89 protein-coding genes and 3 tRNA genes are annotated in these 105,017 nt (G+C 72.3%); 46 read left to right on the forward strand and 46 right to left on the reverse strand.

Features of this window, described 5'->3' with window-relative positions:
• Positions 1–143 precede the first annotated feature (143 nt).
• Entirely contained in the window at positions 144–1,337 is a 1,194-nt protein-coding gene (locus tag ACFXG1_RS09715; RefSeq protein ID WP_384707964.1) for an epoxide hydrolase family protein, read from the reverse strand.
• Positions 1,338–1,551: 214 nt separating this feature from the next.
• On the opposite strand from ACFXG1_RS09715, the gene ACFXG1_RS09720 reads away from it, so the two are divergent.
• Together ACFXG1_RS09720 and ACFXG1_RS09725 are read left to right on the forward strand one after the other, a co-directional pair.
• Positions 1,552–4,332: a tetratricopeptide repeat protein gene (locus tag ACFXG1_RS09720; protein ID WP_384741917.1), complete on the forward strand. Its 2,781-nt coding sequence runs from the start codon at positions 1,552–1,554 to the stop codon at positions 4,330–4,332.
• 127 nt (positions 4,333–4,459) lie between these two features.
• Positions 4,460–5,566, forward strand: coding sequence for an ADP-ribosylglycohydrolase family protein (locus ACFXG1_RS09725; protein WP_384719073.1), 1,107 nt, complete (start codon positions 4,460–4,462; stop codon positions 5,564–5,566).
• Here the strand turns inward: ACFXG1_RS09725 and ACFXG1_RS09730 are convergent.
• On the reverse strand, positions 5,531–8,110 hold the full coding sequence (locus tag ACFXG1_RS09730) for an FtsX-like permease family protein (protein WP_384741919.1): 2,580 nt from the start codon (positions 8,108–8,110) through the stop codon (positions 5,531–5,533). The two genes, ACFXG1_RS09725 and ACFXG1_RS09730, sit on opposite strands and share 36 nt — an antisense overlap.
• The gene (locus ACFXG1_RS09735) at positions 8,104–8,931 is read right to left on the reverse strand and encodes an ABC transporter ATP-binding protein (RefSeq protein ID WP_384720861.1); all 828 of its coding nucleotides are present in this window, start codon (positions 8,929–8,931) and stop codon (positions 8,104–8,106) included. Before ACFXG1_RS09735 ends, ACFXG1_RS09730 begins: the two co-directional genes overlap by 7 nt.
• Positions 8,932–9,065: 134 nt before the next feature.
• On the opposite strand from ACFXG1_RS09735, the gene ACFXG1_RS09740 reads away from it, so the two are divergent.
• Entirely contained in the window at positions 9,066–10,535 is a 1,470-nt protein-coding gene (locus tag ACFXG1_RS09740) for a sensor histidine kinase (protein ID WP_384720864.1), read from the forward strand.
• A complete protein-coding gene (locus tag ACFXG1_RS09745) occupies positions 10,535–11,167 on the forward strand; it encodes a response regulator (protein ID WP_384720867.1) in 633 nt (210 codons plus the stop codon). The genes ACFXG1_RS09740 and ACFXG1_RS09745 overlap by 1 nt, the downstream gene beginning before the upstream one ends.
• 223 nt (positions 11,168–11,390) lie before the next feature.
• On the opposite strand, the gene ACFXG1_RS09750 is transcribed toward ACFXG1_RS09745, so the two are convergent.
• The 3 genes from ACFXG1_RS09750 to ACFXG1_RS09760 all read right to left on the reverse strand — a co-directional run bounded on the left by ACFXG1_RS09750 (position 11,391) and on the right by ACFXG1_RS09760 (position 15,481).
• Positions 11,391–13,310: a protein-arginine deiminase domain-containing protein gene (locus tag ACFXG1_RS09750; RefSeq protein ID WP_384741921.1), complete on the reverse strand. Its 1,920-nt coding sequence runs from the start codon at positions 13,308–13,310 to the stop codon at positions 11,391–11,393.
• Positions 13,311–13,614: 304 nt separating this feature from the next.
• Positions 13,615–13,932, reverse strand: a complete 318-nt coding sequence (locus tag ACFXG1_RS09755) for a hypothetical protein (protein ID WP_384741923.1) — start codon at positions 13,930–13,932, stop codon at positions 13,615–13,617.
• Positions 13,933–14,068: 136 nt separating this feature from the next.
• A complete protein-coding gene (locus ACFXG1_RS09760; RefSeq protein ID WP_384741925.1) occupies positions 14,069–15,481 on the reverse strand; it encodes an MFS transporter in 1,413 nt (470 codons plus the stop codon).
• A gap of 175 nt (positions 15,482–15,656) precedes the next feature.
• Between ACFXG1_RS09760 and ACFXG1_RS09765 the strand changes: the two genes are divergently transcribed.
• Positions 15,657–16,949: a response regulator transcription factor gene (locus ACFXG1_RS09765; RefSeq protein ID WP_384741927.1), complete on the forward strand. Its 1,293-nt coding sequence runs from the start codon at positions 15,657–15,659 to the stop codon at positions 16,947–16,949.
• Positions 16,950–17,132: 183 nt separating this feature from the next.
• On the opposite strand, the gene ACFXG1_RS09770 is transcribed toward ACFXG1_RS09765, so the two are convergent.
• Positions 17,133–17,915: an SDR family oxidoreductase gene (locus tag ACFXG1_RS09770; RefSeq protein ID WP_384722390.1), complete on the reverse strand. Its 783-nt coding sequence runs from the start codon at positions 17,913–17,915 to the stop codon at positions 17,133–17,135.
• A 79-nt stretch (positions 17,916–17,994) separates the two neighbouring features.
• Here ACFXG1_RS09770 and ACFXG1_RS09775 point away from each other — a divergent pair, with 79 nt between their 5' ends.
• On the forward strand, positions 17,995–18,828 hold the full coding sequence (locus tag ACFXG1_RS09775) for a hypothetical protein (protein WP_384722387.1): 834 nt from the start codon (positions 17,995–17,997) through the stop codon (positions 18,826–18,828).
• Between the two features lie 216 nt (positions 18,829–19,044).
• On the opposite strand, the gene ACFXG1_RS09780 is transcribed toward ACFXG1_RS09775, so the two are convergent.
• The 3 genes from ACFXG1_RS09780 to ACFXG1_RS09790 form a co-directional block, all read right to left on the reverse strand.
• Positions 19,045–19,254: a DUF397 domain-containing protein gene (locus ACFXG1_RS09780; RefSeq protein ID WP_384708954.1), complete on the reverse strand. Its 210-nt coding sequence runs from the start codon at positions 19,252–19,254 to the stop codon at positions 19,045–19,047.
• A 358-nt stretch (positions 19,255–19,612) separates the two neighbouring features.
• Positions 19,613–20,476 carry a helix-turn-helix domain-containing protein gene (locus ACFXG1_RS09785; protein ID WP_384708957.1) on the reverse strand — a complete coding sequence of 288 codons (864 nt, stop codon included), beginning with the start codon at positions 20,474–20,476 and terminating at the stop codon, positions 19,613–19,615.
• A 420-nt stretch (positions 20,477–20,896) separates the two neighbouring features.
• Positions 20,897–21,628: a GPP34 family phosphoprotein gene (locus ACFXG1_RS09790; RefSeq protein ID WP_384708959.1), complete on the reverse strand. Its 732-nt coding sequence runs from the start codon at positions 21,626–21,628 to the stop codon at positions 20,897–20,899.
• Positions 21,629–21,922: 294 nt separating this feature from the next.
• Between ACFXG1_RS09790 and ACFXG1_RS09795 the strand changes: the two genes are divergently transcribed.
• From ACFXG1_RS09795 to ACFXG1_RS09805, 3 genes are all read left to right on the forward strand, one after another.
• Positions 21,923–24,481: a serine hydrolase gene (locus ACFXG1_RS09795; protein ID WP_384741930.1), complete on the forward strand. Its 2,559-nt coding sequence runs from the start codon at positions 21,923–21,925 to the stop codon at positions 24,479–24,481.
• A 389-nt stretch (positions 24,482–24,870) separates the two neighbouring features.
• A complete protein-coding gene (locus ACFXG1_RS09800; RefSeq protein WP_384708965.1) occupies positions 24,871–26,733 on the forward strand; it encodes an MFS transporter in 1,863 nt (620 codons plus the stop codon).
• A 110-nt stretch (positions 26,734–26,843) separates the two neighbouring features.
• Positions 26,844–27,455, forward strand: a complete 612-nt coding sequence (locus ACFXG1_RS09805; protein WP_384708967.1) for a hypothetical protein — start codon at positions 26,844–26,846, stop codon at positions 27,453–27,455.
• Between the two features lie 28 nt (positions 27,456–27,483).
• On the opposite strand, the gene ACFXG1_RS09810 is transcribed toward ACFXG1_RS09805, so the two are convergent.
• From ACFXG1_RS09810 to ACFXG1_RS09835, 6 genes are all read right to left on the reverse strand, one after another.
• Entirely contained in the window at positions 27,484–27,984 is a 501-nt protein-coding gene (locus ACFXG1_RS09810) for an NUDIX domain-containing protein (protein WP_384708970.1), read from the reverse strand.
• Positions 27,985–28,109: 125 nt separating this feature from the next.
• A complete protein-coding gene (locus tag ACFXG1_RS09815) occupies positions 28,110–28,280 on the reverse strand; it encodes a hypothetical protein (protein ID WP_384708973.1) in 171 nt (56 codons plus the stop codon).
• Entirely contained in the window at positions 28,268–28,564 is a 297-nt protein-coding gene (locus ACFXG1_RS09820) for a hypothetical protein (RefSeq protein ID WP_384708976.1), read from the reverse strand. The genes ACFXG1_RS09815 and ACFXG1_RS09820 overlap by 13 nt, the downstream gene beginning before the upstream one ends.
• A gap of 358 nt (positions 28,565–28,922) precedes the next feature.
• A complete protein-coding gene (locus tag ACFXG1_RS09825) occupies positions 28,923–29,309 on the reverse strand; it encodes a hypothetical protein (protein ID WP_384708982.1) in 387 nt (128 codons plus the stop codon).
• Positions 29,310–29,447: 138 nt separating this feature from the next.
• Positions 29,448–30,689 (reverse strand): helix-turn-helix domain-containing protein, encoded by a 1,242-nt coding sequence (locus ACFXG1_RS09830; protein ID WP_384708985.1) that lies wholly within the window; start codon positions 30,687–30,689, stop codon positions 29,448–29,450.
• Positions 30,690–30,773: 84 nt separating this feature from the next.
• The gene (locus tag ACFXG1_RS09835; RefSeq protein ID WP_384708988.1) at positions 30,774–31,181 is read right to left on the reverse strand and encodes a winged helix-turn-helix transcriptional regulator; all 408 of its coding nucleotides are present in this window, start codon (positions 31,179–31,181) and stop codon (positions 30,774–30,776) included.
• Between the two features lie 74 nt (positions 31,182–31,255).
• Here ACFXG1_RS09835 and ACFXG1_RS09840 point away from each other — a divergent pair, with 74 nt between their 5' ends.
• Positions 31,256–32,086 carry an SDR family NAD(P)-dependent oxidoreductase gene (locus ACFXG1_RS09840; protein ID WP_384708991.1) on the forward strand — a complete coding sequence of 277 codons (831 nt, stop codon included), beginning with the start codon at positions 31,256–31,258 and terminating at the stop codon, positions 32,084–32,086.
• A gap of 19 nt (positions 32,087–32,105) precedes the next feature.
• Here the strand turns inward: ACFXG1_RS09840 and ACFXG1_RS09845 are convergent, their stop codons facing one another.
• On the reverse strand, positions 32,106–32,510 hold the full coding sequence (locus ACFXG1_RS09845; protein ID WP_384708993.1) for a hypothetical protein: 405 nt from the start codon (positions 32,508–32,510) through the stop codon (positions 32,106–32,108).
• 108 nt (positions 32,511–32,618) lie between these two features.
• On the opposite strand from ACFXG1_RS09845, the gene sigJ reads away from it, so the two are divergent.
• Positions 32,619–33,506 carry an RNA polymerase sigma factor SigJ gene (gene sigJ / locus ACFXG1_RS09850; protein WP_384708996.1) on the forward strand — a complete coding sequence of 296 codons (888 nt, stop codon included), beginning with the start codon at positions 32,619–32,621 and terminating at the stop codon, positions 33,504–33,506.
• A 42-nt stretch (positions 33,507–33,548) separates the two neighbouring features.
• Positions 33,549–34,388: an alpha/beta fold hydrolase gene (locus ACFXG1_RS09855; RefSeq protein ID WP_384708999.1), complete on the forward strand. Its 840-nt coding sequence runs from the start codon at positions 33,549–33,551 to the stop codon at positions 34,386–34,388.
• Positions 34,389–34,452: 64 nt separating this feature from the next.
• On the opposite strand, the gene ACFXG1_RS09860 is transcribed toward ACFXG1_RS09855, so the two are convergent.
• Positions 34,453–35,982: an alpha/beta hydrolase gene (locus ACFXG1_RS09860; protein WP_384709002.1), complete on the reverse strand. Its 1,530-nt coding sequence runs from the start codon at positions 35,980–35,982 to the stop codon at positions 34,453–34,455.
• A 147-nt stretch (positions 35,983–36,129) separates the two neighbouring features.
• Here ACFXG1_RS09860 and ACFXG1_RS09865 point away from each other — a divergent pair, with 147 nt between their 5' ends.
• Positions 36,130–36,678 (forward strand): hypothetical protein, encoded by a 549-nt coding sequence (locus ACFXG1_RS09865; protein WP_384709005.1) that lies wholly within the window; start codon positions 36,130–36,132, stop codon positions 36,676–36,678.
• 69 nt (positions 36,679–36,747) lie between these two features.
• Here ACFXG1_RS09865 and murF read toward each other — a convergent pair whose 3' ends face one another.
• Together murF and ACFXG1_RS09875 are read right to left on the reverse strand one after the other, a co-directional pair.
• Positions 36,748–38,136 carry a UDP-N-acetylmuramoyl-tripeptide--D-alanyl-D-alanine ligase gene (gene murF / locus ACFXG1_RS09870; protein WP_384709008.1) on the reverse strand — a complete coding sequence of 463 codons (1,389 nt, stop codon included), beginning with the start codon at positions 38,134–38,136 and terminating at the stop codon, positions 36,748–36,750.
• Positions 38,133–38,774: a C39 family peptidase gene (locus ACFXG1_RS09875; RefSeq protein WP_384741936.1), complete on the reverse strand. Its 642-nt coding sequence runs from the start codon at positions 38,772–38,774 to the stop codon at positions 38,133–38,135. The genes murF and ACFXG1_RS09875 overlap by 4 nt, the downstream gene beginning before the upstream one ends.
• On the opposite strand from ACFXG1_RS09875, the gene ACFXG1_RS09880 reads away from it, so the two are divergent.
• On the forward strand, positions 38,773–39,066 hold the full coding sequence (locus tag ACFXG1_RS09880) for a hypothetical protein (RefSeq protein WP_384709014.1): 294 nt from the start codon (positions 38,773–38,775) through the stop codon (positions 39,064–39,066). The genes ACFXG1_RS09875 and ACFXG1_RS09880 overlap by 2 nt on opposite strands.
• 54 nt (positions 39,067–39,120) lie before the next feature.
• On the opposite strand, the gene ACFXG1_RS09885 is transcribed toward ACFXG1_RS09880, so the two are convergent.
• Positions 39,121–39,945 (reverse strand): helix-turn-helix domain-containing protein, encoded by an 825-nt coding sequence (locus ACFXG1_RS09885; RefSeq protein ID WP_384741938.1) that lies wholly within the window; start codon positions 39,943–39,945, stop codon positions 39,121–39,123.
• 113 nt (positions 39,946–40,058) lie between these two features.
• Between ACFXG1_RS09885 and ACFXG1_RS09890 the strand changes: the two genes are divergently transcribed.
• On the forward strand, positions 40,059–40,550 hold the full coding sequence (locus tag ACFXG1_RS09890) for a hypothetical protein (protein ID WP_384709020.1): 492 nt from the start codon (positions 40,059–40,061) through the stop codon (positions 40,548–40,550).
• A gap of 99 nt (positions 40,551–40,649) precedes the next feature.
• Here ACFXG1_RS09890 and ACFXG1_RS09895 read toward each other — a convergent pair whose 3' ends face one another.
• The 5 genes from ACFXG1_RS09895 to ACFXG1_RS09915 all read right to left on the reverse strand — a co-directional run bounded on the left by ACFXG1_RS09895 (position 40,650) and on the right by ACFXG1_RS09915 (position 43,350).
• Positions 40,650–41,177: a hypothetical protein gene (locus ACFXG1_RS09895; RefSeq protein ID WP_384722012.1), complete on the reverse strand. Its 528-nt coding sequence runs from the start codon at positions 41,175–41,177 to the stop codon at positions 40,650–40,652.
• A 54-nt stretch (positions 41,178–41,231) separates the two neighbouring features.
• Positions 41,232–41,438: a hypothetical protein gene (locus ACFXG1_RS09900; protein ID WP_384722014.1), complete on the reverse strand. Its 207-nt coding sequence runs from the start codon at positions 41,436–41,438 to the stop codon at positions 41,232–41,234.
• A 155-nt stretch (positions 41,439–41,593) separates the two neighbouring features.
• Positions 41,594–42,109, reverse strand: a complete 516-nt coding sequence (locus ACFXG1_RS09905; RefSeq protein WP_384722017.1) for a hypothetical protein — start codon at positions 42,107–42,109, stop codon at positions 41,594–41,596.
• Entirely contained in the window at positions 42,106–42,645 is a 540-nt protein-coding gene (locus ACFXG1_RS09910; RefSeq protein WP_384741941.1) for a hypothetical protein, read from the reverse strand. Before ACFXG1_RS09910 ends, ACFXG1_RS09905 begins: the two co-directional genes overlap by 4 nt.
• Before the next feature lie 3 nt (positions 42,646–42,648).
• The gene (locus ACFXG1_RS09915) at positions 42,649–43,350 is read right to left on the reverse strand and encodes a hypothetical protein (protein WP_384722244.1); all 702 of its coding nucleotides are present in this window, start codon (positions 43,348–43,350) and stop codon (positions 42,649–42,651) included.
• Positions 43,351–43,765: 415 nt separating this feature from the next.
• Here ACFXG1_RS09915 and ACFXG1_RS09920 point away from each other — a divergent pair.
• The 7 genes from ACFXG1_RS09920 to ACFXG1_RS09950 all read left to right on the forward strand — a co-directional run bounded on the left by ACFXG1_RS09920 (position 43,766) and on the right by ACFXG1_RS09950 (position 51,529).
• Positions 43,766–43,858, forward strand: a tRNA-Sec gene (locus ACFXG1_RS09920).
• Between the two features lie 57 nt (positions 43,859–43,915).
• Complete coding sequence (gene selA, locus ACFXG1_RS09925) at positions 43,916–45,430, forward strand: L-seryl-tRNA(Sec) selenium transferase (RefSeq protein ID WP_384741943.1); 1,515 nt, start codon at positions 43,916–43,918, stop codon at positions 45,428–45,430.
• A complete protein-coding gene (locus ACFXG1_RS09930; RefSeq protein ID WP_384741985.1) occupies positions 45,430–47,205 on the forward strand; it encodes a SelB C-terminal domain-containing protein in 1,776 nt (591 codons plus the stop codon). Before selA ends, ACFXG1_RS09930 begins: the two co-directional genes overlap by 1 nt.
• Before the next feature lie 11 nt (positions 47,206–47,216).
• Positions 47,217–48,284: a selenide, water dikinase SelD gene (gene selD, locus ACFXG1_RS09935; protein ID WP_384741986.1), complete on the forward strand. Its 1,068-nt coding sequence runs from the start codon at positions 47,217–47,219 to the stop codon at positions 48,282–48,284.
• Between the two features lie 197 nt (positions 48,285–48,481).
• Positions 48,482–49,450 (forward strand): BTAD domain-containing putative transcriptional regulator, encoded by a 969-nt coding sequence (locus ACFXG1_RS09940; protein ID WP_384718774.1) that lies wholly within the window; start codon positions 48,482–48,484, stop codon positions 49,448–49,450.
• A 262-nt stretch (positions 49,451–49,712) separates the two neighbouring features.
• On the forward strand, positions 49,713–50,843 hold the full coding sequence (locus ACFXG1_RS09945) for a pyridoxal-phosphate dependent enzyme (RefSeq protein ID WP_384741946.1): 1,131 nt from the start codon (positions 49,713–49,715) through the stop codon (positions 50,841–50,843).
• Positions 50,840–51,529, forward strand: a complete 690-nt coding sequence (locus tag ACFXG1_RS09950) for a transcriptional regulator (protein WP_384741948.1) — start codon at positions 50,840–50,842, stop codon at positions 51,527–51,529. The genes ACFXG1_RS09945 and ACFXG1_RS09950 overlap by 4 nt, the downstream gene beginning before the upstream one ends.
• 92 nt (positions 51,530–51,621) lie before the next feature.
• Here ACFXG1_RS09950 and ACFXG1_RS09955 read toward each other — a convergent pair whose 3' ends face one another.
• Entirely contained in the window at positions 51,622–53,049 is a 1,428-nt protein-coding gene (locus ACFXG1_RS09955; protein ID WP_384741950.1) for a PLP-dependent aminotransferase family protein, read from the reverse strand.
• Here ACFXG1_RS09955 and ACFXG1_RS09960 point away from each other — a divergent pair.
• From ACFXG1_RS09960 to ACFXG1_RS09970, 3 genes are all read left to right on the forward strand, one after another.
• Positions 53,048–54,286 carry an aminotransferase class V-fold PLP-dependent enzyme gene (locus ACFXG1_RS09960; RefSeq protein ID WP_384722308.1) on the forward strand — a complete coding sequence of 413 codons (1,239 nt, stop codon included), beginning with the start codon at positions 53,048–53,050 and terminating at the stop codon, positions 54,284–54,286. The two genes, ACFXG1_RS09955 and ACFXG1_RS09960, sit on opposite strands and share 2 nt — an antisense overlap.
• 362 nt (positions 54,287–54,648) lie before the next feature.
• On the forward strand, positions 54,649–55,884 hold the full coding sequence (locus tag ACFXG1_RS09965) for a hypothetical protein (RefSeq protein ID WP_384741952.1): 1,236 nt from the start codon (positions 54,649–54,651) through the stop codon (positions 55,882–55,884).
• Complete coding sequence (locus ACFXG1_RS09970; RefSeq protein WP_384712298.1) at positions 55,881–56,531, forward strand: hypothetical protein; 651 nt, start codon at positions 55,881–55,883, stop codon at positions 56,529–56,531. The genes ACFXG1_RS09965 and ACFXG1_RS09970 overlap by 4 nt, the downstream gene beginning before the upstream one ends.
• A gap of 39 nt (positions 56,532–56,570) precedes the next feature.
• Here the strand turns inward: ACFXG1_RS09970 and ACFXG1_RS09975 are convergent, their stop codons facing one another.
• Positions 56,571–59,024, reverse strand: a complete 2,454-nt coding sequence (locus tag ACFXG1_RS09975; RefSeq protein ID WP_384741954.1) for a tetratricopeptide repeat protein — start codon at positions 59,022–59,024, stop codon at positions 56,571–56,573.
• Positions 59,025–59,205: 181 nt separating this feature from the next.
• Here ACFXG1_RS09975 and ACFXG1_RS09980 point away from each other — a divergent pair, with 181 nt between their 5' ends.
• Positions 59,206–62,283 carry a tetratricopeptide repeat protein gene (locus tag ACFXG1_RS09980; protein WP_384741956.1) on the forward strand — a complete coding sequence of 1,026 codons (3,078 nt, stop codon included), beginning with the start codon at positions 59,206–59,208 and terminating at the stop codon, positions 62,281–62,283.
• Positions 62,284–62,723: 440 nt separating this feature from the next.
• Here ACFXG1_RS09980 and ACFXG1_RS09985 read toward each other — a convergent pair whose 3' ends face one another.
• Positions 62,724–63,158, reverse strand: a complete 435-nt coding sequence (locus tag ACFXG1_RS09985; RefSeq protein WP_384712289.1) for a hypothetical protein — start codon at positions 63,156–63,158, stop codon at positions 62,724–62,726.
• Between the two features lie 234 nt (positions 63,159–63,392).
• Positions 63,393–63,465, reverse strand: a tRNA-Arg gene (locus ACFXG1_RS09990).
• Between the two features lie 250 nt (positions 63,466–63,715).
• Between ACFXG1_RS09990 and ACFXG1_RS09995 the strand changes: the two genes are divergently transcribed.
• Entirely contained in the window at positions 63,716–65,359 is a 1,644-nt protein-coding gene (locus ACFXG1_RS09995) for a class I adenylate-forming enzyme family protein (protein WP_384712287.1), read from the forward strand.
• Here ACFXG1_RS09995 and ACFXG1_RS10000 read toward each other — a convergent pair.
• Complete coding sequence (locus tag ACFXG1_RS10000; protein WP_384712284.1) at positions 65,332–66,762, reverse strand: M6 family metalloprotease domain-containing protein; 1,431 nt, start codon at positions 66,760–66,762, stop codon at positions 65,332–65,334. The genes ACFXG1_RS09995 and ACFXG1_RS10000 overlap by 28 nt on opposite strands.
• 547 nt (positions 66,763–67,309) lie before the next feature.
• Between ACFXG1_RS10000 and ACFXG1_RS10005 the strand changes: the two genes are divergently transcribed.
• Both ACFXG1_RS10005 and ACFXG1_RS10010 read left to right on the forward strand, forming a co-directional pair.
• On the forward strand, positions 67,310–67,903 hold the full coding sequence (locus ACFXG1_RS10005) for a TetR/AcrR family transcriptional regulator (protein WP_384723457.1): 594 nt from the start codon (positions 67,310–67,312) through the stop codon (positions 67,901–67,903).
• 168 nt (positions 67,904–68,071) lie between these two features.
• Positions 68,072–69,634: an MFS transporter gene (locus ACFXG1_RS10010; protein WP_384741958.1), complete on the forward strand. Its 1,563-nt coding sequence runs from the start codon at positions 68,072–68,074 to the stop codon at positions 69,632–69,634.
• Positions 69,635–69,922: 288 nt separating this feature from the next.
• Here ACFXG1_RS10010 and ACFXG1_RS10015 read toward each other — a convergent pair whose 3' ends face one another.
• The gene (locus tag ACFXG1_RS10015) at positions 69,923–70,465 is read right to left on the reverse strand and encodes a MarR family winged helix-turn-helix transcriptional regulator (protein WP_384714738.1); all 543 of its coding nucleotides are present in this window, start codon (positions 70,463–70,465) and stop codon (positions 69,923–69,925) included.
• A gap of 96 nt (positions 70,466–70,561) precedes the next feature.
• On the opposite strand from ACFXG1_RS10015, the gene ACFXG1_RS10020 reads away from it, so the two are divergent.
• Positions 70,562–71,353, forward strand: a complete 792-nt coding sequence (locus tag ACFXG1_RS10020) for a dioxygenase (protein WP_384714741.1) — start codon at positions 70,562–70,564, stop codon at positions 71,351–71,353.
• Positions 71,354–71,468: 115 nt separating this feature from the next.
• Here the strand turns inward: ACFXG1_RS10020 and ACFXG1_RS10025 are convergent, their stop codons facing one another.
• Both ACFXG1_RS10025 and ACFXG1_RS10030 read right to left on the reverse strand, forming a co-directional pair.
• Positions 71,469–72,623 (reverse strand): questin oxidase family protein, encoded by a 1,155-nt coding sequence (locus ACFXG1_RS10025; RefSeq protein ID WP_384714744.1) that lies wholly within the window; start codon positions 72,621–72,623, stop codon positions 71,469–71,471.
• Positions 72,624–72,737: 114 nt separating this feature from the next.
• Complete coding sequence (locus tag ACFXG1_RS10030) at positions 72,738–73,313, reverse strand: GNAT family N-acetyltransferase (protein WP_384714747.1); 576 nt, start codon at positions 73,311–73,313, stop codon at positions 72,738–72,740.
• 148 nt (positions 73,314–73,461) lie between these two features.
• On the opposite strand from ACFXG1_RS10030, the gene ACFXG1_RS10035 reads away from it, so the two are divergent.
• Complete coding sequence (locus ACFXG1_RS10035) at positions 73,462–74,463, forward strand: RNA polymerase sigma factor RpoD/SigA (protein WP_384714750.1); 1,002 nt, start codon at positions 73,462–73,464, stop codon at positions 74,461–74,463.
• 309 nt (positions 74,464–74,772) lie between these two features.
• Here ACFXG1_RS10035 and ACFXG1_RS10040 read toward each other — a convergent pair whose 3' ends face one another.
• Positions 74,773–75,744, reverse strand: coding sequence for a helix-turn-helix transcriptional regulator (locus ACFXG1_RS10040; protein WP_384714753.1), 972 nt, complete (start codon positions 75,742–75,744; stop codon positions 74,773–74,775).
• 63 nt (positions 75,745–75,807) lie between these two features.
• Here ACFXG1_RS10040 and ACFXG1_RS10045 point away from each other — a divergent pair, with 63 nt between their 5' ends.
• A complete protein-coding gene (locus ACFXG1_RS10045) occupies positions 75,808–77,424 on the forward strand; it encodes an MFS transporter (RefSeq protein WP_384741962.1) in 1,617 nt (538 codons plus the stop codon).
• Positions 77,425–77,462: 38 nt separating this feature from the next.
• Here the strand turns inward: ACFXG1_RS10045 and ACFXG1_RS10050 are convergent, their stop codons facing one another.
• The 3 genes from ACFXG1_RS10050 to ACFXG1_RS10060 form a co-directional block, all read right to left on the reverse strand.
• Complete coding sequence (locus ACFXG1_RS10050; RefSeq protein ID WP_384741964.1) at positions 77,463–78,596, reverse strand: DUF6227 family protein; 1,134 nt, start codon at positions 78,594–78,596, stop codon at positions 77,463–77,465.
• Between the two features lie 161 nt (positions 78,597–78,757).
• Entirely contained in the window at positions 78,758–79,927 is a 1,170-nt protein-coding gene (locus tag ACFXG1_RS10055; protein ID WP_384712970.1) for a P1 family peptidase, read from the reverse strand.
• Positions 79,924–81,114 carry a low temperature requirement protein A gene (locus ACFXG1_RS10060; RefSeq protein ID WP_384712967.1) on the reverse strand — a complete coding sequence of 397 codons (1,191 nt, stop codon included), beginning with the start codon at positions 81,112–81,114 and terminating at the stop codon, positions 79,924–79,926. Before ACFXG1_RS10060 ends, ACFXG1_RS10055 begins: the two co-directional genes overlap by 4 nt.
• 744 nt (positions 81,115–81,858) lie before the next feature.
• Here ACFXG1_RS10060 and ACFXG1_RS10065 point away from each other — a divergent pair.
• The 6 genes from ACFXG1_RS10065 (at position 81,859) to ACFXG1_RS10090 (ending at position 87,334) form a co-directional block, all read left to right on the forward strand.
• The gene (locus tag ACFXG1_RS10065; RefSeq protein ID WP_384741966.1) at positions 81,859–82,875 is read left to right on the forward strand and encodes an MFS transporter; all 1,017 of its coding nucleotides are present in this window, start codon (positions 81,859–81,861) and stop codon (positions 82,873–82,875) included.
• The gene (locus ACFXG1_RS10070; RefSeq protein WP_384712962.1) at positions 82,872–85,196 is read left to right on the forward strand and encodes a molybdopterin oxidoreductase family protein; all 2,325 of its coding nucleotides are present in this window, start codon (positions 82,872–82,874) and stop codon (positions 85,194–85,196) included. The genes ACFXG1_RS10065 and ACFXG1_RS10070 overlap by 4 nt, the downstream gene beginning before the upstream one ends.
• 6 nt (positions 85,197–85,202) lie before the next feature.
• Positions 85,203–85,817, forward strand: a complete 615-nt coding sequence (locus ACFXG1_RS10075) for a 4Fe-4S dicluster domain-containing protein (protein ID WP_384741968.1) — start codon at positions 85,203–85,205, stop codon at positions 85,815–85,817.
• Positions 85,814–86,518, forward strand: coding sequence for a ubiquinol-cytochrome c reductase iron-sulfur subunit (locus ACFXG1_RS10080; RefSeq protein ID WP_384741970.1), 705 nt, complete (start codon positions 85,814–85,816; stop codon positions 86,516–86,518). Before ACFXG1_RS10075 ends, ACFXG1_RS10080 begins: the two co-directional genes overlap by 4 nt.
• A 167-nt stretch (positions 86,519–86,685) precedes the next feature.
• A complete protein-coding gene (locus ACFXG1_RS10085; RefSeq protein WP_384712973.1) occupies positions 86,686–87,072 on the forward strand; it encodes a hypothetical protein in 387 nt (128 codons plus the stop codon).
• 58 nt (positions 87,073–87,130) lie between these two features.
• Positions 87,131–87,334: a hypothetical protein gene (locus tag ACFXG1_RS10090; RefSeq protein ID WP_384741972.1), complete on the forward strand. Its 204-nt coding sequence runs from the start codon at positions 87,131–87,133 to the stop codon at positions 87,332–87,334.
• A gap of 28 nt (positions 87,335–87,362) precedes the next feature.
• Here ACFXG1_RS10090 and mscL read toward each other — a convergent pair whose 3' ends face one another.
• From mscL to ACFXG1_RS10120, 6 genes are all read right to left on the reverse strand, one after another.
• Positions 87,363–87,887, reverse strand: coding sequence for a large conductance mechanosensitive channel protein MscL (gene mscL, locus ACFXG1_RS10095; protein ID WP_384712956.1), 525 nt, complete (start codon positions 87,885–87,887; stop codon positions 87,363–87,365).
• 237 nt (positions 87,888–88,124) lie between these two features.
• Positions 88,125–88,688 (reverse strand): RcpC/CpaB family pilus assembly protein, encoded by a 564-nt coding sequence (locus ACFXG1_RS10100; protein ID WP_384741974.1) that lies wholly within the window; start codon positions 88,686–88,688, stop codon positions 88,125–88,127.
• Positions 88,689–89,034: 346 nt separating this feature from the next.
• Positions 89,035–89,874 (reverse strand): S-methyl-5'-thioadenosine phosphorylase, encoded by an 840-nt coding sequence (locus ACFXG1_RS10105; RefSeq protein ID WP_384715292.1) that lies wholly within the window; start codon positions 89,872–89,874, stop codon positions 89,035–89,037.
• Between the two features lie 175 nt (positions 89,875–90,049).
• Positions 90,050–90,412, reverse strand: coding sequence for an FmdB family zinc ribbon protein (locus ACFXG1_RS10110; RefSeq protein ID WP_384715289.1), 363 nt, complete (start codon positions 90,410–90,412; stop codon positions 90,050–90,052).
• A 68-nt stretch (positions 90,413–90,480) separates the two neighbouring features.
• A complete protein-coding gene (locus ACFXG1_RS10115) occupies positions 90,481–91,734 on the reverse strand; it encodes an MFS transporter (RefSeq protein WP_384715295.1) in 1,254 nt (417 codons plus the stop codon).
• Between the two features lie 489 nt (positions 91,735–92,223).
• Positions 92,224–93,684 (reverse strand): potassium/proton antiporter, encoded by a 1,461-nt coding sequence (locus ACFXG1_RS10120; RefSeq protein WP_384715286.1) that lies wholly within the window; start codon positions 93,682–93,684, stop codon positions 92,224–92,226.
• Between the two features lie 294 nt (positions 93,685–93,978).
• Here ACFXG1_RS10120 and ACFXG1_RS10125 point away from each other — a divergent pair, with 294 nt between their 5' ends.
• Positions 93,979–96,870 carry a penicillin acylase family protein gene (locus ACFXG1_RS10125; protein WP_384715283.1) on the forward strand — a complete coding sequence of 964 codons (2,892 nt, stop codon included), beginning with the start codon at positions 93,979–93,981 and terminating at the stop codon, positions 96,868–96,870.
• 95 nt (positions 96,871–96,965) lie between these two features.
• Here the strand turns inward: ACFXG1_RS10125 and ACFXG1_RS10130 are convergent, their stop codons facing one another.
• Positions 96,966–97,748, reverse strand: coding sequence for a 5-formyltetrahydrofolate cyclo-ligase (locus tag ACFXG1_RS10130; RefSeq protein WP_384741977.1), 783 nt, complete (start codon positions 97,746–97,748; stop codon positions 96,966–96,968).
• A 95-nt stretch (positions 97,749–97,843) separates the two neighbouring features.
• Between ACFXG1_RS10130 and galU the strand changes: the two genes are divergently transcribed.
• The 7 genes from galU (at position 97,844) to ACFXG1_RS10165 (ending at position 103,472) form a co-directional block, all read left to right on the forward strand.
• Complete coding sequence (galU, locus tag ACFXG1_RS10135) at positions 97,844–98,755, forward strand: UTP--glucose-1-phosphate uridylyltransferase GalU (protein WP_384719889.1); 912 nt, start codon at positions 97,844–97,846, stop codon at positions 98,753–98,755.
• Entirely contained in the window at positions 98,752–100,131 is a 1,380-nt protein-coding gene (gene glp, locus ACFXG1_RS10140) for a gephyrin-like molybdotransferase Glp (protein ID WP_384741980.1), read from the forward strand. The genes galU and glp overlap by 4 nt, the downstream gene beginning before the upstream one ends.
• Positions 100,132–100,281: 150 nt before the next feature.
• Entirely contained in the window at positions 100,282–100,764 is a 483-nt protein-coding gene (gene moaC / locus ACFXG1_RS10145) for a cyclic pyranopterin monophosphate synthase MoaC (RefSeq protein WP_384721198.1), read from the forward strand.
• Positions 100,761–101,438 carry a molybdenum cofactor biosynthesis protein B gene (locus ACFXG1_RS10150; RefSeq protein WP_384721194.1) on the forward strand — a complete coding sequence of 226 codons (678 nt, stop codon included), beginning with the start codon at positions 100,761–100,763 and terminating at the stop codon, positions 101,436–101,438. The genes moaC and ACFXG1_RS10150 overlap by 4 nt, the downstream gene beginning before the upstream one ends.
• Positions 101,435–102,058: a GNAT family N-acetyltransferase gene (locus ACFXG1_RS10155; RefSeq protein ID WP_384721204.1), complete on the forward strand. Its 624-nt coding sequence runs from the start codon at positions 101,435–101,437 to the stop codon at positions 102,056–102,058. The genes ACFXG1_RS10150 and ACFXG1_RS10155 overlap by 4 nt, the downstream gene beginning before the upstream one ends.
• Positions 102,059–102,197: 139 nt before the next feature.
• Positions 102,198–103,337, forward strand: coding sequence for a gephyrin-like molybdotransferase receptor GlpR (gene glpR / locus ACFXG1_RS10160; protein WP_384741982.1), 1,140 nt, complete (start codon positions 102,198–102,200; stop codon positions 103,335–103,337).
• Between the two features lie 61 nt (positions 103,338–103,398).
• Positions 103,399–103,472: transfer RNA gene (locus ACFXG1_RS10165), tRNA-Ala, on the forward strand.
• Between the two features lie 199 nt (positions 103,473–103,671).
• Here ACFXG1_RS10165 and ACFXG1_RS10170 read toward each other — a convergent pair.
• Positions 103,672–104,787 carry a ricin-type beta-trefoil lectin domain protein gene (locus ACFXG1_RS10170; RefSeq protein ID WP_384720515.1) on the reverse strand — a complete coding sequence of 372 codons (1,116 nt, stop codon included), beginning with the start codon at positions 104,785–104,787 and terminating at the stop codon, positions 103,672–103,674.
• Between the last annotated feature and the right edge of the window lie 230 nt (positions 104,788–105,017).

Raw genomic sequence — 105,017 nt, forward strand, 5'->3', positions numbered from 1 at the left:
GGGGGGGGGGGGGGGCCCGCCCCCGCCCGCAGGCGCCGCCCGCGCCCGCCGACTTCCCCGGGTTGGGGGGGGGGGGGGGCCCCCCCCCCCCCGCCCCGGACCTGCCCCGACCCGCCCCCCGGGCCGACGCCCGGACCCGCGGTCTAGCGGACCTTCGCGAAGAACTCGCCCATGTCCGCCGCGAGCACCTCCGGCGCCTGCATGGCGATGAAGTGGTGGGTCGCGGGATTGTCCGTCGGCCAGTGGGCGATCACGTTCTCCCGCTCCGCGAGCCTGCGGACCGCGGGCGCCGACCCGCTGTAGACCCCGGTCGGTACCGCCTTCTGCCCCTTCGGCCAGCCGAATCCCGTGGAGTCGTACATCGGCCAGGACGAGGTGCCAAAGGTGCCCGTGAACCAGTACAGGCTCACATTGTCCAGGAACAGATCGCGGTCGATCGCCTCGTCCAGCGGCTTCCCGGAGGAGTTGAACTCCCGGAACTTCTGCGCCATCCAGGCCAGCGCCGCGACCGGCGAGTCCTGCCAGCCGTAGGCGAAGGTCTGCGGTGCCGCCCGCAGCAGGGCATGGTGGTCCACACCGTTCATCCACTCCTGCTCGCCCATGTCCGCGAAGGCCGCGCGCTCGTCCTCCGTCAGCTCCGGGAGGTCCTCCTCGGTGGGGAAGCCGAGCCCGGCGAGTACGTAGACGCCGACGACGTGCTCGGGGTCCGCCGCGGCGACCTGCGGGGCGATGTACGCGCCGAGGTCCCCGCCCTCGACGCCGTACCGCTCGTAACCGAGCCGCCCCATCAGTTCGGCCCAGATCCGGGCGACGCGGTCCGTGGTCCACCCGGTCGTGCTCGGCGGCGCGGAGAAGCCGAAGCCGGGGACGGACGGGACGACGATGTGGAAGGCCCGTGCCGGGTCGCCGCCGTGGGCGCGCGGATCGGTCAGCGGTCCGATCAACTCGGCGAACTCCACGAACGAGTTCGGCCAGCCGTGGGTGAGGAGGAGCGGCAGGGCGTCGGGCTCCGGGGACCCGATGTGCAGGAAGTGGATGTCGTGCCCGTCGATCTCGGTCATGAACTGCGGGAACTCGTTCAGCCGGGCCTCGCGCCGCCGCCAGTCGTAGCCGTCCCGCCAGTACTCGGCCAGCTCCTTGAGTACGTCGACGGGCACGCCCCGGCCGCCCTCGGCCTCACCCGGGAGCCGGCCGGCCCAGCGGGTACGGGCCAGCCGGTCGCGCAGATCGTCCAGATCGGCCCGGGGGACGTCGATCCGGAACGGCCGGATGTCCGTGCTCCCGGCCGTGCCGCCCGTCCCCGTGGTCTCCGCGCTCATGCCGTGCTCCGTGCCCATGGCCCTCTCCTCCTGTGTCGCGCCGACTCCCCGGCCTCTCCCCGAGCTGTCGGCCCGTTCGTGTCGGCGACTGGTGCGACCGTAGGAGCCGTATAGGACAAATCAGGTCCTATACGGGGGCGGAGTGTCGGCGGCCGGGGAGTGGCCGGGGCGTGGTCGGGGAGTTGTCCACAGCCCCTGCCGCCGTTCGGGCCCGGCTGGAAGACTGAAGCGCATGAGCGGCGGATCGTTGCGACGCGGGACGAGGGAACGGGCGCGGGAGCGGGAACGGGAACGGGAGGCGCGGGAGGTGGAAGGGGCCGGGCGGATGGAGCTGGTGGGGCGTGAGCGGGAGCTCCGGCTCTACACGGACCATCTGGACGGCGGCACGGACGACGCCGCCCACCGCACGCTGTTCCAGCTGCACGGCGTCGCGGGCGTCGGCAAGTCGTCCCTGCTGCGCCGGTTCGCCGGGGCCGCGCGCGAACGGGACGCGCTCACGGCCGTGCTGGACGAGTCCGTGACCGGGGTGCCCGAGGCGCTCGCCGGGATCTGCGAGCAGTTCGCGGCGCAGGGCGCCCAGCTCAAGGCGTTGGAGCGGTTGCTGGAGACCTACCGTCGGCGGCGGTACGAGGCCGAGTCCGCCGCCCTCCCGCCGCTCCCGCCCGATCCCGGAGCCGCCGGGGCGCCGCCCGATCCGCCCGGCGGCCCGGCGCCGTCCCCACCGCCGTCCCCGGCGCTGCTCACCGCCGCCCAGATCGGGGTCGTCGGCCTGGGCACCGTCCTGCCCGTGGCCGGGATCCTCGACCCCGCCCGCCTCGCCGGGAACGCGGGCGAGCTGAGGTCCGCGCTCAGCCGCCGGTTCGGCAAGCCCGAGGACGTGCAGCTGGTGCTCGACCCGCCGACGGCCCTCAGCCCGGTCCTCGTCGCCGAGCTGGTGCGGACGGCCGCCCGGGGCCGCCGGATCGCCCTCTTCTTCGACACCTACGAACGCACCGGCCCCTTCCTCGACCCATGGCTGCGCAGGCTCGTCGCCGAGGAGCACTACGGCGCCCTCCCCGAAGGGACCGTCGTCACCACCTCCGGCCAGCGCGCCCCCGACCCCGCCGTCTGGGCCGACCACGCGGGCCTCGTCACCGATATCCCCCTCAGCCCCTTCACCGACGCCGAGGCCCGCCTGCTCCTCACGGCGAAGGAGGTCGTCGACGAGGACGTCGTACGGGACGTCCTGCGGCTCTCCGGCAGGCTGCCCGTCCTGGTGTCCATGCTCGCCGAGAACGCGGGGCGGCCCGACGGGGTGACCGACCCCAGCGCCACCGCCGTCGAACGCTTCCTCCGCTGGGAGACCGACCCGGCCCGCCGCGCCGCCGCCCTCAACGGCGCGCTGCCCCGCCTGCTCAACGAGGACATCCTGCTCGTCGCCGTCGGCCGGGCCCCCGCCGACGCGGACCCGGCCCCGCCCGAAGACCCCGAGGCGGCAGCCCTGTTCGACTGGCTGGGCCGACAGCCCTTCGTCAGCGACCGGGGCGGCCGGGCCCGCTACCACGACGTCGTACGCGACCCGATGCTCCGTCTCCAGCGCAACCGCTCCCCGCAGCGCTGGCGGGCCGCCCACACCCGGCTCGCCGACGCCTTCGCGGCCTGGGCCGACGAGGAAGCGGGCGACGACGCCCGTACGGACGGCCTGTGGGCCGTCGAATCCTGGCGGGCGGCCCGGATCGAGGAGACGTACCACCGGCTGTGCGCCCGGCCCCGTACGGCGCTGCCCACCGCCCTCGCGGACGGCGTGCTCGCCGCCGACGAGTCCGTCACCGCCGCCCGCCGGTGGGCGGGGGCGCTCGCCGACGCGGGCGCCGACACCGACGACGCCGCCCTGCGCGAGCTGGGCGCGCAGTGCCTGGCCGCCGTCGAGGACGAATCACGGCTGGCCGTCGCCCTGATCGGCGTGGTCCTCGGCCGGGCCGAGGCCGATGACACCACCCGCCGCCGCGCCCTCCTGGTCCGCGCCCGCGACCAGCGGCGACTCGCCCTGTTCGACGAGGCGCTGGCGGACTACCGGCTCGCGATCGCCCTCGGCGACGACGCGGTCGAAACCCGTCATGAACTCGGCGAGACCTACCGCGTCGGCGGCCGATACGAGGAGGCCCTCACCGAGTACGCCCGGGTACTGGAGAGCGCCCCGGACCGGATGTCGACCATCGCCAGCGCCGCCTACGCCCACTACAAACTGGGCCGCCACGACGAGGCGCTGACCGGCTTCGACCGGGCCATAGCGGCCCGCCCCCGCTATGTGTGGGCGCTGCGGATGCGCGCCGAGGTGAGAAACGCCCTCGGCGACGGCGAAGGCGCCCTCACCGATGTCGCCGCAGCCCACGAGGCCGCCCCCGATGTGCCGTGGGCCGTCGGCGCCCACGGCGAACAACTCCGCCGCCTCGACCGCTGCGAGGAGGCCGTGACCCTCTTCGACCGGGCGATCGAGCTGGACCCCGAGTACGCCTGGGCCTTCGGCAGCCGTGCCATGGCCCACCACACCCTCGGCCGGACCGATACGGCGCTCGCCGACCTCGGCCACGCCCTCCGACTCGACCCCGGCTACATCTGGGCGCTGCTGCGCCGCGCCGAGATCCACCACGAGCGGGGCGACACCGATACGGCGCTGGCCGATCTGGACCGGGCGCTCGGCATCAACCCCGTATACACCGGTGCTCTGTTGCGCCGCGCCGACATCCACCGGGAACGGGGCGATCTCGACAAGGCCATCGCCGACTGCGACACCGCGATCGGCCACGACACCGGTGAGCACGCGGGGAACCGTGCCGCCCATCGGATCCGGGCCGTGACCCGGCTCGCGCTCGGCGACACCGGCGGCGCGCTCGACGACATAAGGCGGCTGGTCGGCCTCGGGGACGGCGACAACGCCCTCGCCGTACTGGCGGAACCGGCGCTCGCCGCTATACCGGAGGCGCGTGCTCTCGTCCATGGGCTCACGGGAGCGGACAGGGGCTCAGGAGCGTGAGCCGGAACGCTCCGGAGGCTCCCGACCCGATCGTTCGATTACAGTGCTGCGCCGGGCGGGCTGTCAGAGGCACCGCCCCGGCCGGACAGGTCGAGGACGACGTCGAAGGAGACGCGGGGTGAGTGCGATGGCGACAGGCGTCTGGGGACGTGCGGAGCAGCAGGATTTCCGTTCCCGGGTACGCGGCGCCCTGCTCGGCGCCGCCATCGGAGACGCCCTCGGGGCGGGAGTCGCCGGGCTCGGGACGGCCGCGATCCACGAGACGCACGGCCCCGACGGGGTCACCGACCTCGTCCCGGCCCACGGCCGCCGGGGTGCCGTCACCGCCGTGACCCAGCTGACCCTGTTCACCGTCGACGGGCTGATCCGCGCCCAGGTCCGCCGGGACACCGGCGCCTGGCATCCGCCGACCGACGTCCACCGCGCCTATCTGCGCTGGGCGGCCACCCAACGCGACTGGGGGCCCGACGAGCGCCGTAAGGACAACGGCTGGCTGGCGTGCGAGGAGTGGCTCTACGCCCGCAGGAACCCGTCCAAGGCCAGCCTGACCGGCCTCGGCGACGACATCATGGGCACACTCGACGCCCCCAAGAACCCGACCGCGCGCGACGGCGGCGCGCTCGCCCGCTCGGCACCGTTCGGCCTGCTCGTCGGCTGGGAGCCGCAACTGGTCTGTCAGCTGGCGGTCGAGTGCGCCGCCCAGACCCACGGCCATCCGGCGGCCTGTCTCGCGGCGGGCGCCTACGCCGTGATCGTCCACGGCCTGGCGCGCGGCGAGACGCTGGAGACGGCGGTGGAGCGGGCCGTCACCCTGATCGCGGCCCGCCCCGGCCACGAGCCCGTCACCGACGGCCTGAAGGAGGCGCTCGGAGCCGTACGCCAGGGTGTGCCGGGCCCCGACCGGGTCGCGGCCCTCGGCGACGGCCACGACGCCGAGTCGACTCTGGCGATCGCGCTCTACTGCGCGCTGGTCGCCGAGGACATCCGCCACGGTCTGCGCCTCGCCGTCAACCACGACGGCCCGTCCCAGACGACCGCCGCCCTCACCGGCGCGCTCCTCGGCGCCCTGCACGGCGAGACGGCGCTCCCCCCGGGGTGGCTGGCCGAGCTGGAGGGCCGGCCGACCGTGCTCGAACTCGCCGACGACTTCGCCATGGAGATGACCCAGGGCCCGGCCCTCCACGGCCCCACCACCTCCTCACCGGCCTGGCTCACCCGCTACCCGCGCGCCTAGGGAACCGCCCCTGCGGGGCCGGACAGGACGGCCCCCGGCGGGCGTCGTTGCCGAAATCAGCGCGCAGACCGTCGCGATCAGCGCGCACGCCGCCGTAGCCGCGCCGATGACCTCCCAGGGCAGGGCCGGCGGTGTCGGCGGTACCCGCAGGACGGCGAGCGCGCCGTGAATCGAGGCGAGATGGAGGGCGACCACGGCCGCTCCCGCGACCGCGCCGACGACGACCGCCGTCAGGGCCTCCGCGACCGCGAGCCGGACCAGTTGTGGACGGCTCGCCCCCGTCATACGCAGGAGCGCCAGTTCCCGGGCGCGGCCCGGGGCGGCCATCAGCAGGGTGTTGGCGAGCGCGATCGCCGTATGGAAGAGGGCGATACCGAGGACCACCGTGTAGCCCGCCGTCGTCCGCCGGTCGGGCGCCGGAACGGTCGTGGCGATCCACTCGGCCCGGGTGCGCACCGTCGCCTCCGCGAACCCGGCGTCCGCCAACCCCGCGTCGGCGAACCCGGCGCCCGCCAACCCCGCGCCCGGCCGCCCGGCGGCGGCCCGCCGCAGTGCCGCCTCCGCCGCCGCCCGGTCGGTGCCGGGGCCCAGAGCGACGTCGATCCGGTCGACGACGGCGCCGGGGGCGTTGCGCGGGGTCACGTACACACCGTTGCCGCCGGTGCCCGTCGGCATGACGGCGGCGATCCGCAGGGCGGCGGGCGAGCCGTCGCCGCGCAGGACGGTGACCGTGTCGCCGACCCGGTGCCGGGCCCACTCGTCGTTGACGACGATCGACCGGTCGTCGAGGTCGCGGATGTCGCCCGCGACGAGCGGCGGCCGGGTGGTGGCGGCGAGTCCGCCCGGTTCGACGGCGCGGGCGTCGGACCGGATCAGGGCCGTGCCCTCCTCCAGGACGAAGACCGCCGACGAGGCCGAGGGGGAGATCCGTACGCCGGGTACGGCCCGGAACCGGTCGACCGCCGCCTGGTCCAGACCGTCCGGGCCGGTGGCGGTGATGACGAAGTCGGCGGTGGTACGGGCCCTCAGCTCCGCCGTCTCGGCCTCGCGGACGGCGGTCGTGGTGCCCAGGAGGGAGCCCGCGAGGGCGACGGTCACCAGGACGGGGGCCGCGATCGCCGCCGTACGCCCGGTCTGTGCCGATACGTTCTCCCGGACGAGCAGACCGCTGGCGCCCGGCAGCCGCGCGGGCAGGGCGGTGAGCAGCCGGGTGAGCGGCCGGACGAGGAGCGGGAGCAGCAGGACGGCTTCGGCGATCAGCAGGAGCGGGCGGCTGGTGTACGTCTTGCGGTGCAGCAGGTCGCCGGGGTCGGTGAACAGGGCGTACACCGCCGTTCCGACGGCGGCGAGCAGCAGGACGGCGCCCGCGGTGAGCCGGGTCCGGGACGTCGGACGGCGGCGGTCGGCCGACGCGTCGCGAAGCGCCTCCAGGGGGCCGGTGCGGCCCGCCCGCCATGCCGCCCCGGCCCCGCCGGCGAGCGCGGCCAGCAGGCCCGTCCAGAAGGCGACGTGATACGGCCACCCGGCCGGGGTGAGCGTGAACCAGGGGGGCGCGAGCCCGTTCGCCACCAGATACCGGATCAGCAGCGGGGCGCCCCGGTCGCCGAGGGCGCAGCCGGCCGCCGCCGCGACCGTGCCCACGGCCAGCGCCTCGGTCAGTACCGTACGGCGGATCCGGCCCGGGGTGGCCCCGGCCGTCCGCAGCAGGGCGAACTCCCGGCGGCGCAGCGTCACGGCGAAGGAGAAGGCGGCGGCCGTGACGAGGACGGAGACGAAGCCCGTCATCCCGGCGGCCGTGCCGAGCAGGGCGTTCACGGTGACGAGGGCGTCGGCGTCCCGGTCCGGGTCGGGGTCGGCGTGCCTGCGGTCGGGGCCGGTGAGCAGCCGCAGGGGAGTGGGGGATCCGCGGTCGGCGCGGGTCGGCGCGATTGCCGCCAGGACGCGGTCCCGGGGCGCGGAGACGACCACTTGGTCCACCCGGGGCGACAGCTCGGCGGCCTGCCGGTCGGTGAGGAAGACGGCGTTCTCGAAGCCGAGGTCGCCCGCGGTGCCGACGACCGTGAACTGTCCTCGCGCGGTACGCAGCACCGCGCCCGGCCGGGTCCAGTCGCCGGTCACCACCACCTCGCCCGTCCGCTCGGGCGCCCGGCCCGCCGTCAGGACGTAGGGCGCGAAGGCCGCCGTGGACCAGGGGTGGCCCACCAGGCCCGGCGGGCCGCCATCGGCGCGGACGGGGAAGGAACGGTCCGGCACGGTCGGGCCGATGGCGGCGAGACGGGCGAGTTCGGCGGGGGTCACGGCCCTGGGGTGGGCGAGGGGCGCCGTACGGACTCCGACCGGGGTCGGGACGGACACCTCGCCGGCCGGGCGGACGACCGCCGGGGCGTCCGCGAACCGCTCCGGGGCCTGCGCGGGGGCGTCGAGGCTCGACGCCAGGGCCAGACCGGTCGTGGCGATCAGCCCGGTACCGAGGGCCAGGGCGACGAAGGCTCCCGCGAAGGCGGCCCAGTGCAGCCGCAGGGTGCGCAGGGCGGCGCTCAGCACGGCGCCGCCTCCGCGAGACGGGCCATCCGGATCGCCACCGACGCCGGTTCGGGTGCGTCGAGTTCGCCCGCGAGCCGGCCGTCGGCGAGGAACACCACCCGGTCGGCGAAGGAGGCGGCCACCGGGTCGTGGGTCACCATCACCACGGTCCGGCCGTCGGCGTCGACGGCCCGCCGCAGCAGGGTCAGCACCTGTCGGCCGGTCCGCGAGTCGAGTGCGCCGGTGGGCTCGTCGCCGAAGAGGACATCGGGCCGGGTGACCAGCGCGCGGGCGAGCGCGACACGTTGCTGCTGGCCGCCGGAGAGTTCGGCGGGCCGGTGCCGGGCGCGGTCCGCGAGGCCGACCCGGGCGAGCGCCTCCCGGACCAGGGCCTTCCCCGGGCGGCGGCCCGCCAGACGCAGGGGCAGGGCCACGTTCTGTTCGGCCGTCAGGGCCGGGAGGAGGTTGAAGGACTGGAAGACGAAGCCGATCCGCTCACGGCGCAGCAGGGTGAGGCGCCGCTCGCCGAGGCCGGTGAGTTCGGTGCCGCCGACGAGGACCCGGCCGGATGTCGGGCGGTCGAGCCCGGCGGCGCACTGGAGCAGGGTCGACTTGCCGGAGCCGGAGGGGCCCATGACGGCGGTGAAGCTGCCGCGGGGGAAACGGAGGGTGATGTCGTGGAGTGCGGTGACGGCACCGACGGCGCCGTGACCGGTCTCGTGGATCCGGGTGACCGACAGCAGGGTGACGGCGGTGGGATCGTCGGCCGCCGCCGAGCCCGCCCCCGTCCCCGCGCCGGAACCGCATCGAGGTGTGTTCGTGCTGGTCGTCGTGGTGCTCATGCGGTTCAGCCAACCGTCGTCGGGGCCCGCGCACAGGAAGGCGGGACCGAGTTCCGGGGTAGGGCCTGCCCTACCTCCCGGGGTCTGTCCACAGGGCTGGTGGGGTGTCGGTGGGGGCTTCTACCGTGGAGTGCGTGTACTCCCGTGATCTGTGGCAGGCGTTGGGCCGGCGCGGCTATCTCCGTTCCGCCCGGCCGTGGCGCGCCGTGCTGTACGTCGTCACCGGCGTCCCGGTCGGTGCGGTCGTGCTGGTCGGCTGCGCCCTCGGGTTCGTGGTCGCGGTCTCGGGCACGGTCGCGGTCGTGGGTCTGCCGCTGGCGGCGGCGCTGGGGCTGATCGGGCTGCCGGTGGGCCGGATCGAGCGGCGGCGGCTGGCACTGACCGGCGGCGGGCCGGTGGCCGATCCGCACGAGGAGCCGGGGGAGCCCGGGCTGTGGGCCTGGGTGCGGACACGGTTCCGCGAGCGGGCGACCTGGCGCGAGCTGGTGTACACGGTGCTGTTCGCGGGGGTGTTGTGGCCGCTGGACGCCCTGGTGGTGACGGTGGCGATCGGGCTGCCCGCGTCGCTCGTCGCGACACCGGTGCTGATGGCGACCGCCGGTGGTGGTGCCGAAGCGCGGGTCCTGAAGGTGTGGCTGGTCACCTCGTGGCCCGCGACCTTCGGGATCGCCGTCGTCGGAGTGCTGCTGCTGGCGGCCGCGTTGTACGCCCTGGGGGCGTACGCGGCGGTCCGCGCGGAAGCGGCCCGGGTGCTGCTGGGGCCCCGGCGGCGGGAGGCGGCCGGACTGGACGCGCGGGTCGCCGAGCTGAGCCGCTCCCGGGTCCGGCTGGTCGACGCCTTCGAAGCCGAGCGGCGCCGCATCGAGCGGGACCTCCACGACGGCGCCCAGCAGCGGCTGGTCGCCCTGACCATGACGCTGGGGCTGGCCCGGCTGGACGCCCCGCCGGGCCCGCTCGCCGACCAGTTGGCGCTGGCGCACAAGGAAGCCGGTCTTGTCCTGGCGGAGCTGCGGGAGCTGATCCACGGGATCCACCCCAAGGTCCTGACGGACTACGGTCTCGCGGCCGCGGTGGCGGACGCCGCCGACCGGTCCGCCGTGCCGGTGGAGGTCGTGCTGGACCTGCCGGGGCGGCTGCCGCAGTCGGTGGAGGCCGCCGCCTACTTCGTCGTCTGCGAGGCGCTGGCCAATGTGGACCGGCACAGCGGGGCGGAGCGCGCTCGGATCACCGGGGGACACCGGGCGGACCGGCTCTGGCTGGAGATACGGGACGACGGGCACGGCGGCGCCGACATGGTCGCGGACGCCCGGGCGGATACCCGGCGGCGGCCGGTGGCGGCGCGGGCCTCGGCGGAGGCGGCGCGGGTTCCGCGGGACGGTGTGTCGTCGGCGCGGGTCTCGGTGGCGGACGCGGCGGCGGTGATGGCTTCGGGTGCGGGGTGCGGGACGGGGAGCGGACGGAAGGAGCCGGGCGGGACGGGTCTCACCGGGCTAGCGGACCGGGTCTCGGTCCTCGATGGCAGACTCTCCGTGTCCAGCCCGCCCGGCGGACCGACCCTGCTGCGTGTGGAGATACCTTGCGAGTGGACCGACCCCTCCGGGTAGTGCTGGCCGAGGACAGCGTGCTCCTCCGCGACGGTCTGACGGGCCTGCTGAGCCGCTGCGGTCACCAGGTGGTGGCCGCTGTCGGCGACGCGGACGCCCTGGTCGCGGCGGTCGCCGAGCACGGGCCCGACGTCGTCGTCACCGATGTGCGGATGCCCCCCGGCCAGACCGACGAGGGCCTGCGCGCCGCGGTGCTGCTGCGGGAGCGGCGCCCGGGGCTGCCCGTCCTGGTGCTCAGCCAGTACGTCCAGCGGTCCTACGCGGTGGAGTTGCTGGACTCGGGCGACGGAACGGGAGTGGGATATCTGCTCAAGGACCGGGTGGGACATGTCGAGGAGTTCGTCGAAGCGCTGGGGAAGGTCGCGGACGGCGGCACGGTCGTCGACCCGGAGGTCGTACGGCAGTTGCTGCGCCGCCGCCGGGATCCGCTGGAGCGGCTGACACCACGGGAGCGGGAAGTGCTCGCCTTGGTCGCCCAGGGCCGGTCCAACGGGGCGATCGCCCGGGAACTGGTGGTCTCGGACGCGGCCGTCGGCAAGCACATCGGCAGCATCCTCACCAAGCTCGACCTGCCGCCCGCCGACGACTCGCATCGCAGGGTGCTCGCCGTCCTGGCGTTCCTGCGGGCGTAGACCGGGCCCGGCCCGGCGTACCGGCCACACCCGTCGCCGCGACGACGGGAACCAGCGGGACCGCGTAACACGCGGACGGATTCGGCATGGTGGGCCTCTCCGAAGGGACCGTTCGGGTGCCGGGGGCACCCGCGCCGGCCAGGGCGATCACCGGAGATCACGCCCTGGCCTTCCGACGCGTACGGTCACAGCCGGTCGGGCTACGGCCGCGGTCCCGGGACCGTCAGCGGCCCCACCAGGCGGCCGAGGCGTCCCGCAGCGTATTGGTGCCGCAGTGCACCTCGCCGCTGCCCAGGTGGTACGGGTAGTAGTCGTCGATGTACGAGATCTTCATCCCCGCCTTTTCGTAGGCCGAGGTCACCGCCGTGGTGAAGATGTCCTTCCCGTCGATGACCGGGCCCCACTGCTTCGGTGCGACATAGCGGTTGTCGTTCAGCAGCAGACCGTTGATCGCGCCGGGTATCCACGCGCTCGTCGGCTCGGGAGCCGCGGCCGAGCTGCGCGCCTTGGCGCCGGACTTCGCGGGGGCCTTCCCCCGGATGTCCATGAACGCGTCCGGCGAGCCCGTCCGCGACAGCCGGGAGCCGTCGGTGGCGGAGACCCCGGGCCACTTGCTCGCCCGGCTGTAGAGGGCCGGGACCTTGACGATCTCGGCGTCGGTGACACCGGTCTCGCGCTTCAGGATCTCGACGCTCTCCGCGATCTTCCGCGCCGCCAGGGCGTTGTCCTCGGCGTGCCGCGACGAGGCCAGCGTCTGGTCGATGGTGTCCTTCGGCACGGGATGGGTCCCGCCCGGGCGGGAGAACAGCCGCTTCCCGCCGTGACCGGCCGCCTTGGCGTCCTTCAGCAGCTGGAGACCCGCCTCCGGGTCGGCCACCGCCATCCGCCAGCCGCGCGGGGTGTCCGCGGGCAGGAACTGCACGAACTCGTCGACGTGTCCGACGTGCAGCCAGCCGGTGTCCAGCAGCAGCGGGCTCTGCATGCCCTGCGACGCCAGCATGGTCCGCAGCGACTTGGCGGGCTTCTCGCCCGTCGCCGGGAACTGGCCCTGGATGATCCGCCCCGCCGGGAACGACTGCCCGTTGTGGGTGTAGGGCGGGATGGTCTCCAGGTTGCCCATGGAGTCCAGCGTGCCCCCGCCGTCGGCGGCTTCGGCCAGCTGGACCGCGCCCGTCCCGGGGCCGCGCAGCTTGGTGAAGACCTCCCGGCCCGCGTCACGCCACGAGGACTGGACGGACCGGATCATGATCCGGAGCGTCTGGCGCTGTCCGCCGGGCCCGGTCATGCTGGTGTAACCGGGCTCGAAGAAGTCCTGCGTCCAGATGTCGTTGTAGGAGCCGCCGTCGAGGGTCCGGGGCGCGGGCAGGTTCGCCGCCTTGGTGTGCTCGGCCAGGTCGCTGACGAACTTCTGCTGGGCGCGGGAACCGGGGTCGGTGCCCTTGACCTTGGTGACGAGGACCTGCTGGGTCTGCTGCACGTGGTGGTGCGTCAGCAGCGGGGCGAGCCGCAGGGTGACGTCGTCGCTGGTGGTCCGGCCGTCGGAGGTGACGGAGAGCCGGACGACGGCCCGGCCGTCCCAGACGGCCCGGTCGCGGATGATGTCGCGGCCCTCGATGCCCAGCTCGACCCCGTCGCGGAGTTCGGCCGCGGTCAGCTTCTGACCCGGCAGGACGAGGCTCCACTTGCCGGCCCGCTTGATGTGCAGCCGGGTACGGCTGACCCCGGAGACGACCTCGATCCGGCCGGTCGCGTTCGCGGCCAGGTCCGGCATCGGCACCGTACGCAGCCGTGCCAGATCGGCCGCGTCGTCCGCCCCGTTGACGATCGCGTCCTGGGCGTCGTTGCAGCTCGCGAGCCGCCCGTCGGGAAGCGGTCGGCCGCGCGGCCCGGTGGTCGGGCAGCGCTTGGTGTCGTCGTCGATATTGGGAAGGAAGACCGCCCCACGGGCGGTGCTCCAGGTGTCCTCGCCCACGGTGTCGGTGGCACCGGTGACGTCCACCGAGCCGTCGCGGTCGACATCGGCGCGGAGATCGGCGGTCGGCGGACCCGCCGCGTGTACGGGCGCCGCCACGGTGCCGGTGGTCAGCAGGACGGTGGCCGCGGACACGACGAGCGCGGCGCGTCTGCGGTGGATGATGCGCACGGGTAATCCCTTCGTGGTGATCTTCGGTCGCCACGGTAGAGGGATGAGGGCGCAAACACGTTCACGGTTGTTCGATTTCACGCCGAAACGGGGCGTGTTTCGTACGGTTCATGGTGTCTTCTATGCAGATTTCGGACCCTTGGGTCTTCGATCTACCGGACGGGATCCGGATGACAGGGGCCGGTCGAGCCGGGGTACGGGCCGGGCCGGGCCGGGAACGGCGCGGGGAGGCGGACGGATCCCGGACTCGCCCCGGTCGTGCGCCGGGTGCCGCCCGGCGGGACGGCACCCGGACGGACACGGCCTAGTACTGCACCCACAACTGGACGTCGACGGGCCGGTTGTCGACGCAGTCCCAGGTGCGCCACCGGCCGTGGAACTCGCCCTTCGAACCGACGCTGACACATGCGGACATCGTGGAGTACCGGTCGTAGAGCACCCAGGGCGCCGACGCCCCCGGAGAGCCGGACACGCCGGCCACCCGCGGCCCGGCGGGCGGCGGACCGGACGCGGCCGGCGGCGGACCGGACGTGACGGACGCGGCGGACGCCTCCGTCGAACCGGCGAGTCCGAGCCCCGCGGTGGCCACGACGGCGGTGACACCGGCGAGCAGACGCTTCATGATGAACCATTCCCCCTTGGTGGCCGGAGGGCATGGCGGCGTGGTCCCGCCGCCGTGTGATGCCGCTCCGCCGTGCCGGTCCGGTCCTTCGGACCGGGCGGCACACGGCGAGTGTGGACAGGACCCGGAGCGCCGTTCAACGGGTCTCCGCCGTCCCGGACATGTCCGGGACGCCCACCGCCCGTCCCAGCAGGACCGCCAGCACCGCCGCGACCAGCGGGAAGACGGCCGTCACCGCGACGACCCCGGCCGGATCCAGCGAGTCGGCCAGGGTGCCCGCCAAGGCGGAGCCGACACCGCCGCCGGTGAAGAACGCGAGGTTCAGCAGGGCGAGCGCGCCGCCCCGGCTGCGCGGTGCCAGCCGGGCCGTGAGCAGTCCCGTCGCCACCACCTGCGTCACGGACATCGCCGCGAAGCCGAACGACGCACCCGCCACCGCCCACACCGGTGTGCCGCCCGCCGGGGCCACCACGACGAGCAGAGCCGCCCCGCAGACCGAGGCCGCCGCCAGGACGCGGAGCGCCCGCCGCGCGCCACCGCGGGCGAGCGCCGCGCCCGCGAACCTGGCCAGGACCACGCCGAGCACCGCGCCCGGCAGCAGCCGGGTCCCGATCTCCGTCACGCTCCAGCCGAAGTCGGCCACCAGCAGGCGCGGTACCGCGTACACGACGCCGAACAGACCCGCGTACACCGCCGCGCCCGTGATCGCGGCCAGCACGAACACCGGATCCGTCACCACGGCCCGCGGTACGAAGCCGTCAGGACGCCGGATCGTCCGCCGCACCAGTACGGCGCCCGCCGCCACCAGCAGGACCGCGACGGCCGTCACCGTGCCCGCGGACAGCGCCAGGCCCGACGACTGGACCAGGATCAGGAGCGTGCCCGCCGTGACGGCCAGCAGCAGCGCGCCCATCGGGTCCACGGCCCGCGACGCGCCGTTCGCGCCGCCCGGCGCGCGCCGGGGGAGCAGGGGCAGGACGAAGAGGACGGCGAGCAGCTGGAGCACCGGCAGGACCACTGTCGCCCGCCAGCCGAGCCACTCCGTGACCAGCCCGCCCGCCAGTGTCGCCCCGGCCGTGAACACGGCCATCGTCGCCCCGAACACCGCGATGACCGCCGCCCGGCGCTCCGGCGCGGCCGCCGCCGTGAGTGCGAGGGCCGCCGCCGAGAGGGCACCGGAGCCCGCCGCGAGCACGAACCGGCCCGCGACCAGGGTCTCGATCCCGGGCGCCGTCAGACAGAGCGCCGTACCGGCCACCAGGGCCAGCGCGCCCAGCAGCAGGACCGTACGAATACCGCGGGCGTCCGCGATCCGGCCCGCGAGCGCCGTACCGACGCCGAGCGCCAGCGCGTGCGCGCTCAGCACCCAGGCCGCGGCGGACGGGCCCGCGTCCAGGGAGCGGGCGACATCGGGGAGGGCCACCCCGGCGGCCGTCACCCCGAAGATCGCGGGCCCGAACAGCGCGCCGATCCGGACACCGGTGGAGACCGGCCCCGTATCCGCACGGGAAAGGGTGGAGGGGGAGGGGCTGAGGGGCTGTGTGGACACGACGAACAGACCTCCGGGAGGCGGGGAAAGGGGTACGGGGAGTCTCCGGGCCGCAGAAGCGCGTTCCCATCCCCCGATTGAGGGGGGCGGGTCCGGTCCGGGAATAGCCGCGGCCCCCGGGCGGGTTCCCGTTACCGGGCGCCCTTGCGGCCCCGCGACGAACCGGAGGGCCGCCGTGCGCCGACCGCCCGCACCCGCCCCGTACGACACGACGGGCCGCGGGCCCGGCGAGCCACCGCACGCCACCCGGTCCCGCCCCGCGCGCGAGCACCGCCGCCCCGTCCCCGCCGCGGCCCGCGCCGAGTTGCTCCGCCGGGCCGAGCGCGCCCCGCATCCGCTGGCCCTGTTCGCCGAAGTCTCCGCGCGGCTGCGCCGACTGCTGCCGTACGACGCCGCCGTCTGGCGGGCCACGGATCCCGAGACCGGCATCATGACCGCCCCCGTCCACACCGAGAACGCCGACGCGGACGGCTGTGCGGCCTACTGGGACGTCGAGCTGTTCGCCGAACGGGTCAACCGCTTCCCCGACCTCGCGCGGCGGCCCGTACCCGTCGCCGGACTGTGGGAGTCGACCGGCGGCGAGCCCGAACGCGGCTCCGTGTACGGGGGGTTCCTGCGCGCCCGCGGCCTCGGTGACGAACTGCGGATGGTGCTGGCGCTCGACGGCCGCCCCCAGGCCACGGTCAGCCTCTTCCGCGCCGAGGGGCGGCCCGTGTTCGGCGCCGCCGATACCGCGTTCGCCGCGTCCCTCGTCGTCCCGCTCGCCCGGCGGCTGCGCGCGTACGCGGTCCCGCGCACGCCGGAACCCCCCGGCGATACCGGCCTTCACGGGCGGCCGACGCCCGCGACGCCCGCGTCCGGCCCCGACGCGGCTCCCGCGCACGACCGGGAGGCCGTTCCCGCGTACGACCCCGGAACCGCGCCCGGTCTCCTCCTCTTCGACGCCTCGGGCGCCCTGGTCTTCGCCGACGACACCGCCCGGCACCACCTCGACCGGGTCCCGGCCGCCCCGGCCCAGCCGTCCGGACCCGGTGGGCCGGGGGTGCCCGCGTGGCTGCGGGGCCTGATCGCCAGGACCCGCGCCGGACACGGACCGGTCCGGGTCCGGCTCCGCACCCGCGACGGCCGCTGGCTCACCGCCCACGCCACCGCCCTCGCAGGTCCCGGTAACGGACCCGGTGCCGGACCCGGTTCCGCGCCCGGCTCGGGGACGGCGGTCGTGGTCGAGGACGCCCGCCCCTCGGACGTCCTGCCGCTGATCGCCGACGCGTACGGCCTCTCGGAGCGGGAGCTGGAGGTCACCACCCGGATCGCGCGCGGACTGCCCACGGGAGCCATCGCGACCGAACTCGGGCTCTCCCCGCACACCGTCCGTGACCATGTGAAGGCGGTGTTCGAGAAGACCGGGACCGCGTCGCGCGGCGAGCTGGTCGGCCTGCTCTACCTGGGGCACCGCGCCGCCCCTTGAGCCTGTGGATAACTCGGATGGGACGAAGTGGAGTTGGCTAGCATCGCGCTATGGATGCCTCAGCCGTCACCGTCCGTATCGCGTCCGGTCTCCTCGCGCCCCTCGTCAGAAAGCTGTTCGTGCCGGGCGCCCCGGCGCCGGCGCCGTACGAGATCACCGGCCCGTGATGCGTACGGGCGGGCGTCAGCGCATCAGCTCGCCCGCGTTCACCAGCAGCGACTGGCCCGTGATCGCGCGTGCCCGGTCGGAGGCGAGGAAGACCGCCGCGTCGGCGACGTCCCCGTCGGTCGCGAGGTCCGGCAGCGCCATCCGCTCGGTCAGCCGGCCCAGGACGTCCGCCTCCGGTACGCCCTCCGTCTCCGCGGTGAACCGGACGTACGCCTCCACCGGCGGCCCCCACATCCACCCCGGGAGGACCGTGTTCACCCGGATCCGGTCAGGACCCAGCTCCCGCGCCATCGAGTACACGGCCGAGGTCAGCGCACCTTTCGAGGCCGCGTACGCGGTCTGCCGCACCTGTGAGGGCGCCGCCACCGCCGACTGCGTACCGATGACGACCACCGAGCCGCCGCGCTTCCGCAGCGCCGGGAGACAGGCCCGGGTCATCCGCAGGGTGCCCAGCAGATTGATGTCGAGCATCCGGCGCCAGCTGTCGAAGTCGGCGTCCGCGACCCCGCCGAAGTAGCTGTCCCAGGCCGCGACGTGGACCACCGCGTCGATCCGCCCGAACCGCTCCACGGCCAGCGCCGCCAGCGCCGCGCACTGGTCCTCGTCCGTGATGTCGGTCCTCAGATGGGCCGTCCGGCTCCCCTCAGGGTCGATCTCCGCCGCCGACGCCGCGAGCCGGTCCGCCGTCCGCGCGCCCAGCACGGCCCGGCCGCCCTCACGGACCACCGCCGCCGCGATCCGGTGCCCGAGCCCGGGACCGACCCCCGACACGACCACGGTCCTCTCCTGGAGCAGCATCCCGACCCCTCCCGGCTCTGGCCAATCATCTGACGGACCGTCAGGGTAGAGGGGTCCGCCGGAGTGGGGAAGGGGACCGATGAGCAGCAATGCCGACGCCTACGCCGAGCTGGCCTCGGCCGGACCGTACGGCGTCCGTCCCGGCCATGCCCTGATCACCATGGTCGAACCGGACCCGGGCCATGAGCACGGCTACAACCGCTGGTACGAGGACGACCACTACATCGCCGGGGCGATGGCCATGCCGTGGATCTACGCCGGACGGCGCTGGGTCGCCACCCGCGAGCTCCAACTCCTGCGCTACCCGGCCGATTCGGCCGTCGCCAGGCCGGTGACGGCGGGCTGCTATCTCTCCACCTACTGGATCACCGAGGGCCGCTACGCCGAACACATGAGGTGGACCGTCGGCATCAACCGGCGGCTCAACCGCGACGGCCGCGTCTACCACCACCGTACGCATGTCCTCACCGCCTTCCAGGACCGGCTGGCGACGGTCTACCGGGACGGCGCCGCCGGGCCCCGCGACCACCACGCCCTCGACCACCCCTACCGGGGGCTGATCCTCGAAGTCGTCGACACGGAAGGCCCCGAACAGCGCGCCGAACTGCTGGAGTGGCTGCGCTCGCGCCATCTGCCGAAGGAACTCGCGGCCTCACCGGCCGCCATGGTGACCGTCTTCCGGCCGACCCCGCTGCCCGGCGACCGGATGACCTACGTCAAGCAGGTCGAGGGGGTCGACACCCGGCTCACCCTGCTGTGGTTCCTTGAGCGGGATCCCCGCGAGGAGTGGGAGGCGCGATACGCCGGCCTCGGTGACAGGGTCGCCGCCTCCGGTCTCGGCCGGGTCGAGCTGATGGCGCCGTTCATCCCCACGGTCCCGGGTACGGACCGCTACGCGGACCAGCTGAGATGACCCCCGTACGCCGTTGATGCCGTACGCCGCCGAGGGCCCCGCCTCCCGCGGTCGTACGCCCGGAACCCCGCGAGCGGGGAGGGACCCGGACGGTCGGCGACGGGGGAGCGGGAGACAGGGCCGAGCCCCCTCGGCCGGGACGGCGGACCAGTCGAGAGGGCTCTTGACTCATGGCGCCGTGGACGGCGCCCGGGACGTTCGAGGCTTTCGGCGGGGTCAGCCCGCCGAGAAGGCGCCCCGGCCGGCCTCGGTGACGAACACGTTCCACGCGCCGGGGACGAACGTGATCCGAGGACCGGCGGGGACCTTGGAGTCCCGGACGGCGATCTCGGCCACGACGGGGGACTTCACCTCGACGCAAGCACCGTTTCCTCCGGAGTACGAGGACTTGGTCCACGTGTCCGTGGCGCCCTGGATGATGGCCATGTTGGCTCCCGCTTCAGCAGTTCCGGCAGTAAGGGACCGAGCACCACAACGCACCCGGGAAGCGATGCCTCCCGGCCCTCCGTTGACGGTTGGTTGGTGCTTTGTTGGTGAATCGTTGACGTCTTCGACGCTACTCGCCGGAGCCGGGACGCGGGGCAGGCATTCACTCGGTCGGATGGCATATTCCATCCGACCCTTCCATGAAGCGCTGAGGAGATGTACCTTGCCGTCTCCTCGAATCGGGTGCCGCATTTCATGTGGTTCGCGCCGTCATGCGCCGCGGTCCACCGTCATACGGTGCGGCGCATCTTCATGCGCCGCCATTGGCCGTTCTTTACCCGTCCGGGCCGCGATCCCGTCACACCTCGCGCGCGTACTGCTTCGCCAGGTTCTCGATGAAGGTCCGCGACTGCTCGGCGCCCAGCGCCTGCGCCCTCAGGTGCTCGTACATGACGATGTACTTCTGGACGTCCGGGCCCTTCTCCAGATACAGATCGCTGGTCACACCCTCGATATAGACGACGCTGGAGTCCGCCGCGTCGGGAAACTCCAGGATCGCGTACTGCCCGTTGATCCCCGGGTGGGCGCCCATCTCGAACGGCAGCACCTGCACGGTCACATGCGGGAGCTGGCCCATCTCGATCAGATACTCCAACTGCTCCCGCATCACCAGCGGGCTGCCGATCACCCGGCGCAGAACCGCCTCGTCGATCACCGCCCACAGCCGCAGCGGCTGATCGGTGTCGGTGACCCGGTGCTGGCGGCGGATCCGGACGTTGACCCGCTTGTCCACCTCCGCCTGACTGTTCTCCGGGGCCGCGCCCGCGACCACGATCTCCGCGTACGCCCGGGTCTGGAGCAGACCCGGCACGATCTGCGGCTCGTACACCCGCAGATTGGCGGCATCGGTCTCCAGACCGATGTAGACGCTGTACGGGATATCCCCGAACGCGTGCCACCAGCCCTGCTGGCGGGAGTCCTTCGCCATCTGCATCAGCGAATCCACGATCCGCTGGTCCTCGACCTCGTACACCCCGCACAGATCGCGGACGTCCCGTTGACTGATGGACCGGCGGCCGTTCTCCAGACGACTGATCTTCGACTGGGAGACGAGAAGACGGTCCGCCACCTCCTCCGCCGTCATTCCTCTGTGTTCCCTGAGCCGGCGCAGCTCCTGGCCCAAACGGCGGCGCCTGACGGTGGGATTTACGTTGGATGCCATGGATCAGCACCTCCGACTGAAGTTGCCGTGCGTATCTACTGCTCAGCAGATTGCCACCGATGGCGGCGCTTGCGGGGGGAATTGGCCACACGCATACCCGGTGCGATAAAAGCGCGCCGCGGCACGGCGGCGGAAAGGGGGGCCTGTACGCGGGCAGGGGAATGCGCGGGACGGCCTTCGGCGCGTCCCGCGCATTCCCGCGCGGCTCCCGTACCGGTCGTCGGGGGTCCGGCGCGGAACCCGTCACAAGCGGTGCGTACGGTGTTCCCGCCGCGCCCTCGGGCGCGTGCGGGACGGTGCAGCGGGTCGTACGGGTGCCCGTCCTGATACGGGCACCGGTGGCGGTGCGTCACGGCACCGGTGTGGTGCCGTGGTCCGCGTGCGACGCGGCGTCACACGCGGGGTGGGGCGGGGCGCGGGTCAGTGTGCGACGACCCGTGCCATTCCGGAACGGCGCTGCGGCATCGCGACACTCGCGTTCTGCCTGCCACCGCCGCCCGCCGCGCCCGGAGCACGGCGCGGTTGCGCCGCCGCCCCGTTCTGGACGTCCATCACGGCGTGCGCCACGAGGCCGCCCATCGGGTCGTGCCTGATCAGATCCCGCAGCCGGGACCGCGACGAGCGGCCCTCGTTGCCCGGGTACAGATGCTTGCCGAGGCCGACCGCATGGGCCAGCGCGGCGAGCGCCGCGGTCCGTGGATCCGGCGGTACGCCGGTACGGATCGCGCTGTCCAGCCGGGTTCTGATGTCCCGGCTGATCGCCGTGTCCGTCGCCTGGTAGCGAGTCGTCGGCAGCACGCCGCACATCTGGCCGGCGACGGCGTGGACCATGCCGCACCGCTCCAGATGCGCGAGATAGATCTGGCGAAGTCCCAGCCGGGGCCCGCCGATCCAGTTGACCGCCCGTACCGGGCTGCCGCGGCGTCGCAGCAACTCCAGTGCGGAGTCCAATGTCGGATCTCCTGTCGGCCGTGGCATCACCACGGCGATACGATCCCCGTCCGGGGCTATCCGTCCCGCCAGAGCCAGCTCCACTAGCTGTGCTCCGGCAAGGCCGAGGTCGAGCGACTGCGGCTGCGCTGTGGTACCCGTGGTCGGGTCCAGAGCGAGCAGCAGCAACTCTTCCGGAAGTGTTCTGCGGCTCCTGCCCATCCATGCCTCCCCGCGTGGATGAATGACAGGGTGACCCCTCTCACATTGGTCTGTCGAGAGTGCCTGAGTGCTTTGTACGGGAACCGATAGGTATGTCGTTCTCGTCTAGGGGCGGGGGACGTGTTCTCACACAGGACACTGAGAGATGGTTCGGACAACACGGGCCCCGGTTGGGCGGAGCGTACCTGCCGCCTGTATTTCTGAAGGATCTTCTGCTGGATCTTCCACAGGATCGTCCGCCGGGTGTGCCGGGGGACAGATCGGTCGAAGGCGACAGCGGCACGATCGACGTTCATGGTTCATCGAGGAGGCACGGTGGCGGGCGAGTCCCCCGACAAGTCGGAGCAGCGGAAGTCGTCGGGGGCGACGACTACGGGTGAGCATGACCCTCGGCTCGCCGTGTCGGCCGTCCGCGTCGACGAGCCGACGGCGGTCTTCACCCTGCCGCCCGAGCCGGACGCCGACGAAGCAGACGACACCGACAACGCCGAGAGCGCCGACGGCACCGGCGACACCGGCGACACCGGCAAGAGGGTGGCCGGGTCGGACGAGGCGGACGCGACGGACGCCGACGCCGACGCCGAGGGCGATCGGGGCGGGGACGGCGATGAAGAGGAGCGCGACGCGGAGGCGGAGGCCGTGGCGGCCGGGCGGCGTGTGCTCGCCGCCGCGGCGGACTCCCCGACCGCGGAAGTGACCGCCGTCTTCCCCGAGCCGCCCCTGAGCGCCTCTGAGGCGCCCCCGCGCGCCCCGGAAGCGCCCCCGGCCGCCGAGGGCGCCCCGGAGGCCCCTGAAGCCTCTGAGGGCGCTCCGAGCGCCTCCCGTGCCGACGCGAAGAGCGACACCGAGGGCGAGGAGCCCGGGGCCGGCTCGGGAGAGATACCGGGCGTCCGGGGCGACACGGACGACGCGGACGACACGGACGACGCATCGGACAGCGCTGCCGGGACCGACAAGAACGATCACAACAGCAACTCCGGCAAAGACGAGAAGGACGCCGAGGACACCGAGGACGCCGAGGCTCACGGCGACGACGTCGAGCACGCGGACGCGGACGCGGACAAGAAGACCGACGCCGCCGAGGGCGAAGGCAAGGAAGCCGACGAGGCCGACAAGGCCGATAAGAAGGACGGGGAGGACGGGGAGGGTGAAGGCCAGGACACCCCGACCGCCGTCTTCACCCCCTTGCGCAAGCGCTCCGCCGCCGTTCCCGCGCCCTCGCCCGCCGGTGACAGCCCCACCACGGCCCTGAAGCTGCCGCCCGCGCCCCGCCCGGAATCCGACCCGGTCGACACCGGCAAGGGCCGTGGCTCCGAGGCCGGCGACGACGGCAAGGACAGCGAGAGCCGCCAGGGCGACAGAGACGGAGACGGCGACGGCGCGAAGAAGGCCAGCACGTTCGTCCCCCTGCGGAGCACCGACCAGAAGCCCCCGGCGCCCGCCGGGCCCGCCGTTCGTGAGCCCGCGCCGGGCAAGGCGCCCGAGGCCGCTCCCGCGCCCGCCGCGCCCGCGGCCCCGGCGCCCGCCGCCCCGCTCGCCGAGGCCGAGCTGACCCGGCAGCAGCCCGTACCGCCGCTGCCGCCGATGGACCTGCTCGCCGAGCTGACGAACACGCCGCCCACCCCGATGCGGAAGGTGGCCCGCCGGTTCAAGATCTGGACCCCGCTGGTCGTGCTGCTCGCCGTGGTCGGCGCGGTGGCCCAGATCATGCGCCCGCTCCCGGCCCCGGCGCTCGAACTCTCCGCGAAGCCCACCTTCACCTTCAAGGGCGCCAAGCTGACCCTGCCCTTCCCGACCGACGGCCAGGGCGCCGTCGCCGTCGAGGGCGTCGGCACGATCGGCACGTACGGCTCGCAGGCGGTGGCCCCGACCGCGAGCGTCGCCAAGGCCATGACGGCGTACGTCATCCTCCGCGACCGGCCCCTGAAGGAGGGCGAGGAAGGGCCCAGGATCACCATCGACCACCAGGCGGCCAAGGAGTCCGGGAACTGGGAGAACGAGTCCGTCGCCAGGGTCTCGGAGGGGCAGAAATACAGCCTGAAGCAGCTGCTCCAGCTCACGATGATCAAGTCCGGCAACAACACCGCCCGGCTCCTCGCCCGCTGGAACGCCGGTTCCGAGGCCGCGTTCGTCAAGAAGATGAACGACGCCGCCAAGGACCTCGGGATGCACGACACGGTCTACACGGACCCGAGCGGCTTCAAGAAGACCACCGTCTCCACCCCCGCCGACCAGCTCAAGCTGGCCGAGGCGGTCATGAACAACAAGGTGCTGCGGGACATCACCAACACCACGAACGTCGACATTCCCGGCAGTGAGCCCATTCGCAACGGCAACGACCGGGCGCTGCTGCTCGACGGTGTCGACGGCATCAAGACGGGCTCGTCCACCCCGGCGGGCGGCAATCTGCTGTGGTCGTTCGTGAAGGAGATCGGCGGGACGTACTACCGGATCAACGGCATCGCGATGAACGCCGGCGACGGTGACTCGCCGTACCAGAAGACCCAGAAGGCCATCGACTACAGCGTCAAGATGATCGAGGCGACCCGTACGGGGATGGCCGGGGCCACGGTCGTCAAGAAGGGCCAGGCCGTCGGCTACCTCGACAACGGTCTCGGCGGCCGGGTGCCGGTCGTGGCGACCCGCGATCTGAAGGCGATCGGCTGGGGCGGTCTGGAGATCAAGCTGGAGCTGAGCATGGGCAAGGGCGATCTGCCGCGCTCCGGCAACGCGGGCGATGTGATCGGTGAGCTGTCGGTCCTCTCCGGCCCGGCGAAGGAGACCGTCCCGGTCGCGCTGCGGGAGAACCTGGCCGAGCCCGGTGTCGTCGACAAGCTGACCCGCCTGGGCTGACCCGGCGCGTACGAGCGAGAACGATCAAGGGGGCGTCCCGGGTTTCCGGGGCGCCTCCTGTGTTAGCGTCCCCCAGCCCTGACCGATTGGTACGTACCATCCGGCAAGGCGCGGCACGGCACGACCCGGCCCGGACTCACCCGTACCGGCCGGTACCGGACCGGGGCGCCCCGGGGGCAACCCCGGTCACCTCGTCCGGCGTCCTTGATGGGAGCCGACCCCCCTCGGGTAACGTCGGTACGCCGACCTCGGCGGCACCCGACGTACCGCCGACACCAACACCGACACCGGGACCGGCACCGCACCGGGCGCACCGACCGACCGAGACACCACCACCACCACCGCCACCGACGACGACACGCGACACGCGACAGACGGGGAGAGCCGCAGTGACCACCGCAGAGCCGGTCAGGACGGACGGCGTCGGCCCCGGTGCGCAGTCCCGAATACGGTCGTCGGCGACGGACGCCACCGGTGTGACCGGCTCCCCCCAGCCCCCGCCCCCCGCCCGCTTCGGCCGGGTCCGGGGCGCGCTCGCCGACATCTGGGACCGGCTCACCCGCCGTCCGGTGATCGTCACCACCGTGGTCGCCGCCATAGGGCATCTGCTCTGGTTCTTCTTCTTCGCGAACACGGGCGGCGACCTGGCGGCCCAGGACGCCTGGGCCGAGTTCGTGGGCCGGCACCCCGACTCCGCGTACAACCTCGCCTGGTACGGCGGGATGCACCCGGTCTCGTACAGCGTCGTCTCGCCGTATCTGATGTCACTCATCGGTGTGCGGTCCACGATGATGGTCGCCGGTACGGTCTCCGCCGCCCTGACGGCGCTCGTCCTGGTCCGGGTCCGCGCCGTCCGCAACCCGCTGCCGTGCGCGCTGGCCGGGGTCTTCGCCTTCCTCAGCAACGCGCTCTCCGGGCGGGTCACCTTCGGCCTCGGGATGATGTTCGCGATCGGCGCGGTCGCCGCCGTTTTCTGCTGGCCGCACCGCTGGCGCACCAAGCGCTGGGCGAAGGGCGCGGTCACCGCGCCGCTGGCCGCCCTGGCGACCGCGTCCAGCCCGGTCGCCGGGCTCTTCCTCGGTGTCGTCGCCGCCGCCCTCTTCCTGAACAAGCGGCGGCCCGGCGCCTACGCGGTGGGCCTGCCCCCGGTCGCGGTCGTCGGCCTCTCCTCCTGGCTCTTCCCGTTCTCCGGCACCCAGCCGATGTCGCTGGGGACCGTGTCGCTGCCGTTCGTCTTCGCGGTGCTGGTCTTCGTCCTGGTCCCGAAGGACTGGCGCACGGTCCGTACCGCGGCGGCCGTCTACGCTCTCGGGACGGTCCTGACCTGGATCATCGACTCGCAGATCGGCTCCAACATCACCCGGCTCGCGATGCTCTTCGCGGGCGTCACGCTGCTGGCCGCCCTGCCGTACGCGGTCCCCCGCTCCCGCCGCTGGTACGCGCTGGTGGTCGCGTTCGCCGGGCTGAACTTCTGGATCGGCTTCAAGGCCGTGGACGACGTGGTCCGTACCGCGCCCACCGCCTCGTGGAACTTCGAGCTGGCGCCCCTCGTGGACAAGCTGGACGACCTCGACGCCGAACGGGGCCGGGTGGAGGTCGTGCCCGCCCGCAGCCACCGGGAGGCGTCGGCCATGCTGCCGTACGTCAATCTGGCCCGCGGCTGGAACCGGCAGGCCGACATGAAGCGGAATCCGCTCTTCTACGACGACGAGAAGACCCTCACTGCGGCCGACTACCGGGCCTGGCTCGACCGCTGGGCCGTGCACTACGTGGTGCTGCCCGAGGGGAAGCCGGACATCGGCGCCGAGCAGGAGGCCGAGCTGGTCGAGGGCGGGCTGCCGTATCTGAAGCGGGTCTGGTCCGACGCCAACTGGCAGATCTTCGCCGTCAAGGACCCCGTACCGCTCGCCGACGCCCCCGCGAAGGTCGAGCACGCGGGCGCCGATCAGCTGCGGATCACCGTCGAACAGCCGGGCCGGCTCCTGATCCGGATCCCCTACTCGCCGTGGCTGAGCATCGTGGACGAGAAGGGCAAGCGGCTGAAGGGCCCGCAGGAGACCGAGGAGTCCAAGAAGCGCGAGGACGGCGAGCCGAAGACCTTCACCAACCGCAACGGCTGCCTGATAAAGGCCGAGGAGAACCTCGACGGCGACGAGTGGACCGAACTGGTCGCCCCGAAGGCGGGCACCTACCGGCTCTCGGGACCGTACTCGGTACCGCGCGGAACGCCCTGCCCCGAAGAGCTGCAGTAGCCGCGGTCCGGGGGCGTACGCCCCCGTGACGGCGATGGATGTATGAGGAATCAGACGCGTTCCGTGAAGACCCTCACGCCGGAGTGCGCCGGTACTGCATAGTGTCCGCCATGCTGCTCAGGGCGAAGGGCCGTCACCGTGCGGGGGACGGCATATGGCTGACCGACGAAACCCCGCTGTCCCCGTTGTCGCGGATGGGACGGAGCCTCCTCGGTACGGGGGTGGCGCTCACCCTCACCGCGGGCGTGGTGAGCACCGTGCTGCTCGCCGTGGACGAGGGGGACGGGACCCGCGACCGGGACCGGATCGCGGGCTCGACCGATCTCGATCTGAGCGACACGGGAGACCCGGGTGACCCGGGCGCCACCCCGGCGCCCCCGGCCCCGTCGCCCGCCCCGGAGACGTCCCCGCGCCCCTCGGACCCCCCGCGCACCGCCCCGGCGACCCGCCCGGCCGCGGTCCCCGCCGCGGGGCGCACGGATACGGTCCGTACGCCCCGGGACTCCCGCCCGGCGGCGGACGCCCCGTCGGCTCAGGGCCCGCCGCGCGCCGAACGCCCCACGAAGCCGCGCCCCCCCGCCGAACGCCCCTGGGAGCTGCCGCCCGGTACCGACGGCAAGCCCGGCTGGGGCGACGGCCGGTGGCAGTGGGACGGCGACCGCGACCGCGACGGCGACAGTGACGGTGACGACGAACGCGACGACGAGGACCGGGACGACTGACCCGGCCGCCGCGGCCGTCCCACGACGCTCACCGCCAGCCCCTGAGGGTGATCCCGGGCCCCTGGTTCAGATGCCGGTGCAGGGCGCTGGCGGTGGTCGGTACGAAGTCGTCGGGCAGCGCGTCGGTCTCCGTCCAGCGGACCTCGGCATGCTTGTGGGGCTCCCGGTTGCGGGGTTCACCGGACCACTCGGTGGTCGTGAAGACGACCGTCAGATAGCCGTTGGGCGCGTGGACGCCGTAGGCGCCGTGGATGATGTGGGCCACGGTCAGGGACTCGGGCCGTACGGTGAGCCCGGCCTCCTCGTACAGTTCGCGTACGGCGGTCTCCGTGATGGGCTCCCCCGGTTCGCTCTTGCCGCTCGGCAGATCCCACTTCCCGGGGGCGAACGCGGCGTCCCGGCCGCGCTGGAGGAGGACGATCCGGTTGGTGGCCTGGTCGTGGACGATGACGGCGGCGACCAGCACGGTCATGGACGCGCTGGCGGGTGCGAGTGTTTGGGGCTGGTCGTCGGTCTTCGGCTGAGCCACGTTGCCTCTTCCCTTCGTCGGCGGTACGCCCCGGGCGGCGGCGCATCCCGCCGCCCGGACCGTTCTGCGATGCTCCTCTGCCGAGATTTCCCTCCACCGGGCCTCACCCATGCGCGACTCGGGCGTTACGTCAGGGACTCCTGGGCGCCGAGGGCGTCGACGATGTGCCCGGGACAGGCGGGCGAGCCGGGCCGTACCTCGACAGGAGCGGTGGTGAGGCGCCCGCAGCGGCAGCACACGGCGGTGACGGGCTCGGGTGGCGCGTTCAGCAGCCCCTCGACGGTCACCGGATCCACGTCCACGCCGGTCCCGGCCGTGCGGCCCGCACGGCGACCGGCCGCTCGAAGCGGACCCCGTTCGGGGCGACGATCAGCCCGCGGCGCGGCGGGTACGAGTCCGTGGCGTGGACGGCGCCCCGCCGCCGCAGGATCTCCCGCGCCTCGTCCCGGCCGGGACTGCTCCAGGGCCGGGTCCACGGATCGACGGGCGTCGGGCGGGTCACCACTATCACGGTGTGACGGCGACGCCGTTCGAACACGGCCCGCGGACAGGCGATGAGGTCGGCGATGAGGTCACGCATACGGCTGATCGGCTCCTTGCGTCGGCTGGTCGGTCGAGCCCCGTGGGACCGTTGCGGCCGCTTCCCCGGGGCGCCTTGTCCTGTGTACGCGGTCCCGGCCCCGCGCCGGGGGATGTCGTACGGGGCCGGAACCGCTCCCCGGACCCGTGGCCTGGGGCCACCGGGCCCGGGAGCCTCTCACCGCCCCCCGGCCCGCCGGGGAAGCCTCCTGGGCCGCGGACACTCCGGGTGCGCGTACAACGACGGCCGCGACCCGGAGGCGGAGAACCCGAGCATGACGAGGTTCCGCTCGACGCGTTCGACGAGGCGGTTGCAGTAGATGCACCACTCGGGCGGAGTGGCGGGCATCGCAGGAGGTTCAGTGGTCACGGTCGGCCTCCGCAGGGGAGCCGTCGGCCGTCGCGGTGTCGCACTCGACGGAGACGACGAAGGCTAAGGCGTCGGTGAGCCACTCCCGGTGGGGTGCCGGCACGGCCGCGCACGCGTTCGTGACGACACCGTCCGCCTGAGCCGTTTCGATCAGCTTTCTGACCTCGGCCCAGGAGGAAACCTCCGCGACGACACGCCAGTCCCGAGCTTCGGCGTGACGGCGCAGAACTTCCACTGTCGCATCCCCGGCCCGGGGAGCATCGCGGACGAGGAGCACGACGGTGGCACGATCGACTCCGTTTCGGGAGGGATGGACACCGGCGGCGGCGTCGGCCAGGCGGGCGCGCCGGGCTCGTTGCAGTCCAGTACGGGGCATGAGTAAGACGATCCCGGTACTCACCGCGACTGTGAAGAAACGCACCGTGCGGATCCGGCGACTGCCCGGGCCTTCGGTGCGGTGCGCTGTACGACGGTTACACCGCTCAACAGCGGTGACTCGTACGCCCCGTACGAGTCATACGGCCGCGCGGGTCGTCGAGGGTATGGCGTCGACTCCGTCCGACACTTGCGCGATCAGCTTCTGAACCCGCCGGAGTCTGGAGGTCGACTCCCGGCCGATCTTGTCCACGATGACCGACGGCAGCGCCTGATGCCGCGACCACTCGGGAGCGGCGATCAGCACCTCTTCCAATGTGTCCAAGCAGGCGTCCCACAGTTTGGCGTCGGCCTGTGCCATGGCCTTGTCGACGGCGTATCTGTTCCTGGCCGCTTCGGAAAGGGCCTGCGTCTGCTTCGGTTTGATGTCGGCGATCAGGCCGAGGGCCTTGCCGGGAAGCCTCAGGGCCGCGTAGATGCCGACGGCCTGGGCGGTCGCCGTCACCGGTCCGAAGACCGCTCCCCGGGCCTTGGCTTCCCGCCCCATCCGGGCCCCTACGGCATGGGACTGACTGAGATAGTCCTCGGTCAGATCTTTGTTGCCCAGGCGGGACGCGACGACCGCCGCAAAGTTGATGTGACAGCCGTACACCGCCAACTCTTCCGTGGTGGCCCGGGAGAAGCGGGGCTCGATGTCGACGGCCGCCTTCTCGGCGAGCGCGAGGGCGTCCTCCGTCCGGGCGTCCCGCAGATAGACCCATGCCCGGCCCGACCCGACCAGGGCGCTGCTGAGGCCGTCCGCCGCTTGCGATGCCGCGTGCCGCGCATGACCGATGGCGGCGTATGCCAGGTCCCTCGCACCCATGAGATTCGCGACGTACGCGGCCAGTCGGTACGTGTCCGACAGCACACCCCATGCCTCGGCCCGCTCCCCGTCGGGCTGCTCACGGAGCCGGGCCCCCGCCTCGGTGATCAGCGGTCCGGTCAGGGCGCCGACCTCCAGGTACCGCCCCTGCCAGTACAACTCCCAGCAGCGTTGGACATGCTGGGACAGCGTTTCCAGGGTGGGCGCGGTCACGGTCCCGGGGAGGATGCCTGCCGACGTGTCGTGGACGGCCCGCGCCATATCCCTCATGATGGCGCGGTCGTCCCGTTCCAGCGTCCGGCGCGGGGCTTGCTGGCCGAGGAGGACGGAAGTGTCCGCTCCCAGGGCGTCGGCGACGAGCAGGAGGGTCTGCAAGGTCAGCCGTTTGTCCTGCTCGGCCTGTTGGATTGTGGGAAGGGACAGTCCTGTCATCTCGGCCAGGTCGGACTGGCGGATGTCCTTGCCTCGGAGGATCTTGATGCGTTGACCTGTGGAGTAGTCGCTCCAGCGTGCCATGCCGGGTCTCCGTTCCTAGCGTCCCTTGGGAACTGTACTGGCGGGGCGGTCCAGTTGCTTCCCCGTGCGCGGCCTTCAGGCCCCTCAGGAATCGCCATGCCGGGCCCGGGACTCGTTGATCTCCGCCTCGTGCCGTATCGCCCAGTCCGCCAGTGCCGACAGCGGTTCGAGCAGGGTCCGCCCCAGGGGAGTCAGGCTGTACTCGACGCCCGGCGGCACCGTCGGGCGGACCTCGCGCCGCACCAGCCCGTCGGTCTCCAGGCCGCGCAGTGTGCGGGTGAGCATGCGCTGGCTGATGCCGTCGACGGCGCGGTGCAACTCGTTGTACCGGTACGGGCGGGCCCCGAGCAGGATCACCAGCAGCATGCTCCATTTGTCGCCCACCCGCCGGAACACGTCACCGACCGGGCACGCGGCCAGTTCGCCGGCCGGGACCGGGTGCGGCAACTCATGGGCGAGTACCGAGGGCACACGGGTGTTCGCAGCGGACATGAAACTGCCTTCTTTCAGCCTGCGGCGGCTCGGCACACGATGGATCCGTACCTGCCGAGCCTATGGAGGACGCCGTGCCCAGCCAATCATCGAAAACCGTGATCATCAGCGGCGGGACCGACGGTATGGGCCGTGCGACCGCCCTCCGGCGGCTGGCGAGAGGCGACCGTGTCATGGTCATCGGCAGCAGCGGGACCAAGGGCCGGGCGCTGCTCGAAGAGGCCGACGATCCGAAACTGACGTTCGTACGGGCGGACCTCTCCTCCATCGCCGAGACCGAGCGGGTGATCGCCCGTATCGGGGAGCAGTACGACGCCGTCGACGCGCTCGGCCTGTTCGCCAACCGGATCAGCACCGAACGCCGGGAGACCGCGGAAGGACTGGAGTACACCTTCGCCCTCTACTACCTCAGCCGCTATCTGCTCAGCCACCGCCTGCGCCCGCTCCTCGACGCGGGCCGCGACCCGGTGATCATCAATGTGGCCGGGGTCGGCAACACCGCGGGCGCGGTCCAGTGGGACGACCCCCAGCTCACCAGGCGCTACGGCCAGGTGCGCGCCCAGCTCCACGCGGGCCGGGCGAACGACCTGCTGGGCGTCGCGTTCGCCGCCCAAGCGGACAGCAAGGCGCGTTACATCCTCTACCACCCGGGCTTCACCCGCAGCGGCGCGGACGGTCACCCGAATCCCGTGGCCCGGGGTGCGATCAAGGCACTCGGGAGGCTCTTCGCCCGCCCGGTACCCGAAGCGGTCCGCCCGATCGTCGAATGGATCGACCACCCTCCGAAGGACGCGCTCAGCGCGATCGACCGGGGCAAACCGGTCGCGAAGTCCCTGAGGACCCTCGACCCCACCGCCGCCGTCCGCCTGGCGGCCTACACGGAGGATCTGATCCGCGGGGTCTGAAAACCCCGGCCGGGTGACGTCACGCCCGATGTGATCGCCGACCCCGAGAGGTCTCGGCCAACGCCCTGACCAGGACCAGCACGCTCAGGCCGAACATCAGCAGGCCCAGCGGGATATGGAGCCACGCCACATAGGTGATGCCCGCCGCCACCTGTGCCGAGGCGAGGAGGAGGAAACCGGAGGCGTACAGGACGGGGCGGAGGGAGCCGCGCGAGCGGCGCCAGGTGAGGGTGGCGGCGAGGACGTACAGCATTGACGCGCCGTACATCACGCGCGATCCGATGTCGTGCAGGACATAGCCGTGCGAGGTGAACAGGAGCATTCCGGCGGTGGTGGCCTGGAAGAAGAGGGCCAGGGTCTGGAGGGCGATCGCGAGCTGCGGGAAGGTGAAGGCGCGGGGGCCGGGTGTCGTGTCGGTGGTCATCACGGGGTCTCCTCTTCTGCCTCGCGGCAGCGGCTCGGTAGGGTCTCGTCACTTCGACGACGTACCGCCGTGGAATGTCAGGCCCGACCGGAGCAGGGAGCCGCGACCATGAGTGTGAACACGGTCGACGGCGAGCGGCGGCGGCTGATCGATATCGCCTATCGGCTGCTGGGGTCGCTGGCCGAGGCCGAGGACGCCGTGCAGGAGGCCTACGCCCGCTGGTACGCGCTGTCGCGGGAGCGGCGGGAGGCCGTCGAGTCGCCCGGGGCCTGGCTGACGACCGTGGTGGGCCGGGTCTGTCTGGATCTGCTGGGGTCGGCGCGGGCGCGGCGTGAGCGGTATGTCGGCGCGTGGCTGCCCGAGCCGCTGCCGGAGCCGGTGCCCGGGCGCGGCGGGGAGTGGGCCGACCCCGCCGATCGCGTCACCCTGGACGAGTCGGTGAACATGGCCTTCCTCGTCGTCCTGGAGTCGATGACCCCGGCCGAGCGGGTGGCGTTCGTCCTGCACGACGTCTTCCGGTACCCCTTCGCCGAGGTCGCCGCGATGGTCGGGCGGACCCCGGGGGCCTGTCGGCAGCTGGCGTACTCGGCGCGGCGGAGGATCGGTGCCGCGCGGGTGCCGGTGGGCGTGGACGCCGGGCAGGCCGGTGTGGTGCGGGAGTTCAAGGAGGCGTGGGAGGCCGGGGACATCGAGGCCCTCGTCGGGCTCCTCGACCCCGGTGCCACGATGATCGCCGACGGCGGGGGGCTGGCCGGCGCCGTACTCCGGCCCCTCGACGGCGGTGAGCGGATCGCCGCGTATCTGATCGGTCTCGCCGGGAGGGCCCTGGGCCCGACGCTGCTGGAGCGGACGGTCAACGGGCGGCCGGGGCTGGTCGCCCGGCATGCCGGGGTCACCGTGACCGTCGCGGCGTTCGGGCTGGACGCCGGCCGCGTCACCCATATCTGGGCGGTCCGCAACCCGGAGAAGCTTCGTCCGTGGAACGGACAGAGCTGACCCGTCCGACTACATTCGAAGCATCCTTCCCGGGGAGGCGCGATGCCGCAGATCGAACTGTCGGCCGGAACGATCGACTATCAGGACACCGGCGGTGACGGGCCGGTACTGGTCTTCAGCCACGGCTTTCCGATGAACGAGACACAGTGGCGCAAAGTGGTGCCGCTGCTGAGCGGCTACCGCTGCGTCCTGCCCACACTGCCCCTCGGCGGACACCGCCGGCCCATGGCCCCGGACGCCGATCTGACCCATCGTGGTGTCGCCCGGCTGCTGGGCGAGTTCATCGAGCGGCTCGGCCTCGACGATGTGACCCTCGTCCTCAACGACTGGGGCGGCGCCCAGTTCCTGGTGTCGGAGCGGGAGGGCGAGCGGGTCGGGCGGCTGGTGCTGGTGGCCTGCGAGGCGTTCGACAACTTCCCGCCCGCGCCCGCCAGGCCGCTGGTCGCGCTCTGCAAGGTGCCGGGTGGCGTCCGGCTGATCACCCGCCTCATGCGGATCCCGGCGTTCCGGAACATGAAGGGCGGGTTCGGTGGGATGAGCCTGCGCGGACTCCCGGCCGACATCGTGCTCGACTGGTTCGCACCGGCGGCCCGCAGCCGGGCCGTTCGCCGGGACTTCGCCAAGTTCGCCACCTGCGCGCCCGACCGGGAGACGCTGCTGGCCTGGAGCGAGCGGCTGCGCGAATTCGACCGGCCCGTACTGGTCGTCTGGGCGACCGGGGACCGGCTGATGCCGCGTGAGCACGGGCCCCGGCTGGCCGAGCTGTATCCGCGGGGGCGGCTGGTCGAGATCGAGGACTCGTCGACCCTCGTACCCGAGGACCAGCCCGAGCGGCTCGCCGAAGTGCTCGTCGACTTCCTGACGGAGGACACAAAGGGGTAGGGAGCGTGCCGTTCGCGGGACGGGCGGTCGTCGCCGCGAACGGGCACGTGCCTTCCCGGAGTTCTCAGCTCCTCGGGTTCAGCAGGTACTTGTCCATCGCGCCCTTCGGGTCGCCCGGAAGGCCCGTGGTGTAGAGCCAGTGGCCCACCATGTCGACGATTCGGAGCTCGGCCCGCGGGAAGCTCTCGGCCATCTTCCGGGCGCCCGGGAGGGGCGTGGCCAGGTCGAGGGTCGCGTTGACCACCAGGACCGGCGGGAGCTTGCCCGGGGACTGGGCCGGGTTGGGCTTCGGGGGCAGCGGGGAGCCCTGGCAGGCCAGCACGAAGTGCAGGGACTGGGCCTCGTAGCGGACGTACGGCGCCGCCTTCGCGACCCGGGCGCGGATCGCCTCGTACTCCGCGTAGTCCTTGATCCGGTAGTCCTTGTCGCGGCAGAGGACGAGGCGGAGCGCCGTCTCATGGGCGCCGCCGTCGATCCAGTGGATCTCGCCCTTGCCGGAGTGCAGGGCGGCCAGCTCCCGCGCGACATTCTCCGGTTCGCCGCCGAGGACCTGGCTCAGGAAGTCGGAGAGCCGGTCGGGGGTGATCTTCTTGTTCGTGGGGCCGTTCGGGCCGGGTTCGCGGAGCGTGCCCGCGTCGGCGCGGGCGAACAGCTCCTCCGCCACGGTGGTGACCTTCTTGTTCTTCACCGCGCAGGTCGCCGCGTTCGTCGCGCACCAGGACGACACCCGCTTGAGGGTGTTGTCGAGAGTGACGGCGCCGTCCGTGAGATACCGCTCGGCGCCCTCGTGCGCCGGGTCCAGCGCGCTGTCGAGGGCCAGGGCGCGCAGCCTGTCCGGGAAGAGCCGGGCGTACCGCTCGCCGATCAGCGTGCCGTACGAGTGCCCGATGAAGCTGATCCTGTTCTCGCCGAGCGCCGCGCGGATCGCGTCCATGTCGCGGGCCGTGCTCTCGGCGTCCATATGGGCCGCCAGCGGACCCGTCTTCCGGAGGCAGTCCGTGGTGAACTTCGCGTTGGCGGCGCGCAGCCGCTCGAACGCCGCCGCGCCGCCCGGCCGGGCCGGCGCCTGCGCCAGGGGCGTCTCGTCGCACTCCACGCCCCGGCTGCGGGCGACACCGCGCGGGTCGAAGCCGACGACGTCGAAGCGGGCAAGCACTTCGGGGGGATAGCCCTGGTACGGATCGTCCGGGGCGTACGCGTCGTCGGCGCCCGGCGTCCCGGGGCCGCCCGGGTTCGACATCAGGACGCCGATGCGCCGCGACGGGTCCGTGGCCTTGTGCCGGGCGACGAAGAGGCCGGTCTTCTTGCCCTTCGGCTTCGACCAGTCGGCCGGGACCTCGATCGTCGCGCACTCGGAAGCCGGGTTCGGGTACGGCCAGTCGACACGGGGGCACGGCCCCCACTGGACGCGCTGGACGCGCTGGGGCGTCGTGGTGTTCGCGGCGGTCGCGGCGTTCGAACCGGTCGTGCCGTTCGCGCCGTTCGAGCCGGGGGCGGCGGACGCCACGGCGGCGGGTGACGCGAGCGCGGCGGACGCGGAGAGCGCCAGGAGGACGGAGACTCCCCGCCGCCTGCGGGATGGGTGCGTGGTCATGCGGGTCACTGTCGCGGGCACGGATGGTGACGCCGCTACGGACGGATGGCGGGAACGTAACGAGCGGGACCGGCGTCAACCCGGGTGATGGGGTGCCGCCCGGTATCTTCTGATGATCATGAATAGTACGGGGGAAGGTGGGACGGGATGAGTCCGTTGGGCGGCACATCCGCCGTAACAGGACGGGCCGGGGCCGTGGTGCTCGCCTTGGTCCTGGTCTCCGTGCTGGCGGTGTCGGCGAAGGACCGGATCCTGCATGCCGTCGACGGGCCGTTCCTGAACATCGTCGACGACTGCGAGGGCACGGACGCGCTGGTCCGGGCGATCGACGCGCTGCCGGTCTTCGCGGCCGCGCCGCCCGGGACCCGGCCCGTGAAGGGGTACGAGTCCCCCGGCGGGGGCGCGGGCTGTCTGGACGACAGCGGGGACGAGCTGGTGCACGGCGAAGGCGTCTACGAGGTGGTCGGGGAGAAGCAGGCCGTCGCCGACCAGCTGCGGGCCGCCGCCGAGCGGGACGGCTGGGAGGAGGGCCCGGCGACCGGTGGTTCGGCGGAGGAGCGCGACCCGTCCGATCTGTGCTTCGAGAAGCGGCTCGCCGAGGGGCCCGCGGTGATGGAGGTCTGGTTCACCCCCGAGCGGCGGACCGTGCAGATCTCGGTCGTATCGCTGCTGGACGGGACCGCGACCGCCTGCTGACGGCCCGGCCCCGGCCAGGCATCCCGTCCGTCGGCTCTGTGCGTCGTCCCCGGCCCGGTACCCCGTACGTCAGCCCCGTTCCGCCAGGTCGTTCGCCACCCGCTCAAGGCCCAGCGCGTTCGCGCCCTTCACCAGGACCACGTCACCCGGACGGAGTTCGGCGTGGATACGGGCGGTCAGGGACTCGCGCCCGTGTTCCCGGGTGTGTACCGCGTCGAGGCCCGCGAGGCGGATCGCGTTCACCATCCTGGCCGCGAGTTCGCCGCCGACGCCGATCGTGCGGTGGACGCCCGTCGAGACGACCTTCCCGGCGACCGTGTCGTGCCAGCCGGGGGCGTCCGCGCCGAGTTCGGCCATCTCGCCGAGGACGGCGATCCGGCGGCGGTCGGGGCCCGCGATGTCGGTGAGGGCGTCGAGAGCGGCCAGTACGGCCTCCGGCGCCGCGTTGAAAGCGTCGTTGACGACGGTCACCTCGTCGGGGCGGTGGATCACCTGCATCCGGCCGCCGGAGGAGAGCCGGGCGCCGGGCAGCCCGGCCGCGACCGTGGCGAAGGGGACGCCGGCCGCGAGCGCCGTCGCCGCCGCGGCCAGCGCGTTGGTGACGTGGTGCCGCCCGTGGATGCCGCGCAGCACGATCTCCGCGTGATGGGTGCCGTACCGCAGGGTGAACGCGGGGTGCCCGTCCGCCCCGGCGCGTACGTCCTCGCCCCGTACCGCGCACTCCTCGCCGGTGCCGAACGTCAGGACCCGGGCGGAGGTCTCCCGGGCCATCGGCGCCACCAGCGGGTCGTCCCCGTTGAGTACCGCGACGCCGTCGCCTGGCAGGGCGCGGACGATCTCCGCCTTGGTGTCGGCGATGGCCTCCCGGCTGCCGAACTCGCCCACATGGGCGGAGCCGACGCCGAGTACGGTCGCCACCCGCGGGCGGACGACGTCGCACAGCTCGGCGATATGGCCCTTGCCGCGCGCGCCCATTTCGAGGACGAGGTAGCGGGTGTCCGGCTCGACGCGCGAGACGGTCACCGGGAAGCCGATCTCGTTGTTGAAGCTGCGGACGTTGGCCACGGTCGGGCCGTGGGCCGCGAGCACCGTCTCCAGGATGTCCTTGGTGGAGGTCTTCCCGGCGGAGCCGGTGATCCCGATGACCGTACCGGGGTAGCGGGCGGCGATCAGCCGGGCGATCCGGGCCATGGCGGCGCGGACGTCGCCGACGACGATCGCGGGCGCCTCAACGGGCCGTTCGGCGAGTACGGCGACCGCGCCGCCTTCGGTGACGGCCCGTACGGCGTAGTCGTGTCCGTCGGCGGACCGGCCGCGCAGACAGGCGAACAGGCCGTCGGGCGCGACGGCGCGGGTGTCGAACGACAGCGGGCCCGTCACCCGTACCGCGGTGTCGTCGATCCGGTGCGGGGTACCGCCGGTCGCGTCCGCGATCTCGGCCAGGGTCAGAGGGATCACAGCTCTCCTTGCACGTGCGACGGCCCCAGGACGATACCCCGACCGGCGGCGAACCGGTCGAAGTCGCCCCAGGACACGGGGTGGAACCGCTGGGAGTGTCCGGGAAGCCCGGACGGGTTGTGCAGGACGAGCCCGCGGGGTCCGGCGCCGACGGCCAGCACCAGATGGCCGCCGCGGACGGGCGGGTCGGCGCCCGGGCCGGGGACCGAGCGGATCGACGGGTGGACGGAGAGCATCACCAGACGGCCGGCGTGTACCTCGGCGGCGGCTTCGGCCGCGTCGATACGGGGCCGTACCCGGACGTCGAGCCGGAACGCGTCGGCCGCCCAGGCGGCGAAGGGCGCGTAGACCAGGCCCTCCACCCGGTCCCCGTCCCGGACGATGTACGCCCCCGCGTCCCGGGCCGTCGCGACCAGCGTCATCGCGGGCGGCACCGGGCGGCCCCAGAACCCGAGGGCCATCCGCAGACAGGCGATACCGCAGGCCCGGGGCGCCCAGAAGGCGTACTCCCCGGGATCGGCGGCGCCCGACGCCGCCCATGAAGGGTCGTCGGCCGATGCGCGGGCGCCGCTGAGGAACTCCGGTACGAGACCCGCCGACTCCCACTGCGCGTAGTAGGGGACCTGGTGGACGGTCATGGCGTCCGACACCGTCGTCGGAGCCGCCGTCGTGGTCACCGGATGTGCCGACGTCGTCGTCGGGACGGTGGTGGTCACCGGGCGCGCCGACGTCGTCGTCGGGCGGCCGGGGCCGTCGGTCGCAGTCGCGGTCGTAGTCGTAGTCGCAGTCGTGATCGCGGTCTCGGGAGTGGTCGAAGTGATGGTGGGGGTCGTGAGGGTGATGAGGGTCGTGGGCGTGGTCGAGGCCGAAGGGGGCATACGGGCAGTCTGCTACGCGCCGGGCTCCCCGGGACTCCGGCGGGCTTCGTGACCGCGTCGCGGCGCCGCACCGGCGCACGGATCGACGCGAACGGAGTACGGGAGGTCAGGCGATGGCCGCCGCCCCCGACCGCAGGGCCTTCTCCGTGGCGTCGTCCAGCGGGTAGAACAGCTCGACACCCAGCTCGGAGAGGGTGACGTCGGAGGGTGCCCCGAAGGTGGTCATCGTGCTGAAGAGGGCCAGTTCCCCGCGCGGTGTACGGATCCGCAGCGGCACCTCCACCGGGCTCGGGGTCCAGGGGCGGGGCGGGACGGCCGCCCAGTCCTCGTCCGTGGTGCCCTCGGGTTTCGGATAGCCGGAGATCTCGTCGTAGAGCGACTCCAGACGGGGGTCACCGGTCGAGGCGACCTGCCGTCGCAGGGCGCCGAGCGTCACTTCGCGTACCTCCTCCAGATTGATCAGCCGGGGCGCCAGACCGTTGGGGTGCAGGGTCAGCCGGAACACGTTCGGCCGCGGATGCATCAGCGTCGGCGATACGGCGTCGGTGAGCATGGACAGGGAGCGGTTGCCCGTGATGACGTTCCACACCCGGTCCACGACGACCGCCGGATACGGCTCATGGGCCGTCAGCAGCCGGTTGAGGGCGGCGCGTACGGACACCATGTCGGCGTCCTGAAGGCTGCTCTCGCGGTAAGCGGGCGCGTAGTCGGCGGTCAGCAGCAGCTGGTTCCGCTCCCGCAGGGGGATGTCCATCGCCTCGCACAGCCGCAGCAACAGGCCGCGGCTGGGCATCGCGCGGCCGGTCTCCACACACGACAGATGGCGCGCCGACGAGTCGGCGCGCAGGGCCAGGTCGAGTTGGCTGAGCCGGCGGCGGCGCCGCCAGTCCCGTAGCAGGGGTCCGATCCTTAATTGTGGCTTTGGCTCCATATCCGCAGGCTAATCGGGCGGCGGTCGCGGTGGCCATGACCCACGGGTCATTGAGTCCTTACCCACGTGATGGAACGGTGTGGCACCCTGCACCGGATGCCGAGGAGGCCACGATGACGACAGCGACCACCAACCCCGCACCGGCCGGAAAGACCACGGGGAGCACCGGGACCACCGGGGCCGCAGGGGCCACCGGGGTGTTCGGGGCGACCGGGTGGGCCGCCTTCCCCCTGTTCCGGATCGTGGTGCTCGCCGACGCGTGCAGTACCGCCGTCTTCGGGCTACTCCTGCTCGCCTCGGCGATCTGGCTCGACGAGCCCCTCGGTCTGCCGTCCGCCTGGTCGGTCCCCTTCGGCCTCGGCATGCTGGCGGGCGCCGCGACGCTCGCGGTGATCGGCCTCGTACCCCGGGTCACCCGGGCCCTCTCGGGTGTGACCTGGATCATCAACGGCTGCTGCGCGCTGGCCCTGTTGGCGCTGGTCGTGACGGGGATCATGCCCCTGACGACGGCCGGGACGGTGGTCATGCTGGTGGGCGTCGCGATCGTGGCGTCCTTCGCGTCGCTCCAGTTCGCGGGCCACCGGCTGGCGCGGAGCACGGCCTGAAGGATCGTGGGCGTACGACGGCGCCCCGGCCCGGGAACTCCCGGGCCGGGGCGCCGTCTGTCGTCCGTCGTCTGTCGTCCGGACCGGGCCTGCCACGGTCTACGGCACACCGTGGCGGATCAGGACCGCCACCGCGGCGGCTGCCACGGCCACCACCCACAGCAGCAGCAGGATCGGGGTCCGCACCTTCACGAAGGCCGCGTCCCACACGGACGCGTCCCCGGAGCGGACCGAGGAGCGCACCATCAGCGCGCGGCCCAGCGCGAAGGCCAGACCGCCCAGCGGGGTGGCCCACCACGGCCCCGCGAACAGGAGCACTGCGATCGCCGCGTACGGCAGATGCGACGGTACGAAGGTCCGCAGACCCGTGCCCATCTCGAAGCCGAACTGGAGCGCACCGCTGCCGTCCGTGCGGACGACGATGTCACTGGGCACCAGCCGGGCGTTCTGCGGCATGCGGAACGGCAGCAGACCCAGCTCGACACCGAGGAAGACCAGCACCGCGACCGCCAGGGCGACGGTCCGCACCAGATCGGGCGCGAAGGTCTGCACCAGCGCCGCGGGCAGCAGCAGGAGCAGCCCGGTGGCGAAGCCGCCGAAGAACAGGCCCCGGACGAAGTACTGCACATTTCTCGTTCCCCGCCAGACCGGCGAGGTCAGCAGACCCGCTGAGTTGTGGCTTCAAACGGAGCCCGAGAGGGAGTAGCCCGCCAGGACGGCCACCGCGCAGGCGGCGATCGCGGCGAGCACCCCGTGCGCGGCGGCGGGTGCCCAGAAGGCCCCGGCCGCGGCGACGGCCGTGAACAGCAGGCCGATCGCCCCGGCGGCGAGCGCGGAGGCTCCGGGGGTACTGGGGCGCCGGGAGACGGAGGTGAGCGTCAACGCCATACGTGTCCTTCACGTGTCCGGGGTCCGGGTCCGAGGTCCGGGGCCCATGAGACGTGGTTCGTGGGTCATGGTTCGTGATTCGTGGGTCCCACGGGTCGGCCGCCGCCGCCCGCCGCCCCGCGCGGCGGCGGGCGGCGGGCGGACGGAACCGGTCGTCAGCCGCTCTTGCAGCTCGTGGTGAAGCGGGTGCGCGAGCCTTCGAGCTTGATGTCCTCGAAGTAGCCGTCCCAGCAGTGCACGGTCCGGCCGTTGGCCATCCGCCAGTACCAGCCCGCGTAGCCGCCGCAGGCGGCCTCCCAGCCGTACTTGCGGGTCCAGTACTGGTGGGTCTCGGTGTCGGTGCGGTGGTAGCCGTCGGATGCGCAGTACGTCGAGCTGATGTACTGGCGGCCCCAACAGGGCGTATCGCCCGGGACGTCGACGCTCATGCAGTGATCCGGGTGGCGCGAGGTGCGGCTGAAGGCGTAGGCGGAGCCGCCGCCGACCCATCCGAGCCCGGTGACGGCCAGCGTCGCGGCGCCCGCGATGGTGGTCCGCAGGAACGTACGGCGCTGGAAGCCGCCGCTCTTCGCGGGACGCGGGGCCTCCGGGGTGGCGGAGGTCGAGCGGATGTCGCCCGACGTGGGCGTCACGGTCACTTCGGGGATGGACTGGAGGAAGGCATTGCTCATGATGCGACTCCCGTCGTGAGGGAAGAGGTGGTGGACGGCCGGCCGGAGCCGCCGGTGTACTCCTCGGTGAGGGCGGCGAGCGCCTCGGCGGAGCCCACGGGCTCCGCCGACAGCATCGCGCCGTCGGCGTCGAGGACCAGCAGGGCCGGCTGGTAGGCCAGCAGCAGCGGCGACGACAGCCCGGGGCCGGGCAGGACCTCCCCGGCGTCCGGGCCGTTCCAGCGGCCCGAGTTGTCGATGTCGATCAGCACCGTGCGATGCCCGGCGCCGGTCAGCGCGCGCCGTGCCCCGGCCCAGGCCGGGGCGACCTCCTCGCAGGTGGGGCAGGTCGAGGAGAGCACCAGGGCGAGGGTGCGGTGTCCGGCGTCCGGCGCGGCCAGGTCGGGCCACCGCTGGTCGCGGTCGTTCGGCGCGCCCGAGCCGGTGCCGCCCGCCTCAAGGGCGCGGATCTTGGTGACGAGTCCGGCGTAGCCGAGGACGAGGAAGACGATGGCGGTCCAGGCGAGGACGAGAAGGGCCCACAGCAGGCTCTGCACCCGTCACGCTCCCCAGCGGACGTCGAGGGACTTCAGCAGCTCCTCCTGGTCCGCGCCGGAGACGCCGATGTCCGCGGAGGCGTCGTCGTCGACCAGGCAGACGGCCTTGGGCCCGGCGTGCAGGTACTTGCGGCCCCGGGTCACCCCCGCGATGCCCATGGTCTTGACCCAGACCTGGCCCTTCTCCACGGCCTTGCCGGTGCTGTCCGGGACGAGCGCCGTGGCGTCCTCGGCCGGGTAGATGGTGACCGAGCCGCCCGAGGTGAACTTGACCCCGTACATGCTCCAGGTCTTGAGGTCACGGGTGCGGGGCGTGACGACGAGCCCGGCCTTGGTGTCGGAGAGCGTGAGCCGGTCGAGGACCTGCGTCACGGCGCCCGCGTCCACCTTGCTGCCCGAGAACTCCATGATCAGACAGTGGTGGGGGCCGGTCCAGATGCCCTGCCAGCCGCTGCCGTCGGCGTTGGTGAGGAGTTGGAGCGGACGGCCGTCGTAGGTGACCTGCTGGACGACCCGGGACTCGTGCAGGTCGATCAGACCCGCCGGGTAGCCTCGGTCGGTGATACTGATGCCGACGCCCAGGGACGGGCCGGTCAGGCGGAAGTGCCAGAACCAGTCCGCCTGCACGGAGCGGGCGCGGCAGGCGAAGGACACCCAGCGCCCGTTGGGCGCCAGTGCCTTCGCGGTCTGCAACGTGGCCTGCATGAGACCTCCAGGACTCGGGGTGGGTGTACGGGCCTGTTCCGGGCGGGCGGTCCCGCGAACCGACCACGGCACCGGCAAGGGCACGGCGGAGCCGTCGGCAGCCGGGAAGCCCGCCCGGAAGACACCGTAGAAGTCCCTTCTGTCCGGCTTCTTGCTGATCTCTGACCGACCGCTGCGCCGCCGCTTCGGGGGAGTTGTGGTGCGGATGTCGTGGCGCTGCGGTGCGGCTTGTGGGGAACTTCCGTGGCGCTGGGCCGGTTCTGGCCGCAGGATCGCCGGGTGCTCGCCGGGTGCTCGCCGACGGCGGACCGTCGGCTCACCCCTCGCTTACACCCCGCTCACACCCCTCTGACGTGCGCGTTTTCCATGTTTGCGTTCGTTGACAGAAGAGAGCCCGGCTTGGAAGATCTTGTCCGGAGGTGTCCGCCGGCCGGTGCCGGTCCCGGTCTTCAAAACCGGTGGACGTTGTCCCTTGCGCGTCAGCGGGTTCGACTCCCGTCCACCTCCGTCCCAGCCGTTCGTCCGCACACCGCCGCCTCCGCCCCGGGACCGCGTCAGGAGTGACATGAGGAAGACCGACGCCCCTGGGCGAATACCGTCGGTGCGGGAGATCATGGAGGACCCGCGGCTGCGGTCCGCGGTCGCCGCCCTCGGGGCGACGGAGGTCCGGGAGGCCGCCCGCGCGATCCAGCGGACCTTACGGAACGCGAACACCGCGGGCGTCGGGGTGGGTTCGGGCGCGGATACGGTCTTGGGCACGGTCTCGGACGCCGGTGCCAGTGCCGGTGCCGGTGTCACCGCGTGTGCCGTCTCCGAGGCGATCGCCGAAGCCGCCGCCCGGCTGCCGCCCGCTCCCACCCGCCACCGCAGGGTCGTCAATGCCACCGGGGTCCTGGTCCATACGAACCTGGGCCGGGCGCCGCTGTCCCGGGCCGCCGTCGACGCGGTCGCCCATCTCGCGGGCACCTCGGATCTCGAACTCGACCTCGGCACCAACCGGCGCGGACCGCGTGGCCGGGGCGCGCTCGACGCCCTGCGCGCCGCGGTTCCCGGCGCTGGGGACGTCCATGTCGTCAACAACAACGCCGCCGCGCTCGTCCTGGTCGCCACCGCCCTCGCGGCCGGCGGCCGCGAGATCGTCGTCAGCCGCGGCGAACTCGTGGAGATCGGCGACGGGTTCCGGCTGCCCGAACTGCTGGAGAGCACGGGAGCGCGTCTCCGGGAAGTTGGTACGACCAATCGAACGACGGTCGACGACTACGCCCGCGCCATCACCGACGACACCGCGTTCCTCCTCCAGGTCCACCCCTCCAACTTTCTGATGACCGGCTACGTCAGTACGCCGCCGATCGCCGGACTCGCCGCGCTCGGCCGCCCGGTCGTCGTCGACATCGGCTCGGGGCTGCTGGCCCCGAACCCCCTGCTCCCCGACGAGCCGGACGCCGCCACGGCCCTGGCCCGGGGCGCGGCCCTGATCACCGCGAGCGGCGACAAACTCCTCGGCGGCCCCCAGGCGGGGCTGCTGCTCGGCGACGCCGACCTGGTCGCCCGGCTGCGCCGGCACCCGCTCGCGCGCGCTCTGCGGACCGGGAAGCTGACCCTGGCCGCCCTGGAGGCCACCCTGCGCGGCCCCCGCCCGCCGGTCCCGGCCGCCCTGACCCGGCCCCTGCCCGAACTCGCCGCCCGCGCCGAATCCCTGGCCCGGCGGCTGCGGGCGGCCGGGGTCGACGCCACCGCCGAACCTTCGGAGTCGGTCGCGGGCGGCGGCGGCGCCCCCGGCGTCACCCTGCCGTCCGCGGCCCTCACCGTCCCGGCGGCCCTCGGCCCCCTGCTCCGTACCGGCGCCGTCCCCGTCCTGGCCCGGATCCACCAGGACCGCGCCCTGCTCGATCTGCGCTCGGTACCGGACGAGGACGACGAGACGGTGGCGTCGGCGGTGCTGGCGGCGTGGGCCGCGTACCGGGGCCGTACCGCCGGATCGTCGAGTAGCGGCCCGGGCCCCGCCGGGGAGTGCGCGGGCGAGGTACCTCCATCCGCCGCCGACCGCCGCCCTCGTGAGGCGTCCGGGGCCGCCCGATGATGGTCGTGGTGACCGCGGGGCACGTCGATCACGGCAAGTCGAGCCTGCTGCGCGCCCTGACCGGGATGGAACCGGACCGTACGGAGGAGGAACGGAGGCGGGGGCTCTCCATCGACCTCGGCTTCGTGTGGACCGATGTACCCGCCGGGCCCGGCCGCCCGCCCGTCGCCGACGAGCGGGTCGCGTTCGTCGACGTACCCGGACACGAACGCTTCGTCGGCACCATGCTCTCGGGCGCCGGGCCCGCGCCCGCCGTGCTGTTCGCCGTCGCCGCCGACGGCGGCTGGATGCCCCAGTCCCAGGAGCACGCCACCGCCCTCGACGCCCTCGGCGTACGCGAAGGCGTCCTCGTCGTCACCCGTACCGACCTGGCCGAACCCGGCCCCGCCCTCGCGCAGGCACGGGCCGCGCTCGCCGGGACCGGCCTCGACGGGATCCCGGCCGTCGCCGTCAGCGCCCGTACCGGCGACGGTACGGAACGGTTGCGCACCGCTATCGCCGAACTGCGGGACCGGCTGCCCGCGCCCGCCCCCCGGGCCCCCGTCCGCCTGTGGGTGGACCGCGCCTTCGCGCTCCCCGGCCACGGACTCGTCGCCACCGGCACCCTCCGCGAAGGCACCCTCGCCCGCGGCGACGTCCTCGAAACCGCCCCGGACCAGCCGAAGCTGACGGTCCGCGGACTCCAGGAGCTCGGCCGGGACGCCGACCGCTCCACCGGGCCCGCCCGGGTCGCCGTCAAATTACGGGGCGAGCCGCCGCGCGGCGGTCTTCGCGGTACGGCGCTCGGCGCCCCCGGGACGTACCGGCTCACCGACACCGCCGACGTCCGGCTCGCCGGAGCCGTTCTGCGCCGGATCCCCGACCGGCTGACCGTGCACATCGGCTCCGCCGCCGTACCGGCCGCCGTCCGCCGATTCGGCCGGGGTATCGCCCGGCTCGTCCTCGACCGGCCCCTGCCGCTGCGGATCGGCGACCGGGCCGTCGTCACCGAGCACCGCCGGGTCGTCGGCAGTGCGCTCGTCCTCGACCCCGTACCGCCGTACGTCGGACCGCGCCGCGCCGGCGGTCTGCGGGCCGACGTCCTCGCGGGCCACCCCGGCACCCCCGACCTCGGCTACGAGACCGCCGCCCGCGGGATCGTCCACGCCGACACCCTGCGCCGGGCGGGCGTGGACTGTACGGAAGCCGAACCCGTCGCGGGCGACTGGCTGGTGGCCGCCGCCGAACGGTCCCGTATCGCCGCCGCCGTCACCGAGGCCACCGCCGACGGGGAGCCCGCCGACGCGGGCGCCCTGACCCGGCTGCTCGGCCTGCCCGACCGGGCCCTGCTGAAACCCCTGCTGCCGAAGGGGCGGGTGGTGCGCGCCGGGCGGGTGGTGGCCGCCGACCGCGCCGACCCGCTCCCGGCGGCGGCCCGCCGGCTCGTGGAGTCGCTGGAATCCGGCCTCGGGAACGGGGAGTTCCGCGCGCCGACACCCGCCGAGCTGATCGCGCTCGGCGTCGGCCGGCGCGATCTGGCACTCGCCGTCCAGACCGGGCGGCTGGTCAGGCTCTCCGAGACGGTGCACGTCGCGGTGGGTGTACCCGAAGCCGCGGCCCGCGCCCTCGCGCCGCTGGCCGGGCGGCCGTTCACGGTCTCCGAGGCCCGGATCAGGTGGAACGTACCCCGCCGTATTGCCCTCCCTCTTATCGAGCACCTCGACCGCGCCGGAATCACCCGGCGCGGCACGGACGACCTGCGCACCCTGCGCCCCACAAGGGAGAAACGCACGTGAACGGCTTGAGGATGACCCAGTACGGGCGGGGCGGCGGCTGTGCCTGCAAGATCCCGCCCGGCGAACTGGAGACCTTACTCAGCGGACTGACCGACGCGGCGGGACCCGCCGGTTCCACCGGACCCACGACCCCGCCCGGCGCCACGCTCCCCGGCTCTCCGCCCACCGGCCCGACACCCTCCGTCGCCGCACCCTCCGCCACCGCCCCGCTCCTCGTCGGCCCCGAGCACGGCGACGACGCGGCCGTCGTCCTCGTCGGCCCGTCCCTCGCGGTCATCTCCACCGCCGACTTCTTCACCCCCGTCGTCGACGACCCGTACACCTGGGGCCGGATCGCCGCCACCAACGCGCTCTCCGACGTGTACGCGATGGGCGGTACGCCCGTCATGGCGATCAACCTCCTGGCCTGGCCGCGCGAGACGCTGCCGCTGGAGATCGCGCGCGAGGTGCTGCGCGGCGGCCTCGACGCGGCCCGCTCCGCGGGCTGCCCCGTCGCGGGCGGCCACAGCGTCGACGCCGCCGAGCCCCTGTACGGCATGTCGGTGACCGGCACCGCCGACCCCGAGCGGCTGATCACCGTGGACCGGGCCGAGCCCGGGACGCCCCTGACCCTGACCAAACCCCTGGGCGTCGGAGTCCTCAACACCCTGCACAAGAAGACCGGTGAGGTCTTCCCCGAGGCGGTGGAGGTGATGACGACCCTCAACCGGGACGCCTCCGCCGCGGCCGTCGCCGCCGGGGTCCGCGCCGGTACGGACGTCACCGGCTTCGGACTCCTCGGCCACGCGCACCGGATGGCCCGCGCCTCCGGGGTCACCGTCGCGATCGACACGGCGCGGGTACCGGTACTCGACGCGGCCCGGCGGGCGGCCGCCGCCGGCCACGTCAGCGGCGGCAGCCGCCGCAACCTCGCCTGGGTGGCGCCCCACGCCGACGTGGGCGCGGCGGACGAGGAGACGACACTGCTGCTGGCGGACGCACAGACCTCAGGCGGACTACTTCTGGCCGGAGAGCTGTCAGGTCATCCCGTCATCGGAGAAGTCCTCCCCTATGAGGGCAGCACCGTGCTGCTCCGCTGAAGCCGGACCCACGTGTCATCCGACCAACGACGAATCGGGGTTCCACCATGCAGAGAGCCGGTGCCATCGAACCGGGGCTCCTCGACCAGAGCCGCGGTTGGCCGGCCGTCACCGACGGGCCGCCGACCGCGGGGGTGACCCCGGGTCGTGCGGGACCCGGTCACAGGGCCCCGCACGACCCGGGTTATCCCCACGCCGTGCCGGGCGTACGGGGATCCGCGCCCGCGCCCTACGAAGCGGGCGCGCTCCACCGGCCGCCCACCCTGCCCGCGGCCGAGCGCCATACCGTGCACACCCCCGCGTACGCGCCGGCGCCGGACACCGCGGGCGGCGAGTCGGCGGACTCCACCGACTCCACCTCAGGCTCCGCCGACTCCGCCACCGACTCCACCTCCGACTCCGTGGGCGATCCGGAGTGCGGCGGGGGTACGGCGCACAGCGTCGGCATCCTCGGCCCCGTGGTCCTCGTCGGCCCCGACGGAGCGACCGCGCCCTCGGGATCCGTGGTCCGCGCCCTGCTCGGCAGTCTGGCGCTGGCCCACCCGCTCCCGGTGAACGCCGACACCTTCGCCACCCGCCTCTGGCCCGACCGGACACCCGCCCAGGCCCGGCAGTGTCTGCACACCGGCGCGCACCGGCTGCGCTCCTGGCTCCAGAACGCCACCGACGGCGGTCTCGGGGTCGTCACCCAGCCATCGGGTTACGCCCTGCACGGCGGCGAGATGCCCACCGACCTCGCCCGCTTCCGGCACGCCGCCGAACGGGCCCGGCGGATCGCGGACCCGCTGCGCAGGCTGCACCACCTCCAGCGGGCCCACGCCCTGTGGCGCGGCCGGCTGCTGGAGGGCATTCCGCCCGAATGCGTCGACCACCAGGCCCAGCAGTCCCTGATGCTGGAGCACACGGGCCATCTACAGGACCTGGCCAGGGCGGCGCTGGAGGCGCGGCTGCCGAGGGAGGCCATCGTCGCGGCGCGCCGGGCCTGCGAGGAGGACCACTTCAACGAGTCGTCGCACGCGCTGCTCATGGACGCGCTGACGGCGGCGGGGATGCGGGTCGCGGCGCTCGACGTCTACGAGCACATGCGCAACCGGCTCAACCGGTCCTTGGGGATCGCGCCGGGGGAGATCCTCAAGCAGGCCAGGGGGCGGGTGATCGGCCGGTGACGACCGTCACGTCACCGGCCGGGACCCCGCCCGCCGCATCCGAGGTCCCGGCCGCGTTCCCGTCGTACGGGCGCGATGCCGACGGGACCGCGGCGCGCTGACCGCGGCGCGGAGTTCCCGGAGGAGGACGGCCGGCCCACGGGGGACCGGCCGCCGGGAACACCCCGCGCCGCCGGGAACACCCCGCGTGGCCGGGTAGACCCGCGCCGACGCGCGCACCCCTTGCTTGACAGACATTCCAACTCTGGAAAGTCTGTCCATCATGATCGCTCCGACCTATCGCGACGAACGCTCGGGCCGCACCTACCCCCTGACCGATCCGCGCCGCTGGCGCGGCGACGACGGCGCACCGCTGTCGGTCGGCGCTTCGCCGGGCCTCGCGCCCGTCGACGTGGACACCGCCCGCCGGTCCCTGTGGCGCTACCGCGCCGCGTTCCCCGTCCCCCTGGCCCCGGTCACCCTGGGCGAGGGGTGCACCCCGCTGCTGGACGGCGAGTGGGAGGGCGTACCGGTCTCCTTCAAACCCGAGTGGTTCAACCCCACGGGCAGCTTCAAGGACCGCGGCACGAGTCTGATGATCTCCTTCCTCGCCCACCACGGCGCGACCGAGGTCGTCGAGGACAGCTCGGGCAACGGCGGCGCGTCCGTCGCCGCCTACTGCGCCGCCGCGGGCATCCGGGCCAGGATCCTCGTACCCGAACACACCTCGCCCGCCAAGGTCCTCCAGGCCCGCGGGTACGGGGCCGAGGTCGAGGAGATCCCCGGCGACCGAGAGGCCACCGCGGCGGAGGCGCTGCGCCGCGCCGACGCGGGAGCGTTCTACGCCGGCCACAACTGGCACCCCTTCTTCCTCCAGGGCGTCAAGACCCTGGCCTACGAGATCTGGGAGGACCTGGGCTTCCGCGCCCCGGACAACGTGGTCACCGTCGCGGGCGCGGGCAGTACCGTGCTCGGCTGCGCCCTCGGCTTCGGCGAACTCCTCGCCGCGGGCCGGATCGACCGCCTGCCCCGGCTGCTGGTCGCCCAGCCCGCCAACTGCGCCCCGCTGTACGCGGCGTTCCGCGCCGGGTCCACGGAGGAGGTCCCCGTCGACACGGCCCCGACGATCGCCGAGGGCACCGCGATCCGCCACCCGGTCCGGCTCCCGGAGGTCCTGCGCGCCATCCGTGAAAGCGGCGGCGACCTGGTCGCGATCCCGGAGCCCGCCATCGGGGACGCCGTACGCGGACTCGCCCGCAAGGGCCTGTACGCCGAACCCACCAGCGCCGGAGCCGCGGCGGCCGTTACCGCCTTCGCCCGCCGCGGACTGATCGAGCCCGGTCAGCGGACGGTCGTCGTCCTCACCGGCTCGGGCCTCAAGGCGAACGCCGCGATGGCGGGAATCATCGGATGACGCGCCCCGGAACCACCGCCGGAACGCCTGCCGATCGGGGCACCGCTGACGATCATCTGATCCGCGAGGCCGAGAAGATCGCCACCGCCGTCGGGCGGATGCTCCCCGGCCTGTGCGAAGTGGTCCTGCACGATCTGCGCGACCCGGCCCACGCGGTCCGTACCGTCGAGAACCCCCTCTCCGGCCGCGCCCCCGGCGACCCGGCCACCGAACTCGGCCTGGCCCGCCTGAAGGACCCCGGCTTCCCGGACGTCGTCCAGAACTATCCGGGCCGGCTCCCGGACGGCCGCCCACTGAAGAGCACCTCCATCGGTATCCGCAACGCCGAAGGCGACTATGTCGCGGCGCTCTGCCTCAACCTCGACGTCTCCGTCCTCGACCGCGTCACCACGGCCCTCACCCGGCTCACCGCCACCACCTCCGAGTCCCCGGTCCCCGAAACGCTCGCCCCCCGTACCCTCGACACCCTCCGCGCGGCGGCCGAACGCCACGCGGCGGACCACGGACTCACCCCCCGCGAACTCCCCCCACCGGCCCGCAGGGACCTGGTCCGCGCCCTGCGCACGGACGGCTACCTCGACCTCAAACACGCCACATCGACCCTGGCGACCCTGCTCGGTGTCTCCCGCTCCACGATCTACAACTACCTCGAAACCCCCGAACCGCCCCCACGCCGCGAGGCGTAGGGGCACGAGGGCCACCCCGTCGCGGGGAACCACCACCCCGGAACCCGGCACCCCGCGCCCGCCGCCGCATCACCGCGCCTCCCGTCCGCGCCCTACTCCCCTCCGGGGCCGGGCTCCGCGAGCGCGGCCCCCAGCCGGCGTACGCCCTCCACCAGTTCGGCGGTGTCGGCCGTGGCGGCGAACCCGATCCGCAGGTGGGCCGCCGGTGGCTCGGTGGCGAAGTACCGGCCGCCCGCGCTCACGGCGACACCGCGACGCCGGGCGGCGCTCGTCAGCACGGTGTCGTCCACGCCGGACGGCAGCCGGACCCACAGGTGCAGTCCGCCCGCGGGCGGCCCGGCCGGGACCGCGCCCGGTATCTCCCGGGCGACCGCGGCGGCCAGCACGGCGCACCGCTCCCCGAGCGCCGCGCCGAGAGACCGGACGTGCCGGTCCCAGGCCGGGGAGCTGAGCACCTCCAGCGCGGCCTCCTGGAGCGGGCGGGTGACGAAGAAGTCGTCCACCAGACGCACCGCCCGCATCCGCTCCATCACCGGCCCGCGGGCCACCAGCGCCCCGATGCGCAGACTCGGCGCCGCGGGCTTGGTGAGCGATGTGACATGGACGACCGTGCCGTCGTGGTCGTCGGCCACCAAGGGGCGCGGCACCGGCCCGCCGTGCCCCAGATGCCGCGCGAAATCGTCCTCGATCACGAACGCGCCCGAGGCGCGCGCCACATCGAGGACCTGGCGGCGCCGCTCGGGCGCCAGTACGGTGCCGGTCGGATTCTGGTACGTCGGCTGGCAGTACAGCAGCCGAGCGCCGGTCATCGCGAACGCGTCGGCCAGCAGATCGGGCCGCACCCCTTCGGCATCGAGCGGCACCGGCACCGGCCGCAACCCCGCGGCGCGGGCCGCGGCCAGCGCCCGGGGATAGCTGGGCGACTCCACCAGGACCGGGCTGCCGGGCCCGGCGACGGCCCGGAACACGATCGACAGCGCGCTCTGCCCGCCCGCGGTGACCAGTACGTCCTCCGGCGCCACACCGCCGCCGATGAACCCGCTGAACACGGTACGCAGCGCCATCAGCCCACCGGCCGGGGCACGGTCCCAGGCGTCCGGACGGCGCGCCGCCCGCGCCAGCGCCGCGCTCAGGATCCGGGTGGGCTGGAGCGAACGATGCGTATAGCCGCCGTCCATGGAGATCGTTCCGGCCGGTGGCGGTCCGAGCGGGTCGGCGATCAAGCGGGTGTCGACGGCGCGGTCGGTGAGCGCGACCGTCTGCCACGCCGTATCGGGGGCGGCGCCGACGGCCTCGCCGCGGCGCCGGGCCCGTTCCGCCACATACGTCCCGCTGCCCGGCCGGGTCACCACCGCGCCCTCGGCGGCCAGCGCCGCGATGGCCCGCGCCACGGTCGCGGGGCCGACCCGGTACTCCTTGATCAGCTCCCGGCTGCTCGGCAGCCGGTCGCCGGGTGAGAGCCGGGAGAGCAGCGTACGAAGGCTGTCGGCCAACTCCCCAGAAGTGCTACCGTTGTTCATGAGTGATAACGGTAGCGCTTCTGTCCCTGGTCGGGAAGCACTTCAGCTGGACGTCGCCGCTCTGCGGTCCGACACTCCCGGGTGCCGGCAGGTCATCCACTTCAACAACGCGGGCTGCGGTCTGCTCGCGGCACCGGTCCTCGACGCGATGGTCGGCCATCTGAACTTCGAAGCCCGGATCGGCGGTTACGAGGCCTCGGCCGCCCGGGCCGCCGACGTGCGCGGCTTCTACACGGAGATCGCCGCCCTCATCAACACCGCGCCCGACAACATCGCCTTCGCGGGCAGCGCCACACACGCCTATGCCAACGCCCTGTCGTCGATCCCGTTCGAGTCCGGCGACACCATCCTCACCACCCGCGACGACTTCGTCTCCAACCAGATCGCCTTCCTGTCCCTGCGCAAGCGTTTCGGCGTACGTATCGTCCACGCGCCGGACACCCCCGAAGGCGGGGTCGACGTGGCGGCGATGGCCGCGCTGATGCGCACCCACCGCCCGCGTCTGGTGTCCGCCACCCATGTCCCCACCAACTCGGGCCTGGTCTCCCCGGTCGCCGAGATCGGCCGCCACTGCCGCGAGCTGGACCTGCTGTACCTGGTCGACGCCTGCCAGTCGGTGGGGCAGTTCGTCATCGACGTGGAGGAGATCGGCTGCGACCTCCTCACCGCCACCTGCCGCAAATTCCTCCGCGGCCCGCGCGGCTCCGGCTTCCTGTACGTCTCCGACCGCGTCCTGCGCGCCGGCTACGAGCCGCTCTTCATCGATATGCACGGCGCCCGCTGGACCGAACCGGGCGGCTACGAGCCCGTGGCGACGGCGGCCCGGTTCGAGGAGTGGGAGTTCCCCTACGCCACGGTCCTCGGCAGCGCCGCCGCGACCCGCTACGCCCGCGAGGTCGGCATCGAGGCCATCGCCCGCCGCACCCCGTCCCTCGCGGCCCGCCTCCGCGACCGGCTCCGCCCCGTCCCCGGCCTCCGCCTCCTCGACCGCGGCCCGCGCCTCGCCGCCCTCGTCACCTTCGCCGTCGAGGGATGGCAGCCCGAGCCGTTCAAGGCGGCCGTGGACGCCCGCGGCATCAACTCGGCACTCAGTTTCCGCGAGTACGCCCAGTTCGACTTCGGCCACAAGGGCGTCGACTGGTGTCTGCGGCTGTCCCCGCACTACTACAACACCGAGGAGGAGGTCGACCACGTCGCCGATGCGATCACGGACCTCACCACCCGCGGCCGCCCCTGACCACCCCCCACCCCCACCCCCCGGACCCCCGAACCCCCACTGACACCAACGGCCCCGGACGAGAAGCCCGGGGCCGTTCGAACCCCCCGTGGTGAGAAGCCGCCCGAGGCAAGAGTGCCCCCGGCAACTCCTGCCGCGCGTCCACGGACACGGCCCCGGCAGACTGCGCCCGGGCCGAACTCCGGAGCCGTACGCCCTACCCGTCCCTCCGCTCGGCGAACGGGTCCGGACGGGGCCGAACCCGACTTATGAGCCGGGGCAGGTTATTGCAAGGGTCCTGCAAGGAAACCGAGACGTTTGCCGGGAAGACCCCTGCCGACTGGATGAGACACCGAAGAGCGATGGGGGATCGTGTGTCTGTCATGACGACGAAGTCGGCGCTGCTCGAGCAAGGGCACTGGCTGACAGTACGGGACTGCAAGAGGGTGTTGATCGTCGCGCACACCGTCACGTTCGCGCAACGGCTGCGGGAAGTGTTCGACCTGCTGGCAGCGGATCTCCGTCTTCAGCTGGTCTTCACGGCTCCGCCGCACGCGTTCGGCGCAGGAGTGACGGCGTTCCTCGAAGGGCTCGGCATCACCACCGTGCCCTGGGAGGACGCGTTGTGTACGGAATTCGACCTCGCGGTGGTCGCCGGCTCCCGCGGGACGCACAAGTTACAGGCCCCGGTCGTGCGGATCTCGCACGGAGCGGGCCACATCAAGCTGATGACCGACACCTCGTCGCTGGCCCCGGGGGAACCGCGTCCGCCGGGAATGCTGAGCCGTCGGCACCTGCTGCACGAAGGACAGGTCGTTCCGGCGGCCATCGTGTACGGCCACGCACGGGATGTCGAGGAACTGGCCCTCTTCTGCCCGGAGGCACTCTCCGTCGCCGAGGTGGTCGGTGACCCGTGCGTCGACCGGATCACGGCGGGTATGACCAGGCGCGACCACTACCGCCGTGCGCTCGGTATAGAGCCCGGAGAGCGACTCCTCGTGGTGACCTCCACCTGGGGCCCGACCTCGACCTTCGGGCGCCTCGACGCGCTGCTGCCGCACTTGCTCGGGCAGCTGCCCGGACCGGGCTACCGGGTCGCGATGCTGTTGCATCCGAACGTATACGCCGGGCACGGAACATGGCAGGTGCGTAGCTGGCTGGCCGCCTGCCGCGGCCGGGGAATCGCGGTGGTGCCACCCACGGCCGACTGGCAGGCGCCCCTCATCGCGGCGGACTGGATCATCGGTGATCACGGGTCGCTCACCTCGTACGGCACGCTCACCGCTGCCGCGATCCTGCTCACGGCCGGTCCGCGCCGGGAAGTATCCGCATCGTCCCCGGCCGCGATGCTCGCCGCCGCCGCACCCGTGATCTCCCCGGGGTACGAGTTGACCGGACAACTGGAATACGCGGCCCGATTGCATCAGCCGGGACAGTACGCTCAAGTGGCCGCCCTGCTCTCCTCGGTGCCGGGCGAGTTCCATCAACGGATGCGGTCGGTGCTCTACCGCGTACTCGGTCTGGGAGAACCCGCCTGCCCGCCGGACGTCGCTCCGCCTCCGCTCCCGCCTCCGCTGCGGCGGTGGGAGATTCCCGCCGACAGCGGAGTCCCGCTATGAGTAACCGATCACCGGCCCGGGGCCCGAACGCCCCGGCGCCCCGCGTCTCGCCCGTCATCCGGATACCGGCGCCACGAGGCGAGCCGGACACCGCATGGGCCATGGTGTGCTTCCACGCCACCAAGACCGCCGACGGCCCTGGTGGTCACGACGACCGACGGGTGGAACTCGCCTGGCGCTCCGATACGGGGCACGGGCAGGCACTCGTGCGTATCTCCGCACTCGCCCGCGCCGGAAGGGGCCACGGGTACGCACAGGCCCGGCCGTGTGCGTATGTGCCCGGCGGGCTGCCGTGCGACCTGCATCTACGGACGACTCCGGACGGCTCCGAAGATCCGGTTCTCCTGGAGCAGGCCGATGTGCTCGTGGGGCGGATCCCGCTGTCGCCGCCGGCGGCCCGCCGACGTGCGCGGGACCTCCTGGAGCGGCACCCGGGGTGTCTTGTCGCCGTCGTGCCCGATCTGAACGCCGGATGTGTCGTCGGCCTGAGAGACGGCTCGGGCGGGGTGCGTTACCTCTGGCCGGAACCCTGCGCGTCCGGCGACTATGTCCCACCCCGGATCCTCGGGTCGGTCCTGCATGCCTGGATCGCGGCCGGCGAGTCGCCCCACACCCTGCGTTCCGTCCGTCCGGAACCACGGCGCTGATCGGTTCAGCAACCACCGGGCCACCGGCTGCGGCACCCATCACAGCTGCCGCAGCCGGTCGTCCAGGCGCTCCGCGTCCTCCGGACTGAGCCGCCGGAGGATGTCACGGGCCGCTCCGTAGAGCCGAGCGGCATCCACCAAGTCGCCGCCGGACTGTGCGACCTGGCCGAGCCACTCCAGGCAACGCGCCTCCCAGTGCTCCGACCGGCCGCTACCGGAGCGGAAGTGATTCAGCGCATCCTGTAATCGTCGGACCGCCGCGTCGAAGTCACCCCGGCGCTTCAGCGCCCGGCCCAGCAACGCATGTGCACGTGCTGCCTCGTAGCCCTCGTCGAGCGCTGCCAGCTCGTTCGCGGAATCCTGCAAGTGGGAGACGGCCGCGTCGAGGTCACCGCTCGCCAGGGCGGTCTCACCGAGACGACGCCGGGAGAGGGCGGCACCGCGGTGGTAACCGATCGACTCGCGAAGCCGCAGGGCCTGCTCGAAGTGGGTGCGCGCCTCGTCCAGCCGCTCGGCCAACAGGTTGATGTGTCCGAGCCCGTTGAACGCCTGCGACTGTTGCCTGACATCCCCGTCGGCCGTCGCCAGCTCCAGTGCCTGCCGGTACCAGTCGGCGGCCTCGTCATAGCAGCCGGCGTTGCGCAGACCGATCGCGCCCGAGGTGAGCATACGGCTCAGACCGGGCCCCGATCCGTCGGCCTGTGCGGCCGCGCGGCCGAGACGGTGGGCCTCGATCCACATCTCGGTGGGCCGCAAACGCAGGAACAGCGGCCACATAAGATCGGTCAGTCGCCAGCACGAGTTGTGCCAGCCGGCCTTGGCGCAGTGCCGCACCGCACCGATCAGCGCTTTGCGATGTGTGTCGAGCCACTCCAGCGCTGCCTCGGGACTTCGGAGAGGGGCGGGGGGAACGTGCCCGATGCCGGCGTCATGACCGGCCAGCCGATGACTCGGGGTGAGAAGGAGTTCGGCCGAGGCCGCGGTGGACAGGCACCAGCCGACGAAGCGACGCATGGTCTGCTCCCGCTCGTGCGGCTCGTCCGACTTCTCGCCGAGTCGACGGGCGTGCGGTTGGACGAGGTCGTGAAAGCGATAGGTGCTCGGTGCGGTCTCCACCAGCAGATTCGCCTCCACCAGCGCGTGGACGGCGAGGTCGGCTGCGTCATCTCCCTCGGACTCACGTTCCTCGGATGTGGCAATCGCGGTCAGCATCGCCAGATCATGCCGATCCGTGGGGAGAAGACCCATCCTGCGGTAGAGCCGCGCGCTGGATTCGGGCAGCAGCTCGTACGACAGGTCCAGTGCCGTACGCATCACCGCCACACCGTCGACTCGGAGGGCGTCCAGCACCCCCCGACCCCGGGAGAGGCTGTCGGCCAAGGCCGACACGGAACGGTGCGGACGCACGGCGAGCTGCGCCGATGCCAGGGCAACGGCCAACGGCAGGCGTCCGCAGAGACGAACCACTTCCCGGGCCGCGGCCGGCTCTTCGGACACCCGCGTCCCGCCCCCGACGGCCAGGAGTTCTACGGCGGATTCCGCCGGAAGCCCGTCCAGGCGGTGGACTGCAGCCCCGTCGACCTGCAATCCCGTGAGGTGGCTTCTGCTGGTGACCATGGTGAGGCCGGTGGGTGCGGTGAGAAGAAGGGGGCGTACCTGGGCAGCCGTGAAGGCACTGTCCAGGAGGACGACGAGGCGTAGCTTCGCCGTCATGGAGCGCCACAGGGCGCTCCGTTGTGCGACTCCGACCGGTACGGCAGGTGCTCCCAGCGCGATCAGGAAGGCCTCCAGGACCGTGGCGGGGGAGGCCGGTCCCGCTTCCCCCGCCGCGTCGGGTCCACCCAGGTCGGCGTAGAGCTGGCCGTCGGGGAAGAGGCCTTCGCGTTCGACCAGCCATTGAGTGGCGAAGGTGGTCTTCCCGACCCCTGGTGGACCGCTCACCACCAGCACCTGCGGTGCGTGGGGCGAGCGCCGGGCCCGCAGCGTGTCCAAGGCCTGCCGGTCCGATTCGCGGTCGAGGAAACGGGCCGGAACCGGGGGCAGCTGCCGGGGTATCGGCATCGTTGTCCGGGCCGCCGCGGCAGTCGAGTGGAAGTGGAGGCCCCCGTGAATGTCCCGCGCCTGAACGCTCGGTCCGTGCAGGACGGAATTCCCACCGATGGCGTTGCTGGTGCCGTCGGACGGCGGGGCGGCTGCCGGGGGTAACGGGGGCGGTGCGTGCAGGACCAGCCAGTCCCTGAGAGCAGTTCGCGTCGCCGTGTCCTGCCGGGCCAGCCGAACCAGCGCTTCGGCTAGTTCACGCCAATCCGCCGCGACCGCCGTCTGTGCCGTCCGGTCCAAAGACGCATACAGCCGGCGGACTGCCGGATCGACGAGGGCGGCGGCTACCACGATCTGTTCCAGGCCGTGCCGTGCGGAAGACTCCGAGGCCGAGCCACGGACGCCCATGGTCGACAGTGCCGCGACCAACTGGTCCGAAGAAGGAACTTGCATGCACGTAACTCCTATCTATGCAGCGGGAGTTACTGCCTTTCGAAGGCAGTATGCCAGTGGAATAGTCGCGCATGAGCCAACATCCCGCGCCCCGTGCTTCCATGTGGACGGGGGTGCCTTGGACATGACACTCTCAATTACTTGAAATTTCAGCAGGCCCTACCGGCGGGGGGAGGCGCTGGTGGAGTTCGAGATTCGACTGTCGGGTTCGGTCGGCATATGGACAGCGCAGTGCCGAAACGATCTCGGATCGGCCAAAACACGAGTGGCCCTGGCGGCCCTGGCGTGGGACGCGGGCCGCACGGTGGGCGTGGATACGCTGATTCATCGCATCTGGGACGAGCATCCGCCCGGCAAGGCCCGAGTGGCCTTGCGTGTCCACATCTCGCGGATCCGTAACGCTCTGCGAATGATCACAGAAGATGCTCCTGCGATCATCAGTCGCACGAATTCGTATGTGATGCAGATCGATCCGGAACGCATTGATCTCCGCTGCTATATCAGCTCTGTGGAGCAGGCACGTTCCTTCAGGGACAGCGGCGACAAGGGCGAGGCTCTGAATCTGTTGGACCGAGCCGAAGCCCACTGGTACGGCGAGCCGATGGCGGGAATGGTGGGTTCCTGGGTCGAACATCTGCGCTCCGTCGTAGGTGAAAGCAATCTCGTTGCTGCCAGGACGCGTGCCGAAATCCTCCTCGCGGACGGTAAGTTCGCCGACGCCGTGCCGGTACTGCTGCCCGTGGCGGGCGCACGGCCGGCCGATGAGGGCCTGGCGGAGCTGCTGGCTGTCGCGTTCTACGGCGCCGACCGCACCGCCGAGGCGACCAAACTGCTCCAGCGGACACGGCAGCGGGTGGTGCGTGACATCGGGCTGGACGCCGGGCGGGGGCTGCACCGGGTCCAGCAGGGAATCCTGGCGGGATTGCCGGCTGTCTCCCTGCTCCGGCGCGCCGGTTCCGGCGTGACGCCGCTCACCGGCCCCACGATTCCGCATGCTCCGGACAATCTGCCGCGTGATGTGCCGTGGGTAGGGCGGCGCGAAGAGCTTCGGAGGCTTACCGCGGCGCTGTGCGAGGCGGGAGGAGCGGCTGCCGTCGTCACCGTGGAGGCGATCGACGGCATGGGCGGTGTCGGCAAGACGGCGCTCGCCGTACATACGGCGCATCGGTTGCGGGATCGGTTTCCGGATGGGTGCGTCTACCTCCACCTGGGGGGACGGGCCCCGGGGCCGTCGGCTCCGGCTTCCACCCGAGCGTTGACCGAACTGCTGCGGTTGATCGGACTCGACTCGAAGGAAATGCCGAACAGTATCGACGAGCTGACCGCCTTGTGGCGATCCATGGCACGGGAGCGCCGCATGCTCGTCATCCTCGACGACGCGGCCACATCCGAGCATGTGCTCCCGCTCCTGCCCGGCGCCTCACCGACAGTCGTCGTCGTGACCAGTCGCAGGAGGCTCTCCGGTTTGCCAGGAGTGCGCCCTTTCTTCCTCGATGTCCTGCCACCCGAGGACGCGGCGGAACTGTTCGTCCAGCGGCTCGGCCGGCGCCCCGGCACCGACCCGGCCGAGGTCACCGAGATCATCCGCATCTGCAACCATCTTCCCCTGGCCATAGAGATCGCTGCGAGCAGGCTGCTCGCCCGGCCCTCATGGACCACGCTCGACCTGCTGCGGCAGCTGCGGACCGGAAGCGGTCGGCTCGCACAACTCCACGACGGCGAACGGACGATGACACATGTCTTCGCCCTGTCGTATCGGGCGCTCACCGCCGAGCAGCAACTCGTCTTCCGGCGCGCGGGTCTGCATTTCGGGGTGGAATTTGGACCTACGGCCATTGCCGCACTCGCCGGTTGCACCGTGGAGGCGGCCGAGCGCCTACTCGAAGAGCTTCTGTCGCACCGACTCGTATCCGAACCCGCGCCGCACCGCTTCACGATGCACGATCTCCTGCGTGACTATGCCCGCGCGCTCGCGACATCCGGTGACCCCGACACGGAGGGCGATGCCCGTCGAGCCGTGGAGAGCTTGGTGAACCACTACGTACGCACGGCGGACCGTGCCGACCGTCTCGCCTATCCGTTCCGTTCGCGCATGGACCTCGATCCCGCGCCGGGTCAGGGACCGCCGGTACCGGAGATGAACGATGCACAAGAGGCCGAGCAATGGCTGATCGCCGAAGGCGCCAATCTTCTGGAGGCGTTGGACTGGCTCTCCGCCCACGGCACGGAACGCCAACTGGCCATGGCGGTGCACGCACTGGCCGGCTTCCTCGACATGGAAGTTCCCCTCGACGCCGCGGAGTCCCTGCTGCTACGAGCGGTCGCCCACTGGAACACCACGAGCGGCGAAACCTCGAAGGCCCGAGCCCTGCTCGACCTGGGCGCCGTGCAGACGCACGGCTCCCGCTACGCCGCAGCGACCGCGACCGTGCAGGCTGCCCAAGGCATCGCCCGCTCCTTGAACGACCCGGATCTGGAGAGCGAGTGCATTCAGCAGTTGTCCGTGCTGCTGTGGCAGACCGGCCAGTATGCGGTTGCGTATGCGACCCAGAAGCACTTGCTGGATTACTTGAAGTCAACGGGAGATGTGCTTCGAATAGCACGTAGTCAGAACATGCTGGGGATACTCAACTTGCACCTGGGGCAGAATCAGGAGGCGCTCGACTGCTTTACCTCCGCCTTGCTTGATTTTACCGGAATCGGGGATCGGCGGGGAAGGTACAGTGCGTTGAACAATTTGGGAAAGGTGTTTCAGAAGATCGGAGATCAGGCGGCTGCCCATAAATACTACAAGGATGCGATGGAGGTGGCTCAGGGCATGGGGAACAGGCGCGACTGGGCCATGCTCCGTATTAATTTCGCAAGCGTTTTGGAGGCAATGGGGAGAGTTGAGGAAGCACTCGACTGGTATGAATTAGTGCTTCCCGTCCTCCGCGAGGTGGGGGATCGGCGGGGTGAGGCCATCGCTCTCAACGGCCTCGGCAGGGTGTGTCGTACGGCAGGCCGGATCGAGGAGGCGCTGGGGCGTCATGTCGCGGCGCTCTCGGTGATCCGCAGGATCCAAGCTCTGGGCGACGAGTGCGACATTCTTTTCGATTTGGCCCTGACCGAGCGGGAAACGGGACGGATCTCCGTGGCGCTGGGGCATCTGGAGGAAAGTCTGTCTCTCAGCCGGACCATCGGGGCGCCGGCCGAGGAAGCCCGTGCCGAGAGCGTACTGGCCGAAATTCGTGCAGAATTCAACAGCCTGCTGCAGTAGGCGGCGTGCGGCGCGGCAGGGTGTTCGAGCTTGCGTACGAATATGATGCGCCCCGACTGTGGCACTTGCTTGATGCAGTTAAATATCCGCGAGGGCTAGGATCGCCTCTGGTGGATCAAGCAAGCGATTATCGGATACATTGACGAGACCTTCCGGCGATGTCGCTGCGGGGACTTCTGCGGGAGTACAACTATTCCTTCTAGTACGTTCAATTGGAACCTGATGAACAGTGCAAAGTACGCGATAGCTGTGGCCTTGCTCTCCTGTATCGCGTATGTGGTAGGTAGTGGTATTTACCCGACCTATCCCGGTTTGTAGCGCAACCTTGTCCGGTGCCGCACCGCCAGGGCGGCGATGCGGCACCGGGTGCGGCGTCTGTCCCGGGGCCTGGTGTGTGGTGTTTCGTTCGGCGCCCCGGGCGGACCGTGCGGGCGATTCGCCTATTCGCGGGTCGGGGACTCCGGAGCGGGTGTCATGGTGAAGGTGAGGCCGGAGAAGTCCCGGCCCTGAACCACCGGACCGTTCTGGATTCCGCCCCTGATGCTGTTGTGGACCACGGCACCGGACTCCGACTCGGCCTGTAGTCGCCACTCCTCGAGAAGTACCCGGAACTCACCGTCCAACGCCGCCCGCACACCGAGGGCCGTGGCCAGGGCCTGGGCGCGCAGCGCATCGGTCGGGTTGTCCTCCAGTTCGGCGACTTCCCGTTCACCGGAGCTGATCTGAGGCGATCCGGCTCCGTCCGCCCCTGGGGCCGAGCCCCGCTGGAACGGGTGTCGTACGAGCGCGGTGAGTCCCTGCCACGCCTGGCGCCCGGCCTCGGTTCCCACTCCGCCGATCAGTGCGGCGAGGGTCGCGGCGGTGATCGGGTCCATTGCGGCTTCTCCCTCTGTCGACGTCGGATCCTTCTACTTTAGGACCGCCGCAGGGTGAGCCGGAGTGGCTCGGGCGTGTGTTGTAGGCCCGGGCCGGATAGTGCTGATCCTTGAGGGGAATTTCAGGAGATCAACTCTCCGTCCGCTCACGCAAACGGCCCCGGACTAGGAGCCCGAGGCCGAATGAAACGCCTCCCTGGGGGAGAAACCCCAGGTCAGCGGCTTGGTGCGTTGTGCCCCCGGCAGGATTCGAACCTGCGACACCCGCTTTAGGAGAGCGGTGCTCTATCCCCTGAGCTACGAAGGCGGGGTGGGACAAAAGCCCTGGTCAGTCGGGTAACCGTGGTCTGCCGTACGTCCTTGCGGTGCGCGGGCAGGCAGGGTGGTAGCCGATTGCCGGTGACAGCCTAGCGGATTGCTCGCGGGCGGGGCGCCCCCGAGCGGTCGGGGGCGGGGGATGCTCGGGGCAGGGGTGGGTTGACGGGGGTCGGGGGCGGATCTAGCGTCCCGTGGCGTGGGGGCCGGACGGGGCCCGTTCTGGTGAGGAGGGGCGGGGCGTGAGGCGGGAGCAGCTGGTGGCGCCGGGGGGTCCGTTCGAGGTGGAGCGGGGGGACGACGGGCGGCTGGGGTATGTGAACGCGCCGCGCACGCTCGTCGAGTTCGTCGAGGCCACCTGGGCGTACCGGGACCGGGTCTTTCTGGTCGGGCCGGATGTCACGTATACCTATGGCGCGTTCTTCGCCGCCGCGACGGCGCTCGCGCGGCGGCTCGTGGACGAGTACGGGATGCGGCCGGGGGAGCGGGCCGCCGTGGTGATGCGGAACCATCCCGAGTGGCAGATCGCCTTCTGGGCGGCGCAGTTCGCCGGTCTGGTGACGGTGCCCCTCAACGCCTGGTGGACGGCGGACGAGCTGACGGTCGCCCTGGACGACTGCACCCCGAGGGTGCTCCTCGTCGACGGGGAGCGGCTGCCCCGGGTGGCGGGCTGGGCGGGGCGGGTCGGGGCGCGGGTGGTGGTCTTCCGGGGCGGGGCTGTGGAGGGGGGCGAGCGGTACGAGGACTTTCCCGAGCCCGATCCGTACGGTGCCCCGCCCGTCGTGGAGATCCGGCCCGAGGACGATGCGACGATCCTCTACACCTCGGGCACCACGGGCCGCCCCCGGGGCGCCGTCGCCACCCAGCTCGCGCAGGCCGGGGCCGCGGTGCATCCCCGGTATCACGCGGCTGCGGCGGCCCTCGCGCGCGGATCCGTACCCGGGGCCGGGCCCGCGCCCGTCGCCCTGATGACGTACCCCTTCTTCCACGCGGCCGCCTTCACGCACGTCTACGCGACCATGGCCGTCGGCGGCACGCTCGTCCTGATGCGGGAGTGGGACGCAAAGACGGCGCTCGCGCTGATCGACCGCCATCGCGTCACCCATTTCTCCGGGGTGCCCGCCACGGCGCTGCGGCTGCTGGACGCCGCCGAGCGCGCCGGGCACCCGCTGGCGTCGCTGACGCACCTCTCCACCGGTGGCGCCGCGCCGCCGCCGGGGCTCGTGGCCCGGATCGCCGAGCGGTACGGGTCCCGGATCGAGCCGCGTACGGGATACGGGCTGACCGAGACCTGCGGTGGCGTACTGGCGCACTTCGGGGACGCCTACCGCGACGATCCCGCCGCCGCGGGGATTCCCGTGCCCGCGGTCGAGGTCCGTACCGACGAGCACGGCGAGCTGTGGCTGCGCGGCCAGTCGCTGGTCCGCGGCTACTGGCGGGACGCTGAGGCGACGGCCGCCGCGCTCACGCCCGACGGCTGGCTCAGGACCGGGGATCTCGCGGTGCTCGGCGACGACGGGCGGATCGCGATCGTGGACCGGATCAAGGACATCGTGATCCGCGGCGGCGAGAACGTGTACTGCGCGGAGGTGGAGGGCGTGCTCCACGGGCATCCCGCGGTCGCGGATGTCGCGGTCGTCGGCGTACCCCATCCCGAGCTGGGCGAGGAGGTCGCGGCCGTCGTACGGCTGCGGGACGGCGCGACGGTGGAGGGAGCGGAGCTGCGGCGGTACGTCGCGGACCGGCTCGCGGCCTTCAAGGTGCCGGCGTACGTGATCCGGGGCGACGTACCGCGGGGTGCGACGGGGAAGATCCTCAAGCGGGAGCTTCGGGAGTCACTGGTCGCCGCGCACGCCGCTCAGGGGCGGGTGACGCGGACCGTGTAGACCCCGCCGTCGTCCTCGGACACCACCGCGATCTCCACCCCCGTCTCCTTGTCCTTGAACCGCTCACCGGGCCTATAGGGCGCGTCCGACAGCTCAGCGTGCACATTGGGGCGCTTGGTGCAGCCGCCGCTGTCCGCGCGGCTGTCGGAGACCGTCACCGGACCCTGCCCGGTGTCCACATCGGCCTTCACGCGGTAGACGAGGACACCCGGACGGCATACGGCCTCGTCGTTGCCCTCCCGGGTGCGGACCTCGACGGCGTAGCCGGTCTCGGCGGAGACGGGCACGATCGCCAGCTTGGTGCCCCCGGCGACGGCGAGCGGGGTGAGCCGGTAATCGGTGGTGCCGGGCGCGGACGCGCAGTGGATCTGCTCGGAGTCCAGCCAGCCCAGCTTCCACTTGTGCCAGCCCAGGAGATCGTTGTTGGCCCCCCAGTCCTCGGACATGATGTCCCAGTGCCCGACGGTGCCGCCGCCGTCGGCGGTGTAGAGGTCCGGCAGGCCGAAGACATGGCCGTTCTCGTGCGGCAGGACCCGGAACCCGGTCTCGGCGTACGAACCCGAGCCGTCGTCCTGGCGGCTGTAGACGAAGGACGTGTTCGCCAGCGGTACGCCGTCGGCGACGGGCGCGTCGGGGTTGCCGGAGAACGTCACCGACAGCACGGTGTCCAGCGCCGAAGGGCCGGCGTTGGGCGTGACCAATATGTTGACCAGGTCGTACGCGCTGAAGTCGACCCGGTCGTCGGCGACCTCCACGACGTCCTCGACCAGGTCGCGGTAGGCCGGTTCGTACGGGGCGCCGCGCTCTATCCCGTACTCCGTGAACGGCCTCGGCATCCGCAGCCAGCCGGGTACCGGGGCCTCGGGGAGATAGCTGAGGCGGCCGTACGAACTGATCCGGAACCACTCCGCGGTCTGCGGGAAGAACTCTCCGAGGCGTTCCGCGGCCGTGCCCTCGCCCACCGCGTCCGGGAAGTCGATCATCAGATTGAGGGCGCGGACCTCGCCCGTGGAGGGGGAGAAGCCGGGCGGGGTCGGCATGCCCTCGGACATCTGGATGCCCAGACTCGCCGGGAGGCGGCAGGGGCCGAGGCCGGTCGCGTCGGGGGCGGCGGCGGGCCCCGCGGACGAGCCCCGGTCGGGCGACGACAGAGGGTCGCTCGCGGTGGTCAGGGCGGCGATCGCGAGGGCGAGGAAGGCCGCGATACCGCTGATCCTGCGGGTGCCGCCGGAGGTGCGACGCAGACCGGTACGGCCGCCGCGGCGGGCCGTGAAGCCGCCCGCGAGGGTGGGGGCCAGCAGGGAGTCCGTGGCCCGGACACGCTTCGGCGCCCGGGACGCCCAGCCGGTCTTCCGGCTGGATATCCGGCTGGTCGGGCGTATCCGGCGGCGCGGGGGGTGCATGCGATCAGCCTCCGGGCGGCCGTGGCGGGCCGCGCGCGGAGCGGGGCCGATCGGGTGGGGCCGACGGCGGGGCAGGGAATGTGACGCAGGTCACATTCGATCCGGGAAATAAGCGGGGAGCAGCTCCCCGTTTGCATGGGTGCCGCGCGAAACGGGGAGCGGCTCCCCGTTTCGAGTGGGACATGACAGACGAGGCGCGGACTCGTCGCGTTCGGACGCGACGAGGGCCGTACGGAAACGGGGGACGGAGGGAGTGGGCATCGTGAGCGCAGCAGCCGAGATCGTGGGCGAGGGTGCCGCCGGCACGGATACGGATACGGATGCGAATGCGTTCGCGGACATACGGAACGGCGGCGGCGGTGGTGGTGGTGGTGGCGGCGGTCGCGGTCGCGGTCGCGGTGGCAGTGCTGACGACGGGGCGGCCGACGCGGCCGTACGGGACGCCCACGCCGCCGTACAGATCGCCGGCCGGGCCGGCGGCCCCGGCGCCGTCTGTCCGCACGAGTCCGGCGCCGGCGCCCCGCGCGGCCGGACCCGGGCGGACGCCCTGCGGAACCGCGAGCGGATCGTCCGTACCGCCCGGGACATGTTCACGGCGTACGGAGCCGAGGTGTCGTTCGACGAGATCGCCAAGGGCGCCGGGGTCGGCAACGCCACGCTCTACCGCCACTTCCCCGACCGCGCGTCCCTGGTCCACGCGGTCGTCCTCGCCGTCCTCGACCGCGCCTGCCAACAGGCCGAACGGGCCTCCGCCGAGGAAGCCGACCCCTTCGACGCCGTACGGAGGTTCGTCCACCGGGCGGCAGACGAGCGGACCGGGGCCCTGTGCCCCATGATCAAGGAGACTTTCGACGGCGAACACCCGGATCTCGTGATCCGGCGCGGCCGTCTGGAGGCGACCGTGGCCGCCATGGTCGAACGGGCCCAGGCCGCGGGCCGGATGCGCCCGGACGTCGGCGCCGGGGATCTGATGATGGCCGTCGGCCTGCTCACCCGGCCGCTGCCGGGGGCGCGCTGCGGCAGCAACGAGTTGTACGTACACCGCTATCTCCAGCTCTTCCTGGACGGCGTGGAGGCACCCGCGCGTTCGGAACCGATCGGCACCCCCGTCACCTTGGAGGACCTGCGCAACCACCACTGACCCCGACCACCGCGCCGACCGGCTTCCGGAACGACCCCGGACCCGCCGCCGGAACGGACCGGCGACGCCCGACCGACCCCGGCAGGCCGACGCTCTGACCCCGTCGTGCCGACCGAACGCCCCCTACGGGGCTCCATGACCTCTTCGCACTCCTAGGTGGCTCCACGCATGTCGAGAACCGACCGCACACTTCCCGATACCGCCTTGGCGGACAGCGCCGGCCAGTCCGGCGTCCCCGGCGCCGACCCCGCGCGCTGGAGGGCCCTCACCTTCATCGCGCTCGCCCAGCTGATGGTGGTCCTCGACGCCACCATCGTGAACATCGCACTGCCCACCGCCCAGGAGGACCTGGGCATCTCCGACGGCAACCGCCAGTGGGTCATCACGGCCTACGCGCTCGCCTTCGGCGGACTCCTCCTCTTCGGCGGCCGGATAGCCGACCTGTGGGGCCGTCAACGGACCTTCATCGTCGGCCTCATCGGCTTCGCCGCGGCCTCCGCGCTCGGCGGCGCCGCGACCGGCGAGGCCATGATGCTCGGCGCCCGCGCCCTCCAGGGCGTCTTCGGCGCACTGCTCGCGCCCGCCGCGCTGTCGCTGCTCGCCGTGATGTTCACCGACGCCAAGGAGCGCGCCAAGGCGTTTGGTATCTACGGTGCGATCGCCGGTGGCGGTGGCGCCGTCGGTCTGATCCTCGGTGGCTTCCTCACCGAATACCTCAACTGGCGCTGGACGTTCTACGTCAACATCCCGTTCGCGATCGTCGCGGCGGTCGGCGCCTACCTGGTGATCCGGGAGCCCGCGAGCGCCCGTAACCGCTCGACGCTCGACATCCCCGGCGTCGTCCTCTCCACCCTCGGTCTGGTCGCGCTGGTGTACGGCTTCGCCCGCGCCGAGCACTCCGGCTGGACGGACGCCCTCACCATCGGCATGTTCGTGGCGTCCGTCGTCCTGCTGGGCGCCTTCGTGGCCGTCGAGTCCAAGGTGAAGGCGCCGCTGCTGCCGCTGCGGGTGCTCACCGAGCGCAACCGTGCCGGGGTCTACCTCTCCCTCGGTCTCGCCATCATCGGCATGTTCGGGCTCTTCCTCTTCCTGACGATCTACCTCCAGGTCGTGGAGGGGTACTCGCCGGTCAAGACCGGATTCGCGTTCCTGCCGATGGTCGTCGGCATGATCGTGGGCTCGACCCAGATCGGCACCCGGCTGATGACCCGGGTCCCGGCCCGTCTGCTGATGGGTCCGGGCTTCCTGGTCGCCGCGATCGGCATGCTGATGCTGACCCAGCTGGAGATAGGCAGCTCGTACCCCGCCCTGATCCTGCCCGCGCAGCTGCTGCTCGGCCTCGGTATGGGTACGGCGTTCATGCCCGCGATGGCGCTCGCCACGCACGGCGTCCAGCCTCAGGACGCCGGTGTGGCCTCCGCGATGGTCAACACCTCCCAGCAGGTCGGTGGTGCCATCGGTACGGCCATGCTGAACACGATCGCGGCCTCGGCCACGTCGTCGTACATCGCGGACCGGGCGGCCAACGCCACCAACCCGAAGGTGCTCGAGTTCCAGGGCATGGTGCACGGCTTCACCTCGGCGATCTGGTGGGCCGTCATCATCCTGCTCGTCGCCTCCGCGATCGCCCTCACCATGATCAACGCGGGTCGTCCCGGCACCGGTGGCACCGGTGCGGTGACCGGCGACGGTGCGGACGCCGAGGTCAAGGTGCCCGTGATCGCACACTGATCCGGTCCGGACGCGGGCGTCGCCGATTCGCCCGGGCCCGGGACGCGGTGTGGGCCCCGCCGGAGGTCGTTCCTCCGGCGGGGCCCACCGCTGTCTTCGGCCCGGTTTCTTCGGTCCGCCGCCGCCGCCCGGGTCCCGGACCCTGTTCCCGCCGTGGCCCGGACGCGCCCCGGCTGCGTCCCCGCCGGGTCCCGCCCGCGTTCCTGCCGTGGCCCGGCCACGGCCCGGGCGTGCTTCCGCCGCGTCCCACCCGCGTTCCCGCCGCGTCCCGGACGCGGACCGGACGGGTCAGCGGAGCCAGGGGAGGTCCGCGCCCGAGTCCGCGGGCTGGAGGCCGTCCGCGATGATCATCATGATCTCGCCCAGCCGCTCGACCTGCTCCGGGGTCAGCCGGTCGAACATGGCCTGGCGCACCGCCTCCACATGTCCCGGCGCGGCTTCCGCCAGCACCGCGAACCCCTCGTCCGTCAGGACCGCGTTCTGGCCGCGCTTGTCGGAGGGGCAGTCCTCGCGCCGCACCCACCCCTTCTTCTCCAGGCGGGAGACCGCGTGCGACAGCCGGGAGCGGGTGATCTTGGCGTCGATCGCCAGCTGGGTCATCCGCTTGCGGCGTCGCGGCGCCTGGGAGAGCTGGACCAGCAGACCGTAGTAGATATGCGGCATCCCGGCGTCGCGCTGCAACTGGCGGTCGAGATGGTCGTCGAAGAGGGTGGTGGCATGGAGATAGGCGCGCCAGACGCGCTGTTCGTCATCGGTGAGCCAACGCGGCTCCTGGCCGCCCTCGCAACTGCCCTCGCCGCCGGCGGGGGACGCCGTGGATGCCGTATTCATGCCTCTACTGTACGACCTGTTCTTGAAAGTTGAACTAAATGGGTTTACGGTGGCTATCAGCTTGAACTTTCAAGCTTGTCGTCGGACGGAGCCCCCATGAACACCGCACCCGGCGTCCCCCCGGCGGGGCGCATGCCCGCGATCTACCTCTCCCACGGAGCGCCCCCGCTCGCCGACGATCCGCTCTGGCCCGGCCAGCTCGCCACCTGGTCGGCGGAGCTGCCCCGGCCCGCCGCGATCCTGGTCGTCTCCGCCCACTGGGAGGAGGCCCCCCTCGCGCTCGGCGCTACCACGACCGTGCCGCTGGTCTACGACTTCTGGGGCTTCCCCGAGCGCTACTACGGTGTCCGGTACGCGGCCCCGGGCGCCCCGGCGCTCGCCGAATCCGTACGGAAACTGCTGCGCCGCGCCGGAACGCCCGTCGCGGATGTACCCGACCGGGGGCTCGACCACGGCGCGTACGTACCGCTGGTGGAGATGTACCCGGACGCGGACGTTCCCGTCCTCCAGCTCTCCCTCCCCACCCTCGACCCGGCCCGGCTGATGGAGATCGGCCGCAGGCTCGCCCCGCTCCGCGACGAGGGCGTCCTGATCGTCGGCAGCGGCTTCTTCACCCACAATCTGGCCGCCCTGCGCCATGACGGAGTCCCCGGCTGGTCCACCGAGTTCGACGCCTGGGGGCGGGAGGCGCTGGAAGGCGTCGACGTGGACGCCCTGCTCGACTTCGAGAGCGCGGCGCCCGCCGGCCGCCTCGCCCATCCCCGTACCGAACACTTCGCCCCCCTCTTCGTCACCCTGGGCGCCGCGGAGGACGAGCTGGACGGCGGGCGCAGTGTGATCGACGGCTTCTGGTGGGGACTGGCCAAGCGGTCCGTGCAGTTCGGCTGAGCCCGGCGGACCGGTCCGGCCGACCCTTAGTGGTCCGGTCCGGTCCGGTTCAGTCCGGTTCGGTCCGGTTCGGTCCGGTCCGGTTCGGCCGTGCGCCTTCGGCCGGGCCCGCGGCCTACTGGAACGGCTCGATCAGGGCGATCGACCGCCCGGCGGCGATCAGCGCCGCGCCGTCGCCGACGTCCAGTGCCGTATCCGTGAACTTGATGGCGTGGTCGTCGCCGTGCGCGGCCGCCGCCGCGAAGATCTCGTCGGCCGTACGGACCGAGGCCCGCGCCGGGTCCGGATCCGCGCCCCGCCAGGGGGCGAGCCCCGCCGGAACGTACGCGGCCGTGACGGCGGCCGACGCCGCCCAGGCGGCCCCCAGGCTCGCAGCCCACAGCTCACGGGGGAGTGCGGGCAACGTCCTGAGCACGGCGTTCGGCGCCGTCGCCGCATGGACCAGCATCACCGGCTGGGCGTGGCCGTGGGTCCCGTACCGGTGCGTGGCCGCGGTCACCAGGTGGCGCAGCCGCGCCTCCGCCTCCTCCGGCGACACGGGGGCCGCGGGCGTGTTCGGCCAGTCGGGCAGGGCCGTCAGCCCCGCCAGCCGCTCCCGGATCCCCGACGACTGATCCGGGGCCGGTGCCACCGCGCCCAGCGCCGCCACGACGTCCGCCGGTGACCCGGTCGCGCGCAGCCCGGCGGGCAGCGGCTCGTACCGCGCCGCCCAGTAGGCGAGACCGTGGGCCAGCTCCGCGACCCGGGGCGCGGTCTCCTCGGTGGTCAGCAGGGTCCGTACGGCATGGCCCACCCGGATCACCGGATGCGTGGCACCGCCCGCGATGCCCGGCAGCAGCGGGGGCCACCACTCGGCCAGCACCTCCCGCCACGGGCGGTCGGCCGTCTCTCGTACGAAATAGCGCGCCCAGTCCGTGATCCGGCGCGGGTCGCCGAGGGCCTCGTGCCGGTTCTCCGCGGTGATCGGGGCGTAGGGGGCGGGCATGTCCTCCAGGCGCGCCCGGTAGCGGTCCAGCCAGCGGTGGACCGTATCGGAGCGGCCGTTGCGCACCAGCGCCTCGACGGCCATCGGGGCGTGGTTGCTCAGCCAGCCGTCGAACTCCGGACCCCAGGTGTGGATACGGCCGAGGGCCTCGTCGAGCCGGCCCGTGGAGTCGGGCGCGGTGACGGGAGCGCCGGTGACGGGAGCGCCGGGCGCGGGCGCGCCGACGGTGGCGTCGGGGGCGTCGGGGGCGGATGCGGCGGATTCGCGGCGGGGTCGGTTACTCATACCGGGACCCTAGACACGCTCCGTCGCGGGACGTAACGGTCCGTGGGCCCACCCCCGTCACCTTCTTCGGTCCTACGCCCCGGTCCGCCGGTCCTACGTCCGGGTCCGCCGGTCCTACGCCCCCGGAGTCCCGGCCGCCGGGGCGGCGCCCTCCGGCTCGTCGGGGCCGAGGCGCTTCTCATACCAGGTGATGTCCCAGTACCGGCCGAACTTCCGGCCCACCTCGTGGTACGTCCCGATGGGCCGGAAACCGAAGCGGGTGTGGAGCCGTACCGACGCGTCGTTGGGCTGGGTGACCCCGGCGTAGGCCCGGTGGACGTCCTCGCCCTCCAGCGCCTTGAACAGCCCCTCGTACAGCGCCGTGCCGACGCCCTTGCCGCCCGCGTCCGGCGCGCAGTAGACACTGACCTCCACCGAGGTCGAGTACGCCGCCTTGGGCCGCAGCGGACTGCTGGTGACATATCCGAGAAGCGCCTGGTCGGGGCCCCGGGCAACCAGAAGGCGGTGGGGGCCGTCTTCAGGGTGGGAGCGCAACCACGGCAGGCGTTCCCCGGGGGTGAAGGGTGTGGTGTCGAACGTGATGGGCGTCTCCACTATGTAGTGGTTGTAGAGCTCCGTCAGCTCGGTGAGATCGGCCTCCGTGCCCGGTTTGACCTGCACCTCTGTCTGCTCGTGACTCAACCGGACCATGCGACCTCCTCGTGTGGCGGGACAGGGTACTGCAAGATCATAAAAAATGTCGCGCAGGTCGGGAATTCTGTCCGGATTGCAATCGTTGATTCCATCGGATGCAGGGCACCCGGAAGGGTGTCGCGACCTACTCAGCAAGGGAGCTCGCATGGCCACCCGTGCCGTCGCCCGCCGCCAGTCCGAGACCAAGGGGACCACCGGCAGGGCAAGCAGCGCTCGCGCCTCCGGCGGGGAGATCGCCGACCGCGACCTGGTCGGCATGTACCTCGACGAGATCGCGCGTACGCCGCTGCTCGACGCCGCCCGTGAGGTGGAGCTGTCCCAGACCATCGAGGCGGGGGTGTACGCCCGGCAGATCCTCGACGGTCAGGCCGAGAGCGACGCCGGCGGAGCCGCACGCGAGGAGCTGGAGGCCCTGGCCGCCGAGGGCGAGCGCGCCAAGGACGTCTTCATCCGCTCCAACCTGCGGCTCGTGGTGGCCGTCGCCCGGCGCTACCCCCGCAGCGGACTGCCCCTGCTCGACCTGATCCAAGAGGGGAACGCGGGCCTGGTGCGCGCGGTCGAGAAGTTCGACTACGCCAAGGGCTTCAAGTTCTCCACGTACGCCACCTGGTGGATCCGCCAGGCCATCACCCGGTCGATCGCCGACCAGTCGCGGACCATCCGCCTGCCCGTCCACCTGGTGGAGGAGCTGGGCCGGATCCGCCGGGTGCAGCGCGAGTTCAACCGCGAGAAGGGCCGTGAGCCCGAGCCCGCCGAGATCGCGGCGGAGCTGGACTCCAAGCCCGAGCGCGTCATCGACGTCCTCGACTGGGCCCGTGACCCCGTCAGCCTCAATATGGCCGTCGACGACGCCGGCGAGACCCAGTTCGGCGATCTGCTGGAGGACACCTCCGCGATATCGCCCGAGCAGTCGGTGCTGACGCTGCTGCGCAGTGAAGGGCTCGACGATCTGATCGGCCAGCTCGACCAGCGCACCGCCTCCATCATCCGGATGCGGTACGGCATCGTGGACGGCCGCGAGCGCACCCTGACCGAGGTCGGCAAGGAGCACGGGCTGACCCGTGAGCGTATCCGCCAGATCGAGAAGCACGCCCTCATGGAGCTGAAGCGCATGGCGCGGGACACCGGTTTCGACGCGGCGGCGTGAGCGACGGCCGGGCGGGCGTCCGGCCCGTCCCGCTCCACCGCCGACGGCGCGGCGCCACCCGGGACACCCCGGCGTGGACCGCCCGCCACCGGGGCCGAAAGGCCCCCCACCAGCGGACCCCGAGGCCCTCCCCCCGGCCTCGGGGTCCTTCCCTTTCCGGGGGCAAGGGCCACTTCGGCGGCTCCGGCCACTCCGGTGGCCTCGGCGGCTCCGGTGGGGTCCGGTGAGCGGGTGACCCCGGGTGCCCGACGCCGCCCGCCTCGCTCGCCCGGGGCCGCGTACCCGCCCGGGGCCGCGTACCCGCGCACCTCAGATGTCGCCGGGTACGGCACGGGACAGCCGGGCCCCCAGATCGCGGACGTACGACGCCAGCTCGGGCGGCCCGTGCACGGTGAACTCGCAGTCGACCAGCGCCAGCCGCAGCGCCAGCCACTCCACCGAGTCCGACGACCGGTTCCGCAGCCGGCAGCTCTCGTCACCGGTGGCCACCGGCGCCCCCAGATGCCCCGGCAGCCGCGCCGTCACAAACGCGGCGGGCGCCTCGAAGGACACGTCGAACGCGTACTCGGCCCGGGCCCAGCCCGACATCGTCGCCTTCAGCAGTTCGGCCCCGCTGCCCGTCGGCAGCTCCCGGGGCGTGAACCGGGCGCCCGTCGCGAAGGGCTCCGTCACCCGGTCCACCCGGAAGGTGCGCCAGTCCTCCCGGTCGATGTCGTACGCGACGAGATACCACCGGCGCCCCGTGGAGACCAGCCGGTACGGCTCCACCAGCCGCTTCGACTCCGTACCGTCCCCGGCCCGATAGCCGAAACGCAGCCGCTCCCGCCCGCTCGCCGCGCCCGCGATCACCGTCAGCGTCCCCGGTGAGACCGTCGCGCCGTCCCCCTGGACCAGGGGGATCGTGGCGTCCTGCAGGGTGGAGACCCGGTGCCGCAGCCGCCCGGGCAGAACCTGCTCCAGCTTGGCCAGTGCCCGTACGGACGCCTCCTCGATGCCCTCGACGGCGTGCCCGGCCCCGGCCCGCAGCCCCACCGCGATCGCCACCGCCTCCTCGTCGTCGAGCAGCAGTGGAGGCATCGCGGCCCCGGCCACCAGCCGGTAGCCGCCGACCGCGCCCCGCGATGCCTCCACGGGATAGCCCAGATCCCGCAACCGGTCGATGTCCCGGCGGATCGTCCGCGTCGTCACGGAGAGCCGCTCGGCCAACTCGCTGCCCGGCCACTCGCGCGGCGTCTGGAGCAGGGAGAGCAGATTCAGCAGGCGTACAGGAGTGTCCGTCATGCGTTCCAGGATGAGGCCTCACTAGGACGTCTTTTGTCCTAATGGACTTCTACTGTCCTGCCCATGACCTCCCAGCCAGACCAGATCAGTGCTCCGGCAGCCCGGACATCGGCAGCCCGGACATCGGCGGCCCCCGAGGGGGAGAGCGACCGCCGACGCTGGATCGCCCTCGCCGTGATCATGACCGCCGCGTTCATGGACCTCGTCGATGTCACCATCGTCAATATCGCCATCCCCAGCATCGAACGCACCATCGGCGCCTCCTTCGGCGCCATCCAGTGGATCACCGCCGGATACGCCCTGGCCTTCGCGGCCGGGCTGATCACGGGCGGCAGGCTCGGCGACATCTACGGCCGTAAGCGCGTCTTCCTCATCGGTATCAGTGGCTTCACCGTCGCCTCCGCGCTCTGCGGATTCGCCGTCAACCCGGAGATGCTGATCGCGGCCCGGCTGGTCCAGGGCGCGACCGCCGCCCTGATGGTCCCCCAGGTGCTGTCCATCGTCCACGCCACCTTCCCGGCCCATGAACGGGGCAAGGTCTTCGGTCTCTTCGGTGCCGTCGTCGGACTCGGCGCCGTCTCGGGCCCCCTGCTGGGCGCCCTGCTGACGCAGTGGAACCTCTTCGGCCTCGAATGGCGGCCGATCTTCCTGATCAACCTTCCCGTCGGTATCGCCGGGCTGATCCTGGGCCGGATCTACATCACCGAGTCCCGCGCCCCCAAGGCGCTCCGGCTTGATGCCGTCGGCGTCGTCCTCGTCACCACCGCCATGCTGATGCTGGTCTATCCGCTGACCCGGGGCCATGAACTGAACTGGCCCACCTGGGGCTTCGTCTGCATGGCGGGCAGCGTGCCGGCCTTCGGCGCCCTGGTGGCGTACGAGCGGTACAAGTCCCGCAAGGACGGCTCCCCGCTGATCGAGCTCTCCCTCTTCCGGATCAAGTCCTTCGCCGCCGGGATCTCCGTCCAGCTCGTCTTCGGTCTCGCCCTCGGCGTCTACTTCCTGGTCGCGACGATCTATATGCAGACCGGTCTGGGCTGGAGCCCGCTCCGTACCGGACTGACGGGCGTCCCGTTCTCCATCGCCGTCTCCGTCGCGGCCGGGATGTCGGTCCAGAAGCTGGTCCCCAGGTTCGGCCGCAAGGTCCTCCAGGCGGGCGCGCTGCTGATGATCGCCGGGATCCTGCTCTTCATCCGGGCGGCCGACCAGTACGGCACCGCCATCACCACCTGGCAGATGACGGGGCCGCTGGTGCTGATGGGGATCGGAATGGGGCTGATCGTCGCCCCGCTGACGGACGCGATCCTCTCCGATGTGCCGCGTGAGCACGCCGGATCGGCGTCCGGTCTGATCAGTACGGTCCAGCAGATGGGCGTGGCGCTCGGCCTCGGACTGGTCGCGGTCGTCTTCTTCGGCTCCATCGAGGAGGAGCGGCTCACCCCGAGCACCACCGGAACGGCCTTCTCCGACGCCTTCCAGTACTCGCTGTGGTGGATCGTCGGGGTCCTGGCCGTGATCTTCCTGCTGATGTTCGCCCTGCCCGCCCGCCCCGCGCAGCACCTCGAAGGCGGCGGCACCTCCGATGAGACGGAGACGGACCCGGCCGGTGCGACGGACCAGGTGACGGTCGAGAAGGCCGAAAAGGTCGAGAAGGTCGAGGAGTCAGCGCTGACGCGCTGACTCCGTCCTCCTCACCTCGGCGCCCCGAGGCCGTCGGCTCAGAGCCCGGCCCGGGGCGCCGAACGTCCTCGGCCACGCGACTCCATGGCCTCCCGCGCGCTGCTCTCCGTCGCGTACACCTCACACATATGACGGCCGTCGGGAGTCGCGGTGTGCTCCACTTCCCACAGGGACACCTCGTCGCCGTCGAGCAGCAGGAACGCGTGCTCGTAGAGGGTGAACCCGGCGTCCCGGGCGCCGACACGGCATTGACGGCCGAATACCTGGGTGATGTGGTGCGCGAAGGCGGCGTGCAGCAACTCGGCCGTCTTCGGACCGGGACGGTCCGCGTTCTCCGCGCGGCGCAGCACCCGGCGGGCGTGGTCGGCGGAGTTGTCCGGGACGTACATCCGGGGGAGCGGAGCGGGCGGCGCCGAAAGCAGCCCGGCGAGCAGATCGATGTCCGCGTCGAATCCGGCAGACCCGTCGGGGACCCCGTCGAAACCATTGAGCCCGCTGAGCCCGCTGAGCCCGCTGAGCCCGCTGAGCCCGCTCAAGCCGCCCATTTCGTTGATCCCGTTGATCCCGTTGATCCCGTTCACCCCCTCGAACGTCTCGGAGCTCTCGAAGCCGTCGCGGCCCGGGCCCGGGCCGTCGCCGAGGCCCGCCGGGCCGAGCGCGCCTCGGTCGGTGGGGCCGGATCCCCGGGACCCGCCGTCCTGCGCGGGGACGCCCCGAAGGGGAGCACCCGAGGCACCGTCCGGTCCGCCGTCCGAGCCCCAGGGCCCATGGCCGGGACGCCCGCCGGGAACCGCGCCCGGGCCCGTGTCGGCGAACCCGGGAAAGCCCGAGGGCAGCCGGGACGCGGCCAGCCGTACCTCCGACTCGTCCGCATACACCTCGTGCTGCTCGGCGCCGCCCGGGCCCGAGTTGTGCACCAGCTCCCACAGCACCACGGAGGAGCCGTCGGCGAGCAGATAGGCGTGGCGGTACGTGGCGCGGTCGAGGTCCGCGCTGTGGTGCGAGGAGTGGAGCGAACTCGCGTGAGCCAGCGCCGAGTCCAATCTGTCGACCGTGGTGTCGGGCAGATCGAAGGAGTTGAGCGCCCGACCCAGGAGTCGCTCCAGATGCGTCTCGGTTGTCTCGTACGGATCGTTCAAGGTGGGTCTCCTGGCCGTCGCCACAAGTAACACGTTGATTGCTAAAAGTAGCTCCTGCGTCCGACACCGGGTCCGGCGTTACCGAAAACGTAGAAACTCTTTGGGAAGTTCCCGCCCGCTGTCAACAGTGCATATCTGTCATGTCAGTTGATGTCATCCCGCCGGGGCCGGTGAGGGCCCGGGGCGGCATGGGCTCAGAGGTACAGCTCGCGGTAGGACGGGAACTCCCCGCCCGGCCCCGAGAACGGTTCGGCGGCCAGCACAGCTTTCACAATGGCCCGGGACACCACATCCGCACCAGCCGCCAGAACGGCGTTGAGGGCCAGCGGATCCTCCGGCGGCAACGGCACCGCGCCCGTCGCGAGTGCGAAGACCGTATCGCCGTCATGGAGGAGATGTACGGGACGTACGGCGCGCGCGATCCCGTCGTGCGCCGTACCCGCCAGCTTGTGCGCCTGCGCCCGTACCAGACCGGCGTCCGTCGCCACCACGGCGAGCGTCGTGTTCAGCGGGGGCGGACCGCTCGCCGCCCGTGCCTCAGCCAGCCGCAGCGACGCCGCCGCGTGCACGCCCGGATCGGGAAACCGGATCCACTCGCGTCCCTCCTGCCCCTCGGCCGTACCGCCGTCGGCGTCGTCGGCGTCGTCCCCGCCCGGGGCCCGGCCCGCGCCCGTGCTCGTACCGTGCATGTACTGCCCGTACAACACCCCGGTCCGGGGATCGAGCACATCGCCCGCCGCGTTCGCCACCACCAGCGCCGCGACCGTCACATCCGCACCTCCCGCACCCGCGCCGGGCAGTACCGTGCTCGCCGTCCCCACACCCCCCTTGAGCGCCCCCGCCACCGCCCCCGTACCCACGCCCACGTTTCCCATCGCGACCGGGCCGCCGAAGGGCGAGGCCGCGGCGTCCACCACGGCGGCCCGGCCCGTCGCCGCGTTTGGCCGCGCCCCCCACTCCCCACCGCGCCCCAGATCGAACACACATGCCGCGGGAACCACCGGTACCACCCGCCCCGGGAGCACCGGAACCCCGCGCCCGTGCTCCTCCAGCCACGCCATCACGCCGCCCGCCGCGTCCAGCCCGTACGCACTGCCGCCCGTCAGCACCACCGCGTCCACTCGCTGCACCAGATTGCGCGGATCGAGCGCGTCGGTCTCCCTTGTCCCCGGACCGCCGCCGCGCACGTCCACCGCCGCCACCGCGCCGCCCTCGGGCGCCAGCACCACCGTCGTACCGCTCAGCGCGCCGTCGCCCCGCAACCGGGCATGGCCCACCCGCAGGCCCGCCACATCCGTCAGCGCGTCGTTGCCGCCCACCGTCGCCTCCCCGTACGGGAACACCTGGTCCGTCGCGTCACTCATACCCCCTGGTTACCACGTACACCGCCGCCACCTCTGTTCACGGTCCGCCACGCCCGGCGGAGCTCCCGCTCCGCCAGCACCACACCCACCGCCACGGTCACCGCCGTCACCGCGCCCGCCGCCGGAACCGCCCAGTCCGAGGCGAACGTGCAACCGAGGACCGCCAGCGCCGCCAGCGGCAGCGTCGACTGCTGGGCCGCCCCCCGCTTGAAGTGCCGCGAGTGCAGGAACCACACCGTCACCAGGAAGACGGCCGTCGGTACGGTCACCGAAGCGGCGGCGGCCACATCCGAGATATGCGCCTGGCCGACCGCGTGCTCCACGGCCACCTCCATGCCCGCGCCGATCGCCGCCGCCGAACCGAAGACCAGGACATGGCCGTACCCCCAGGGCAGCGCCCGCCGGTTCGACGTCAGCCGCTCGTGCTCGGGCACCGCGAAGTAGATCCACCAGGCCGAGAAGACGATCAACAGTCCTCCGGCGGCCAGCGGCAGCAACTCCGCGACCGCCTGGTGCTCGTCCAGCGCCGACTGGACCGCGACCGTGCTCGCCGCCATCGTCTCGCCCAGCACGATCAGGGTGAACAGGCCGTACCGCTCCGCGATGTGATGCGGATGCCACGGCGTACGGTGCCGCCGCTCGGCCAGCGGCGGCACCGCCAGCTCGGCCGCGATCACCACCAGGAACAGCCACCGCTTGATGTCGTCGGGCGCGAACAGCAGCACCACCCACGCCAGCTGGCAGAGCGCGATCCCGATGGCGTACAGCACGGCGGTACGCCGCGCCGGACCCGTCTCGGCGGCGGCGGCCCGCAGCCACTGGGTCGTCAACGCCAGCCGCATGATCAGATACCCGCCGACGGCGATACCCCAGTCGTTCTCCCCGAACGCCCGGGGGACGCCCGCCGCGTACACCAGCACCCCGGCGATCTGGACGAGCGTCGCGACCCGGTACGGCACGTCGTCGCAGTCGTAGGCGGAGGCGAACCAGGTGAAGTTCATCCACGCCCACCACACCCCGAAGAAGACGAAGGCGTAGCCGACGAGTCCCTGCCCCGGGTCTCCCTCCACGATGGCGTGGACCAGCTGGAGACCGGCCTGGGCGACGGCGACGACGAAGCAGAGGTCGAAGAAGAGCTCCAGCGGTGTCGCCGCGCGATACGCCTCGTCCGTCCGGCGCGGAGCCATGCGCCGCAACGGCGCGTCCCCCCGCCGCACCACCCCGCCCCCGTTCCTGTCCCCGCCCCCGTTCCCGGCCCTGTCTGTATCGCTCCCGGCCCCGTATCCGCTTCCCGCCGCTGTCCCGTCCCGGGCCCCGCCCGCTCCGGGCTCCTTCCCGCGGCCGCCGGTGTCGCCGACGCCGGTGTCGTCGCCGCTTCCGGCTCCGTGCCCGTCGGGGGTGCTCGTCATACGACGGCCTTCCCGCGCCCGACCCCATCCCTATCCGCGTCACGGGCCGACTGGCCTAAGCCGTCACCCCACGGCCTGACGGGCCACCTCCACAAAGGGCGCATTCCACCCGCCCTGCCTACGGTGGGCCGCGTGACCGCCCCGCCCCCGCCACCCGACGAGCCCGACCACTCGGGGGGCCCTCCCCCCTCCCCCTCCCCGCCCCCGCCCTCCGCTCCTCCCCCCACCCCCGCCTCCCCCCACCCCTCGCCACAGCCCTCAGCCTCAGCCCCGGTCCCGGCCTCGGCCCCGGCCTCGGCCCCGGCCCCGGTCCCGGTCCCGCCGGAGGGCGCCTCCCCGAGCCCGTACCCGCCGACCGCGGGGCCTCCCGGCGTGGCGTCACCACCCGGTCCTTCGTCCGCGCCGCCGACGCCACCCGGGGTTCCGCCTGAAGGCGCGCCACCGTCCCCGCCCGGAGCCGGGCCGGGGGGTACGCCCGGTCCCGTCGTGGGCAGTACCGGGACTACCAGGAGTGCCGGGAGCGTGGCAGGGCGGGCCGTGGCCGCCGGGGCGGTCGTCTCCGGGCTGCTCGTCCTGGCGATCGTGCTCGGCAGCCGGATGCTGCGCGACTTCGACTCGGCTCTCCTCCCCTACGCCGTCGCCACCGTCTTCCTCGCCTTCGGTGTGACCTACCGCTACATCGTCTGGATCTCCTCCCCGGGCGCCCGCCGGCTCTTCCGCCAGGGTTGGCGAAGCTTCTTCTCGGTCGCCAACTTCCGCCGCGCGCCCACCGCCGTGCCCCGGATGATCGCCACCTATCTCGGCTTCCAGAAGTTCCTCGGGGCACGGTCCCGGGCCCGCTGGATCGCCCATCAGCTGGTCTTCTGGGGCTGCGTCCTCGCCGCCCTGATCACCTTTCCGCTCACCTGGGGCTGGTTCACCTTCACCTCGTCCACCGGCTCGGGACCCGGCTACGAGATGCGGATCTGGGGGTTGAAAGTCGTCGGCTTCGACGCCCTGAGCGCCATCGGCTGGGTCATGTTCCACGGCCTCGATCTCGCCGCGGTCCTCGTCATCGCGGGCGCCTCCTACTTCCTGTGGCGCAGGACGCGGGAGCGGGGCGCCATCGCCGGTCAGCGGTTCGCCTACGACCTCGTACCCCTGATCGCCCTGATCGTGATCGCGGTGACGGGTCTCCTCCTCACCTTCTCGTCGCTCTTCCTCGAAGGCGGCGGATACGAGTTCCTGGCCGTCCTGCATATGGCCGTGGTGGTGCTGACGCTGGTGTACATCCCGTTCGGGAAGTTCTTCCATATCGTCCAGCGGCCCGCCGCCGTCGGGATGCAGCTGGTCAAGTACACGGCCCGGCAGGACGCCGAGGTCCTCTCCTGCCGACGCTGCGGTGAGCCCGTCGACACCGCGCCCACCCTCGAAACCGTCCGCGGCAGCCTGCGGGATCTGGAACTCGACTTCGGCGACTGGCCCGAGTACTGCCCCCGCTGCAAGCGGGTCCTGCGGGGCACCGCGTATCTCACCGACGTGAAGAAGGGCTTCCAGTGACCGCCCCGCATCCGCCCGCCCCCGGTGACCGTTTCCCGCTCGACCCGGCCGTCGCCCCGCCCGGCACCACCGCCTTCCGCCGGTCCGGGGGAGCGCCCGCCGGGGACTGGCGCGTCGGGCGGAAGGGCGAGACCCTCGTCCCCACCCACTGCTGCTTCTGCGGTGTGCAGTGCGGCATGTATCTGAGGGTCGGCCGTACGGGCAAGGTGTTCGGGGTCGAACCCCGCAACCACGACATCAACCGGATGCGGCTCTGCCCCAAGGGCATCAACGCCTACCAGCAGGTCAACCACCCCGACCGGCTCACCGCGCCCCTGGTCCGCGCCTCCCGCGACGAACCCTTCCGGGAAGTCTCCTGGGACGAGGCCCTGTCGGTGACCGCCGCCGGGATCCGCCGCGTCCAGAGCCGGTACGGCGCCGACGCCTTCGGCATGCTCGGCGGCGCCAGCCTGTTCACCGAGAAGACGTACCTGGTCGGCAAGTTCGCCCGGGTCGCCCTGAAGACCCGGCACGTCGACTACAACGGCAGACTGTGCATGGTGTCCGCGGCGGGCGCCAACAAACTCGCCTTCGGTATCGACCGGGCGGGCAACCCCTTCTCCGACATCCTCCTCACCGACTGTCTGCTGATCGCCGGATCGAACATCGGCGAGTGCTTCCCCGTTCTGACGCAGTACGTCTGGGGCGCCAGGGACCGCGGGGCCCGGCTGATCGTGGTGGATCCGCGGGAGACGGCGATCGCCCGTACCGCCGATATCCATGTCGCCCTGCGGCCCGGCACCGACGCGGCCTTCTTCAACGCCGTCCTCCATGTCGTCGTCGCGGAGGGCCTGGCCGACGAGGGCTTCCTCGCCGCCCGGGCCGCCGGCTGGGACGAGGTCCGCGCCGCGGCGGCCGCGTACCCACCGGAGCGCGCGGCGGAGATCTGCGGCGTACCGGCGGAGCAGATCGTGGAGGTCGCGCGTGCCTTCGGCACCGCGGACCGGGCCATGGCCTGGCACGCCCGCGGCATCGAGCACCACACCCAGGGGGTGAACAACTGCCTCGCCGTCATCAACCTCTGCGCCGCCACCGGCAACATCGGGCGGCCCGGCGCCGGCTACGGCACCCTCACCGGCCAGGGCAACGGCCAAGGCGGCCGGGAACACGGCCAGAAGGCGGACCTCCTGCCCGGCGGACGCTCCATCAACGACCCGGAGCACCGGCGGCAGATCTGCGAGATCTGGGGCATCGACGAGACCGAACTCCCGCCCGCGGGCACCTCCATGATGGAGATGGTCCACCAGATGCGGCGCGGTGAGATCCGCGGACTGCTCGGCATCTGCAACAACCCGTTCGTGTCCCTGCCGGACCTTCAGACCGTCACCACCGCCTACGACACCCTCGACTTCCACGTCCAACTGGACTTCTTCCTCTCCGAGACCGCCGCCAACGCGCATGTCGTACTGCCCGTCACCTCCTGGGCCGAGGACGAGGGTGTGATGGCCAACGCCGAGGCCCGGGTCGTCAAGCACAACAAGGCGCAGGAACCCCCGCCGGAGGTACGGACCGACACCTGGGTGATGTGCCGGCTGGCCGAACTGCTCGGCGCCGGAGCCAAGTTCCCCTACACCGGCTCCCGTGATGTCTTCGAGGAGCTCCGGATCGCCTCCGCCGGGACCGTCAACGACTACTACGGCATCACCTACGAACGCCTGGAGGAGACCGGTGGTATCGCCTGGCCGTGCCCCTCCACCGACCACCCCGGCACGCCCCGGCTCTTCGAGGACGGCCGGAGCTACCACCCCGACGGGCTGATCCACCTCCAGCCCGTCGACTGGCATCCACCCGCCGACCCGTACAGCGACGACTACCCGCTGTCGCTCACCACCGGCCGGACCGTCGCCCACTTCCTGTCCGGCAACCAGACCCGCCGGCTCGGCGCGCTCGTCGAGCAGACGCCGCGGCCCTGGGCCGAGGTGCATCCCGCGCACGGCTTCCGCAACGGCGATCCCGTACGGGTCGTCACCCGCCGCGGCAGTACGGTCCTGCCCGCACTCGTCACCGAGGCCATCCGCCCCGACACCGTCTTCGTGCCGTACCACTGGCCGATTCCCACCGCCGCCAACACCCTGACCATCGCCGCACTCGACCCCCGCTCCAAGATCCCCGAGTACAAGGTCTGCGCCTGCCGGATCGAGCGGGCCGAACACGTCGACGCGGTTCCCGCGCCGCCCACCGCGCCCGGCCACGATCCCTACCCCCGGGAGGCCGGGGCCGCCCGCACCGATCCCCTGCCGCCCACCGCCCCGCAGGGCCGGGGCACCGCGGAGAGGAACTGACCCGCCATGATGGGCAGAACGATCTTCATCGACCCCGGGCGCTGCATCGGCTGCCAGGCGTGTGTCTCCGCCTGCCGCGAGTGCGACTCCCACCGCGGCCGGTCCATGATCCATCTCGACTACCCCGACGAAGGTCATTCCGTCGCCTCCCTTCCCACGGTCTGTATGCACTGCGAGGACCCCGTGGCGCCCTGCGCCGAGGTCTGCCCCGCCGACGCGATCCTGGTCACCGCCGACGGTGTGGTGCAGCAGGCCGACACCTCCCGCTGCATCGGCTGCGCCCACTGCGTCAACGCCTGCCCCTTCGGCGTACCGAAGATCGATCTGGCGGCGAAACTCCAGATGAAGTGCGACCTCTGCTACGACCGCACCTCGTCCGGTCTCGCCCCCATGTGCGCCACGGTCTGCCCCACCGGGGCGCTCTTCTACGGCACCCTCGACGAACTGCGGGCCGAACGGCCCGGGGTGCAGGTCGCCGACTCGTTCACCTTCGGCCGGACGACGGTACGGACCGGGGTCGCCATGGTCGTCCCCACCGACCGGGCCCGGTGGCCCCTGCCCGGCGGACTGCCGGTCGTGGAGGTCAACGGGGTCGACACCAGGACGGCGGACCACCGATGAGCGTGACCACACCCCCGCCCGCCGGCCCGGGCGCGGGCGGCCCGCCCGGTGACGGCCCCCGGCCGGGACCCGACCCCCACGCCGGCGGCCCCGGTGGCGGCCCGAGCGGCGCCCGGGAAGCCCTCCACGACCGGATCGCGGCCGACGCGCTCACCACCCGGCGCGACTACCTGCGGATCGTCACCACCGTCTCCGGCGGCCTCGCCCTGGGCGGGATCGGGGTCGCGGCGGGCATCCTCCACCGCCACAACGACGTGAAAGGAGTCCCCGAACCCCGGAAGATCGCCGACAGTCTGGGGCCGGGTGAGTCCCTCGCCTTCACCTACCCCGGCGACGAGGACCGGGCGATCGCCGTACGGCTCGGCGACGGCACCCTCGTGGGCTACTCCGCTGTCTGCACCCACCTCGCCTGCGCCGTGCTCTACCGGGCCGACCGCGGCCAGGAGGGCGAGCTGCTGTGCCCCTGCCACGAGGGCGTCTTCGCCGTCCGAACGGGCGAGGTCACCGCGGGGCCGCCGCCGCGGCCGTTGCCCAGGGTGATCGTCACCGAGGACCTCGACGGCAGTATCTGGGCCCTGGCGACCACCCGCTCCGGCGAGAGCGACAAGGACGCGTGGTGCCGGCAGTTCGCCGATGTCTCCCCCGAGCAGGCCCTGGAGCTGGGCTGTCCCGGGGCCGAGCTTCCGAAGGACGCCGTATGACGCCCCCCGACGGGCCCCGCACCCCGCCGTCCGGCTCGTCTCCCGACCCGTCTCAAGGACCACGTGCCAACCCCAACCCCAGCCCCGGTCCCGAACCCGGTCCCGTGTCCGAGGAGCGGGAGTCCGGCTCCGGCGGAGCGGGGTACCGCCGCGCCGACCACGAGTCCATGGACCCGGGCCCGGGCTCCGGCCCGGGGGACGTGGATCCGCCGGGCGGCTACCGGGCGGGGAGCGCCGAGCCCCGGCTGAACCGCGCCGTACACGAGCGGTATCCCCAGATCCGGCCGACCAGCGGCTGGGGAGACCCCCGGATCCGGCACACCGGGCCCGGCCCCGGGGCCGGTGGTGAGCAGGACCCGGCCCGCTCCGCCGGGCTCACCGCCCGGCTCGTACTCGTCCTGACCGCCGTCACCGGTCAGCTGTGGGGCCTGACCGTGGTCGTCGACGCCTGGATGTCGGGCCGGACGGAGACCGCCTGGTGGGGTGCGGGGTTCCTGTGTCTGTCGTTCCTCGTCGTCCTCGGACTGTGGGCCCTCGGCCCCGAGGACCGCTGAGCGCACCCGATCCGCCGCCGGCGCCGGGAACCGGGGCCGTGCGCCGTACCCTGGAGGCATGAGCACCGCCCCCGCCCCCGGACCGCGCGACGCGAAGGCCCCCCGGCAGCAGAATCCGAAGCCGGTCCTGGACTTCGACGATCCGCTGGACCAGCAGTCCGCGGACGATACGGACCGCGGGTGGGGTGAGCGGCCCCCGGCCGGTGCCGCGGCCGAAGGACTTGCCCGCTTCCTCGACGAGAAGCCGCCCCACCACCTGTGACCCGAGGGTCCGGCCCGCAGCGGCCGGATCAGATCCGAGGCCGCCCGGACGACGGTCCGGAACCGCCGTCGGACGCCGGACCCGAGCCCGCGGCGCCGCGCGACTGCGCCACCAGCGTGTCCCGGATCTCCTTGAGGACCTCCAGCTCCGACAGCTCGACGACCTCCTTCGTGCCTTCCTTCGCCGCGTCCCGGGCCGCCTTGCGGGCCAGGTACTTGGCCATCGGCAGGACCAGCAGGAAGTAGACGACCGCGGCCGTGATCAGGAAGCTCAGGATCGCGCCGAGCACCGAACCCCACATGATCTGGATGCCCTGCACCTCCCCGTTGACCACCTTGCAGGTGCCCTTGAGGCAGGAGCTGTAGGCGTCGAGGTCCTTGGTGCCGAAAGCGCCGACCAGAGGGTTGATGACACCCTTGACGACGGAGTTCACCACACTGGTGAACGCCGCGCCGATGACGACGGCGACCGCCAGGTCGATCACGTTGCCACGCATCAGGAAGGCCTTGAAGCCCTCCAGGAGGCTGACTTTCTGCTCGGTCTTCTCGGTCACCACTGAGCCCTTCGTTACGGAGGAGGAATACGGAGCCAAACCCTCCGCAACCTACGGCACCCAGTGGTCGCGCTGTCCAATTCCCGGTTACCAAGAGGCGCAACGCCGGTACGCCTGTGCGAGTTACGGGCGGGCGCCGCCGGTCCGGCGCGAAGGGCTTGAACGGTGTGAACGGCTTGAACGGTGTGATCGGCGACAGTGTGCCCGGCACGCCCGGGAACGGCATCATCGGCGAGGTCAGCACACCACCACCGCCAGCCGTGAGGTCGCCGCGGCACCGGCCAGGGCCGTGGCCGTCGGCCGGGGTACCGAGAGCACCACCAGCGCCCCGCCGACCGAACCGTCCGCCGGGGGTTCCGATGCCGCCGACGGCTCGGGCACCGCCGCCACCCGTACTCCCGACGCCACCACCCGGGCCCGCCCGGCCGCACCGGCACCCGCCGCGTCCGCCGAACCGAAGCTCCCGCCCGAACCCGGCCCCGCCGGGAGAGCCGGAGCGGCGATGACATCGACCAGATCACCGGGGCGCAGCAGCCCGACGGCCGCCGCGTCCGCGATCCGTACCGGCGCCGAGACCAGCCGCGGCGCCGGCGTCGCGGCCACCGGAGCCCTCGGCGCGCCCCGCGGCCCGCCGCCCGGGGGCGAGCCGCCGTCGGGACCCGTGGCGTCACGCGCTCCGGAGACGGCCACGGTCGCGGCCACCACCGCGAGCCCGGCCGCGACCACCCTCCCGCGCCGCCGCAGCGCCCTGCGCAGCCGGTGCACTCGGCCCCCGACCCGTACCGGCGGGAAGTCCGGCACGGGTCGGCGCCCGGGGACGGACGGCCCCGGGAGGAACCCGGGAGAGGGTGCCGGGCCGGTGCAAGGGGGAGCGGGGTTGGAGGAAACGGAGGAAACGAAGGAACCCGAAAGACCTGAAGAACCCGAAGAACCGGGAGAATCGGGAGAATCAGGGGAAAACGCTCGCGAGGGCATCGTCGTACACCGCCTGTCGTGTCGAGGCTCGTCCCGGCCGTCAGCGGCCGTGTGCCCTCACGATCCCCACTCTTCGCAAGCCCCGCCGGCGGCTGTGGACGACCGGGTGGCTGTGGACAACTCCGTCACCCACAGGAACCACTCCGTCCCCGGCCGCCCCTTCAACTCGTCCTCAGGGCAGTTCGATCCCCAGATTCCAGCCCTCGTGCACGTTCACGCACAGACAATCCCGTTCCGCGATCGCCGGAAGCTCCGCGACCGCGTCGAAGAGCACCTCCCGCAGACGTCCCACGTTCTCGCCGAAGACCCGCATCACCTCCGTATGGGAGACGCCCTCACCCGTCTCCGCGCCCGCGTCCAGGTCCGTGACCAGCGCCAGCGCCGTGTAGCAGAGCGCGAGTTCACGGGCGAGCACCGCCTCCGGGTGCCCGGTCATCCCCACGATCGCCCAGCCCTCGGACGCGAACCACCGCGACTCCGCCCTGCTGGAGAACCGCGGCCCCTCCACGACCACCAGAGCCCCGCCGTCCACCGGTTCCCACTCGCGGCCCCGCGCGGCCTTCATCGCCACGGCACGTCCCGCCGGGCAGTAGGGGTCCGCGAAGGAGGTGTGCACCACGTTCGGAACCGCTCCGTCCGCCCGGGGCTCGCCGTCGAAGTAGGTCTCCACGCGCGACTTGGTCCGGTCGACCACCTGATCGGGGACAACCAGCGTGCCCGGCCCGTACTCCGGCCGCAGTCCGCCCACCGCGCACGGCGACAGCACCTGTCGTACGCCGACCGAGCGCAGCGCCCACAGATTGGCGCGGTAGTTGATGCGGTGCGGCGGGACACGGTGGTCACGGCCGTGCCGGGGGAGGAACGCGACCTTCCGGCCGTGTACCTCGCCGAGGAAGAGGGAGTCGCTGGGGCTGCCGTAGGGCGTGTCCACGGCGACCTCGGTGACGTCCTCCAGGAAGGAGTAGAGCCCCGAGCCGCCGATTACGCCGATCTCTGCGTTCACGTTCACCATACCGATCACACTAGCGACGCGCGGTGGGGCCAGAACCCCGTACGCGTCCCGTAGTTCCGCCGCCGCGACCCCTTGAGGCCCGGGTGGCCATGGGGTCTTGCGGGCGCGGGTACGACGAAGACCCCGCCGTATCCCACGGACGGGGTCGTCGATCGAGATGAACTCCGCGAAAGCCTCAGGCGGCCGATGTGCTCGTCGAAGACGACGAGGACGAACTCGACGACGAAGCCGAGGAGGCCGACGACGAGGACGTCGATGTGGAGGAGGACGCCGACGTCTTCTCCGAACCGGAACCGGAACCGGAGCCCGAACCGGAGCCCGCGTTCTTCGACGCGGCGGCCGGGGACGAGCTGGACGACGAGCCGCGGCTGTCGTTCCGGTAGAAACCGGAGCCCTTGAAGACGATGCCGACCGCGGAGAACACCTTCTTCAGGCGTCCGTCGCACTGCGGGCACACGGTCAGGGCGTCGTCGGTGAACTTCTGCACCGCCTCGAGGCCCTCGCCGCATTCGGTGCACTGGTACTGGTAGGTCGGCACTTGTCTTCCTCCTGGCACTCTCACTCAGTGAGTGCTAACGACGGTCTATAGTGACCTATTCCTTCGCGTCAGTCCACCGGCACCCGCGACCGGTGATCCTTCCCACTCGTCCCACGGGCCGCTATACGGCCCCCTCCGAGGCCGCCGCCGGGCGGAACCAGTCGGTTGCGCAGGGTGAGCAGAGTGGCCAGGGCCAGCACTGTTCCGCCCAGCGGGACCAGGAATCCGGCGCTCGAACCGTGGGTGTCCGCCAGTTGGCCCGCCACCGTGACCGCGGCGGCCTGGCCGAGTGCGACGGCCCCGGTGAGCCAGGTGAAGGCCTCGGTCCTGGCCGATGCCGGGACGAGGGTGTCCACCAGGGTGTAGCCGCTGATCAGGGCCGGTGCGATAAAGAGGCCGACCAGCAGTCCGAAGGCGCCCAGCAGGATCACGGAGTGCAGCGACCACAGGACGGAGGCGCTGATGGCCAGGCCCACGTAACCGAGGATCATGCGGCGCAGCGGCCCCTTCTTCGCCGCGACGACCCCACAGGCGACACCGGCGAGCATGTTGCCCGCGGCGAAGGTCCCGTACAGGAGGCCGTTGACGCCGGGGTTGCCGATCTCCTCGGAGAAGGCGGTGAGGGAGACCTGCATGCCGCCGAAGACGGAGCCGATGCCCAGGAAGGCCACGACCAGGACGCGTACGCCGGGAACGGAGAGCGCGGAGGTACGTGCCCCACCGCGTCCCGCCGTCGCGTCCCGGCCGGCGACCGGCGGCTGCGTACGGTGCTGGGCGGCGAAGAGCAGACCGCCGACCAGGGTGAGCGCCGCCTCGGCGATCAGACCGGCGGCCGGGTGCACCTGGGTGCAGAGGGCCGTCGCCAGTACCGGGCCGACGACGAAGGTGAACTCGTCGGTGACGGATTCGAACGCGGCGGCCGTCGGCATCAGTGGCGAACCGTCGAGCCGGGCCGCCCACCGGGCCCGCACCATGGGCCCGATCTGCGGTACGGAGGCGCCGGTCGGGACGGCGGCGACGAAGAGCGCCCACAGGGGAGCCCCGGCCAGCGACAGGGCGATCAGCGTCGAGACGGACGCGGCGTGGACGACGACCCCGGGCAGCAGGACGGCCCGCTGTCCGAACCGGTCGGCCAGCCGGCCGCTCTGCGGGGCGAACAGCGCCATGGAGACACCGGCCGCCGCGGCGACCGCGCCCGCGCTGCCGTAGGAGCCGGTGGTGTCCTGGACGAGCAGGATGATGCCTATGGTCAGCATCGCGAAGGGTTGCCGGGCGACGAACCCGGGGAGCAGGAACGTCCACGCGCCGGGGGTGCGCAACAACTGTCCGTAGCCGGGGCGCTTCGTCCCGGCCGGTTCCGTACCTTCGGTACGTCCGGTGCCGGGGCGGCCGTCGCCGGTGTCGGTGACCGCGGAATCCACGGTCCGTGCCTTTCTGCCGCCTGGTAGCGCCCCCCTTGCCAGGCGGGGCGGCCGAGAGCTGTCCACTCGCGCGGATCTGCGGTAGATACCGGGGCCCGGTCCACAGAAGGGGACGTGCGAGGCTCCTGGCCGCCATACGGTCGCGCCAGCTCTGCGTCAGGCAGAGGTGGTCGATCAAAGGGTCAAGACGTGCCCTCATGGTAGCGGCTCACCCTGAACGCCGCGTTCCGGAACGGCCCGGGGCCTTCGGCCGGGAGCCCCCGGCCGCGGTCGCGCTTCTGCCGGATCCCGTGCCTCGTGCCCGCATCCGGCTTCCCGCGCTTCCCGCTCCCGGGGGCTCCCGGCCCCGTACAGCCGCGTACGGCCCTGTTCAGCCCGCACCTGCCTTCGTCAGCTCGCGGTGCCGAGCCATCCGGCCAGCTTGCCGCCCTGTCCGACGGCGAGCAGCCGCCGCTCCGCCGCGTCCCTGACCGGGTCCGTCGCCACCACCAGCAGTTCGTCCCCGCGCCGCAGCACGGTCGTCGGCAGCGGTACGAAACTCTTGCCGTCCCGGACGACGAGCGTCACCGCCGATCCGGCGGGCAGCCGCAGCTCGGCGACCTCCACACCGTGCATCCGCGAATCGTCCCCGATGGTGAGCGACAGCAGATGGCCGCGGAGCCGCTCCAGGGGCGCCGACTCGATTCCCAGGTCCGACGGTGCCCCGGGGCCCAGCTTCAGGGCCTTCGCCAGCCAGGGCAGCGTCGGTCCCTGGATCAGGGTGTAGACGACGACCAGGACGAAAACGATGTTGAAGACACGGGTGCTGTCCGCCACCCCCGACACCATGGGGATGGTGGCGAGGATGATGGGCACGGCCCCGCGCAGACCCGCCCACGACAGCAGGACCTGCTCCCGTTTGGAGATCCGGAACGGCAGCAGGGTGAGGAACACCGACACCGGCCGGGCCACCATGGTCAGCGCCAGCCCGATGAGCAGGGCCGGTACGAGGTCGTCGCCCAGTTCGTGCGGGGTGACCAGCAGCCCCAGCAGGACGAACATCCCGATCTGCGCGATCCAGCCGAGTCCCTCGGCGAAGCCCCGGCTGGCGGGCGCGTGCGGCAGCCGCGAGTTCCCGAGGACGACGGCGGCGAGATAGACGGCGAGGAAGCCGCTGCCGTGGGCCATGGCCCCGGCGGCGTACGCCATCACCGCGATGGCCATGACGGCGATCGGGTACAGGCCGGAGGCGGGCAGGGCGACGTGCCGGAGCCCGAAGGCGCCGAGGAAGCCGACCGCGAGGCCGATGGCCGCGCCGATGGCCAGTTCCAGCGCTATCTTCCCGACCAGCATGTACCAGTCGTCCACCGGGCCCGCGGTCGAGAAGGCGACGACGAGGATGACGACGGGGGCGTCGTTGAAGCCGGACTCGGCTTCGAGGACACCGGTGATCCGGGACGGCAGGGGCACCCTGCGCAGGACGGAGAAGACCGCGGCGGCGTCCGTCGACGAGACGACGGCGCCGATGATCAGCGCCTGGCGCCACTCCAGACCGACGAGATAGTGGGCGGCGGCGGCCGTGAGGCCCACGCTCACCGCGACACCGATGGTCGACAGCGCGACCGCTATGGGCAACGCGGGTTTGATCTCCTGCCATTTGGTGCCCAGACCGCCCTCGGCCAGGATCACCACCAGCGCGGCATAGCCGATCACCTGCGTCAGTTCGGCGTTGTTGAACGTGACGTTGAAGATGCCGTCCTGTCCTATGGCCACACCGATGCCCAGATACAGGAGCAGGCTCGGCAGGCCGCTGCGGGACGAGATGCGTACCGCGGCGACGGCGATCAGCAGCACGAGCGCGCCGCTGAACATGAGCTCGTTGAGGTCGTGGACAGTCAGTGGCCGATCCTTCCCCTCGCGCCTCTACGTGCCGGATCCAGATTCCGGGCGGCGACACTTCGTTACCTTACCTAATCTTTAACGTTTTCTTGACGCCTCCGATCGGATCGTCGCCCGGGGCCGCCAACTGCCGTGAATGGGGCGCAAGGTGGCGCTCCGGTCTGATAATCGGTGTGCACTTGTGGATGCCGCGTCGGGGGCGGAGGGCCGCTGCGCCTATGGTTGCTCCCAGCACTGCAGGACCAGCTTGCGCCTCGAAGGACAGCGATGCCCTCCAACACAACGGCCTCTTCCCCCAAGAAGAAGAAGGGGCGACGCGGTCGTCTGTTCGTGATCGTCCTGGTGCTGGCGCTGCTCGGCGGCGTCGGTTACGGCGGTTACTGGACCGTCGACACCGTTCGCGCCTCCTTCCCCCAGACCACGGGGAAGATCGAGATCCCCGGTCTGAAGGGGAGCGTCGACGTCAAGCGGGACGACTACGGCGTCCCGCAGATCTACGCCGACAGCGACGAGGACCTGTTCCGCGCCCAGGGATTCGTCCACGCCCAGGACCGCTTCTGGGAGATGGACGTCCGCCGCCATATGACGGCGGGCAGACTCTCCGAGATGTTCGGCTCCGGACAGGTCGAGACGGACTCCTTCCTGCGGACCCTGGGCTGGCACCGGGTCGCTCAGGAGGAGTACGACAAGAAGCTCTCGCCGGCCACGAAGAAGAACCTGGACGCGTACGCGGAGGGCGTCAACGCCTATCTGAAGGGCAAGGGGGGCAAGGAGCTCTCGGTCGAGTACGCGGCCCTGTCCTTCACCAACGACTACAAGCCCGAGCCGTGGACCCCGGTCGACTCGGTGGCCTGGCTCAAGGCGATGGCCTGGGACCTGCGCGGCAATATGCAGGACGAGATCGACCGGTCCCTGATGACGTCCCGGATGTCGCAGAAGCAGATCGATCAGCTGTATCCGAAGTATCCGTTCACCCGGAACAAGCCCGTGGTCGGCAACGGCGCGGTGGACGAGTCCGAGGGCGCGTTCGACCCCAAGGGGGAGCCCTCGGAGGGTTCGGAGGGTGACGGCAGCGCGATCGGCGGCGACGGCACCGGGTCGGACCCGGGCACGGGCGGCGCGTCATCGGACTCCGGTACGGCGGACGGCTCGGACACGGGAGACGGCACCGGGCTCTCCGGCAACAGCGGACCCGGCGACGGCTACAACGGCGGTACCGACGCCTCCGACGCCGTCGAGGGTGTGAACACCCAGCTCGCCGGGGTCTCCCGGGCCGTCGACGGCATCCCCGCCCTGCTCGGCCCCAACGGCGACGGCATCGGATCGAACTCCTGGGTCGTCTCCGGCAAGTACACGACCACCGGCAAGCCGCTGCTCGCCAACGACCCGCACTTGGCCCCCCAGCTGCCATCGGTCTGGTACCAGATGGGCCTGCACTGCCGGAAGGTCTCCAGCGCCTGCTCGTACGACACCGCGGGCTACACCTTCTCCGGCATGCCCGGTGTGATCATCGGCCACAACCAGGACATCGCCTGGGGCCTGACCAACCTCGGCGCCGACGTCACCGACCTGTATCTGGAGAAGATCTCCGGCGACAGCCGCGTCGCCGACGCCGAGGAGGGCCGCGAGGAGAAGCTGGTCGCCCGCAAGGAGGTCATCAAGGTCGCCGGCGGGGAGTCCCGGACGATCACCGTCCGGGAGACGGCCCAGGGCCGTCCGCTGATCTCCGACCGCAGCGACGAGCTGGAGGACGTCGGCGAGAAGGCCCCCGTCGACAACGACGCGCCCGACCGCGCCACCGGCTACGGCGTCTCCCTCCAGTGGACGGCGCTGGAGCCCGGCCGCTCCATGGACGCCGTCTTCGAGCTGAACCGCGCCAAGGACTTCGACAGCTTCCGCGCGGCGGCGGCCAAGTTCGAGGTGCCGTCGCAGAACCTGATCTACGCCGACAAGAGCGGCAAGATCGGCTACCAGGCCCCCGGCCGCGTCCCGGTCCGCGCCAAGGGCGACGGCACCCGGCCCGCGCCCGGCTGGGACCCCGGCTACCGCTGGCAGAAGGACCCCGTCCCGTTCGAGGAGATGCCGTTCGAGGAGGACCCGGAGCGGGGCTACATCGTCTCCGCCAACCAGGCCGTCATCGACGACTCGTACAAGCACCTGCTGACCAAGGACTGGGGATACGGAGCCCGCAGCCAGCGGATCAACGATCTGATCGAGCGGAAGATCGCGGACGGCGGGAAGATCTCCACCGAGGACATGCGGACCATGCAGATGGACAACAGGAGTGAGATCGCCACACTCCTCAACCCCATCCTGGTCAAGCTCGACATCAAGGACCCGAACGTCCGCGAGGCGCAGAAGCTGCTGGAGAGCTGGGACTTCAGCCAGGAACCTGACTCGGCGGCCGCCGCGTACTTCAACGCCGTCTGGCGCAACATCCTCAAGCTCGCGTTCGGCAACAAGCTGCCCAAGGAGCTGCGGGCCGAGGGCGACTGCCTGAGTGTCCGCCCGGCAGACGCGACGGGCCCGGACGACCAGATCGAGCCGGTCATCGAGTGCGGCACCCGGGACGGCGACTCGGCGCAGCCCGACGGCGGCGACCGCTGGTTCGAGGTGGTCCGCGGCATCCTCAAGGACGAGGACAACGCCTGGTGGCAGTCGCCCCCCAGCCGTACGGACAAGGCGACCAAGACCCGGGACGAGCTGTTCGCCCGCGCCATGGAGGACGCCCGCTGGGAGCTGACGGCCGAGCTGGGCAAGGACATGGACTCCTGGAACTGGGGGCGGCTGCACCAGCTGCAGCTGAAGAACCAGACCCTCGGCAAGGAGGGCCCCGGCCTGGTGAAGTACCTGCTCAACCGCGGCCCGTGGAATCTGGGCGGCGGCGAGGCGACGGTCAACGCCACCGGCTGGAACGCGGCCGCCGGATACGACGTCGTCTGGGTGCCGTCCATGCGGATGGTGGTCAACGTCGGCGACTGGGACAAGTCGCGGTGGATCAATCTGACCGGCGCGTCCGGGCACGCGTACAGCGCGCACTACACGGACCAGACGGATAAATGGGCCAAGGGCGAGCTGCTGGACTGGTCCTTCACGCCCGAGGCGGTGGAGGAGAACACGGTCGACACGCTCACCCTCACCCCGAAGTCGGGGAGCTGACCGAGGCCGGGCCCGGGGCCGGGGCCGAAGCCGTGGCCGGGGCAGTCGGGGCGATGGCCCCGGCCCGCCCCGGCCGGTCAGGGTCTTCCGACCGGTCAGGGTCTCCCCGGCTGGGCCCGGTCCTCGGCCGGGCCGCCGAAGCGCCGGACGCCCTCCGGTGTGACGACCGCGTGCACGGGGTGGTCGTGCGCCTCCTCCGGGACGCGTACGACCACCTCGTTCGCGTACAGCAGCACGACCAGGGGCGGCGGTACGGCGGCGGCCGCGAGCCGGGCCAGTACGCGGTCGTACGAACCGCCTCCCCGCCCCAGCCGCATACCGCGCCCGTCCACCGCGAGGCCGGGCAGCAGGACCGCGTCCGCCTCCCGTACGGCGCCGGGGCCGAGCCGGGGCCCCGCCGGCTCCAGCAGCCCCCGCCCGGCGCGCGCGAGCCGCTCCGGGCCCTCGTACACCGCCCAGTCGAGGTCGTCGTCGGGCAGCAGGACCGGCAGCAGAACCCGTACGCCCCGGGCGCGCAGCGCGTCCAGCAGGGCGCGGGTCCCGGGCTCCCGCCCCACGGAGACATACGCGGCCACGGTGCCGGCGCCGGTGAGTTCGGTCAGCTCCAGGGCGTGCCGGGACAGCTCGTGGGCGGCGGCCGCGGTCTGCTCCGGGGTCAGCCGGGCACGGGCTTCCAGCAGGGCACGGCGCAGGGCGCGCTTCTCGGCGACCGCGACCGCGACCGTGTCCCCACGCGTACCGCCGACCGCCCCCGCCCCCGCCTCCGCCTCGGCTCCCGCTTCCGCCTCCGCCTCGGCACCGGCCTCCGGAAGGGGCCCGGAGCCGTCCGCCGGGGCCGCCCGGTTTTCGGACAGTCCATCGGAACGTTTATGCCTCATCGACCGCTCACAAACCCCTCGTATACACCTTTACCGGCAGGAAGTTAACCGGAGTCTGATCTTCCCCAACATATGCACCGGATATTGTGCCGGGCATGACTGAGTCGAACCCCAGGATCAGCAAGGCGGTCATCCCCGCCGCCGGCCTCGGTACGCGCTTCCTGCCGGCCACCAAAGCCACTCCCAAAGAGATGCTGCCTGTCGTCGACAAACCGGCGATCCAGTACGTCGTCGAAGAGGCCGTCGCCGCCGGTCTCTCCGATGTACTCATGATCACAGGACGCAACAAGCGTCCCCTGGAGGACCACTTCGACCGCAACTACGAGCTGGAGGAGGCGCTCCGCCGCAAGGGCGACGAGCACCGGCTGGAAGCGGTCCAGGCATCCAGTGACCTCGCCACCATGCACTACGTCCGGCAGGGCGATCCGCGCGGCCTCGGCCACGCGGTCCTGTGTGCCGCGCCGCACGTCGGCGACCAGCCCTTCGCGGTCCTCCTCGGCGACGACCTGATCGACCCGCGCGACCCGCTGCTGGCGCGCATGGTCGACGTCCGGGAGCGCGAGGGCGGCAGTGTCGTCGCCCTCATGGAGGTCGATCCGTCCCAGATCCACCAGTACGGCTGCGCCGCCGTCGAGCCGACCGCCGACGCGGACGTCGTACGGGTCACCCAGCTCGTCGAGAAGCCCGAACGGGCCGAGGCGCCCAGCAACCTCGCCATCATCGGCCGGTACGTCCTCGACCCCGCCGTCTTCGCGATACTCCGTGAGACGGAACCGGGCCGGGGCAACGAGATCCAGCTCACCGACGCCCTCCAGAAACTGGCCGCCGACGAGAAGATCGGCGGACCGGTCCACGGGGTGGTCTTCAAGGGGCGGCGGTACGACACCGGTGACCGCGGGGACTATCTGCGGGCGATTGTCAGACTCGCGTGCGAACGTGATGATCTGGGACCGGAGTTCCGGGACTGGCTCCGGAGCTATGTGACCGAGGAGATGCAGCCGAATTGAGCGCGAGCGCGTTGAGCAGCAGCACGATCTGGTCGGTCGACGACCATCTGGGGGACATCCTCGCGGCGGTCCGGCCGCTCGACCCGATCGAGCTGCACCTGGCCGACGCCCAGGGCTGCGTCCTGGTCGAGGACGTCACCGTCCCCGTCGCCCTGCCACCCTTCGACAACAGTTCCATGGACGGGTACGCGGTCCGGGTCGCCGACGTCCAGGGCGCGACGGAGGAGTTCCCGGCCGAGCTGACGGTCGTCGGCGACATCGCCGCGGGCGGCGCCGCCCCGCCGGCGGTCGGCCCCGGCGAGGCCGCGCGAATCATGACGGGCGCCCCGCTGCCGCCGGGCGCGGAGGCGGTCGTCCCCGTCGAATGGACCGACGGGGGTACGGGCGGCGGCGCCGCGGTGGCGATGCTCCCCGCGGGGCGCGCGCCCCAGGGCGCGGGCGGTGAGGTGCGCGTCCACCGGCCGGTGTCCGCGGGCGCCCATGTCCGGGAGCGCGGCGGTGATGTGAGCGCCGGGGATCTCGCGCTCGCGCGCGGCACGGTCCTCGGCGCGCCGCAGATCGGGCTGCTCGCCGCGATCGGCCGCGGGACGGTGCGGGTGCGCCCGAGGCCGCGGGTGGTGGTGCTGTCGACCGGGAGCGAGCTGGTGCAGCCGGGTGAGGCGCTGGGCGAGGGGCAGATCTACGACTCCAACAGCTTCGCGCTCGCCGCCGCGGCGCGCGAGGCCGGGGCGATCGCGTACCGGGTCGGCGCCGTGACCGACGACGCCGACATCCTGCGCGCCACCATCGAGGACCAGTTGGTGCGCGCCGATCTCGTGGTCACCACGGGTGGGGTGAGTGTGGGGGCGTACGACGTGGTGAAGGAGGCGCTCTCGGAGGTCGGCGCGGACGGCGCGGACGGCGCGGGCGGTGCGGGCGGTGCGGGCGGTGCGGGCGACGGCGACGACACCGTTCAGCAGGGCAGCGGGGTCGACTTCCGTACGCTCGCGATGCAGCCGGGCAAGCCGCAGGGGTTCGGCACCGTCGGCCCGGAGCACACACCCCTGCTGGCCCTGCCCGGCAACCCGGTCTCCTCGTACGTCTCCTTCGAGATCTTCGTCCGCCCCGTGATCCGGACGCTGATGGGGATGCCGGAGGTCCACCGGCCCCGGATCCGGGCCCGGCTCGCGGCGGACGCCCCCCTGCGCTCGCCGGAGGGCCGCCGCCAGTTCCTGCGGGGCACGTACGACTCCGACGCCGGGACCGTCGCCCCCGTCGGCGGCGCGGGCTCCCACCTGGTGGCGGCGCTCGCCCACGCGGACTGCCTGATCGTGGTGCCGGAGGCGGACACCGCCGTCGAGCCCGGTGCCGATGTGGAGGTGGTCCTGCTCGGCTGACTCGGCCGCCCTGGGGGTACGGTGGCTGCGCGCACGCGCCCGTACGGGCCGTGACGACGACTTTCAGGGTTCCATTCAGGTGCGTACGGACTTACCGGTTGCGCGGCCCCCTCCGCCGCGCCCGGCCCGAACCGGAGCGGCGAGCGGCGAATGAGTACAGAAGCGGGCGGACTGACCCATATCGATGAGGCGGGGGCGGCCCGGATGGTCGACGTCTCCGCGAAAGACGTCACCACGCGGACCGCGCGGGCCACCGGCCGGGTCCTGGTCTCGTCCCGGGTGGTCGGACTCCTGCGGGGCGATGGCGTCCCCAAGGGCGACGCGCTCGCCACCGCCCGGATCGCCGGGATCATGGGCGCCAAGAAGACGCCCGAGCTGATCCCCCTCTGCCATCCGCTGGCGATCTCCGGTGTGAAGGTCGACCTCGCGGTCGCCGACGACGCCGTCGAGATCACGGCGACCGTGCGGACGACGGACCGTACGGGAGTGGAGATGGAGGCCCTGACCGCCGTCACGGTGGCCGGGCTCACGGTCGTGGACATGGTGAAGGCGGTCGACAAGACGGCGGTGATCACGGACGTGCGCGTGGAGGAGAAGACGGGCGGGAAGTCCGGCGACTGGAGCCGGACGTGAGCCGCGGCGGCGAGGTCCGCAGCCACGCCCACGGCCACGACCCCGGCAGCGCCCCGGCCCCGGCTCCGTCCGACGGCGCCCCGGCCCACGCACCGGCCGGGAGCGCCCCACCTGCGGCGGCCGGCGGCCGGGGCCGCGCCCTGGTGATCACGGCGTCCAACCGGGCGTCGGCGGGGGTGTACGAGGACCGGGGCGGCCCGCTGCTGGCCGAGGGCCTCGCCGCGCTCGGCTTCACCGTCGAAGGCCCCCGGGTGGTGCCCGACGGCGACCCGGTCGGCGAGGCCCTGCGTACGGGCGTCGCCGCGGGCTACGACGTGATCCTCACCACCGGGGGCACCGGCCTGTCGCCCACCGACCGCACCCCCGAGCAGACCCGGACCGTCCTCGACCGGGAGATCCCCGGCATCCCGGAGGCGATCCGCGCCTACGGCTCCGCGAAGGTGCCGACGGCCGCCCTGTCCCGGGGTCTGGCGGGTGTCGCCGGCCGTACGCTGGTGGTGAACCTCCCCGGTTCACCCGGTGGTGTACGGGACGGGCTGGCCGTCCTGGAGCGGATCCTGCCGCACGCGGTCGACCAGATCCGCGGCGCCGACCACGCCCCCGCCGCCGACCCTGCTCCCGCCGACGGGCAGGGCCACCGGGACGGCACCAGACCTTCGGGGAGCCGACGCTGAACGCCCCCTGGCCGGTGGTCCTGGCGGACGGCGATGTGGTCCTCCGCCCCATAAGGCTGCGCGACCAGCGCGCCTGGCGCGAGGTCAACCGGCGCAACCGCGACTGGCTGCGCCCCTGGGAGGCCACCATTCCGCCCCCGGCGCCCGGTGCGCCGCCCGCGCAACGCCCCACGTACCGCCAGATGGTCCGCCATCTGCGGGCGGAGGCGAACGCGGGCCGGATGCTGCCGTTCGTGATCGAGTACCGGGGTCTGCTGGTGGGGCAGCTCACGGTGGCCGGGATCACCTGGGGCTCCATGTGCTCGGGTCATGTCGGCTACTGGGTGGACCGGGAGGTCGCGGGCCGCGGGGTGATGCCGACGGCCGTGGCGCTCGTCACGGACCACTGTTTCCGCACCGTCGGACTCCACCGGATGGAGGTCTGCATTCGACCCGAGAACATCCCCAGCCGCCGGGTCGTGGAGAAACTCGGATTCCGTGAGGAAGGCCTGCGTCCTCGATATCTCCACATCGACGGCGCATGGCGTGACCACCTGGTGTTCGCCCTGACCGCGGAGGAAGTGCCCGAGGGCCTGCTCCACCGCTGGCGCCGGGCGCGCCCCGAGACACCCCAGAAATAAAAAACATGTTCGAATTCGATCCCCATGGTCATGTGATGATCCGAACAATCGCAAAAAAAGTCCGTCATATCAGCGGGATCAGGCGACACACCGGCCCAATTGGCGGATGTCCTTGCGAGAATCCCTCTACGGTGTGACCGTGAGCAGCAGCGGCCTCATCTACGCAGTCATCGTCGGGGCCTGGGCCGCCTACCTGGTGCCGATGTGGCTCCGCAGGCAGGACGAGCTGAACGAGGCACGTCCGACGGAACGCTTCTCCACCGCCATCCGGCTGCTGTCCGGCCGCGGGGCGATGGAGCGCCGATACGCCAAGGAGCTGCGGGAACGCGACCCGGAGCAGCCCGAGTCCGACGTCGACCCGGACGCCGTCACGGAGCATCTGAGCACCGTCGACGTCCGGGGCTTCGCCGCGCCCCGCACCGAGGTCCGCCTCCCGGACCACGCGCAGGCGCCCGCCCCGGCTCCCGGCGGCCAGGGACGACCGGCGCCCGGCGGCCCCGGACCGTCCGGATCGGGCGGCCCGGCCGCCGACCCGGCCGCGGCTCCCCGCCCGGCCGCCGGACGGCAGCGCCGCCCGCGCCCCAGCCGGGCCGCCGCCGAGCGCGCCCGCCGCAGCAAGGTGCTGGCCCGCCGGCGACGTACCACCGTCATGCTCTTCCTCGCCTTCACGGGGTGCTCCGTCGTGGCCGCGGTCGGCGGCCTGGGCTTCCTGTGGGCGCCCGCGGCGCCCGCGGTGCTCCTGAGCGTGTACATCGGCTATCTGCGCACCCAGGAACGGCGGCGCTTCGTGGTGGTCATGGACCGGCGCCGGGCCGAGGCGGCCGCGGCCCGCCTGCGCGAGACCCGCCAGCGGCCCGCGCCCCCGGCGCCCCGCGCGGAGCCCGCGGCCGAGCGCCCCGAATCCCTCCCGGAGCCCGAACCGGCCCCCGTCTCCCCGCAGGAGGCCGGGCGCCGCGCCCTCGTCGAGCAGACGGACCACGCGGAGTGGGTCGACCAGCAGCGCCACCGGGGCCCGGCCTCCGGCGACAGCTGGGACCCGGTCCCCGTACCGCTCCCCACCTATGTGACGGCCCCGGTCGCCCCGCGCGCGACGAGCGGGATCGACATGAACGACCCGGAGACCTGGAGCTCGGCCCGCTCCTCGACGGCCGACCCCACCCCGCAGCCGCCCCCGGCCCAGCCCCGCCCCGCACCCCGCCGCGGCGGCCGCGACCGGGGCCGCACCCCCCTCTTCGACCAGTACGCGGACGAGGACCGGCCCCGCGCCGCCAACGAGTGACCTGCGAAGGAACGGATTACCGAGCACTTCTGTCGAGGTGCTAAAGTTTCACTCGTTGCAAGGGCCTGTGGCGCAGTCCGGTAGCGCACCTCGTTCGCATCGAGGGGGTCAGGGGTTCGAATCCCCTCAGGTCCACAAGCAGCTCAGAACCCCTGGCGGGGATTCCCGCCAGGGGTTCTTTCGGCGTTGCGGGCGGGGCCCCGACGCGGTCGACGGATTCTTGGTCGTGCCGCGTGGGACGGGTGGGGTGCCGGTCTTCCCGATGGTGGCCGTTCACCGGGGGGATGCCGCGGTGAACGGCTCATCGGGACCGAGTGCGCCGAGCGTCGGCGGCTCAGCCGATCTGCCACTTCTGGTTCTTGCCGCCGTCACAGGTCCGCAGCTGGAGCCGGAATCCGGTCGGGCCGCCGAGGTTCACGGGCTCGACGCATTTGCCGGACCGCGGGTTCACCAAGGAACCATCGGTCCGGAGCTTGAAGGTCTGGGCCGCGTTGGACGAGCAGTCGGCGATCTGGACGGGCGTACCGTCGGCCGTCGCGCCTCCTGACACATCCATGCACGTCTTCTTCTGGTAGAGCGTCCACACCTTGCCGTCCGGGCGGAACTCGAACCGCTGACGTGCCTTGCCGGAGCAGGCGTCGAGCCGCAGGGGCGTGCCGTCGGTGACGGCCGCGCCGACGATGTCCAGGCAGCGGTTCGCGGCGAAGGCCATGACCTGGCCCTTGACCTTGCCGTCGTCGAGCTTCGGGGGGCGGGGGATCTCCGAGCCGCCTCCATCGGCCGGGCCCGGCGGGGCCTTCTCGACCCGGGGCTTCTTCGCCTTGTCCCCGCCGGTCGAGGGCGGCTGTCCGTCCGTCGCGCCGGAGCCGCCGTCCGAACCGGAGTTGGATCCCTTGCCGGGTGACGTACCGGGCTTCTGGACCGGCTCGCCCTTGCCGTCGGTCGTGCCGTCGCCGCCCTTGCCGTCCCCTGCCGACGCGTGGCCGTTCTCCCCGCCGTCCGGGGCGACGACATCGGCCGGACCGCCGCTTCCCGGCTGCCTCTGTTCACCGGCGGCGCCGGTGTCCTTCGCCGAGCCGGAGCCGGATCCGGATCCGTCCTTGTCCATCAGCGGGATCGTCACCAGTACGAGTCCCGTCACCGCGGCCGCGGCGGCGAGGGCGATCCACCCCCGCTTGCCCGGCTTCAGGCGGCGCCGGGGTTCCGAGGGGTCCGCGCCGACCAGTGGGGCGAGTTCTTCCGAGCCCGCGTCCCCCGCCGGAGGGACCGGCAGCGGCGGCCCGAACCCTCGCGGCGTCTCGAACGGGTCCGCAGGGTCGAGGCGTTCCGAAGGCGCGAAGCGCTGCGAGCGCTTGATGAACGGCTTCGACGGCGTGAACGGCTCGAAGGTGTCGGACGACCCGGATGGTTCGGACGGCTCGGATGCTCGGTTGTCGGGCTCGGGCGGCACATCAACTCCCGTGGTGTTCGGCTGCGGTGGTGCGAGGTCGGTGGCGGAGCGGCGGCCCGCCCCGGCGTGCCCGGGAACCACCACCGGGTGCGCACGGGTGCGACGAGTGACACCGGCTCACATTCACTGCCTAGGTGTATTGACCACGAGCGTTGTTGACGCTGGTTGGGTCTTGATCATGACGAAGACCTCCGGTGTGGTGAAGGTGTCTAAGCTGCACCGCACACGGA

Origin of the sequence: Streptomyces sp. NPDC059248, from assembly GCF_042753905.1 — a bacterium.
Lineage (GTDB): Bacteria > Actinomycetota > Actinomycetes > Streptomycetales > Streptomycetaceae > Streptomyces.

Bases quoted from the DNA above. Each gene is read 5' to 3' on its own strand.
- ACFXG1_RS09715 (WP_384707964.1), bottom strand. From the start codon at position 1,337: ATGGGCACGGAGCACGGCATGAGCGCGGAGACCACGGGGACGGGCGGC.
- ACFXG1_RS09720 (WP_384741917.1), top strand. From the start codon at position 1,552: ATGAGCGGCGGATCGTTGCGACGCGGGACGAGGGAACGGGCGCGGGAG.
- ACFXG1_RS09725 (WP_384719073.1), top strand. From the start codon at position 4,460: ATGGCGACAGGCGTCTGGGGACGTGCGGAGCAGCAGGATTTCCGTTCC.
- ACFXG1_RS09735 (WP_384720861.1), bottom strand. From the start codon at position 8,931: ATGAGCACCACGACGACCAGCACGAACACACCTCGATGCGGTTCCGGC.
- ACFXG1_RS09755 (WP_384741923.1), bottom strand. From the start codon at position 13,932: ATGAAGCGTCTGCTCGCCGGTGTCACCGCCGTCGTGGCCACCGCGGGG.
- ACFXG1_RS09770 (WP_384722390.1), bottom strand. From the start codon at position 17,915: ATGCTGCTCCAGGAGAGGACCGTGGTCGTGTCGGGGGTCGGTCCCGGG.
- ACFXG1_RS09775 (WP_384722387.1), top strand. From the start codon at position 17,995: ATGAGCAGCAATGCCGACGCCTACGCCGAGCTGGCCTCGGCCGGACCG.
- ACFXG1_RS09780 (WP_384708954.1), bottom strand. From the start codon at position 19,254: ATGGCCATCATCCAGGGCGCCACGGACACGTGGACCAAGTCCTCGTAC.
- ACFXG1_RS09785 (WP_384708957.1), bottom strand. From the start codon at position 20,476: ATGGCATCCAACGTAAATCCCACCGTCAGGCGCCGCCGTTTGGGCCAG.
- ACFXG1_RS09790 (WP_384708959.1), bottom strand. From the start codon at position 21,628: ATGGGCAGGAGCCGCAGAACACTTCCGGAAGAGTTGCTGCTGCTCGCT.
- ACFXG1_RS09795 (WP_384741930.1), top strand. From the start codon at position 21,923: ATGGTTCATCGAGGAGGCACGGTGGCGGGCGAGTCCCCCGACAAGTCG.
- ACFXG1_RS09805 (WP_384708967.1), top strand. From the start codon at position 26,844: ATGCTGCTCAGGGCGAAGGGCCGTCACCGTGCGGGGGACGGCATATGG.
- ACFXG1_RS09820 (WP_384708976.1), bottom strand. From the start codon at position 28,564: ATGCGTGACCTCATCGCCGACCTCATCGCCTGTCCGCGGGCCGTGTTC.
- ACFXG1_RS09825 (WP_384708982.1), bottom strand. From the start codon at position 29,309: ATGCCCCGTACTGGACTGCAACGAGCCCGGCGCGCCCGCCTGGCCGAC.
- ACFXG1_RS09830 (WP_384708985.1), bottom strand. From the start codon at position 30,689: ATGGCACGCTGGAGCGACTACTCCACAGGTCAACGCATCAAGATCCTC.
- ACFXG1_RS09835 (WP_384708988.1), bottom strand. From the start codon at position 31,181: ATGTCCGCTGCGAACACCCGTGTGCCCTCGGTACTCGCCCATGAGTTG.
- ACFXG1_RS09845 (WP_384708993.1), bottom strand. From the start codon at position 32,510: ATGACCACCGACACGACACCCGGCCCCCGCGCCTTCACCTTCCCGCAG.
- sigJ (WP_384708996.1), top strand. From the start codon at position 32,619: ATGAGTGTGAACACGGTCGACGGCGAGCGGCGGCGGCTGATCGATATC.
- ACFXG1_RS09855 (WP_384708999.1), top strand. From the start codon at position 33,549: ATGCCGCAGATCGAACTGTCGGCCGGAACGATCGACTATCAGGACACC.
- ACFXG1_RS09860 (WP_384709002.1), bottom strand. From the start codon at position 35,982: ATGACCACGCACCCATCCCGCAGGCGGCGGGGAGTCTCCGTCCTCCTG.
- ACFXG1_RS09865 (WP_384709005.1), top strand. From the start codon at position 36,130: ATGAGTCCGTTGGGCGGCACATCCGCCGTAACAGGACGGGCCGGGGCC.
- ACFXG1_RS09880 (WP_384709014.1), top strand. From the start codon at position 38,773: ATGGCGTCCGACACCGTCGTCGGAGCCGCCGTCGTGGTCACCGGATGT.
- ACFXG1_RS09875 (WP_384741936.1), bottom strand. From the start codon at position 38,774: ATGACCGTCCACCAGGTCCCCTACTACGCGCAGTGGGAGTCGGCGGGT.
- ACFXG1_RS09885 (WP_384741938.1), bottom strand. From the start codon at position 39,945: ATGGAGCCAAAGCCACAATTAAGGATCGGACCCCTGCTACGGGACTGG.
- ACFXG1_RS09890 (WP_384709020.1), top strand. From the start codon at position 40,059: ATGACGACAGCGACCACCAACCCCGCACCGGCCGGAAAGACCACGGGG.
- ACFXG1_RS09900 (WP_384722014.1), bottom strand. From the start codon at position 41,438: ATGGCGTTGACGCTCACCTCCGTCTCCCGGCGCCCCAGTACCCCCGGA.
- ACFXG1_RS09905 (WP_384722017.1), bottom strand. From the start codon at position 42,109: ATGAGCAATGCCTTCCTCCAGTCCATCCCCGAAGTGACCGTGACGCCC.
- ACFXG1_RS09915 (WP_384722244.1), bottom strand. From the start codon at position 43,350: ATGCAGGCCACGTTGCAGACCGCGAAGGCACTGGCGCCCAACGGGCGC.
- selA (WP_384741943.1), top strand. From the start codon at position 43,916: ATGAGGAAGACCGACGCCCCTGGGCGAATACCGTCGGTGCGGGAGATC.
- ACFXG1_RS09930 (WP_384741985.1), top strand. From the start codon at position 45,430: ATGGTCGTGGTGACCGCGGGGCACGTCGATCACGGCAAGTCGAGCCTG.
- selD (WP_384741986.1), top strand. From the start codon at position 47,217: ATGACCCAGTACGGGCGGGGCGGCGGCTGTGCCTGCAAGATCCCGCCC.
- ACFXG1_RS09945 (WP_384741946.1), top strand. From the start codon at position 49,713: ATGATCGCTCCGACCTATCGCGACGAACGCTCGGGCCGCACCTACCCC.
- ACFXG1_RS09950 (WP_384741948.1), top strand. From the start codon at position 50,840: ATGACGCGCCCCGGAACCACCGCCGGAACGCCTGCCGATCGGGGCACC.
- ACFXG1_RS09960 (WP_384722308.1), top strand. From the start codon at position 53,048: ATGAGTGATAACGGTAGCGCTTCTGTCCCTGGTCGGGAAGCACTTCAG.
- ACFXG1_RS09955 (WP_384741950.1), bottom strand. From the start codon at position 53,049: ATGAACAACGGTAGCACTTCTGGGGAGTTGGCCGACAGCCTTCGTACG.
- ACFXG1_RS09965 (WP_384741952.1), top strand. From the start codon at position 54,649: ATGACGACGAAGTCGGCGCTGCTCGAGCAAGGGCACTGGCTGACAGTA.
- ACFXG1_RS09970 (WP_384712298.1), top strand. From the start codon at position 55,881: ATGAGTAACCGATCACCGGCCCGGGGCCCGAACGCCCCGGCGCCCCGC.
- ACFXG1_RS09975 (WP_384741954.1), bottom strand. From the start codon at position 59,024: ATGCAAGTTCCTTCTTCGGACCAGTTGGTCGCGGCACTGTCGACCATG.
- ACFXG1_RS09985 (WP_384712289.1), bottom strand. From the start codon at position 63,158: ATGGACCCGATCACCGCCGCGACCCTCGCCGCACTGATCGGCGGAGTG.
- ACFXG1_RS10000 (WP_384712284.1), bottom strand. From the start codon at position 66,762: ATGCACCCCCCGCGCCGCCGGATACGCCCGACCAGCCGGATATCCAGC.
- ACFXG1_RS10010 (WP_384741958.1), top strand. From the start codon at position 68,072: ATGTCGAGAACCGACCGCACACTTCCCGATACCGCCTTGGCGGACAGC.
- ACFXG1_RS10015 (WP_384714738.1), bottom strand. From the start codon at position 70,465: ATGAATACGGCATCCACGGCGTCCCCCGCCGGCGGCGAGGGCAGTTGC.
- ACFXG1_RS10020 (WP_384714741.1), top strand. From the start codon at position 70,562: ATGAACACCGCACCCGGCGTCCCCCCGGCGGGGCGCATGCCCGCGATC.
- ACFXG1_RS10025 (WP_384714744.1), bottom strand. From the start codon at position 72,623: ATGAGTAACCGACCCCGCCGCGAATCCGCCGCATCCGCCCCCGACGCC.
- ACFXG1_RS10030 (WP_384714747.1), bottom strand. From the start codon at position 73,313: ATGGTCCGGTTGAGTCACGAGCAGACAGAGGTGCAGGTCAAACCGGGC.
- ACFXG1_RS10035 (WP_384714750.1), top strand. From the start codon at position 73,462: ATGGCCACCCGTGCCGTCGCCCGCCGCCAGTCCGAGACCAAGGGGACC.
- ACFXG1_RS10040 (WP_384714753.1), bottom strand. From the start codon at position 75,744: ATGACGGACACTCCTGTACGCCTGCTGAATCTGCTCTCCCTGCTCCAG.
- ACFXG1_RS10045 (WP_384741962.1), top strand. From the start codon at position 75,808: ATGACCTCCCAGCCAGACCAGATCAGTGCTCCGGCAGCCCGGACATCG.
- ACFXG1_RS10055 (WP_384712970.1), bottom strand. From the start codon at position 79,927: ATGAGTGACGCGACGGACCAGGTGTTCCCGTACGGGGAGGCGACGGTG.
- ACFXG1_RS10060 (WP_384712967.1), bottom strand. From the start codon at position 81,114: ATGGCTCCGCGCCGGACGGACGAGGCGTATCGCGCGGCGACACCGCTG.
- ACFXG1_RS10075 (WP_384741968.1), top strand. From the start codon at position 85,203: ATGATGGGCAGAACGATCTTCATCGACCCCGGGCGCTGCATCGGCTGC.
- ACFXG1_RS10080 (WP_384741970.1), top strand. From the start codon at position 85,814: ATGAGCGTGACCACACCCCCGCCCGCCGGCCCGGGCGCGGGCGGCCCG.
- ACFXG1_RS10085 (WP_384712973.1), top strand. From the start codon at position 86,686: ATGGACCCGGGCCCGGGCTCCGGCCCGGGGGACGTGGATCCGCCGGGC.
- ACFXG1_RS10090 (WP_384741972.1), top strand. From the start codon at position 87,131: ATGAGCACCGCCCCCGCCCCCGGACCGCGCGACGCGAAGGCCCCCCGG.
- ACFXG1_RS10105 (WP_384715292.1), bottom strand. From the start codon at position 89,874: ATGGTGAACGTGAACGCAGAGATCGGCGTAATCGGCGGCTCGGGGCTC.
- ACFXG1_RS10120 (WP_384715286.1), bottom strand. From the start codon at position 93,684: ATGTTCAGCGGCGCGCTCGTGCTGCTGATCGCCGTCGCCGCGGTACGC.
- ACFXG1_RS10125 (WP_384715283.1), top strand. From the start codon at position 93,979: ATGCCCTCCAACACAACGGCCTCTTCCCCCAAGAAGAAGAAGGGGCGA.
- ACFXG1_RS10130 (WP_384741977.1), bottom strand. From the start codon at position 97,748: ATGAGGCATAAACGTTCCGATGGACTGTCCGAAAACCGGGCGGCCCCG.
- galU (WP_384719889.1), top strand. From the start codon at position 97,844: ATGACTGAGTCGAACCCCAGGATCAGCAAGGCGGTCATCCCCGCCGCC.
- moaC (WP_384721198.1), top strand. From the start codon at position 100,282: ATGAGTACAGAAGCGGGCGGACTGACCCATATCGATGAGGCGGGGGCG.